A 112894-nucleotide genomic window follows, 5' to 3' on the forward strand; every position below is an offset into this window, starting at 1 on the left:
GCCCCGTAGCAGGATTGAACACCTCAATGGCATCCACCCCCGAACCCGGCACCCACCGACCACCAATCAAACACACAGCCGTCAAATCCACATCAACCACAGTCACTTTCGATCCCTCACTACTCAACTAGCTCTCTGCCATGCCGCCGATTCGACGAACACGTATGAATGGTTCGGCCCCGAGATGCCGATGGGTGCTATGACGTCGGCGTCAGCGCTCGGTCGACACCGTAGGTAACACCGAGTTCGCCGCCCACATCGTGTGCCTTGAGGCGCGGAAGTACCTCGGAGGCGAGCAATTCGAAGTTTCGCGATGACACTTCCGGTGGCATGCCGCCGAAGGACGGTGCGATCAGGACCCCGCCCGCGTCCAGCCGATCGACATACTCGAGGATCCGGTCGACGACCTGATCCGGCGTTCCCCACACCTGGAGATCGGCGAGGAAGTCGCAGAAGCCGTCGACTCCGTGCTTCTCGATGTTGCGGCTCAGCCCGGCGTAGTACTCGTAGCCCTCGATCTTCGCGAAGCCGACGTTGTCGAATTCGTAGTGCTCGACGGTCGACTCGGCGTATCGCCGGAGGTAGACATCTCGCATCTGCCGGGCCTCGGCTTCTGTCTCTCCTACTCCGACGAAGACGCAGATGATCGGCTTTGCCGGCTCCTCGCCGTCGATCTCGAGGTATCGGGCACGGTAGTCGCGCATCTCGGCTTCGGCTTTGTCCCAGGGTTTCTGCGCGATGACCATCAGCCCGACCTGTAGACTTGCCATGAGGTCGATTGATTGCGGAGACACCGCTGATGCGAAGGTGCGACCGCGGAACGACGCATACGGCGCGGGGCGCAGGTCCATGGCCGGCTGTTTGTACAGTTCGCCGTCGGCCTCGATGACGCCGGACTCGAGACCGTTCAGGATCGCTTCGGCATACTCCGCGAAGAGCCTGCGGGACTTGCCCATCTCCACCCGGAAGCCGTCGAACTCCACCCGGCCGAGCCCTCGACCGATGCCGAGCATCGAGCGGCCGCCCGAGAGATGGTCGAGCAAGATGAAGTTCTCGGCAGTCCGAACCGGGTCCTGCCAGGGAAGAACCGACACCATTGTCCCCAGCTTGACCGTGGACGTCTTGGCCGCAAGCCACGAGAGGAACTGCGGGACATCGGGAGTCATTCCGTAGGCAGTGAAGTGATGTTCAGGCGTCCATACCGAATCAAATCCGGCGGACTCCGCCCGCAACGCGAGATCCAGCTCGTTGCGGTAGGTCTCTGCGTCGGAGACGTTTCCGTCGATGTTCTGAAATACGAGAGTGATGCCGGTGTGCATCTCTCCTCCTTCGTCGAGTAGTTCGATTGATTATACCGACCAGTCGGTACGTAGTGTGACGGCCGAAGCCTCCGGGCGCCAGAGGTAGATCACCTCGAATCAGGTTGATTCGCGGGACAGCGCCCGGAATCACCCCGCGGATCTGCCGCACAGCAGATCCGCGGCCTTCTCAGCGATCATCACGGTTGCGGCATTCGTGTTGCACGAGACGATGCTCGGCATGACCGACGCATCTGCGACGCGCAACCCGTCGACGCCGCGCACTCGAAGGTGCGGATCGACCACCGCCGTCGCATCAGTGCCCATGCGACAGGTTCCCGAAAGGTGAAAGAAGCTACTGACGCTGTCGTGTATCGCCTTCTCCAACTCCGGGCGGTCGAGACGAAGTAGTCGGGGTACGTTGGAAATACCACCCCATTCGTCGAATGCATTCGTCTGGACGAGCGTGTTCACCACCTCGATTCCGGCGATGAGCTGTTCGATGTCATACGCGTCGCTGAGGTATCTCGGATCGATCAGCAACGGCGATTCCGGGTCGGAAGACGCCAGGCGAATGCTCCCGCGGCTTCGCGGGCGCATGTGCCCGATCCCGAAGGTGAAACTGTTCTCGGCCGGCCGTTGCCAGGGCGTGTGGTAGTCCACCTGGATCTGAACGATTTGCAGCTCCGGCCGGGTCTGAGACGGGTTCGTCGTCGCGAACAGCGTCGACTCGGCGTAGTTGCCACTCGGTGGGGGCAGCTGTCGATCCGCTCGGATCCGGACTCCCGCCAGCAGGACATGGTCCTGCAGGTTCAGGCCGACCTCCGGCGAATAGATCACCGGTTGCACGCCGACCGACTCGAGGTCCCGGACCGGTCCGACACCCGAATGCAGCAGCAGCCGAACGGAATCGACTGCACCAGCGCACAAGACCACCTCGCCGGCCGCCGCTTTCCGGATCGGACCACCGTCCCAGGTGTATTCCACTCCATGACATCGACCGCCCACGATGACGAGGCGTCGACAGTTCGCCCCGGTGCGAACTGTCAGGTTCGTCCGGCCCAGCACCGGCCTGAGGTAGGCGCTCGCGGTGCTCTGTCGCCGATTCCCGCTGATCAGCAGCTCATGACACGCTGCCCCGAGTAATTCGCCACTGTTGAGGTCTGCCGCAATGGCGTGTTGCGCCTGCCGCGCGGCCTCGACGTGGGCGAGTGACAACGGGTGGGGCGAGTCGATCGGCCGCGGTGCCAGTGGTCCGCCCCGACCCCGGAATCGGGGGTCTCCGTCGGGAACGTCCTCGGAGCGCATGAAGTAGGGCAATACCGAATCGTAGTCCCAACCCTCAGCGCCCTCCGCGGCCCAGGAGTCGTAGTCGACTCGGTGTCCCCGCAGGTGCGCCATGACGTTGATCGAGCCCGAGCCGCCGAGGACCTTGCCGCGGGTCGCGGGGACCGCCCGCCCGAGAACCTTCTGTGGAATCGTCGAATAGTTCCAATCCAGCTCGCCGCCCGCCAAACTCGGCCATGCACCTGGGTTCTCGATGTCCGGTCGGCGCTCGGAGCCGCCGGCTTCCAGGAGCAGGACCCGGACCTCGGGATCCTCGGTGAGTCGCGCAGCAAGGACGCACCCGGCGGTTCCGCCGCCGACGACGATGTAGTCGTAGGTGTCCATGTCGCTCTACCGCCCGACCCCGACCGGCTGCGCCGCGCCCGCCGTCACGGTACTCGCGCTGGGTATTTCAACGAGTAGTTCTGCTGGCATGGTCTCATCCTCAATGTCGTACGGATAGAGGGGTTCTCATCGCTCGCGTGATCGGAGTGCGGATCTCGGCCATCTCTGGGAACAGCCGCCTGGAGTCACTGATTCAGGCTGGAGCGCATCCGGTGCGTGAGGTTTCTCGACAAACGGAGAAGCGCCTTTAGCCGGGAAGCGTGCCGCCGGCTACGGATAGACGAAGCTCGGATTCTCTTACATACTAACCGGGCGGTACGTAACGTTGTGAGATGACGCTACCGCACCACGCCTCTGGAGGTCAAGAGATCGCGACGATACCGCTGCGACCGCGGTTCACCCAGGCACCGCGAATCCGCTGCACCACGGTGGGCGCTAACGAGTGCGGCCTCCACGAAGGGATATTCGTGGAGGCCGGATGGTCGAAGAGTGCAGCTCAGGCGTCCGCTGGTCGCTCGATCAGTCCGTCGATAAGGATGTCTGCGTAGATGGTGCCGATTTCGCGGGGGGTGACCGAGCCCTTCAGGTCGAGCCAGACGTGTGTCCACGCCCCCATGCCGATGATCCCGAATGCCACAAGTCGTGCCGGGCCCTTCTTCCGGAACACACCCTCCTGCATGCCGCGCTCGATCACGTCGACGAAGATGCGCTCGAACTCGCCTCGCTTCTGCTCGATCTCGGCGAAGACATCAGAGGGCAGGAACTTCCGTTCCTGCATGAACACCGTGATCTCCGCCTTGTAGATCGACATCGGTTCGAGTAGCGCCTCGATGATCAGTCGTCGCAGGATCTGATCCGGACTCTGTTCCTTGTCCGCCATGACATTGCGCGCACGCCCGAGCTGATAGTTGATGAACTCGTCGTGCACGCGATAGAGCAGGTCTTCTTTGCTCTCGAAATGGTGATAGAAGGCGCCCTTGGTCAGCTCCGCCGCATCGACGATGCTCTGGACAGACGTTGCCGCGTATCCGTTCCGCTCGAACAGCTCGACCGCGTTCTCGAGCAGGGCACGCCGAGCCCCCTCGGGGTCGCGAACCCTGCGGCCGCCTGCCTTGCCACTCGAAACCTTCGGCCTCGCCACGAAACTTCCTCCCTGGCTGTTCATCCCACCATCCATCGCCGAGTACGCCGTCCACTTTGAACACGCTGCGTGGAGGCGGTAGCCGCAATGCTACGGCACGTCCGGTACACCCACGGCTCGTCGGCAGACCGATCAAGCATACATTCGTACCAGTCGGCATGCTGTCCGGTCGGCGAACTTAACGAGAGAATTCGGAGCCGGGGAGGTCCTGAAGGATCTGGACCGCCGTCATCGCGGTGGGCCAGCCGGAGTAGAACGCGAGGTGAGTGGCGACTTCCACGAGTTCTTCGACGGTGAGGCCGTTGTCGAGTGCCGTCCTCAGATGGAAGGGCAGCTGGTCGGTACGGTAGAGGGCGACCAAGGCAGCGACAGTGATGAGGCTTCGGTCTCGAGGTGTCAGTTCATGGCGTTTCCAGATGTCGCCGAACAAGGTGTCGTCGGTGAGTTCGGCCAGCTTCGGAGCGAACGAACCGAGGGCCCGTCGGGCAGGGCCGGGCAAATCGGACATGATTGCTCCTTCGGAATACTTGGGGCCGCGGCGACTCGGGTGTCCCGGTGTTCATTTACGCCGGCGCAGTGCGCAGTGTGTTCGTCAGCGAGGCACCTTCTCTGGACAGCCAGGTGCTGACCGTGTCCGTGAGGTGGTCGAGTTCGGAGTCCACGACGTAGAGACTCCGAGTGGGCACGACGGCACCCAGTTCGACCAGCAGCGGTCGGAGGTGGACCTCGCCGGCCATCGCATGGTGTGGGGCACCGCCCACCATGACAGGCACCGCGGTGACGCCGTCGAGTGAGACGGAGCCGAAACGGTCGAAGAACGCCTTGAGGAGGCCCGTATAGGTCGCCTTGTAGGTCGGCGAGACCACGATGAGGGTGTCGACTCCGCTGACGAGCTCCATGTCCCGTTGCACGGTCGCGGAGTCGGGGTCCAGAATGTCTCCGCCGTGGATCGCCAGATCGACCACAGGGCCGACCCTACCTCCGACCGCATCTGCAACTTGACGGCCCACCTCCGCTGCGACGGTTGCCGTGCGCGAACCCGGCCGCGGGTTTCCGACCAGAATCCCGATTGCGATTTCGCTGCGCACCATCGGCTCTCCGCGATCTCTCGCCAACGAGTATCCGCTCATACCTGCGATCCGACGGCCGTGAAGAATTCCCGGCGTGCATAGGCCAATGCATGGCAGTCCTCGCGCACTCCCCCGTCGACCACGGCACCGACCACGATCGTGTGATCGCCGGCCTCGACCATCTGCTCGACCCGGCACACTGCGAACGCCGCGGTGTTCTCCGCGAGCACCGGCCCGCCCAGTCCGCCCTCCGGGGCCGACCATGCATGTCCGTCGAACTTCGAGTCAGACTTGACCGCGAAGGCCAGCGCGACGCTCTCGTGGCCGTGGGCGATGTAGTTGACGGTGAAGGATCCCGACGAACGCACCGCCTGCAGGGTGTTCGACCCGTGGTCGAGGCACGCCAGGACGAGCGGGGGATCCAGGGAGACTGAGCACACCGCGGACATCGTCAGACCCTGGTGCCTTCCGTCGTCACCGGTGGCAGTGACGACTGTGGCGGGGCCCGGTGCGTACGCCATGATGTGCTTGAACTTGCCCAGGTCGATCATTGTTCTCTCCTAGCTGGATCGGGCTGACGTGGTGCGGCCGGCGGCGCGAATCGCGTCCTGGACACCGGGGTTGTACGCACTGGCTGCTTGTGCCCAGGACTCGAATCCCACCGTCACGTCGAAGGAGTTCTCGGCGGCGAGATTCACGGCTTGTTTCATGTCGCGAGCGAGCGACGGATGCAGATGGGCGATTGCTTCTGCGAGAGTGAGTGCTTCCTCGAGCGGGTCGTCGACGTAGACGTCTGCGAGTCCTTCTTTGTGTGCTTGCCTGCCGTCGAGCGTGCGGCCGAGGAGAGCCGTGCGCAGTGCGCCGCCCCGCCCCATCCTCTGCGTCAAAAAGAAGGTACATCCGCCTCCCGGATGTAGACCCAGCTTCGCGAAGGTGGCGCCGAATCTGGCGTTCGGTCCGGCGATGGTGATGTCGCATGCCAATGCGAGATTCAGTCCGGCACCGATGGCGTGTCCGTTGACCGCGGCAATCGTGGGGTATGGAAGCGCCCGCAGCCACAGGAAGCTCTCGTAGTACGACAGTTGACGGTCCCGCATGCTCGACGGGGTCGCGCCGTTCACGCCGAAGATCGCCATGAGATCCGCCCCGGCACAGAATGAGGTCCCGGATCCGGTCACCACCAGGCACCGCGATTCGGTGTCGGTGGATAGCTGGTCCGCCGCGTCGAGTAGCTGGACGCGCATGGCGGGGCCGATGGCGTTCCGCTTTTCCGGGTCGTCGAGCACGAGTAACCGGACGCCGCTGTCGTGGCGCTCGATGCGGATCTTGTCGAATTCTGTCATTTCCCAGTCCTTCTGCGAGGTTCCGGTCGACGCCCACGAACGTGGTCCGACCGTCGGCGTTCGTTACCGACTCAACGTGCGTCGGGACGTACCGCGACGGCTTCGATCTGAACACGCAGGTTCGAGGCGATACCGAGGACGAACGTCGACCGTGCCGGGTACGGTCCCTCGCCGAAGGCGTCCTTGTATGCATCGAGGAACTCGAATCGATATGCCTCGTCCTGCAGGTAGCAGGTGGTCTTGACGATGTCTCGCAGTGTGAGGCCTGCGTCCGCCAAGATCCTGGCGACGTTCTCGAGGCAGATCCGGGTCTCGTCGGCGATCGATTCCGCCTCCGTACGCCTCGCCATCGTCTCGGGGTCGATCGCCAGGCCAGCGGCGTAGACGAACACGTCGGTCGCGGTACCGGACGACAGGCCCTGCGGGCTGAAATTTCCCAGTTCTGCGGGATTCAAGTAGTCGATCATGTCTACCTCGTCTTTCGTTTGTACGGTCTGGTTGCGGTCATCACGCATTGCGTAAATCGACGGTCCGGGTCTCACCGAGTGCGCCGACGGAAAGCGCGGCCACGATGCACAGCGCGGAGATCATCACGGAAACCGCGATGCTGCCCGGGCCTCCGGGCGCGATGAAGGTTGCAGCGAGGAGCGGGCCGAGGCCGCCACCGATCATTCCGGCAAATTGGTAGCACAGGGATACGCCGGTGTAGCGGGACGCCGTCGGGAACAGCTCCGCGAGCAGTGCGGGTACCGGGCCGTTCGCAGCCGCGTTGAGCACGGTCATACTGATGACGTACGAGAGCAGTATCAGCGGGAAACTTCCCGACGTCACCAAGGGGAACATCGCGAAGGCGTGGATCGCCGTGAGCAGGGCTGCGGTGACGTAGACCGGTCGCCGGCCGTATCGGTCGGACAGCCACGCGAACAACGGTACGGTGAGGAGCATGCCCGCCGTGCCGATCATCATCGCGTTGAGCAAGGTCTGGCGCGGGATCCCGAAGTCCTTGTGTGCGTAAGTCACCAGCAGAGAAGTTGCCACGGCGTACGCCATGAACGGTCCGGCGTATACGCCGATTCCGAGCAGCACGCGACCCGGGCGGCCCCGAAGTAGCGCGAGCAGCGGCGCGCGGCGCGGCTCCTCTTCGGTGCGCTCCTCCCTCTTCTCGGCCAGCAGGACCGGGCTCTCGTGCACGCCGAGCCTGATGTACATGCCGATTCCGACGAGGACGACCGTCACGAGGAAGGGAAGACGCCAACCCCAGGACAGGAACTGCTCCTCGGAGAGCGAGCCGAGCGCTGCGAAGGCCGCGAAGGACAGTAGGAGTCCTGCCGAGGCGCCCATCTGGGTTGCGCTGCCGTAGAAACCGCGAGACTTCGTGTTCGCGTGTTCGACAGCCATCAAGACGGCGCCGCCCCATTCACCGCCCACTGCGATGCCCTGAACGAGACGGAGCGCCACGAGTAGGATCGGGGCGAGCACGCCGATCTTGTCGGGCGTCGGCAGCAATCCGATCGATACGGTTGCCACACCCATGATGCTCAGCGTCCAGATGAGCGAGGATTTCCTCCCGATCCGGTCGCCGAAGTGGCCGAAGATGATTCCTCCGAGCGGGCGGGCGAGGTACCCGACCGCGAGGGTGCCGAACGAGGCGATGAGCGCCACCGCGGGCGATGATCCCGCAAAGAACACCGGGGCAAAGACCAAGCTCGCGGCGGTCGCGTAGATGAGGAAGTCGTAGTATTCGATCGTGCTGCCGATCGCACTGGCGATATAGACGCGGCGCCGTTGGCGAACAGGATCGTCGTTGCGCCTTTCCGTAGTCGCCCTGGGGGAGGAAGTGCCGTCGAGAGTACTCATTGCGGTCTCCGGATTCGGGGTGGGGTGGATCGTTGGTGATCACATCAGCCCGCTGAGTGGGGGCTATTTCGTGAGGATGATGTCGAGCGGCCGGTTGTAGAGGATGTCTTCGACCACGTCGTGTGGGATCGGGAGTGGCATGTCGAGTTCCGAGATCGCCAAGAACTGATCGGCGGCCTCTTTCGGGCAGAATGACGGGAAGTCGGAGCCGAACACCAGACGGTCGGTGACATGGCCCTCGATGGCGAGTTGGAGCCCGTTGTACAGCTGCCAGGTCTTCACCGGGAGCGTCGACACGTCGGCGAAGACGTTGCGGTTCTTCATCATCAGTTCGACCGTCTCGTTCATCCACGGCTTCCCGAAGTGGGCGACAAGGATGTTCGTGTCCCGGAATTCGCGTGCGACCTTGTCGAGGAACATCGGGTACGCGTATTCGTTGCACCCGTCGGGCGCGAACACGCTCGCCTGGTGGAACATCAGGAAGATACCGAGATCAGCCGCAGCACGATAGACCTCGTAGGCCTCGTCGCAGTGCGGATGGAAACCTTGATACGGCGGCGAGAGTTTCACCCCGTGGAGGCCGTACTCGCGCACCGCGCGGCGAAGTTCGTCCGCCGCGCCGGGCTGCGTCGGGTCGACGCTGCCGACTCCGATCGCACGTCCGCGGTTCGCGTCGAGGTACTCGCCGACGTAGTCGTTCGGCACCTTCATTCCGATCCGTGCTACTTGCAGGCCGAGGACCAGGAACCGGTCGACACCGGACTCCGCCATCACTCGGGTGTGCTCGGCGAGGTCCGCGGGGCCGAAGCCTGGTCGGCCGACAAGTTCGGTTCCTCGGTCGGTCCATACCGGACCGAGGTGTTCGGGCAGGTAGATGTGCGTGTGCCAGTCGGCGAACGGGCGGTCGGGCATCGTGGCTACCCGTGGTTCCGTGGTCGGATCGCGACGGCGTCGATCTCGACGCGGCAATCGCCGGCGATGCCCACGACGAGCGTGGTGCGCGCCGGATACGGGCCGTCCCCGAAGACCTCGGTGTACGCGGTCCAGAACTCCTTGCGATACGCATCGTCGGCCAGATAACAAGTCGTCTTCACAACATCCCCGAGCGTGCAGCCGGCAGCCTCGAGGATCCCCCGAATTTCCCCGAGCGCGATCTTCGCCTCGTTCGCGATGGTGTCGGCCTCCGGCTTACGAGCGAGCGTCTCCAGATCCAGCGCCATGCCACCGCAGAACACATAGTCCTGGGTCGCCACACCCGGATTCATGCCGAACCGCGGGTAAGGAAGATCGCCTGGGTTGAGGTATTGCGTCATTGTTGTTCCTTCGGTGAGATGAGGGGTAGGTCAGTTCGCGGCGACAGCCGTGGAATCGAGGCTGCGGAGCGCGGGCATGCACTCCGCGGCGAACAGCTTCAGGGATCTGTCGACGTCCTCGTGCGCGATGCCCGGCACACCCATCTGCAGCAGCCAGTTCCCGATGCCGTGCGACTTCGACATCCGCGTCATCTTCTCGAGCACGGTGTCCGGCGAACCGATGAACAGGTGATCCCGATCGAACATCAGATCCCACGGAGCCATCTCCTTGTACTTGGGATCGTTCGGGTCCTCGTCCGCATCGAGAAACACCCCGATACCCCGAACCCGGCAGATGAACTCGAAGAACTCCACCACCGCCGGCTCCGCGATGCGACGCGCCTCCTCGTCCGTGTCCGCGACGTAGGCCATACGCAGTACCGCGACGTCCTCGCCGAGCGGCGGGGTGACACCGGTGACCGCGGCCCGCTCGTCGCGGTAGAGCCCGCAGAGGTTGTGGAGAACCTGCCCGGTGGGATACCAGGTGATCGGCTTCATACCGTTGCGCGCGGCGCGCCGGAATCCCTCCACGGTCTCGGTCACCGCGAACAGCGGCGGCATCGGCTGCTGGTACGGCTGCGGAGTGATCCCGAACGCGTGAAGCACGCCGTCTTCGCCGACCCAGCCTTCCGGATCGGGCGCACCGGGCGAGTGGATGAACTTCGTGCCCGGCTCCGGGAACGTGTACCGCGGACCCCGCCAACTGAACTGGCGATCGGTCCAGATCCCCTTCACGATCGCCAGGTTTTCGTCGAAGATCCCGTAACTGTCCCCGCTGCCGTTCCAGCGATTCGCCTCCGGATTGAGGTTCATCACCTCGATCGGCAGAATTCCCCGACCGAACGCCACATCGAGGCGACCGTCACTGAAATGGTCCAAGATCGCGAGATCCTCCGCCACCCTCAACGGATGCCACAGAGTCAGCGACACCGCCGCCATCCCGAACCGGATCCGGCTCGTCCGCGCGGCCAGGTCCGTCGCCAGCATGATCGGATTCGGACTCGCATCCGTACCATCCACATCGAAGTGATGCTCCCCCAACCAAATACGGTCATACCCGAGCCCATCCGCCATCACAGCATGCCGCCGCGTCGCCTCCAGCACCTCATGCCAGGACAACTCACCCGAACGATTCGTCAACGCATACAGCAAATCCAGTTTCATTTCACTCCAAGTCTCTGCGGCCGACCGCCGCTTCCCGACGAGATCGACCGTCGTTCCTTCAACCAGTTTCGAGGGCTGACGTCACACCGCGCCCTTCCGCGACGACCATCACACGAGGATCCCCGCGGGCCAGCCCCGGTGCCAGCGGGAAACTACCTATCCACTACCTGTGCACTACGTGTTTGCCATGGCCGCCTTCAGCCATGACTGCGACCTCCGCAGCACGGCAATACCTGTCCCGTGACATATTCCGCCTGGTCAGATCCCAACCAGGCGACGGCCTCGGCGATATCAATGGGCCTGCCCGGGCGTTTTAGCGGAATGCGCGAGATGATGCGGTCACGCACCCTCGCGGGCACCGCGTCCGTCATGTCGGTGGCGATGAAGCCCGGTGCCACGGCGTTGACGCGCAGGCGAGGCGCGTGGACCAATGCCAGTGACCGGGTCAGACCGACAACGCCACCCTTGGAGATGGCGTAGTTGAACTGGCCGACGTTGCCGAGGTATGCGCGTGAGCTGATATTGACCACCGCGCCACCATCGACGATCTCGTCGGCCAGTTCGGACGTCAACTCGAAGGTCGCGCCCAGGTTGATTCGATTGACGAGTCGGAAATCCGATTCGGTCATGTCACCGATCAGAGCGTCGCGCGTGATACCGGCGTTGTTTACCAGCAAGGCCGGCTGCCCCTCCTCGGACCGTATTGCGCAACGAATCTGCGCACGGCCCTCCGGATCGGCGATGTCGGCTTTCACCGGCGTGGCATCGATCGATGCTGCGCTGTCCACGACCCTCGGATCCACGTCTACCAGGACGAGGCGATACCCGTCCTTCGTCAGACGCCGGGCAATTTCGAAGCCGATACCCCGGGCCGCGCCCGTGACCACTGCAATCTTCATGGCAGAGCTGCTCCTAAGTGTTCCTCGCCGAGTACGAAGGGTTGACCGTTGGCCCCGCGAGTGGCCACGAGGAGATCCACCGCATCGGCAACCGACTTCGGTTCCACGCCGTCGGCCACGGCGACGACCGTCGAGTAGCCTTTGTGCCTTCGGCGCTCGAGCGCGAGTGCGCGTGCGCCGCTGAGCAGGCCGGCTGCGACAGCCGCGTCGAGCGGTTCGGTACGTCCCAGCAGTGCGGACGAGCGCACGACGTAGACCACTGCACCACCAGCAGCAGCTGTCTCGCGGGTCATTTCGAACGCGTGGGCCAGTTCGTTCTCGGTCTCCGCCCATTCGCAAAGACCGGTCCGTGCGACGAATACGAGACCGTCGCCGGGGTCTTCTCCCGCGGGGCCAGCGCCGGTCAACACCTCCGCGAGTTGCGGATCGTCCGCGCGGATCCTCATACCTTCGCCTCCCGCTTCACCAATGCCACCATCTCTCCTTCTTGTACGACGACGTCGTGCTGATTGAGAACCTGCACGTGCTGGACCATGACGCCACGGTCGGGCTTCGACGTGGGAGTCAGCTCCACGATCTCGTTGGCCGCGCGAATCGTGTCGCCGATGAGAACCGGACGAACGAATCGCCAGCGCCGAATCTCCGCGAACGCCACCAGGGTGTCGTCGAAGATTCCCAGCCGGCCCCGAAGGCCTGTCACGATCGACAGAACAAGCGCTCCGTGAGCGATCCGTTCACCGAACTGACTCTCGCGCATGGTCTGCGCATCGGTGTGCAGCGTATGAAAATCACCGGACACACCGGCGAAGTTGACCACGTCCGCCTCCGTCACAGTGCGACGCGGAGTCTCGAACGTCATTCCGATTTCCACGTCGTCGAACCACAGTCCGGCCATGGGACACCTTTCAAGAATTTGTTGCGGAACTCCAACTCGAAGCAGTTTGCCGAGCGGCTGCCGATCACCGAAACTTAGTACCGCCCGGTCGGTACGTCAAGCAACCAAACCTGGGCTCGACTGCAGATCTCGGTTTCAGCGCTGAATTTGCTACCAGCATTGCGTATTTCGCTCACTTTTGTCATAGTGCGTAAATCAAGTCATGCGACGGTCAACGTCGATCAACATTCCAACCGGTTTGCAGAACCACACGCCGGCACCGAGGATTCACCGTCGACGCAAAACCCGAGACCCGACTCAGCCACAATCGAAGGGATTCTCTTATGAGAGATCCGCGACTGGTTCCGCCCATAGCGTCGGACCCACACGAAATGGACGACTTGCGCGCCGAAGTCCGGCAATTCGTCGACGACCAGTTCGCCGACGGGCGCATCACTCCGCGGATCGACAGCTGGCTCACCGGCTGGAACGAGGACTTCTCGCGCGCACTCGCCGACCGCGGATGGGTCGGCATGACGATCCCGATCGAGTACGGTGGCCGCGGTCGCAGCCACCTCGAACGTTTCGTCGTCACCGAGGAACTGCTCGCCGCAGGCGCACCGGTCGCCGCGCACTGGATCGCCGACCGCCAGATCGCACCGTCGCTTCTCGCGTACGGCACCGAGTTTCAGAAACGGAAGTATCTACCGGAGATCGCCCGGGGCGACTGCTACTTCGCCATCGGCATGAGTGAACCCGACTCCGGATCCGACCTCGCCAGCGTCCGCACCAAGGCCACCCGCGTCGACGACGGGTGGGTCCTCAGCGGCACCAAGGTCTGGACGTCCGGCGCCCACCACGCCCATGCCTTCATCTGCCTCGCCCGCACGATTCCCCTCGATCCGGCGCATCGACACGACGGACTGAGCCAGTTCATCGTCGACCTGCGGTCGCCCCGTGTCGACATCCGGCCGATCATCTCGATGCACGGCGGGCACCACTTCAACGAAGTCATCCTCGACGACGTCTTCGTCGCCGACGACATGGTCTTCGGCACCCTCGGCAACGGCTGGCAACAGGTCACCTCGGAACTGAGCTTCGAACGCAGCGGCCCCGAACGCTTCCTGTCCACATTCCCCCTCCTCGCCGACACCGCCGAACAGATGCGGACCGGGGCAGTACCCCGACACCCCGACCTGGGCCGCTACCTAGCCCGAACAATGGGCCTGCACCAGATGTCTACCGCGGTCGCCGGAGCCCTCGGACGCCACGAACCCGCCGACGTCGCCGCGGCTGTCGTGAAAGTTCTCGGAACCACCGCCGAAGGCGACATCGCCGATTTCGCCGATGTCGTCACCGGTGACACCGGTCCAACCCACACCCAGTACCGGGCAATGATCGACGACGCCGCCGCCCAACGTCCTGGATTCACCCTTCGCGGCGGCACCAACGAAGTTCTGCGCGGCGTGATCGCGCGGGGAATGGGGATGCGCTGATGACAACACCGACCACCGTCGACCCGGATCTCGTCGACATGATGTCCGCGGTCTTCGCCGCCCACCGCGAACAGAACGAACCTGACACCGGCATCGCAACCTGGGACACCTCGCTGTGGGCGCATCTCACCGATCTGGGCCTGACCCGCCTCACCGGACCGGAGAAGTCCGGCGGCAGCGGCGCCGGATGGCTCGAAGCCGCGGAACTGCTCCGCGCTGCCGCAGCGAACGGCATCCGAACCCCTCTGGCCGAACACGACCTGCTCGCCGGCTGGCTACTCGATATGGCCGGACTTCCCGTCGACGACGCCCGCCGCACCGTCTGCGTGCTCGATCACACCGGAACTGCCCACGGGGTGCCCTGGGCTGCCCAATCCGACAGCATTGTCACGGTCTGGCGCAACACGGACACATACGTCGTTGCCGATATCGAGACGAGCATGCTCACCGTCACGCCGGGGGCCAACCTTGCCGGCGAACCCCGGGACACCGTCACCATCGACAGCACCTCCCTGATCGGCACCCCGGTAGCGGGTGGGGTCGTCGACCAGCTACGCCTGCGCGGCGCACTGATCCGGGCCGTGCAGACATGCGCCGCCCTCGATCGCATCCTCGATCTGTCGATCACTCACGCCACCGAACGCATCCAGTTCGGGCGGCCCCTCGCGAAGTTTCAATCCGTTCAGAACCTCGTCGCCGACATCGCCGCCGAAGCCGCACTCGCCCGGGCCGCCACCGAAGCCGCTCTGATCGAAGCCGTCCACACCGATTGGGCCGCGACAAACCTCGACGTCCTTGTCGCTGCTGCCCGCTCCTGCGTAGGTCACGCGGTGTCCACCGTCGTCCGTAATGCCCACCAGGTGCACGGGGCGATCGGCACCACTCGCGAGCATCGCCTGCACGAGTTCACCCAACCTGCCCTCGCGTGGCGCTCCGAATTCGGCTCCCTCCACCACTGGAACAACATGCTCACCACCACAGCGATCACGGCAGGTCGCCAGAACCTGTGGTCCCTCGTGACCGCATGATCACTGGCGCCGTTGACCGACAGATTACGGAGGGTGCTATGACACACGCTATTACGCAGGGCATTACGGCAGTATTCCGCGTTCTCGCACACACTCGCGTGCCCGCGCGGGAGTTCGAGTTCTGGGCTGAGATGACGAGTCCGACAACCTCACCTGAGCCCAGTAGACCGGGCCACGCCCCTGACAGTATCGACATGCGAGACGGTGGCGGATACACAAGGGGAGACGCGCCATGAGTGACGGTCAGGATATTCCCCGCGAAGCGCGCGAGCTCATCACCCTCGCTCGGACGTGGATTCCCTACGGCGGCGTGCCAGCAGAACTGGTCTTCCAGACCTTCGGAATCACCGAGCACCAGTTCGTCGACAGGCTATGGGCAGCAGTCCAGGATGCGCGCTGCGACCCACACCTCGTCCGTGCGCTTTCTTCCGTCTATCCGCGCCGTCAGTGGGGAGCACCCACAACGCGAGGTAGCTCACCGGCCTGAGCAGCAGACAATCCCCTGCTCAGAAATTCTGGCGCCTCGATGGCGATGGGTCGGCGGATCCCTTGTCAGGCCTGCTCGATCATCTCGCCGCCTTGGTGACAGGCCTCGATTGCGGTGACCTTCAGTAGGTGATTGCGAGCGCTCTACCCGTGACGTCCCAGCAGCGTTCGATCAGTTGGGAATGTGCCGCATCGCTGCTGCTCTCGACCGAACTCCTGCCTTCCGCCGAATGCCCTCGCATCGTTTAAAGCGGCAGCTTGCTGCGCAAATGCCCCCGTTCCCCACGTCCTCACCTCGCGGGGGGCGACGATCAGCGTCTTCGATCTGAAGAGCGGCCACGCCGAACCTGAACACACGGAGACGGCACCACCATCGGAATTCTCCTCGCCTCCGACCGGGACGACATCGTCGTCGAATACGCCCTCCGCGGTCTCGACTCGCCGCTCGCCGTCAGCACCTACACCACACACCGAGCCCTCCTCGACGACGTGCGCCCGGCGCCGCCCACCGCGGCAGACCTTGCCGCCGCGATCCTGGACACCACCAGCACACCCCGGGACTCTGAACGGCCTCGGACCGAGACAGTGCCTCACCAGACGTATAGAGGGACGATGCCTCCCACCGGGCGAACCGACCGCGCAGGGTGAACGGGTGCTCAGCATTCGCCGACGCCGGCACGGTCTGTCCGGTGTGACGCGTTTGAACCAGTCGTTCGTGTCCCTCGTTGTAACTAACGAGCGGACCGCTATCGACCCCAGCCCAAACGAGGGAGCTACCTGACATGCAATCCGACGAACATGACCGCGAGCAAGGCCTGCGGATCGACCAGATAGCACTTCCGCGCCGTACCGTTATCGCCGGTATCGGCATTGCAGCAACCGTCTTGGCCGCTGGCAGCGCACTGTTCAGCAGAACTCGCGCGTCGTCTGCGCCCGGCACCAGCGCGGGCCCATTTGTGAAGCCCGCGAGTGCAACCGTGCCAATCGGCAACGTTCCCGTCGGTGGCGGCGCGGTGCTCGGCGATGTTGTCGTCACACAGCCCAGCGGCGGTGACTTCCGCGGGTTCTCGTCGACATGCACGCACCTGGGGTGCACCGTTTCCGACGTCACCGGCGGCACCATCAATTGCCCGTGCCACGGCAGCAGGTTCAATCTCGACGGATCTGTGCACACCGGTCCGGCGTCGGTTCCGCTCGCCCCACGAAGCGTCTCCGTTCAGGGTGACTCGGTCGTGATCGGCTGAGGTGTGTGACAGCTCCGGGCCTGCGGCCCGTGGACCACGCACCTCGCTTCACCCACCGCCCAGCTCGCCGGCCGCACAACCACCGCCACCCCCGGTCATCCGCGGCCCCCGTCTCGACTCCGGGACTCCGCACGGGCGCAGCCATGCCGGAACGCTCGCGGCGTTCAGTCGAGACCGCCCAGCTCGCGGCAGATCACCCGTCGGTGTGCGGATCGGCGCCCAGCATCTGATGACAGGTGGCCCACGATCAAGCGGTGGACTCGGCGGCCGCCAATCAGAACCCGTGGCCCAAGCTGTGTCGCGCAGAGATTTCCGACACTGGCCACCCCGCGCGAACCACCCACGCAGCGAAAATCGCGTCTCGAGGCCACGGACCGTCCGCCTGATCGACCTGGAATTACTCGCACCACCTCCGCTGGAATCAGGACGGTAGTGGATACGACGCCCTACGCGCGTAAGTCGCTGCCGTGCAAGATGTCTCATTTCCAGACACGTGCACCCGGCTCGGATCTAGGCAACGATTCCGAACTCTTTGATCTTCCGGTAGATCGTGGCACGGGAGATGCCGAGGGCAGTTGCCGCCGCCTTCTTGTTGCCGTGGTTTTCTTCGAGACTTCGCACGATGGCGTCACGTTCCAGCGCTTCGATCTGCGTCAGGGCGTGGCGGCTCAGCGCCCGGCACATCGGTGGCAGCTGCTCGACCTCCACGATCCCGGACCGCTGCAGCTTCACCACCTCGTGGAGAACCAACCGAAGTTCAGCGACATTTCCGGGCCAGCTGTACTTGCACAGTTGGCGCATCGCCGCAGGCGAGAGGGACAGCTCCGCGCCCCGGCTGAGTTGGCGTAGCAGATGGGGCACCAGGTCGTGAAGGTCCTCGATACGGTGACGCAGCGCCGGCACGGGAACGGTGTGACTGAAGTGCGGCAATACCAGGGTGCCGATGTCGGTGTTCTGCCCGGTGCTACTGATGGTCGCACCGATCCAGCCCGCGTGCTCACGCCCTTGAATCAGATCGGCGACAGTTTGCTGGTGCTGCTCGTCGAGAAGATCGACGTCGCGGAGGATCACACTGAATCGGTCCTGATCGAGTTCGTGCTCGAGCTCGGACATCGATGCGCTGTCGTTCGCGAGTTCCGCCGAGGTGAAGATACGAGTTCGTATCGGGATATGTTGAACAGCTACGGATTTGAGTACGGCCCCGCGGCCGCTCCCGGGTTCCCCGGACACTGTCACCCATTGTTGCTGACGAGCGCAGCGCGCGATCTGCTGGCAACTGCGGCGCCACGACGCGCTGCCGCCCGCGAGACCGGGCAGCATGGTGGCGGTCTCGATGGCCGGGATCGCCGCCGCGGTGACGTCGAGAAGATGCACGTGGAACAGTGCCGTCTGCCGGGGCACCCTCGGACCGAAGCCGTCCACCGCCGACATGCGCGCCGGCTGCCCGCTGGGCAGGGCGACGATGTGACGGTGCATGGTCGGCGAAGAGATCAAATCGATGGCGTGCTCGATCAGTGCGGCCTGGTCCTGAGCATCGAGGACTTGGCGCAGTCGCCGGTTGAGGAGAACGACGTCGTCCCCGAGAGCGAGGACACCGGATTGCGGGGAGCGACGGCAGGTCTTCAGGTATGCATTGAGCAATGCGGTTTGGTCTTCGCTGGCCTGGGCGAGGAGGCGGCCTTCGATCTGGGCGGTGGCCGACTTCGCCAGAGTGGCCAGCAACGGCCCGCCATCCTCCACCCACCCGGTGAGATCGAGGGCGCCGACGAGCGCGCCGGAAATGGGATGGGCGATAGGGACACCGGCACATGCCAATTGCCCGAGACAGTCGGCGTAGTGTTCGGCGCCGGAGATGAGAGCGGGCTGACGGGTCTCGAGAGCAGTACCGATGCCGTTGGTGCCGGCGAACTCCTCCGAGTAGCTGTAGCCGGGCGCCAGGGAGACGTCGTCGAGTGCTTGGTTGAGTCGACGGCTGGAGCTGATCCGGGTGAGTACGACTCCATCGGCGGACGTCAGGATCACGCTGACGGGCTCGTCGACCAGTCCGTCAGCGAGCTGCTTCAGCACGGGCGCCGCGGCGGCGACGAGAGGTGAGTCCATGTTCGGTTCTCGGACATAGGGAAGGTCGAGTCGATCAGGCTGTACGTTGAGAGTCTTCGAACGCTGCCACGAATAGGAGATGTCCTGTCGAACAGAACCGTCGAGGTCGTGTTCGACGAGGAAGCGCTCCCGAGCCTTCTGCAGATCCTTGGCGGCCATGATCGTTTACGCCCCGTTCTTCTTACGGTTACGTAGTGAGCGTACGTCGTCGCATTGTGAGACGGGTCTCAGTTTGAGACACCTGCCGCACACGCGACTCGCCGGTCAACTCAACCAGACCGGATGGTTGGTTCGCTCGGTGTAGGGGTGTCTCGGGCGACGGACTGTGGCCGGATACCGGTGAGCGCCTCGACGACGCGGATGAGGTCCGTCTCGGTGAGATCACTCTCGACCGGACGCGGGCGGGGCTCGATGCTCCAGCGGGTCCGTTGGCGCTGATTCGTTATCCCGGTCATATCGCACGCCCGGGGTTCAGTATCCCGGCGGGGTCGAAAGCGGTCTTGATGCGATTCATCAGTGCTCGTTCAACCGAACCGACCATGGTGTCGAGGTAGCGTCGCTTGAGCTCACCGACGCCGTGCTCTCCGGTGATCGATCCGCCGAAGGCCAGGCATCGAGTCACCATCTCGTCGAAGGCGCGGTGGGCGCGCTCGGCGGCGTCGGAGTCTGCTGCGTCGAACACGATGGTGGGGTGGAGATTTCCGTCGGCGGCGTGCCCGAAGGTGCCGATGATCAGATGGTGGCGGTCGGCGATCCGGGCGATGGCATCGAGCATGTGCGGCAGTCGTGGGACGGGTACGGCCAGGTCGTCGAGGAGGGTGCTGCCGCGGCGTTCGAGGGCGGTCAGGGCGACGCGGCGGGCCTGCAGCAGACCGTCGCTCTCGACCGGATCCGTGGTCACATGGATTTCGGTGGCGGCGGCGCGGCGGCACTCCTGCGCGCAGCGGTCGGCCTCCGCTGCGGCTGTGTCGCCGTCGCACTGGATGAGCAGCAGCGCACCGGCCGTCTCGTCGAGGCCCATGCGGGTCATATCGTTGACGGCGGTGATGGTGGTCTGGTCCATGAGTTCGACGAGACTCGGATCGGCGACCGCCTGGAGGGCGATCACCGCGTCGACGGCGTGAGCCGGGTCGCCGAAGGATGCGACGAGGGTGGCGATGCGGTTCGGCTTCCTGCGCAGTCGCATCGTCGCCTCGACGATCACGGCGAGGGTGCCCTCGGACCCGACCAGGAGTTGGGTGAGGTTCAGTCCCGCGACGTTCTTGCGCGTGGCCGCCCCGGTGTGGATGACGCGGCCGTCGGCGAGCACGGCTTTGATGCGGGCGACGTGGTCGCCGGTGACGCCGTATTTCGCGCAGCAGGCTCCGCCGGCGTTGGTGGCCAGATTCCCGCCGATCGTGGAGACGGCGCGACTTCCGGGGTCGGGGACGTACCAGAGTCCGCGCTGCGAGGCCGCGGCGGCGAGGTCGCCGTTGACGACCCCGCACTCGACGGTGGCGGTGCGCGTCTGCTCGTCGATCTCGAGGACCCGGTCGAGTTTCTCGGTGCTGAGCACGATGCAGCCGTCGATCGCGTTGGCGCCACCGGCAAGGCCGGTTCCCGCACCTCGGGTGACGACCGGAATTGCATGACGGTGAGCAACTTTCATCGTTTCGACGACGTGGTCGACGGTTCTGGCGCGCACCACGGCGAGCGGTCGACCCGACGGCGAGAGCAGCGACTGGTCACGGGTGTAGGCGATCATCGTGTCGCTGTCGGTGACGACGGCGTCACCCAGCGATGCCGTCAGTTCCGCGATGGGACCGGCCGTCACGACGGTCATGCCTTGTCCTGCACGACTTCCAGTTCACCCATGCGCGACCAGTCCTCCCCCGGTATTTCGGTGTGGATGATCCGGGGTGTCTCACTCAGGGCCGGGCGCATCGCGTCCAGTCCCTTCCGGAAGTGGTCGGCGTTGACGTGGTCGGAGCCGGCCTGTCCGTCGCGGAACGCCTCGATCAGCACGTACTCCGCCGGGTCGGCCGCGCTCCGGTGCCACTCGAACCAGAGATTTCCGGGTTCCGATCGGGTTGCGTCGGTAAATTCCTCGGTAGTGACCAGCCAGTTCTCCTGGTGCCGGTCGAGGACCTTGAACTTCACCACGATGAAGATCACGATGACTCCCTGTGTCGAAGTGGGTCATCGGCCTCGCCGGACCGGCGCGGCCGATGACCCACCGGCCTTGTCAGTAGATGTTCGACGGGCGGACCATGCCTTCGGCGAGATCGCCGAAGCCGGGTGCCATGATGGCGCCGGGGTTGCCGACAACCTCCTCGACCACTGCGGTTTCGGTGGTGATCAGCAGTGCGGCAATCGATGCCGCGCTTTCGAGTGCAGCACGGGTGACCTTGAACGGGTCGATCACGCCGTCGTCGAACATGTCGCCGTATTCCCCGGTGAGCGCGTTGAACCCGTGCCCGAGTGGCAGACCGGCGACCACCTCGACGACCTCGTCGCCGTCGAATCCGGCATTGATCGCGATCCAGCGCAGCGGTTCGGCGAGTGCCCGCCGCACCACGTCACACCCGATGGCCTCGTCCCCGGCCAGATCGAGACCGGCGAGAGCCCGGTGCGATTGCGCCAGCGCGGTACCGCCGCCGGAGACGATGCCCGCCTCCACCGCGGCGCGGGTGGCGGCCAGCGCGTCCTCGACGCGCAGCATCCGCTCCTTGAGCTCGACGCTGGTGGCGCCGCCGACCCGGATCACGGCGACCCGTCCGGTGAGCCGGGCGATGCGCAGCTCGAGGCTCTCCTGGTCGGCTTCGATCTTGGCGCGCTCGAGCTGGGATTCGAGCTGCGCGATGCGGGCGTCGAGCAGTCGCTGCTCCCCGTGGCCGCCGACGATCGTGGTCTCGTTCTCGGTGACGGTGATGCGATCACACGAACCGAGATGCTCGATCGTCACCTCCGACAATTCGATACCGGTGTCCTTGGCGATCACATGCCCACCCAGCGCCACTGCCAGGTCTTCGAGCTCGGCGACCCGTCGGTGCCCGAAACCGGGTGCCCGGACGACCACCGACTGCATCGTCTTGTGCATGTTGCCGCCGACGAGCAGTTGCAGCGCCGGTCCGTCGACCTCTTCGGCCAACACGACCAGCGGCCGGTCGGCGCGCTTGGCCACCTCGATGCTCGGCATGACGTCCTGCACCTGGGTGATCTTCTTGTTGGTCAACAGGATCAGCGGGTTCGCGTGTACCGCTTCCATCCGCTCGGGGTCGGTGACCATGTAGCCGGAGATGTAGCCGTGGTCGAATTCGATCCCGTCGACGATGTCGACGGACAACCCGAGGGTGTCGCTTTCCTCGGTGGTGACGACCCCGGACTTGCCGACGTAGTCGACGGCCTGGGAGATGGCGTGCCCGATCACGTCGTCGTCGCTGGCGGCGAGCGTCGCGATGCGTTGCAGGTCGCTCTGTCCCCCGATCTGGGAGGCCTGCTCGCGGAGCGAGTCGACGACCACGGACACGGCGCGTTCGATGCCGCGGCGCACCCGCATGGGGTTGGCGCCGGCCTCGACAGAGCGCAGCCCCTCGCGGACCATCGCCTGCGCGAGCACGGTCGCGGTGGTGGTGCCGTCGCCGACCACGCCGTTGGTCTTCATCGCCACCTCCTTGACCAACTGGGCCCCCATGTTGGCGAAGGGCTCGCGGAGTTGGATCTCGCGGGCGATGGTCACGCCGTCGTTGGTGATCGTCGGCGGTCCGGTCAGTTTCTCGAGGACGGCGTTGCGCCCCTTGGGGCCGAGAGTGACTTTGACCGCGTCGGCGAGGGCGTTGACACCGTGTTCGAGGCGGGCTCGGGCGTCCGTGTTGTACCGCAGCTCCTTGGCCATGGCAGGTGTTCCTTTCGTACTTGTCTCGAGCGGAGTTTGCGGCGTGTTACGGGACGAGGATCGCCCGGCCGCGCACGCGTCCGGCGTCGAGATCGTCGAGGGCCTGCTGGAAGTCCTCGAGCCGGTACCGGGTCGTGTGCAACGTGACCTTGCCCTGGGCGGCAAGGGTCATCAGCTCCTGGAGATCGTTGTAGGAGCCGACGAGGTTTCCGATGAAATTGATCTCGGTGGAGATCACATCGATGGTCGGGACGTCGATGTTCTCGCCGTAGCCGACCACGTAGTAATTGCCGGCGCGGCGCAGCATCGCGATCCCTTCCCGGGTCGCGCCGCCCTCACCGACGAAGTCGACCACGGCTTCGGCGCCGTGCCCGCCGGTCAGGTCGAGCACCTGCTGGATGTGGGTGCCGTCGGCGACGATGCCGTGATCGGCGCCGATCTTCACCGCGAGTTCGACCGCGGCCGGATTCCGGTCGAGCACGACGACGGTGACCCCGGAGACCGCCTTGAGCACCTGGATGCCGATGTGGCCGAGTCCGCCGGCACCGATCACCACGCAGACGTCGCCGGGCCGGGTCGTGTTCGCGGCCTTCGCCACGGCGTGGTACGCCGTCAGACCGGCGTCGGCGAGGGCCGCGACGTCGGCCGGTTCGAGTGAGTCGTCGATCTTCACGACGCTGCGGGCGGTGGTGCGCAGGTATTCGGCGTAGCCGCCGTTGACGTCGATGCCGGGGAACTGGCTGTTCTCGCAGTGCACGTCGTCACCGGATCGGCAGGCCCGGCAGAGTCCGCACGTGATGAGCGGGTGCAGGATCACCTTGTCGCCGACCGCGACGTTGGTGACCGCATCCCCGACGGCGTGAACCCAGCCGGCGTTCTCGTGGCCGATCGTGTACGGCAGCGCGACGCCCGACTTTTCTTCCCACTGCCCTTCGAGGATGTGCAGATCGGTGCGGCACACCCCGGCCCCGCCGATGCGGACGATGACGTCGAGCGGACCCTCGATCGTGGGTTCGGGGATGTCGGTGAGCTGCAGCTTGGTGTGGTATCCGACGACCTGCACGGCTTTCATCGGGGGCTCCTGAGTGTTCTGAGATCGGTGATTCGCGGTGTGGTGCCGACGGATTCGCTGTCGGCGTAGCGGGTGGCGAGCAGGCCGCGGCAGAAGTGGGCGTTGCCTTCCATCGAGATCCGCACCGATTTGGCGAAACGCAGCCGCATGGGCACGGCGTCCGGAGGGATGCGTTTGCCGTCGTCGTCGACGAACACCCGGCTGGCGGGGCAGATGCTCAAACCAATGCCGATCCGGCGGCGCAGCAGCGCAGCCTTGTACTTTCCGGGGGCCAGGTCGCTGAGGGTGAGCCGGTAGATCTCGTTCACCCCCAGGTCGGTGGTCTTCAGGTGCGCCTCGACGCACCGTTCCATCGCCGCGGCATGCGCCTTGGACAGGAACGTTCGGCGCAATTCGAGCAGGCTGTCTTCCGCTTCGGAGCCGAACGTTCCGACGTAGCCGGCGTCGGCCGCGAGGCCGGCGTTGATCTTGTCGCTGTCGTGATGATCGTCGAGCAGCACCCGCACCTCACCGAGGTCCTCGATCAGGCGCAGTGCGTCGAGGGCGTCGGACGCCATGAGGTAGGCGAAGTTCGGCGAGCAGAAGGCGGTGGGCAGCCGCAGGTGGACCGTGACGCCGTCGTCGTCGAGGGTGACCGAGCGGACGAAGCCGAGATCGGTGATCGGCTCGTCCAACTCGGGATCGGTGACCGTAGACAGGGCCATCAGTACGTCCTGCTCGGTGCAGGACGGCGTCGCGGGGTCGATTCCATCGACGGCGAGCGTGGTCATGACGACACGGTTTCCGGTTCCCGCGCCCCGGCCGCGACGTCGACTCCGCGCTGCCCGGCAGGCTCGGCCAGTTGCAGATCCGCGGGAACGTCGATGTCGTACAGCGCTGCCGCGTTGAGGCCGAGAATCTTCTGCTTCTGCTCCACGGTGATCGGGGCGTACTCGGTCTGCATGTCCTCGGGGATCTGGAAGTCGACGAATTGCTCGATCAGCCACTTCGGGGTCCACAGCGCGTAGTCGCTGCCGAACAGGATCTTGTCCTCGCCGATCCAGTAGAGCAGTTCGCCGATGATCTGCGCGAAATACCGTGGCCGGGTGTGGATGAACGGCAGCGCCACGGCCAGCCCGCCGTACACGTTCGACTCCTGGGTGGCGATCCAGCAGAAGTCCTCGAGTCGCGGCAGGCCCACGTGTTCGACGACGAAGTTCAGGTCCAGGTAGTCGGTGGCGACCTTGTCGACGTCGGAAACATCGAAGGCGTCGCGGTCGAGGGGACGGATCGTCGGCCCCTTGTGGACGTGAATGTTCTTGATTCCGAGCGTGATGCACTCTTCGAGGTAGCGCCGCGACCACGGGTCGTCGAGTTTGTAGCCGCGGGAGTCGCCGTGCCATTCGGCCGTGTAGAGCTTGACACCCTGCAGGTTCATTTCGGCCGCGTCCTTGCGAAGCTGTTCGAGGCCGGCTTCTTCGTGGCGGGGGTCGTATGCGTGGTTGTAGGTGAGCTTGCCGGGGTTCTTCGCGACCAGGGCGAGTGCTTCGTCGGTTTGCCCGAATCCGTTGTGGTAGAAGTCGCTGAGCAGGGTGGCCTGGAAGATCGCGTGGTCGACGTATCCGTCCACGAAGAGGTCGCGCTCGAAGCGCTCGCTGCCGTAGTACGTGTAGGTGTCGTAGTCCCACACGACCTCTTCGGGGCTGAGATTCCTGTGGTAGTCGTAGAAGCAGTCGATGAACTGTTTGCCGTGGACGTTCTTCTGGTTCGACTCGCGGCCGTCCCAGATGTGCACGTGCCCATCGACGATGAAGTACTTCTGACCGTCCTTCTGATACATCGCGTCCTCGCTTGGTCCTGGTTACGGTGGGCTGGGGGCTGTCCGGGGCCACCGTTGGCCCCGGACAGCTGTGAGTTACTGCGCGGTGAGGTCGAATCCGATGTATTCGGCGGCGTCCTCGGGGCTGGCGAACAGCAGAGTCTTCTCGTCGAGGTGAACCATCCGCCCGTAATGGGTGGAGCTGATCTCCTCGAAGATGGAGCCGTCGAATTCCTGACCGAGCGCGTCGGTGAGTTCCTCGTAGTCGAAATCGAGCAGCTTCTGGCCGTCGACGCGGATCATCGACGGGTACTCGGTCAGTTCCACGCCGTCCTTGGTGCCCATCACTTCCGCGACGACGCGGCCGATGGGCGTGTTCATCAGGGTGACGCCACACATGTTGGAGAACTCGGTGGACGATCCGAATTGCATGCTCACTTGTCCAACTCCTTGGGGATGTCGAGCCCGAGGTCTTCGAGCAGGGAACGGAATTTGCCCGTGGCGGCGTCGAGACTGGACGCGAACGTGACCGCCTTGTCGGCGGGCTGCGACCAGATCGGCTGCAGTGCCCGCGCCGCATCGAGGCACCGGGGCACCCACGTCGCGAGCCAGGTGCCGAACAGCTCCTTGTTCGACTCCCCGACTTCGGGGTCGCGGGTGAGCAGCCGGAACAGGTTGCGGGTGTACGCGAGGTCGCGGTCGTAGTCGTGTTCGCCGGTGCCCACGATGGTGGGGGTGATGTAGTCGCCGTTGCCGGCCGCGATCTGCATGACCAATTCGCTGCGGAACAGCGAACCCACCAACTGCTCGAACACGATGTTGGAGCCGAACAGCAGCTCACACCAGTCCGGAACCGCGGTCAGTCGCTCGACGACCTCCCGGGTGGGCTGCCACTCGGGCGCAGACTGCCACACTTCCTGGTGCGCGGCGCCGTCGAAGTCCTCGGTGGCCTCGGACAGGTCGAGGTTGAACAGCGCCAGGTCCTGAGCGAATCGCATCTTGTGGGCGGCGTTCACCGCGACGGCGGTGTTGATCATGTTGGTCGGGCAGGACCGCTGGATCGACGTGAACACGTGCAGGGCCAGCCCGTTCTCGGCATGCATCCAGGCACCGAGATTGCGAGAGATGAACGTCAACCAGGGGGTGTTCCAGGAGTCGTAGACGCGGGCCCGCTTGGCGTTGGACAGGCACAACTCGACCTGGTGGACGACCTTCGAGTTGTTGCGGAAGATCGTCTGGTCCCACTCCTCGTTCGGGTCGAGGAAGGCGTGCCAGTTCGACGACTTCGCGGCCGTCCACTCCTGCGGGTAGCCGCCGGGACCGTCACCGAATCCGTAGATCCAGCCCTGGGACAGGTGTCGGTCCGGGTCGGGCTGGACGTCGACGGTCACGTCCTCGTACATCGTCGAACGCTTCTTGGCCGGCGTGTAGTAGTTGAACGTACGGCTTCGGGAGCTGGGGAACTCCAGCGCGCCGGCTTCGGAGTCGGTGAACTCGATCTTCGGGAAGCTGCGTTGCTTGGTCCCGGTGTTCTCGGTGGTTGCGGTCATCTCGTTTCTCAGTTCCTGTCGGTGAATGAGGGCTGTGAAATTCCTGCTGTGGCTACTCGAAGGCGGGGCTGGTGAACTTGTCGTAGAAGATCTGGTCGTGTGGGGTGTCGGTGGCCTCGAGCAATGCGAGCGCCGCATCGACCATCGGCGGTGGGCCGCACAGGTACACCTCGGTCTTGCCGAGATCCGGTTCGCGACGGCTCACGACGTCGGTGACATTGCCTTCCTCGACGGCGATTGCCCCCACGGGCTGCGGGTCCATCGATTCCGAGAGGCAGGCGACGAACGTGAAGTCTGTCAGATTCCTTCCGAGCTCGAGGATCTCGTCGACGTAGAACAGGTCGGCGGGAGTGCGTGCGCCGTAATAGAAGTGAACCGGACGGGTGTTGCCGGTACCGTTCATGTGCCGCAGGAGGGAGAGGATCGGGGCCATCCCCGCTCCGCCTCCGATGAACACGATCGGGAGGACGTGACCGTCTTTGAGGGTGAACGACCCGTACGGGCCGGTCAGATTGATCTCGTCGCCGACCGAGATGCCGTCGTCGAGCAGGCCGGCGAACTTTCCGCCGGGGTACTTCTTGATGAGGAATTCGACGTGCCCGGGGGTCGATTGTGTCGTGGCCATCGAGAACGAGCGATGCTCCTCGGTACCGGGGATCTTCAGGTCGGCGTATTGACCCGGCCTGAACTCGTATGCGGCGGGTTCGACGGGTTCGAGTCGTAGTGACACGATGTCCTTGGTCATCGGCTCGAGGGCGGCCACCCGTGTGCGGACGTCCTGGATGGGGACACCGCCGAGGAGTTCGTCCTCGTCGAAGTTGAGCAGTTCGATCGTGCAGTCGCTGTAGGCCGTGGAGCGGCAGAGCAGCACCATCCCTTCGTCGACCTCGGCTTCGTTGCACGCGAACGTCGAATAGTTCTCCATCTGGATGTCGCCGTCCAGGACGAACGATTTGCAGGCCGAGCACCGCCCCTCGCGGCAGCCGTGCATCAGATGAATGCCCTGCCGGAATGCGGCGTCGAGGATGTACTCGTCCTCGCCGACCTCCATCTCGATGTCGACGGGCTCGAAATTGATACGGTGCATGTCGGCCACGGGCCATCTCCTGGACTCTGAAAAGGATTGTGCTGGTAACGGTGGGTGGCGCCGGCTGTCCACGGCGCCACCCACCGGGTCGGGGTCAGGCCGGAACTGCGCCTGCGCGGTAGGCCGCGACGTGGGCGTTGCGTTCGGCGTCGGACATCTGGTTCAAGAGCACGTTCGGGCTCTGGAAGGTGTTGCCCCGCACGTCGTCGAGGGTCCACAGCTTCTTCGGGTCGTCCAGATCCAGGTGCGGCTGCCCGACCAGGGTCTTGCCGTCGTCGCGGACGTAACCGAGATCGGACACGATGTCGGCGAGATCCTTGCCGTGGTGCAGGGTTTCCCATTCACGGAACCCGGTGAGCCGGCCCATGTTCGGAGTTTCCCGGCCCTGGTACTCGCTACGGAACGCGACCGCGTCGGTCCAGTAGCAGGTCTCCGAGCAGTAGGTCCGCCACTGGTCGTCGACCTTCTCCACGACCATGTCCTCACGGATGAGGGCCGGCACCATGCAGGTCCAGCACCGGTGCGGGTACTGGTACCCGACCTCCTCGAACGCGATCGGCTTGTTGCGTCCGGGGTAGGCGAGGCGGTTGTACTCTTCCCACCACTTGCCGTACTTCGAGTACCAGCCCGGGTACTTGTGCTCGAACCACTCGAAGTCCTTGTCGGTCATGGCATCGATCCGCCAGTAGTTGACCGGCCAGCCGGTGGCGAAGAACCGGGCCACCTCGTGGACGTAGCCCTTTTCGGTGATCCGCTTCCACGCCTCCTCGACCAGGTCGTGCGGGATCGTCAGGCCGTACTTCTCGAGCGGGATGAGGTAGCTGCGGTAGTAGTCGTCGTAGATCCACCGACGCCACATCTCGGCGTAGCTCTCCCGGTCCTTGCGACGGTCCTTCGTGCCGTACTCGATGAAGGTGCCGATCGCGGCATCGACGACGCAGTGGTTGTTCCACCAGGCGTACCGCAGGTCGCGTTCGAGCAGCGGCCGGTTCCGCTCGTCGGCGAGGGCCATCAGCAGGATCGAGTAGCCGTTGGAGATGTGCCGCGACTCGTCGGACTGCACCGAGTGGAAGACGGTCGGCAACAGGTAGTCACCATTGGCGGCGGCTTCGTCGGGCATCGCCACGAACAGCGTGTTCGTGAACGCGGTCTCCGCGACCACGGTCAGGTAGATGTTCGCCGAGGTGATCGCGTCCCCGGTGATGAACCCTTCGCCGAACTGCCGGCCGATGGTGCCCGCGTAGTTGTTCGCGAACGCCTTCTCGGTCATGTCGAACCCGGCGGGGTCGATGTAGTTGTTCATGTACAGCTTCTTGAGGTTCATCTGAATCGTCGAGTGACGCACCTCGTCGATCATCTGCACCGCGAGACCGTTGTGGATTTCCGGGTTGGGCACCGCGTCGATGGCCATCGGCATCGCTCGTGCCGCGGAGATCTCCGGGAACGGAATGATCGACAGGAACAGCTTCTGCCATTCCAGCCACCGCTGCTGCACCTGGCGGAACATGTTGCCGCGGATGGCACCGTCCATGGCGCCGTACACACGGTTGTCCTTCTCTTCCTCCATCGGGAAGTACGACCGCATGATCTGCTTCAGAGGGTCCTTCTTGGGAGCCTTCTCGAAGGTGTAGTCGGTCCCGAATCGGGTGGCCGGGGTCGCGAACGTCGGATCCCACGACAGTTCGGTGATCTTCGCGTGAGCCTTGGTCAGGCTTTGCCTACTCAAAGTGCGCCTCCTGGATGATGAGCCGGCCGGGTGCCGGCTGCGGGGGACGTTGTGCGATGAATTCAACCCCGTGATCCAGGCCTCGACCGTCTCAGTGTGAGACAGGCGTCACATTTCGTTGAATCGGCGGATCACCCGCCCCTCTCCACGATCCCGGTGGCGAGCGCTGTGAATCCTGTACTGGGACAGAGGTTCAGCGCGTCACCCCGCGAGCGTGCCGTCCGCCACCTCGCGGAGGTGGCGGACGGCACGCCGGGCTTCGAACCTCAGGATTAGCCGGCGTGCGACCGTGTGCCGGCCGCCAACCGGCGGAGGCGGACCCAGTCCACCGGTCGGGCCGGCGGGCGGACGCCGGGACGGTTCCGCGGCACCCGCACGCGCAACGCCCCAGGGGTGACCGTGCACCGCACAGGGGTGGGGATCACCAGCGCCTCGCCGTCGATGCCGGCGGGGATCTCGGGCACGTCGGCGTCGATGACGACCTCACGCGCGGAATGCTGGATCAGACCGTTCTGACGTGCACGATGGAGTAGACCGACGGCCTGGCGCGTGCTGCTCACCGAAATCGTCACCACGCCGAGGGTGCCCCGATCGATACGCGGCCGGCGTCCGAGACCCGCCAGATCCTGCATCTCGTACGGCCCGTTGCTCACCAGAACGGCCTGCGGCCCGTCGATCGTCCTGTCCCCGAAGCGTGCGACGAGCCGTCCCCCTCGCTGCCCCGCGAGCAGGTCCGGGAGCATCCGCAGGATCGTGCCGGTCTTGTCGTCGCGATAGGCGGGGCTCTGCACCACCTCGGCGTAGGCACCGAACGACGCGTTGTTGACGAACGTGCGCCCGCCGACCTTCCCGAGGTCGATCCGGAGTTCGATCCCGTCCGACAACGCATCGAGGCATCGGGCCGGGTCGTCGCGGTCCAATCCGAGATCCAACGCGAAGTGATTGCGCGTGCCCGCGCTGATCACCAGGAACGGAAGATCGTGCTCGGCGGCGATGCCCGCGACCAGAGCCTGCGTGCCGTCACCGCCGGCCACCCCGAGGAGGTCGGCCCCGCGTGCCACGGCGTCCCGGGCCAGCGCTTCGACGTCGACCGTCCCCGGTCCTTCGAGCAGAACCACCTCGGCCCCGAGATCCTCGGCTCGCTTCTTCAGATCGAACTTCCCGACCTTCCCGCCGCCGGAGTGGGGATTCATCACCAGAAAGGGACGTTCCGGTGGTGCGGACGGATGCTCGGGCATCAGCCAGTCCGCGCGGTCGCGGCCGAGTGCGGCGCGGGCGCAGACGACGGCGAGCACTGCGAGCCCCGCGGCCAGCAGCACCACCCACAACAACTGGGCTCCGATGAGAAGTCCGAGCACGACGATCGGAGTCAGGACCAGCACCACCAGCGACAGCCACCGAAGCACACCGCGGCTCGTGAGGAACCAGAACAACGCCGCGACCTCCACCACCACCGCACCGACCGCCACGATCAGCAGCGTCAGGGTGTGCAGTCCGGCGAACACCACCAGCACGGCGATCGAGGCGAAGGCCGCCATGAACGCGGCCCGGGCCAGCCACCGCCGACGCGTGCTCTCGGAGTCCGCAGATTCTGCGGTAGTCCCCTCATCGAGTGTCATCGCCACCACCTCGCCGTCTCGGGCGTCCCTCATCAGTATCCACCCGCCGGCCGCGGCCAGGCCGTTTCACACGAATTCGCCGGATGCTGCCGCAATTGCGGCGGCATCCGGCGATTCGGTGGGCAGACGTCGCGCTAGACGCGTGCGGCCCCGCCCAGGAGGTGCGGGCGGGTGACCCCGACGGGGTTGAGCGCTTCGTAGGCCCGCGCCACGTCGAGGAGGAACAGGTCGTTGCCCGGGGCGGCGACGATCTGGACGCCGACGGGCAGACCGTCGACGCTGAAACCGGCCGGGACCGAGATCGACGGGCACCCCAGCACCGTCACGGTCAACGCCGACGTCATCCAGTCGAGGTAGTCGTCGCAGCGGCGTCCGTCGACGGCGGCCGGGTACTCGAGGTCGGCGTCGAACGGGAGCACCTGGGACACCGGCATCACCAGAACGTCGTGCCGGGTGAAGAATTCGACGGCACGATACTGGATCTCCGCCTGCGCCACCATGGCTTTCGCGACGTCGTCGGCGGACAGCCGGTCCGCCTGCCGGATGTTGTCGAGGAGGGACGGCTTCAGCATGCCGGGGGTGGCGTCCGCCTGCGCTCCGAGATCGATCTTGAACCGCCACGCCCGCAGCGTGCGGAACACCCACTCGGCGTCGGGAATCGACGGCGCGTCTTCGGCGACCACCGCTCCTGCCGCGGCGAAGATCGACGGCTGACGGTCGTGAATCTCGCGGACCGGCGCGTCCAGGGGGAAGAGGCCGCCCAGATCCGCGGACACCGCGACCCGCAGACCCTGCAGACCGGCGACGCCGAGGCGGGGGGTGAGGGCGGCGTCACTGAGCGAGCTGCGGATGCGCGCGTCGGGTCCGGAGATCACCGACAGCAGCAGTTCGAGGTCGTCGACGTTCCGGGCCATCGGGCCCTGCGTCACGAGCGAGTCCCACGGCGCGCTGTTCGGCCAGCACGGCACGCGTCCCGGGGTGGGGCGCAGCCCGACGACGTTGCAGAACGACGCCGGGTTGCGCAGCGATCCGCCCATGTCGCTGCCGTCGGCGAGCGGGATCATGCCCGCACCGAGCGCGGACGCGGCGCCGCCACTCGACCCGCCCGCGCTCTTCGTCGGGTCGTACGGGTTGGTGGTGGTTCCGAAGACCGTGTTGAACGTGTGCGAACCGGCCGCGAATTCGGGGACGTTGGACTTGCCGATCGTGACGGCCCCGGCCGCGGTGACGCGTTCGGCGATCAGCTCGCTGGTCTCGGGCATGTTGTCGACGAGCAGCGGCGAACCGGCGACCGTGGGGAACCCGGCGACGTCGTGAGTGTCCTTGAACGCGAACGGCAGTCCGTGCAACGGCCCCACCGGGGCTCCGGCGGCGGTCTGCTCGTCCGCGGCGGCCGCGGTGGCGTGCGCGCGGTCCAGGTCGAGGCTGACGAGCGCATTGACCGTCGGATTCACCTGCGCGATCCGGTCGGTGTGCAGATCGAGCAACTCCCGCGCCGAGATGTCCCTGCTGCGGAGTCCGGCGAGCATCTCGCGGGCGGTCGAGTAGTGGTCGATGGTCATGTCGAGGTCTCCAGGATCGGGGTGGTGGCGGACAGGTCGCCCGGCGGCGCGGGGGCCGGGGTGCGGGGAGCGGTGGCGCGGACGACGGCCTCGACCACGGCGATCACCGCGAGGTTGAGGACCAGTCCGCAGATGCCGGCGTCGATGTTGGCGAGGTTCAGGTCGAAGACGGTCATCACGATGACGGTGAGCATGCCGACGAGAAGTCCGGCGAACACGGACTGCTTGGCCAGCACCGGTTTGTTCGGGAGGGCCAGCGCCAGACCGGGGGCGAGTTGGCTGAGCCCGCCGAATGTGAGCAGCAGCAGGTTGGCCAGCAGATCGGGACGCGTCAGACCGAGCACCAGTGCGATGGTGGCAGCGGCGATCACGACGAGGTGGTTGAACCGGAGTTTGGTGCGCTCGCTCCGAATCTTCACCAGGTTGTGCGACGCCAGCGTGGAGATGCCGATGCAGATGGCGCCGGCGGGCAGCATCGCCGCGGACGCGGCGGCGATCGCGATCAGTCCGAGCGCCCAGTTCGGCAGGGCTCCCCCGGCCAGCGTGAGCAGGACGGCGTTGCTGCTGGTGCTCCGGTTCAGTGCCAGGATCCCGACGAAGCCCAGCATGATCGGGAGGATCATCACCACCTGGTACATCGGCAGAAAAGTGTTGTTGGAGCGGATGACTCGGCCGTTCTTCGCGGCGAGCAGCGGCGGCCAGAGGTGCGGGGTGGTGAGGAACCCGCAGCCGATCGCGGAGATCAGCAGGCTGGTGGTCCACCAGACCCTGTCGTAGTTGCCGGGATTCACGGTCAGCATCTCGCTGTGCGTCTGCGCGATCTGGCCGAACACGTCGCCGATGCCGCCCGCGAAGTGCAGCGGGATCACGATGGACAGCACCACGACGGCGAGCAGGATCAGGACGTCCTTGACGTAGGCGGTGCGCGCGAGGCCGTGGATACCGGCCCACAGCACGAACCCGACGACCAGGACGGTCGCGACGATCATGCTGAGCGTGCCCGAACTCGCGCTGCCCGTGACGAGGCGGACGATGAGGCCGAGACCGGTGATCTGCAACTGCAGATACGGCAGCAGGAAGATGATTCCGCACAGGGCGACGAGACGACCCAGCAGCGGGCTGCGGTAGCGATCGGCGAAGAAATCGGCCTGGGTGATGTAGCCACGGTCCTTGCTGAGCTTCCAGATCCGCGGACCGATGAAATACAGGGCCACATAGCCGAGCGGGATGTACGGAATGGCGTAGGTGGCGCCGATGCCCGCGGTGAACGCGATACCGGCGACACCGAGGAACGTGAACGTGGTGAACGATTCACCCGCCTGCAGGAAGAAGCTGGTGACCACACCGAAGTTCCGCTTGCCGACCGTCCACTCGCTCAGGCTCTGAGCGCGTTTCCGGCGTCCGCCGACGGCGATCACGGCGAGACCGATCATGCCGGCCAGGGTGATCCACAGAGCCGAGTTCGTCATCGGAGTCGCTTCCTCGAAGCGGAGACCGTCCTCGTACGGCCGGACGAGGCCGAATTCCACCGTCGCCAGCGCGGGCAACAGGAGCAGGACCCACGCCGAGCACCACACGAGCAGGCGGGGCATCCCGAGCCACAGGTCGGCGGTGTTCACAAACGGCAACCACACGGCGGTGACGAGTGCGAGTACCGGAACGACCGGGACGAGCAGCAGCCAACGCCGCTGCGGCGAATCCTCGATCGCCCCGAGAATGGCTTCTCGTTGCATGCTGTTCCTTCTTCCATCCAGGGAGTAGAGGAAGCATGCGTGGTGTGGATCACAGCACTCAACAGCTGAGCGAGTTTCGGCGAAATCGGCCACCGGCCTGTCGGAGATCGCAATCAGGTGCGTCCGAGAGGCCGTCCGATGTCGAATTCCGTCACATTGTCCTGCCGCTGCGCTTGACCGCCTGCACCACCATGTTGGTTTCCAGGGCCATCGCGTCGGCCACCCACGGCGCCGTGGTGATGTAGTCGTAAAGCACCGATTCGTCGGGCGCGGCAATGTTGGCGACCACCTGATATTCGCCCGCCGTGCCGGCCGCGTACCGCACGTACGGCATTTCGAGCATCCCCCGGACCAGCGGTTCGATCCGATTGCGCTGGGTCTTGATGAACAGCATCGCCTCGGCGCGCAGCCCGAACAGGGCCGGATCGACGACGACGCGGAGGCTGATCGCACCCTCGGTGAGCAACGCCTGGACGCGGCGCCGGGCCGTCGCCTCCGACACGCCCGCGGTCCGGGCGAGCGCCGTCGTGCCCACCCGGCCGTTCTGCATCAATTCGCGGATGATCGTCCGGTCGACCGGGTCCCGGGTGCCGCGCTCGAGGTCGGTGAGGAACGACGCCGGGGGCGCCACCCCGCCGATCGCTTGCTTCTCGGCCGGGGTCAGCACCCCGGCCTCCCATTCCCGGACCGTGCGGAAGTACCGCAGGACGGGATCCGTCCAACTCCGGACCACGCCCATCGTCGCGGGCAGTTCGTCCATGACGAGTTTCGGGAGACGGTCCCGGGACACGTGGATCTCGGCGACGCAGTCGGCGGTGCCGGTGAGGACGTACACGAAGATGCAGTCGCTGCGCTGGGCGAGGGCGCTCGCCGCCACCCGCACCGTGCCCGGCGAGCACTGGAGTCGGACGATCGCGGTGCCGCCGCTGTTCGCGACGGCGGTGACGGCCACGCGGCCGGACTCGAGGAGCGCGATGCCGTGCCGGGTGACGTTCCGTTCGGGTTCGCCGAGCGCCTGGGCGATGCGACTCCAGGAGCACCGCCCGTCGACCTGGAGGGCAGCGACGATCCGCTGATCGAGCGAGAACCTGCGTTCGGTCATTGCAGACCCCTGCCCTCCGTGCCATGTGTGCATGGAATGGTATTCGAGTCGGTGACGGCGAATCCAGAGCCGGTCGCGGGCCGGGTCACACCCGCGTGTCGCGCGCCGAAACCGCTGGACTGCACGGTAATACGCCCCGGTCACGGTCGGGGACGCGGACGGCGAACCACCAAAGGTTAGGCTAACCGTATATGGTCGAGCGGAACGGTCCGCATCGCGACACGGGCCGCAGTCGTCCGCAATCGAGAGGTGATCACACATGGAATCGACGGCCGTTGCCGAGTCCGCCGAGACTCCGGCGGACCTTCCGCCAGGCGCGCCGTTCGTTCTCTCCCGCCCGCACGGCACCGTGATCGCCGACGGCATCCGCACCGGATTCGACTCCGCCCGCGACGCCGCCGCGGCCCTGAAGAGCGGCGCCGTGACCTCGGTGGCCGGAGCGCTCGCGTTCGACCCGTCCCATCCCGCCGCGCTGATCGCACCCCGGGCGTTGCGCCGTCACCCGGGAAGCTGGACCCCACGTCCGCATACCCTCCCGAATGTGCGCGCCGGCGCGTCGATTCCCCCGGAGGACGAGCACGTCGCCCGGGTCGCCGCGGCGATTTCCGTGTTGCGGGAGCCCGAGGCCGCACTGCACAAAGTGGTGCTCGCCCGATCGGTGGTCCTGCACACCGACGAACCGCTGCATCCGCACGCCCTCCTCGCCCGGCTCGTGGACAACGACCCCGGCGGCAACGGCTTCAGCGTCGACCTGAGCGCCGCGGGCACCGGCTGGTCGAGACGGCACCTCGTCGGCTCGAGTCCCGAGGTACTCATCCGCCGGCGCGGCGATCAAGTGACCTGCCATCCCCTGGCCGGCTCCGCTCCCCGGAACGCCGACCCCGAGATCGACAGGCTGACCGCGGAGAACCTCGCCTCGTCGGAGAAAAATCTGCGCGAGCACGCGCTCGTCGTCGACGCGCTGCGGGCGGGCCTCGAACCGTTCTGTACCGAACTCGTCATCCCGGACCGGCCCACCCTCACCAGCACTCCGCAACTGTGGCACCTCGGCACACCCGTGTCGGGACGGTTGCGGGACCGCTCGGTGACCGCACTGGACCTCGCCGTCGCGGTGCACCCGACCCCGGCCGTCTGCGGCACCCCGACCGACGCCGCGCGGGCGCTGATCGGCGAACTCGAGGGCGACCGCGGCTTCTACGCCGGTGCCGTGGGCTGGACCGACGCCGACGGTGACGGCGAATGGATGGTCACCATCCGGTGCGCGCAGATCGATGCCGACGGCACCACCGTCACCGCCTACGCCGGGGGCGGCATCGTCGCCGCATCCGAACCGGACGACGAACTCGCCGAGACCACAACCAAACTGGGCACCGTCCTCGCCGCACTGGGACTCCCCCGATGAGCGGCACGACACTGGTGGTCGGGGCGGCCCAGGGCATCGGCCGGGCCACGGCCGTCACCCTGTCGCGGTCCGGTCACCGCCTCGTGCTGCTCGACCGCGACGCCGACGGGCTCGCCGCCACCGCCGCCCTGCTCGGCACCCCGCCTCTCGGCACCGCCGTCACCGACATCCGCGACACCGACGCCGTGACCGGCACCGTCCGCCGGATCGAGGACGAGCATGGCCCCGTGACCGCACTCGCCCACGTGGCGGGCGTCCTCGAGACCGGCTCGGTGCTCGACGCCGACCCCGCGAGCTGGCAGCGCGTGTTCGACGTCAACGTCACCGGACTCGTCAACGTGCTGCGGGCGGTCGGCACCGGGATGCGGGAGCGCGCAGCCGGTTCCATCGTGGTGGTCGGTTCCAACGCCGCGGGCGTCCCCCGCACCGGAATGGGTGCGTACGGCGCGTCGAAGGCCGCCGTGTCGATGATCGTCCGGGTACTCGGCCTCGAACTGGCCGAATACGGGATCCGCGCCAACATCGTCGCCCCCGGCTCGACGGACACCGCGATGCAGCGTTCGCTGTGGTCGGACCCGGATGACTACGCCGGGGCACGCGGAGCGATCGACGGAGACCTGGGCTCGTTCAAGGTGGGTATCCCGCTGGGCCGCATCGCGGACGCCGCCGACATCGCGGACGCCGTCGAATTCCTCCTGTCCGATCGGGCGCGTCACATCACCATGCAGGCCCTCTACGTCGACGGCGGCGCCACCCTCCGAGCCTGACGGACCCGAACAGCCAGCCCGTGAAAGGACTTTCGATGACCACGAGCGTTCGCGCTCCCCTGGAGACCACCACCGGCTATCCCGCCGACCTCGCTGCGCGCTACCGCGACGCCGGGTACTGGACGGACGAGACGTTCCAGCAGTTCCTGCCCGCCCGCGCCGAGCAATTCGGGGACGCGATCGCCGTGACCGGACCGGACGCGTCCGGGGTCGATCGCGCAATCACCTACCGGGAACTGTCGGACCGCGCCGACCGGGTCGCCGCCGGGCTGCAGTCGTCGGGGGTGCGGCCCGGCGACCGGGTGGTGGTGCAACTGCCGAACATCGTCGAGTACGTCGAGGTGATCTTCGCGGTGTTCCGGCTCGGGGCACTCCCGGTGTTCGCGCTGCCCGCGCACCGCGCCCAGGAGATCTCCTACTTCTGCCGCTTCGCTGATGCCGCGGCGTACGTGATCACCGATACGCACGCCGGATTCGACTACCGCACGCTCGCCCGCGACGTGGTGTCGTCGGCCGAGAATCCGCCGCGGATCATCGTTGCCGGCGATGCGCAGGAGTTCACGTCCCTCGACGAACTGCGGTCGGCGGAACCGCTGTCGGCCGGGCCGGCGGTCGGTCCGGAATCCGTGGCGTTCCTGCAGCTGTCGGGCGGGACCACCGGCGTGTCGAAGCTGATCCCGCGCACCCACTCCGACTACCTGTACTCCGTCCGGGAGTCCGACCGCATCTGCGGCGTCGACGAGACCACCCGGATGCTCGTCGTTCTCCCTGCGGCGCACAACTTTCCGATGAGCTCCCCGGGCATCCTCGGCGTCCTGCACGCCGGTGGTCGTGTGGTGCTCGCGCCGGATCCGAGCCCCGACACCGCGTTCGCGCTCATCGAGCGGGAGGGCGTCACGATCGCGTCGCTGGTACCGCCGCTCGCGTTGGCGTGGCTTGCCGCCGCAGGCCGCACGGAACGGGACATCTCCAGCCTGGAGGTGCTGCAGGTGGGCGGCGCCAAGTTCAGCGCCGAGGCCGCCAAGCGGGTGCGTCCCGAACTTGGATGCACGCTGCAGCAGGTGTTCGGGATGGCGGAGGGCCTGGTCAACTACACCCGGCTCGACGACCCCGAAGACACCATCGTCACCACCCAGGGGCGACCGATCAGCCCCGACGACGAGGTGCGGGTGGTCGACGACCACGACGAACCCGCCCCGGCCGGCGCGTCCGGTCACCTGCTCACCCGCGGTCCGTACACCATCCGCGGGTATTACCGCGCCCCGGAACATAATTCGACGGCGTTCACCGAGGACGGCTTCTACCGCACCGGCGACATCGTCCGCCTCACGGACGACGGATACCTGGTGGTCGAGGGCCGCGCCAAGGACCAGATCAACCGCGGCGGCGAGAAAGTGGCCGCCGAGGAGGTCGAGAACCTTCTGCTCGCGCACCCCGCCGTCGCCGACGTCGCGGTGGTGTCGATGCCCGACCCGTATCTGGGCGAGCGGAGTTGCGCGTTCGTCGTGGTCGCGGGCGAGCAGCCGAAGGCGGTCGAACTCAAGAAGTTCGTCCGCGGCCGCGGACTCGCCGACTACAAGGTGCCCGACAAGGTGGTGTTCGTCGACGAGTTCCCGGTCACCGGTGTCGGCAAGATCAGCAAGTCCGAACTGCGCCGGGCACTGGAGAAGACCTTCGTGACGTCGTGACCCCCGGTCATCGGGACAGTCGCCCCAGCAGCGCGGACGCGACGGCGATCCCGAGCACCGCGGCCGCGACGAGCACCCCGAAGTCCAGCCAGTAGTTGGTGGGCTGGCCGATCAGCAGCCCCCTGAGCGCGGACACCTCGTAGCTCAGGGGGTTCACCCGGCTGATCGCCTGGACCCACCCGGGCATGAGTTCCACCGGATACAACGCGTTCGACGCGAAGAACAGCGGCATCGTGATCGCCTGACCGATCCCCATCAGCCGGTCGCGCTTGAGCACGATTCCCGCGATGGCCACGGACAGGCACGAGAAGAACGCGGCCCCCAGCACCACCACCACGACCACGCCCAGCAGGCGCACCGGATTCCACGTCATCCCGACCCCGAGGAGTGCCGCCACCACCACGACGACCACGGCCTGGGCCACCGCGCGGACACCGGCGGCGAAGGCCTTGCCCGTCACGAGAGCCGCACGCGGAGTGGGGGTCACGAGCAGTTTGGTCAACACCCCGGCGTCCCGTTCCCAGATGATCTGGATGCCGTAGAAGATCGCGACGAACAGGGCCGACTGGGCGATGATGCCCGGTGCCAGGTAGTCCAGGTAGGGGACGTCGCCGGTCGGGATCGCGCGGATGCGACTGAACGTCTCCCCGAAGATGACCAGCCACAGAATCGGCTGGATCGCACGGGTCACCAACTCGGAACGGTCGTGGCGCAGTTTCTGCAATTCGACCAGACAGAACGTGGCGATCCGCGACAACAACCGGAGCGGCGATTCAACCCATACGGCGGGCGGTGCGGCGGGCGCTACGGACATCCCGGAGCCCTCCCTTCTCGTCGGCGGTGAGACTGTCACCGGTGAAATGGCGGAAGACGTCGTCGAGCGTCGCGCCGGGCCCCAATTCCGCGACGAGCCCCGCCGGTGAACCCACGGTCCGCAGTTCGCCGCGGTGCATCAGCGCGACCCGATCACACAGTGTCTCGGCCTCTTCCATGTAGTGGGTGGTGAGCAGCACCGTCATCCCGTACTGCTTCTGCATTTCCGTGACCCGCGTCCACACCGAGTCCCGCGCGACCGGATCGAGCCCGACCGTCGGTTCGTCGAGCACCAGCAGCGACGGCCGGTTGACCAGCGCCTGCGCGAGTTCGAGGCGCCGGACCATGCCGCCCGAGAAACTCGACGCCACCCGGTCGGCGACGTCGGTGAGATCCACCATCTCCAGCACCTCGTCCACCCGGTTACGGCGCTCGGACCGCGGCACGTCGTAGAGGCGGGCGAACCAGGACACGTTCTCCCGCGCGGTGAGCGCGCCCTCGATCGACAACTGTTGCGGCACATATCCGAGCAGTCGCCGGACGGCCATGGCCTGAGTGCGCACGTCGCACCCGAAGACGCTCACGTCGCCGTCCTGCAGCGGGAGAAGGGTGTTGAGCAGCCGGATCGTCGTGGTCTTGCCCGCCCCGTTGGGACCGAGCAGGCCGAAGCACTCCCCCGCCTCGATCACGAGGCTCAGGTCGTTCACCGCGGTGTAGTCCCCGAACCGGTACGTCACGTGGAGCAGTTCCAGCGCGTCGGGGGACGGCCGCTGTCGGGCGGCGGTGCGGTCCCTGCGAAACATCATCTGACGACCTCCTGATCGCTCTCCACGGCTCGGTCCGGGTGCAGCGCTCCGGCGAGGCGGGTGATGGCGGGAATGGCGGATTCGATGGCCTCCCGGTCCTCGGCGCTCAGGGCGTCGAATGCGGCGGCGATCTGCACGTTGCGACGGTCGCGCCAGCGCTCGACCTGCGCACGCGCCTCGTCGGTGAGTGCGAGGCGGGCGACGCGACGGTCCGACTCGTCCCGCACCCGTTCGATCAGACCGGCGTCGGCGAGTTGCCGGACGAGCGTGGACACCGTGTTCGCGGCGAGGCCCAGGGCCGCTGCGGCTTCCGCGACCGACGTGCCGGGCCTGCGGCGGAGCAGGCGCACCAACTCCACCTGCGATCCCGTCAGCGGTGTCTCCGGCCACGGGCGGCCGACGCGTCGGCGGGTGTGCCTGCGCAGGAGTCCTATTGCGGCGAAGAGCTGTTCGGCAGGCGCCAGGTGGTCGGGTGCCTCGTTCGGTGCCATGAGAACAATATAGCTCTGTTTCAGAGGTATTACGAGGGCGGCTACGCTCGGGCGTGCAACCGTGTTCGGACAGCCGAGGGTGACGAGGAGACGTCTGTATGTGCCTGGTCCTGTTCGCCTGGCATACCCGCCCCGATCTCCCCCTCGTCGTCGCGGCCAACCGGGACGAGTTCTACGCCCGCCCCACCGAGCCTCTGCAGTGGTGGGGAGACGACTTCGTCGCGGGCCGCGATGTCCTCGCCGGCGGAACGTGGATGGGCGTCACCGCCACCCTGCGATTCGCCGCCGTCACCAACGTCCGCAACGGCACCCCTTCCACCGGCGCCCGGTCCCGCGGGATACTGCCCGTCGACTTCCTCCGCGGCCGGCTCTCACCCGCCGACTACGCCGAGCAGGTGGCCGCGAACGGCGCCGACTACGGCAGCTTCAACCTGCTCGCCGGCGACACCGAGGAATTGTGGTGGACCACCAACCGGCCCCACGGTCGCAGGCAGCGGGTGCAGCCGGGCGTCCACGGACTGTCCAACGCCGAACTCGACACCCCGTGGCCGAAGGTCACCGGCGGCACACAGGCGTTCGCCGCCGCGCTCGCCGCCGACGACGGCAGCCCCGACGCCGACCCGGAGGCGTATTTCGACGTCCTCGCCGACACCGACCCGGCACCGTGGGACTCGCTGCCCGACACGGGCATCGAACCCGAACTCGAACGCGCCCTCTCGTCCCGGTTCATCCACTACCGCGACTACGGGACGCGGGCGTCGACCCTGCTGCGGGTCCGGTCGGACGGGACCTTCGACATCACCGAACGACGGTTCGACGAGAACGGCCCCCTCCCCCCAGGTGAGTGACAAAGTGTGCTCCCGCACGCTTTGCCACTCACGTCAGGCGAGGGAGGATCGGATGACGCCCGCCGCCTGATCGAGCGCGATCCGGCTCGGCGACTTCGGCATTCCGCGCAACCCGAAACCGTCACCCGCAGTGCGGGGAACCACGTGCAGGTGCACGTGAAACACCTCCTGCCCGGCGGCGATCCCGTCGGCCAGGAACAGGTTGACACCCTGCGCCCGCATCGGCCCGCGCCGCAGCGCGGTCGCGATCCGCTGTCCGGCCGCGAACACCGCCGCCCCGTCCCCGGGGTCGAGGTCCGCGAGCCCGGTCGCGTGCCGCCTCGGGACCACCAGTAGGTGCCCGGACGTCCACGGCCGGATGTCCAGGAAGGCCACCACGACGTCGTCCTCGTACACGACACTCGCCTCGGACCGGCCCGAGACGATCTCGCAGAAAATACAGTTCACGCGGGCACCTCCGGTGCTTGTGCGCCTTTGTGGTAGTCCCCGCTACCAGAAAGGCGCACGGGCGGCGAAGCCGCCTACAGGATCGGGGACGGCTGGTACGCAGCCGCCTCGGGGTGGGCGTCGACGAGCTTCTGCACCTGCGCCACGACCGTCGCGACCTGCGACTCGGCGGCACCGATGAACGCCTTCTTGTCGGCGAGGGCCTCGTCGAGCGCGGCGCGGTCGAGGGGCAGCCGGTCGTCGGCGGCGAGGCGGTCGAGGAGGTCGGGTTCCTTGCCCTGCTCGCGCATGGCGAGTGCGACGGCGACGGCGTGTTCCTTGATCACCTCGTGCGCGGTCTCCCGGCCCACTCCCGCGCGCACCAGGGCCATCAGGACCTTGGTGGTGGCGAGGAACGGCAGGTACCGGGTGAGTTCCTTCTCGATGACGGCGGGGTAGGCGCCGAATTCGGCGAGCACCGTCAGGAACGTCTCGATCAGTCCGTCGATCGCGAAGAACGCGTCCGGCAGTGCGACGCGGCGCACCACCGAGCAGAACACGTCACCCTCGTTCCACTGCGCGCCCGCCAGCTCGGCGGCCATGGACGCGTAACCGCGCAGCACGACCTGCAGTCCGTTGACGCGCTCGCAGGAGCGGGTGTTCATCTTGTGCGGCATCGCGGACGATCCGACCTGGCCGGGCTGGAAGCCCTCGGTGACGAGCTCGTGGCCTGCCATCAGCCGGATGGTGTGCGCGAACGACGACGGCCCGGCGGCCACCTGCACCAGCGCGGACAGCACGTCGTGGTCGAGGGACCGCGGGTAGACCTGGCCGACGCTCGTGAACACGTGGGCGAACCCGAGGTGCTCGGCGACCTTCTGCTCGAGCGCCTCGAGCTTGGACGCGTCGCCGTCGAGGAGGTCGAGCATGTCCTGTGCGGTGCCCATCGGGCCCTTGATACCGCGCAGCGGGTAGCGGTCGATCAGCTCGCGGAGCCGGGTGAGCGCGACGAGGAGTTCGTCGGCGGCGGACGCGAACCGCTTGCCCAGCGTGGTGGCCTGCGCCGCGACGTTGTGCGACCGGCCGGCCATGACGAGGCTGCTGTACTCGGCGGCGCGCTCGGCCAGCCGGGCCGCGACGGCGACACCGTGCGCGTGCACGTGTTCGAGCGACCGCAGGATCTGCAGCTGCTCGACGTTCTCGGTGAGGTCGCGGCTGGTGAGCCCCTTGTGCACCTGCTCGTGTCCGGCGAGGGCGTTGAACTCCTCGATGCGCGCCTTCACGTCGTGACGGGTGACGCGCTCACGGTCGGCGATGGAGTCGAGGTCGACCTGCTCCAGCACCCGCTCGTAGTCGGCGAGCGCCTCGGCCGGCACGTCGATCCCGAGTTCCGCCTGGGCACGCAGCACGGCGAGCCACAGCTGACGCTCGAGGACGATCTTGTGCTCGGGCGACCACAACTCGACGAGTTCGGGGCTGGCGTAGCGGTTGGCAAGGACGTTCGGGATGCGGCTCACGAGTCCTCAGTTTACGGCCGGGCTAGAGCTGAACGTGGTCCGGCCGGTCGAGGGCGGGCGCGACCACGTCGACAACGTCGAGCAGCATGGCCCGCGCGAGTGCCCGCAAGTCGGGGTCGTGCTCGCCCAGCGCGGTCACGACGGCCCCGTCGACGACGGCGACGAGCCGTCGGAGTTGTTCCTGCCGGACGTCGCGGTCGGAGCGTCGCAGGGCCTCGGTGAGGACGTCGTCGAGTTGCGCGCGCAGCCGCAACTGGACCTCCCGCAGTTCCGGACGACGCGCACACGCGGTGAACCGCTCGTACCGGGAGATCAGCCGTTCGCGGCAGTCTTCGCTGATGAGGGCCGGTCCGACGAGCAGGTCGAGGAGGAGGTCGACGGTGGATTCGCGGCCGCGCCGGCGGTGCGTGACGTCGTCGACGCGACTGCGCATGACAGCCAGGTCGCGTTCGCCGTTACATTCGACGGCCTTCGCGATCAGGTCGTCCAGCGACTCGAAGTAGTAGGTGGTCGACGCCAGCGGAAGGTCGGCGCGGGTGGCCACCGAGCGGTGCCGGACGGCGTCGAATCCGCCCTCGAGCAACAGATCGGCGGCAGCCTCGACCAGCGCCTGTCGGCGCCGTTCGCCCTTCGGAGTTGCCGCTGATGACACCAATTCATCCTGCCAGCCGAGGGCCCCGAACCAGGGCAAATTGGACGACAGACCGCGAAGTATGTGGACGCCGGAACCCACCCGCGTAGCGTCGGATCGGTGCGGGTGTCGGTGCGGATGCTGGCTCTGGGATGTGCGGCTCTGATGCCGGTCGTTCTGGCGTCCGCGTGCGGGTCCGAGGACAACCCCGCACCCCATCCGGCGCCCACCTTCACCGCCGCTGCGTGCCCGTCGCCGAACGTGCCCGCCTTCCCGCAACTGGACCTCGGCCCCGAATTCACGTGCGGCACCCTCACCGTGCCGGAAGACCGGTCGCACCCGGACGGACGGCAGATCGGGCTCGCCGTCGCACGACTGCCCGCGACTTCGCCCACCCCGCGGCCCGACCCGCTCGTCTATCTCACGGGCGGGCCCGGCGGGCCCGCTCTCGCCAGCGCGGCGCAACTCGCCGATCTCGGACTCAACCGCGACCGCGACGTCCTGTTCCTCGCCCAGCGCGGCACGATGCACGCCGACCCGTACCTGTCGTGCCCCGAGATCGACGAGTTCCAGGCGGCTCAGACGCACCGGAGTCCGCTCGACCCCACGACGGCGTCGCTCGATGTGCAGGCCACGCAGACCTGCCGGAACCGCCTGGCCGGCGGGGGCGCGGACCTCGGCGCCTACGACACCGCGGAGAACGCCGCCGACGTGGCGGACCTGCGGGTGGCGCTCGGCATCGACGAGTGGAACGTCTACGGAGTCTCGTACGGCAGCGACCTCGCGCTGACAGTGCTGCGCGACCACCCGGACGGCGTCCGCAGCGTCGTCCTGGATTCGGTCGTGCCGACGCAGAGCAACATTATCGGGGAATTCTGGCCGAACGCCGCCGAGGGATACCGCGCGCTGTTCGACGCGTGCGCCGCACAACCCGGATGCGCCGGCGCCTACCCCGGGCTCGCCGACGAATTCTCCACGACGGTGAACCGCCTTGCCGCCGCGCCGACGACCGTCGAACTTCCCGGCGGCCGGGTCGTCATCGACGGGTACACGCTCGCGAATCTGGTGGTTCAGATGAGTCTGGCGGCGGGGACGTTCGCCGGACTGCCCGCGCTCATCCACGCGATCGCCGGCGGTGACGGCGTCCCGGCCGCCACCGCACTGCTCGGCACGGTGACACCGCCGGGCCTCATCGGGTACGGCCTCAGCTACGGGGTGTTCTGCGGGGAGGACACCGCGTTCACCGACCGCGAGCAGGTCCGGGCCGACGCGAAGGTCGCGCTGCCGCAGTTCCCGGACTCGGTGCTGTCGCTGGTACCGCAGGCGGCCCGCATCTTCGACGCGTGCGAGGTCTGGGACGTGCCCGCGACCGACGCCGGAGTGCACGACACGACCACCAGCGACGTGCCGGTCCTCCTGCTCTCCGGGTCGCTCGACGCCGTCACCCCGCCGTCGAAGGCGCACGCCGCGGCCGAGACGCTGTCGCGGTCCGACGTTCTCGTGTTCCCCGGGCTCGGGCACGACGTGCTGCAGTCCTCGCCGTGCGCCCCGACCGTCGTCACCGGCTTCCTCGAGAATCCGGGCGGCGACTACGACACGAGTTGCCTCGAGCAGGTGCGAATGCCGGTCTTCACGACCGGCTGACGGCCACCGGTCGGCCGGCGAGGCGACGAAGCCGCCGGGCCATCGTCACCATCGCCGGGAACGTCACGGCGAGGAGGGTGAGCAGCTGGAGGAGCCCGGCGACCTCGTGCAGCGGTGCGCCGCCGGGCATCGCGAACCGGCCGAGCAGCACGAAACAGCCCAGACCGATCACCCCGGCGACCCCGACGTACCGCGCCAGGCCGCGCCAGCGCGGATCGGCGGCGAACCGGCGCGACAGGCCCACCAGGGCCAGGGCGCTGCAGGAGAAGAACATGACACCCGCGACCACATGGTTGCCGGGGTCGTAGGCGTTCCCGCCCTCGTCCTCCCGCAATGGGAACACGGCGACGAGAACCAGTCCCACCGCCGCGGCGCCGAGCAGACCTGGTCCTGCCCAGCCGAACCGCATCGCAGCGATCCCGCGGTGAACAACAGCGGACCCGCCGCGCCCGCCGTGGCCGCCTGCCGTTGGAAGCCGGGGCGCGACACGAGAACTGACGTGGTGACCATGATGTCGACGCTAGAGCGACGGCACCGTCCCGGCATCGGAGAAATCACCCATCCGGTGTGGGTGAATCATGGGTAGTACTACCCACGATCAGTTGTTCGGAAGGACCGCCCCGGTCGCGGCGTCGACGTCGACGTCGTAGTCCCAGCCCTTCGCGTCGCGGATATGGATGTGCCACACCGCCACTCCATCGCGTTGCTGTTGCTCCGAGTTCGCGACCGTGCCGCCCGGGACCGTCGCGACTGCGATCTGCTCCGCCTGCTGCTGGGTCACCGCCCCGGCGGCCGGAGCGGGTGCGGGTGTCGCGGTGGTTTCCTGGTTTTGATCGTCGGGGACGATCGCACCGGTCGTCGCGTCGACGTTCACGTCGTAGTCCCAGCCCTTGGCGTCACGGATGTGGACGTGCCACACCGCCTTTCCGTCCCGGAGCTGTTGCTCCGAGTTCGACACCGTGCCGCCCGGGACCGTCGCGACAGCGATCTGCTCCGCCTGTTCCTTGGAGATCGCGGCTGCCGCAGCTGTTCCGGTGGACGACGTCGACATGGCGGACGCCGTGGTCGTGGCGGCCGTTGCCGCACTGGTGGTGGACGACGTGTCGCCGCTGTCGGAGCCGCATCCGCCGAGCAGCAGCGCGGACACCGCCACGATCGGAATCAAGCTCGCGCATCGCACACTTCTGGTGGTCATGGTGGCTCCTCGATCGCTCGACGGCGTCAAATCTGCCAGTCAGAATACGGGAGCCACAACCGACCTCGCGGTAGTTTTCACCGGTTCTCGACCCGAGTCAGACCGTCACCACGCCCGGCAGGACCGCCGCCCGAAACTGCGACGCGCCAGCACGAGCCAGACGATGGGCAGGAAGACGAGCGGGGGGACGCGGACCAGTGCGACCCACAGGATGGCCGCGAGGACGGCCACCACGAACACCAGGGCTCGCAGTGCCGCCGCCTCCCGTCGCGGATCGCGCCGCCGGACGGGCTCTGGCTCGGAGGTGAAGTGCTGCTTGTCCGGAAGGTCCGCGAAGAGGGGCACCAGATCGGCCGCGGTCTTGGCGAGGTACGCCTCGCGCACCCGCGCGTCGAACTCGTCGGTGTCGAGCCGTCCGGCAGCGAAGTGTTCGGCGAGTGCCGCCGCGGCTTGCTCTCGTTCCAGGGTTCCGATGCGGACCCCACCAGGAACGGGTGGCTGTGGATGACTGATGTCGCTCATGTCGTCGCCTCATACCCGGTTGTAACACTGTAATCCTAGCCACAGTGTAGGCCTTCTACTGCTGGTCGCGCCCGTGCAAACCGTCGCGGCGCTGTTCCTCCGCTCGTTCCCGGCACCGCCGCACGAACTCGGTTTCCTCGGGGTCGGCGGGTAGCCGGTCGTTCGGGTTCTTCTGCGGCCGCCCGGCGACGAGCCACAGCACCGAGCCGACGAGCGGAAGCAGCAGCACGATCACCAGCCAGCCCTCTTTCGAGAGGTTCCGGAACTGGTCGTCGTCGGTGGTGACGGCATCGGCGAAGCACAGGACCCACAACACGAATGCGAGCAACGCGATGTACAGCATCGCCGTTCTCCTTGCCTGGCGCGCCCGAACACACAGTGCGCCCAACTCCATCGAACAACTGCTGCGGCGCCGTCGCAACAGTGAACCGCGGCTACAGCCAGCGGCCCAGACGCACCAGCGATTCCCGGACCTCGGCGGTGGATCCGGCGAAGGACAGCCGAACGGTCCGGTCGCCGTGCACGGTGTCGAAATCGATACCGGGGGCCAGCGCCAGACCGGTGTCCTGCAAGAGCCGCGAGCACCATTCCGTCGACGTCGCGCCGTGGGATCCGCCCAGCAGGTGCCCGATGTCGGCGTACACGTAGAACGCGCCGTCGGCGGGTGCGAGGTCGGTGATGCCCAGCTCCGGGAGTCCGGTGAGCAGCAGTTCCCGGTTGACGGCGTAGCGCTGCACGTGGCCGTCGAGTTCGACCCTCGATTCCTCGGTGAACGCGGCGATCGCCGCATACTGCGAGATGGCCGGCGGGCACACCGTCATGTTCGAGGCCAGGCGCTGCAACGGTCGTCGCAGCCCCTCGGGAACCAGCATCCAGCCCAGCCGCCAGCCCGTCATCGAAAAATACTTCGACACCGATCCGACGACGACGGATTCGCGGGACGTCTCCCACGAACTCGTCATGGCCTGCTCGCCGTATCCGATGCCGTGGTAGATCTCGTCGGAGATCAGCAGGGTGCCGTGGTCGTCGCACCAGCGGGCGAGGGCGGCCAGTTCGCCGGGGTCGATGACGGTGCCCGTGGGGTTGGCGGGGCTCGCGACGATCAGTCCGGCCGGCGGCTCGGCCAGAGCGTCGAGCATCGCCACCGTCGGCTGGAACCGGGTGTCGGCGCCGCAGTCGATCTCGATGACGTTGCAGCCGAGCGCGGCGAGCGTGTTCCGGTACGCGGGGTAGCCGGGGCGGGCGACCACGACGGTGTCGCCGATGTCGAAGGCGGCGAGGAACAGCAGTGTGAACGCGCCCGAGGAACCGGTGGTCACGACGACGTCCTCGGCGTCGACGTCGATGCCGGACTTGGCGGAGTGGTATCCGGCGATCGCCTCGCGCAGCGGCAGGATCCCGAACGTCTCCGTGTAGCCGAGCAGATGCCCGTCGAGCACCTCCCGCGTCGCGCGGAGAACCGGCTGTGGGGCCGGCGTGGACGGCTGCCCGGCCGCGAGCGTCAGCACGTCACCGTGCGTGCGCTGGCGTTCGGTGGCCGCCTTCCACACGTCCATCACATGGAAGGTCTGGATGTTGGATCGCTGAGATTCGGGACGCACCCCTTGACGCTAGCGTGATGCGCTCACTTCCCTGCCAACGCGTCCCGCTGCGACTCGACCGTCTCCCGGATGGCACCCACCACCGCGGCGACCTCGGGGCGGCGCAGCGACTCGGCCCGCGCGACGAGCCAGTACGCCAGCTCGGCCTCGACCTGTCCGGGCAGCACGCGCACGAGGTCGTCGTGGCGGTCGGCCATGAAGCAGGGCAGGAGCCCGATGCCCGCCGACGCCCGGGTGGCCTCGACATGCACGAACACGTTCGTCGACGTCACCGATTCGCGCATCGACACGGTGAGTCGCCGCGCGAGGTCGAGTTCGTCGACCTGCAGCATCGAATCGATGAAGTAAACGAGTGAATGGTCGGCGAGATCCCCCACCTGTCGCGGTGTGCCGTGCTCGGCCAGGTACGACCGCGCGCCGTACAGCCCGAGGGTGTAGTCGGCGAGCCACAGTGCCTCGGCGCGATGCACCTGGGGTTTGCCGACCACGATTTCGATGTCGAGTCCGGAGCGATGCTGCGACGCCCGGCGCGTGATCGCGACGATCTCCACGGACACCTCGGGGTGCCTGCTGCGGATCAGTGCGCCTGCGGGCGCCGCGATGTAGGCGCTGAACCCGTCGGTCGCCGAGACGCGGACGACGCCCTTCAGGTGGTCGGCACCGCCGGGTTCGGCGATGAGTCCGTGGACCGCGGCCTCCACGCGTTCGGCCGCGGTCAGTGCCTGCCGCCCGAGGTCGGTGAGTTCCCACCCGCCGGCGGCCTTCACGAGAACCCGGCCGCCGAGGCTTTTCTCCAGACTCGCTATCCGGCGCGAGATGGTGGTGTGGTTGACCCCGAGGTCGTCGGCGGCGGTATTGAAGCGGCCGGTCCGCCCCACCGCCAGCAGGACGAGCAGGTCGTCGGCGCTGGGCATCGCTGTTCCGGACGTCATTTCTGCATATTTGCACATGCCGACTGCAGGTTGCGTCATTGTGTGCGCACAAATATGCATCAATACTCGGCAGGACCAATGAACTGTGTCCCCAGTCACAACGGGGTACGGAGTGTAACGAGGAGCGACAGATGAGCGTCGGCGAAACCGCGCACGTGAAGGAAGCCCCGCCGTCCGGGCTGAAGAAGGTGGTCGGCGCATCCATGGCCGGCACCGTCGTCGAGTGGTACGAGTTCTTCCTCTATGGGACAGCGGCGACGCTGGTGTTCAGCAAGGTCTTCTTCGCGGCGGGAGACAACGAACTCGACGCGATCATCGCGGCGTTCGTGACGTACGCCGTGGGCTTCGTCGCCCGGCCTCTCGGCGGCATCGTGTTCGGCCACTTCGGCGACAAGTTCGGCCGCAAGCAACTGCTCCAGTTCAGCCTTCTCCTCGTCGGTGCGGCCACGTTCCTGATGGGCTGCCTGCCCACCTACGGCCAGATCGGCTACTGGGCTCCCGCCCTGCTCGTCACGCTCCGCTTCATCCAGGGATTCGCCGTCGGCGGCGAATGGGGTGGCGCGGTGCTGCTGGTGGCCGAGCACAGCCCGAATCGCTCCCGCGGTTTCTGGGCGTCGTGGCCGCAGGCCGGAGTGCCGGCGGGCAACCTCGGCGCGACCGTGGTCCTGCTGATCCTCACGACGACGCTGTCCGACGAGTCCTTCCTCAGCTGGGGCTGGCGCGTCGCGTTCTGGCTGTCGGCCGTCATCGTCCTCGTCGGTTACTACATCCGCACGAAGGTGACGGACGCCCCGATCTTCATCCAGGCGCAGAAGGAAGCGGAGCACGTCAAGGAGACGTCGTTCAGCGTCTTCGAGGTGCTCAAGCGCTACCCGCGCGGCGTGCTGACGGCGATGGGCCTGCGTTTCGGAGAGAACGTCATGTACTACCTGGTGGTCACGTTCTCGATCACCTACCTCAAGGTGGTGGTCCACACGGACACCGCGCAGATCCTCTGGTGGATGCTGATCGCGCACGCCGTGCACTTCGCGGTGATCCCGCTGGTCGGGCGGCTCTCGGACACGATCGGCCGCCGTCCCGTCTACATGATCGGCGCGCTGACCGCTGGCACCTGGGGCTTCTTCGCGTTCCCGATGATGAACAGCGGGCACAACGCCGTCATCCTCGGCGCGATCATCATCGGCCTGGTGTTCCACGCGTTCATGTACGCCGGTCAGCCGGCGATCATGGCCGAGATGTTCCCCACCCGCATGCGGTACTCGGGTGTCTCCCTCGGCTACCAGGTGACGTCGATCGTGGCCGGTTCGCTGGCGCCGATCATCGCGGCCAGCCTGCTGAGCAAGTACCACTCGTCCGTTCCGATCGCGGTCTACCTGGCGATCACCTGCCTCATCACCGTCGTCGCCGTCATCGTCGCCCGGGAGACCAAGGGCATCTCGCTCGAATCTATCGACGCGGCGGACGCGCGGATCCTCGCCGACGAGAAGGCGGGAACCTCCGCATGACGGTACTGAATCTGGCCGGGCGCACAGCCCTCGTCACCGGCGGCGCCAGCGGCATCGGCGCGGCCTGCGCCCGGACGCTGGCGGCTCGCGGCGCACGCGTCACCGTCGCCGACCTCGACGAGATCGCCGCCAAGACGCTGGCCGACGAGATCGACGGCACCGCGTGGCACGTCGACCTCCTCGACACCGACCAGCTCACCGAACTGCGCCTCGAGACCGACATCCTCGTCAACAACGCCGGTATCCAGACCATCAGCCCGCTCGAGGAGTTCCGCCCCGAGGACTTCCGGCGCATCCAGAAGCTGATGGTCGAGGCGCCGTTCCTGCTGATTCGCGCGGCCCTGCCCCACATGTACGACGCGGGGTTCGGACGCATCATCAACGTGTCGTCCGTCCACGGACTCCGCGCGTCGCCGTTCAAGGCCGCGTACGTCACCGCCAAGCACGGCCTCGAGGGACTGTCGAAGGTGACGGCGCTGGAGGGCGGACCGCACGGCGTCACCAGCAACTGCGTCAACCCCGGCTACGTGCTGACACCGCTCGTACAGAAGCAGATCGCGGATCAGGCCCAGGTGCACGGCATCAGCGAGGCCGACGTGATCGAGAAGGTGATGCTCACCGAGAGCGCGATCAAGCGGCTCGTGGAACCGTCGGAGGTGGCATCGCTGGTCGGGTGGATCGCATCCGACGACGCCGGCATGGTGACCGGCGCGTCCTACACCATCGACGGAGGCTGGACCGCCCGATAACGCGGTGACGAAACAGTGTGCGCCCCCTGGATACTTCAGGGGGCGCACACTGTTTGATGCTTCGATCTCAGGGAAGGGCGATGCGGCCCTCGACGGCCGCGAGGCCGATGTCCTTGCGGAAGTGGCTTCCCGGCAGCTTCACCGCGGAGATCTTGGCGTATGCGTCCGCACGGGCCTCGCTCAGGTCCGCCCCGACCCCGACGACGCTCAGCACTCGGCCGCCGGCGGAGACCACCTGGCCCTCGACGAGCTTGGTGCCCGCATGCAGGACGCCGTCGCTGTCGGCGCCGGTGATCACATCACCGGTCCGTGGCGTGGCCGGGTAGTGCTCGGCCGCGACCACGACGGTCACCGCCGAGCCGTCCTGCCATTCGAGCGGCGCCACCTGATCGAGCGTTCCGGTGGCCGCCGCGTTCAGCAGTTCGCCGAGCGGGCTCTTCAGCAGCGCGAGCACGGCCTGGGTCTCGGGGTCGCCGAACCGGCAGTTGAACTCGACGACGGCCGGCCCGTCCTTGCCGATCGCGAGCCCCGCGTAGAGCAGCCCACTGAAGGCACTGCCCCGGGCCACCAGCTCGGCCGCGACCGGCTTCACTACGTCGTCGACGATCTGCGTGACGGTCTGCTCGGGCAGCCACGGCAGCGGCGTGTAGGCGCCCATGCCGCCGGTGTTGGGACCGGTGTCGCCGTCACCGACGCGCTTGTGGTCCTGCGCGGGCAGCAGCGGAACCACGGTCTCGCCGTCGACGACGCAGAACAGCGACACCTCGGGACCGTCGAGGAAGGATTCGAGCAGGACGGGGTGACCGTTCTCGAGCAGTTCGGCCGCGTGGTCGCGGGCGGCGTCCCGGTCGGTGGTGACCACGACACCCTTGCCCGCCGCCAGGCCGTCGTCCTTGACCACCCAGTTGGGGCCGAAGCGGTCCAGTGCCTCGTCCAGCTTGGCGGGCGAGTCGACGATCTCGCTGTGGGCGGTCTTCACACCGGCGGCGGCCATGACGTCCTTGGCGAACGCCTTGGAACCCTCGATGCGGGCGGCGTCGGCGGACGGACCGAAGCAGGCAATACCCGCCGCACGGACGGCGTCCGCGACACCCAGCACCAGGGGAACCTCGGGTCCCACCACGACGAGGTCGGCGTCGAGCTTCTTCGCGAGGGCTGCCACCGCCTCCCCCGAGGCGATGTCGACGGCATGCTGCTCGGCGATCTTGCCGATCCCGGCATTGCCGGGCGCACACATCAGGGCACTGACACCCGGATCGCGAGCGAGGGCGAGAAGGAGGGCATGTTCACGGGCTCCGGAGCCGATAACGAGTACGCGCACGGGTGTCAGCCTACGGGCCCCGCATGGGCACCGCCCCCGTGAGTACTTCTTAACCGCCCACGGTTAACAAGTACTCACGGGTGCGGTGTGGTCCGCGGCAGCGAGGCCGAAGACCAGGGCAGGCGCTATGCCGCCCGCATACGCCCGGTTGTAGAGTCCGCCGGTGTCCGAACCGGCGGCGAACAGGCCGCTGATCGTGCCGCCCGCCGCGTCGAGGACGCGGCCGTGCTCGTCGATGCGGATGCCGTGGAACGGGAAGGTCAGAGCCGGGCATGCCTCGACGAGGTAGTACGGACCCTCGTCGAGCGGCGCCGGGTCGAAGCGACGCGGGGGCTGCCCGTCCGTACCGGACGCATGAAGAGACCGGATCTGATTCGCGATGGCGGCGCCGTCGTAGCCCCACTCCTCGGGAAGGTAGGCGAACTCGTCCAGGTTCTCGGCGATTCCGCACCGCCCACCCCGGCGCTGCGCGAGGTCGAACTTGTCGAGTGCGGCGGCGCCTTCGACGTAGCTGCCGGTGATCCATTCGCGGTAGACCCGCGCGTCGGCGACGAGCAATCCCCGCGACTCGGGCTGTTCGAGCAGGTCCATCGTCGTCAGATGGTCCCCGACCGTCTCGTCCGTGAACCGCCGGTTGTCGAGGTTGAACAGCAGCGCATGCTCGCTGTAATAGAGCGACAGCGCCACGAAATCGGACGGGTCGCGAAAGCGCACACCGGTCGGTACGAGGTGGCCGTAGAAGCCGGACCGATCCGTTCCGGTCGCTGCGCCGACGGATTCGGCCAGGCGTAGTCCGTCACCCGCACTGGCGGGATTGGAACGCAGTTGCATCTCGGATGCCGCGGGGTGGATGTGCGCGGCGGCCAATGCGGAATTCGCCTGGAAACCCCCGGTCGCGAGAATGGTTGCTTGGGCCCTTATTTCACATTCCGTGCCGTCCGAGAGCCGCACACGGGCACCGACGACGCCACCGTCCGACGTGAGCAGCGCGAGGGTCTCCGCGCTCGAGTGCAGTTCACCGCCGTGACTCCGGATTCGCCGGCGACACTCGTCGATGTAGTGATTCGTGTCGAACTGATGGCCGGTTCCGTAGCGGAGAACGGTCACCGCGTCCGCGCAGTCGACGCCGAGCGACCGGATCCAGTCGATCCCGTCGGAAAAACCGTCGACGAGCGCCCGGCGCAGGACCGGGTCACCGTCCGGGTTGACCTCGTCCATGACCTCGTGCGACGGCGCGGTCCACGCATATCCGGCGAATTGGGCGGACCCGCCGATCGCCGCGGACTTCTCGACGACGACGACCGATCGGCCGCGGGTCGCCGCCCGCGCTGCCGCAGTCAACCCGGCCATTCCGGCACCGATGACGAGTACGTCGGTTTCGATTTCTGGCATCTGGTGTTCCTCATCCCGTTCGACCGAGCACTGGCACTACTCGCATCACCGTAGCCCCTCAACTGAAGTCAGTTCAAGAGTTTTGCCGACAGGTCCACACCTAGGAGAAATCGGTCGCGATGTGATTGCCGACACAGCATTTCCTCTATACCATCCATTGAACTGAACTCGATTCAAGGAGCGGATGTGCGGAAAATTCTTCTCACCGTCGGCGTGGTCCTCGCCACGACGTTGACAGCCTGCGGGACGCAAGCCGGCGACGGCGACCCGGGCGGGCCGATCAAACTCGGCGCATGGCTTCCCCTTTCGGGGCCGCAGGCTTCGGGAGGACTCCCTCAGGAAGCCGGTACCCAGGCATTCTTCGACCAGCTCAACGCCGCAGGAGGGATAAACGGCCGGCCCGTCGAGTGGACTCCCGTCGACAACGCCTTCGATCCGCAGCAGACGATTCAGGTGGCGCGACAGCTCGTCTCACGCGACAAGGTCGTCGCCATCGTCGGCGCGAACGGCACGGCCACCACGGAGGCAACGTTCCCGTTCGTCCTCGAACAGAACAAGATCCCCATCTTCGGGACCTACGGCGGCTCCGCCGCCTGGTACGACCCGCCGAGGGATGGCCTGTTCGGCAGCCAGACGCTCTACGAGAACCAGGCGCGCGCCGCCGCGCAATGGGCTCTCGACGAGGGTGCGAAGAAGGTCACGATCATCCGCAACGATCCCGCCGCGTTCGTGAACGTGGGCGCGGTCGCGACCGCCGAACTCGAGAAGGCCGGGGCTCAGGTTTCGACGGTCGAGGTCAAGCTCGGGACCACGGACTACAGCCCGTTCGTGTCCCAGATCCGTTCGTCTGCACCCGATGCGGTCCTGACGATCCTGCCGATCCAGGAGGCCGCGGCCTACCTCAACGAGATGGCTCTGCAGGGTGTCAAGATCCCCAGCTACGGCTACTCCCCCACGGTCGGTAACAGCCTGCTCGACCTCGCGGGTGCGAACGCGGAAGGGTTCCGCGCCGTGTCGCTGACGCTGCCGCCCACCGCCGACAATCCGGAGGTCGAGGAGTACCGGCAGGCGCTCGCGAAGTACAAGCCGGGAGAGAAGCCCGACTTCTACTCGCTGGCAACGTATGGCTCGGCGAAAGCGTTCGCTCAGGTTCTCGCCGGCATCGACGGCGACATCACGTCGAAATCCGTCACCGACGCGATCACCACGAGTGGCACACTCGACACCGGCGTGATGCCTCCTCTCACGTTCGGCTCCGACGAGCACCTCGGCACCGACAGTGTGGTCCGGGTCCAGGTCGAGGGCGGCAAGTTCGTCCCCATCGGAGACTTCGTGTCACCGCAATAGCACGACGAAAAACGCATCCAGGTCGGACAGCCCGACCTGGATGCGTTTTTCGTTGTCGAAGGCGAGCAGTCAGGCGGTGAAGCGCCCACGGTTGCTGAGGAGCACCGCACCCACCACGTTCTTGGCCTGTTCCGACGCGAGGAACAGCACGTTGTCCGCGATCTCGTCCGGAGTCGCATAGGGCACCGGCGTGTTGTTGACCCACTGCACTTTCAGTTCTTCCGGTGTGCGAGCAGCCATGCCGGTCTCCGTGGGCCCGGGAGCAACGAGGTTGAGCCGGATACCGAAGGCCACCACCTCCTTGGCGACGGCCTGACAGAACGCATGGACGGCGGCTTTCGATGCCGCATAGTGCGGGTATCCGATCAGGGTGTCGAACGCCGACGACGACCCGATCACCACGATCGCGCCGCCTTTGGGCTTCATCGCCCGCACCGCGGAGCGAACCACGTGAAACGTGCCGTCCAGATTGACCGACATCACGCGGCGCCACTGCGCGTCGGTGAGATTCGCGGTCAGGTCGATCGGCGTGCCTGCGGCAGCGGCGTCCGTGATGATCTTCTTGGAATCCGGGTCGTCCACGCCGGCAGCGTGGACGACGACGTCGAGCCGACCCTCGGCGGCGAGAACTTCCGCGATGACGGCGTCGACGGCCTCCGGGTCGGACACGTCGACGCCTCGCGCGATCGTCGCCGGGTCGTCGCGGTGCTTCCGGCCCACATTCCCGGCCGCGATGTCGGCCACGTAGACGCGGGCAGCTCCCTCGCCGACGAGCTGCGCGACCACGGCCGCCCCGATTCCCGATCCGCCGCCGGTGACCAGGGCGATCGCGCCCTCGAACCTGCCCTGTCCTGCCGTCCGAGACATAGTCATCTTCTCCGTACTCCCCTTTCTCCGTGCCCGATCGAGGTCGGGACAAATTCAGTGCAGTTCACCGGTGGGCGCTGGGATGTCCGTACCGAAGTACGCTGCCTCGGCGGTCCGAGCGAATTCCGGCGTGCCGCTGTTGCCGCGTGCGACAACCTCACCCTGACGCAGAACGACGACCTCGCTGCAGGATTCGAGCGCGCGCGCGAGCGACTGGTCGAGCAGGATGGTCGTGATGCCGCGGCGTGCCAGCGCATTGACCTGCGAATAGACCTCGTCGACCATCGCCGGGGACAACCCCAGTGCGGGTTCGTCGAGGATCAGAACGTCGGGGTCGGCCATCAGCGCCCGGGCGATGGCGACGAGTTGCTGTTCGCCGCCGGACAACGAGCCGGCCGGTATATCCATGCGGGTGCGGACGCGTTCGGGGAGCCCCTGGCGCAGCTCTTCGAGCCGAGTTCGCAAGGTGCGACCGGAGATTCCTGCGGCATACGCCGCGACCTCCAGGTTCTCCCGCACCGACAGGGTGCGGAACAACGCTCGCCCCTCGGGAACGAGGCTGAGGCGCAGTGCGTCCGTGCCGGTGACCGCGCGGGTGCCGCCGGTCGATGGCAGGTCGCCGTGCAGGATCCGCCCCAGAGTGCTCTTGCCGGCGCCGTTCGCGCCCACGATGCCGAGAATTCCGCCCGCATGCACGTCGAGATCGATACCGGACAATGCCTGCACACCCGCGTAGTGGTGCTCGATCCCCCGCACGGAGATCAACGGAGTCGACGCCCGGTCGATCTCGGGTGCGATCAACGTCGTGTCGATGTTTCCGAGATAGGAGTCTCGGACCTGACGGTTCTGCAGGACGGTGTCCGGGGTTCCGTCGGCGATCAGTTCGCCGAAGTCGAACGCCACCACCCGGTCTGCGACGGAGAACAGGTCGTCGAGGACGTGGTCGATGATGACCACGGACGTGCCGGAACCCGAGAGTCGCCGGATGTGGCCGGCGAGGGTGTGCCGTTCCTCCGCGTCGAGGCCACCGAACGGTTCGTCGAGCACCATCAACCGCGGGTTGTCGGCCAGCGCCGCGATCGCACGGGCCAGATCGACCCGCTTCTGCAGCCCGAACGGCAGTTCGTCGGGGAGTCGGTGCACGTGGTCGGACAACCCGACACTCGACAGGACCCGCACCGCACTGTCGCGGTCGGCGCGGCGCCCCCAACGGTTGACGACGCTGACGTTTTCGAGCACGGTCAGTTCCGCGAAGAGTTCGGCATGTTGAAAGGTCCGTCCCAGGCCGAGCGAGCGTCGACGAGTCGCGCGCACCCCGTGCAGAGGCCTGCCACCGAGTTCCATCGTCCCCACTACTTCACCGCCACCGATCAGTCCGCAGAGGGCGTTGACGAACGTCGTCTTGCCTGCGCCGTTGGGCCCGATGATCGCGAGCACCTCACCGGCACCCACGCGGAGGTCGATGTCGTGCACGGCCTGGAGGCCGCCGAATCGAACACCGAGCGCCTCCGTCTTCAGCACGGGCGCCGCGGCGTCATCGTCCGGCGTGTTCGTTCCCGAGTCCGCCGTGTCGAGAAGGCCAGGAGGGGATGTGGGCACGGCGGGGCGCCCGAGCGCACGCGCGGCAGGGACGAACCGGTGCAGCAGTTTCCCGGCCGTCGGGACGATGCCGTCTGCGAGGAACAGCAGGGTGAGAATGAGGACACCCCCGATCAGGTACGGCTGGTCGATCGACAGCGACGACGACAACGTCGGCGCGGATGCGAGGAACGCCCCACCGAGGACGGCGCCGATCACGCTGCCGGTCCCGCCGAGGACGGTCGCGGCAATCAGGTTGACCGCGAACACCATCGAAAAGCCCTCCGGGCTGATGAAGCCCGACAGCAAGGCCAGAAGTACACCCGCCAGGCCCGCGACACCCGCACTGATCGCGAACCCGAGGCTCGATTGCAGTTCGGGGGCGATACCGATCGACCTGCCTGCCAGGGGGTGTGTCTTGGCCGCAACCATGCGCATGCGAATGGTCGTGCGGCGCATGAACACCGACACCGCGATGGCGAGGCCGAGAACTCCGACGGCGAGGTAGGTCACTTCGTCGGACGACGGAACGAGGTCGCCGAAGGTGTCGACCGGCACGCCCTGGTCGCCGCCCGTCACGCTCTTCCACGCACCGATGATCTCGAGCGTCACCAACGTGAACGCCAACGTCAGGAGCGCGACATACAGCACGGAGAAGCGGGAACCGGCGAAACCGAGGAAGCCTCCCAGCGCTGCGCACAATACAACGGCGACAACGGACGTGAAGGCCAGTCCCCAACCGTGACTGCTGCCGTATGCCGTCGCATACGCGCCGATCGCGACCATTGCGGGATGCCCGATCGACCAGATACCCGTCCACCCCGCCAGGAGTGAGATGGACAGGACGATCAGTCCGTACACCGCGGCAAGGCCGACCGTGTAGATCTGGTAGCCCGGCACGAGTCCGGCAGAGAGCACCGCAATCGTCAGGATCGCTGCGGCCGGTCCGCCGAGAAGTTGCCCGGCGCTGTAGAGCCGCTGCGCCGGGCGTCCTGCACCCCGGCCCGAGATGTCCTGTGTGATCATGGATATCAGACCCTCTCGAAGGTTTGGCGACCGAAGATGCCCTGGGGACGGACGAGCAGTACGAGCACCGCCACGCAGAAGACGAACGTGTCGCGGAAACTGGCGGAGATGTAGGCCGCCGCGAGGTTGTCCAGCACACCGATGACGAGCCCACCGATGACCGCGCCGTACATGCTCGTCAGACCGCCCAGGAGGATGCCGGCGAACGCCCGGAACAACACGGGGGCGAGGATCACCGGTGACACCCCGGTCTTCGGGGCGTACAGGAAGACTCCCAGCACCGCCAGCGCCATGCCGAGAGCCCATGCGATCCGCGCAACCTTGTGCGCGTTGATGCCCATGATCTCCGCGGTCTCGGCCGATTCCGCGACCGCACGCATCGCCGATCCGACCGGGGTGCGCGTGAACAGATATGCGACGGCCGACACGGCCAGCGCTGCGAGCAGAATCGTCGCCAGGTCCTGCAGCATCAGATTCGAGTTGCCGATCGAGATCGTGCCGTCGATGAGTTGCGGGAATCGTCGCGGTTGCTCTCCCCAGTACTGGCCGATCAGATGCTCGACGATGATCGAGAGCCCCATCGTGACGACGAGCGCGGCGAACAGTTTCCCTTGCCCGAGCGGGCGGATCAGCGCTTCCCGCACCACGACCCCGCTGAGGGTGCCGAAGGCCACCGCGACGATCAGGGCGACGACGATGCCCGCGCCGGCCCCGTACGCACTGAGGGCAACGTAGATGGCGAGGGTCGACAGTGACGCCATGGCGAAATTCATGACGTCGGTGGATCGGAAGATGATGACCAATCCGAGTCCGATGAGACCGTACACGGCACCATTGGCGATGCCGGTGGTCAAAGTGATGAACAACTGGTCCACGATGCCTCCGAGGGGCGGCCGGAATTCAAATTGAGTTGACTTCAGTTCAAGAAACTTAGATGACCGCGGGTGTGAGCGCAACCACACCCTGCACCCCCCTGTGAGTACTTGTTAACCGCGGGCGGTTAACAAGTACTCACAGGCCGCGGAGCGGCCCTCGGCGACGGCATGGGCGACCTTGCGCGGCACGAGCGCGTCGCCGATGACGTGCACGCGTGCGCTGCGAGGCGCGAGCTGCGACCAGTCGATCGAGCGCCGCTCTCCCGCCACGACGATGCGGTCGGCGTCGAGCCGCGACCGCTCCCCCGACAGGGTGTTCTCGAACTCGACCGAACCGTCGGAGACCGCGACGAGCGACGACAGCACACGGACGTCGACCGGCGCACCCGACAGCCGGCGCAGGTACTGGACCCGACCTTCGGCGGGGAGACCCGACGCGAAGGCCGCGGCCGGCGTCAGGACCGTGACCCGGCGGGCGGCGGCGGCCAGAGCGGCCTCGACCGAACTCGCCGCGGGCCAGAGCCCGAATCCGTCGTCGATCACGACGACGTGTCCGGCGCCGCGCAATGCCGCCCCTCCCCCGGCCAGCGCCTGCGACGACAGCAGCGTGTTCGTTCCTTCCGCTTCGGGCGGAAGCATTTCCGCGGCGCCGACGGCCAGGACCACCTCGTCGAAGTCCTCCAGTTCCGCGGCGCTCACCGTGTGGCCCAGACGGACCGCGACCCCCGGCATGTTGGTGGAGTAGTAGTCGAGGAGGCGACGCCAGCCGCTGCGGTGGGGCGCGTCCGCCGCTGTCGCGAGCTGGCCGCCGATCCGCTCGCGCTGTTCGAAGAGCGTGACGTCATGGCCGGATCCGAGCCGCATCGCACACTCGAGCCCGGCCGGGCCCGCACCGACGACGGCGATCCGCCGCCGGTCCCTCGACGAGCGTGTCGGGCCCAACGTCGAGCGTGTCGGGCCCAGCGTCAGCGGGTGTGCCGGACGCGCGGAATGCCCGGGCGGCGCGAGTTCGGGATTGACCGAGCACAGCAGGACCGGGTCGAAGGCCCGGCAGTCCTCGTTGCACGACACACACGGCCGGACCGAGGCTTCCCGGCCGGTCAGTATCTTCCTCGGGAATTGCGGGTCCGCGATCAGCGGTCGGGCCACGCCGACGAGGTCGGCTCCCGAGCGGAGCGCGGTGTCGATGGACGCACCCGTGCGGAACGCCTGTGACACCAGCAGCGGTGCCGCCGCGGAGGCGCGCAACCGGCCGACCGCATCGAGGAGCGGTGGGTCGGTGACGGCCATGTCGCGAACGTAGGTGGTGCGTACGCCGACGGTGACGTTCACGTAGTCGAAGCCCGAGAGGTGTGGCAGCACCTCGCAGAGCCCGTCCAAGCTCAGGCCGGCCTCGTCGTCGCCTTCCGTGGAGACGCGCACACCCAGGACGATTCCGGGGCAGGCGTCACGGACCGCCGACGCGATGCGGTCGAGAATCCGCACCCGCCGGGACACCGTCGCGGCGTCGCGGCCGACATTGGTGATCGGCGAGAGGAATTGCGCCAGCAGATACCCGTGGGCCGCGTGCAGTTCGACGACCGGGAATCCGGCGGACCACGCGTGGACGGCGGACACGCGAAAGGCGTCGACGATCTCGTCGACGTCGGAGGCCGAGAGGACGCGAGGCCGCGTCGGTTCACGCGGCGAGCGGACCGCGGACGGCGCGACGGGATGGCTCCACAGCTCGGCACCGAGCGTCTCGCGCCCGAGGTGCACCAGCTGGCAGGCCGCGACGGCTCCCTCCTCGGTGATCGCCCGCGCCCGGGCCTCCAGGCCGGCGAGGACCTCGGGACGCCAGGCCTCGGTGATGTTGCCGTTGCGGTTGGTCGAACCGGGTGACACCACGGTGCCGCCGACGATGAGCATCGCGGCACCGCCGGCCGCGCAGCGCCGCCAGTAGTCGTCGTCGCCGCGTGCGGGGATGCCACCGGCGACGGCTCCCGAGGCGTGCGGCGTCCCGACGAGGCGGTTTGCCAGCTGTAGCGAGCCGATCTGCAGCGGCTGCGCTGCGCGTGGTGTCGTCATACCGATTCCCCTAACTGAACTGGATTCACTTCACGCTAGCAGGTGATTGACATCACACGGGCACTTCTTTAGATTCAAACTGATATCAGTTCAATTTAGCGAGGAGCAACATGTCGTTCGTTCTCGTCCACGGCGCAGGAATGGGCGCCTCCTGCTGGGAGCCACTCCTCCCCCTACTCGAACAGGACACTCTCGCAATCGATCTCCCGGGACGGGGACGACGGCGCTCCGTCGACCCGCGGTCCGTCACCCTCGACGACTGCGCCGCCGCCGTCATCGACGACGTGGAGGCGGCCGGCCTCGAGGACGTCGTCCTCGTCGCACACTCCTTCGGGGGCGTGACGGCCCCGCGGGTCATGCAGGCACTCGCACCCCGACTACGGCACGTCGTCTACCTCTCCGCCGTCGTCCCGCCCGACGGCACGCGGGTGATCGACCAGATCGACCCGGACGTCCGCACCGCCGTGGAAGCGTCGATAGAAGACGGTGTGTACCGCCAGGATCCGACGGGCGCCGCCGCGATGCTCTGCAACGACATGGACGCCGAGCAGACGGGCTGGACGATCGATCAGCTCGTCGACGACTGCGGCGCGCTCCTCACCGAGTCCGTCGATCTGTCCGGTCTCCGCGCCGACATACCCCGTACATACGTACGTTTGACCAAGGACGCCTGCTATCCACCGGAACTGCAGGAGAGATCGGCGGCCGTCGTCGGCGGCGACACCGTCTTTCTCGAATCCGGCCACATGGCCATGGTCACGATTCCCGATCGCGTTGCTGCACTGCTCCACGCTCTCGCGTCGTAGGCCCCGTTCGACTCCCCGATCCATTACCGAACACCCAGGTTCGCACTCGCCGAACCGATTCCGGAAGGACTTTCCTGCCATGAGAAGAGTGCCGATCAAGCTGATGACCGTCGCGGTGGTCGCAGCTTTCGCCTCCGCCGCCTGCGGTTCCAGCGGTTCCGGCGTCAACCAACCCGTGTCGGGCACATGGGACGACGTCGTCGCGGCCGCCAAGGGCGAAGGCAGCGTGCTGCTGTACTCGAGCCAGAACCCCGCCAATCTCGAGGCCCTCAAAGTGGCGTTCGAGCAGGAGTACCCCGAGATCTCGCTCGAGTACGTCCGCGGAACCGACGCCGACATCAACCCGAAGGTCGAGGTCGAGAATCAGACGAAACGCGGCACGGCCGACGTCCACATGCTCACCGACGCCGCCTGGATCGAGACGGCCGCGGAGTCGGGAACCTACTCGACGGATCTCGTCGGACCGGCTTTCGATGCGCCGGAGTACGAACCACAGAAGAGCATCATTTCCGACAAGTTCTTCCTGACGAGCGCGGCGGTGTTTTCCCTCGGCTGGAACACGACAGCGCTGCCCGGCGGTCTGCAGAAGCCGTCAGACCTTCTCGATCCGGCACTGAAGGGCAAGATCGGCATCGTCAACCCGTCGGGCATTGCCTCCTACGTCGACTTCTACCGATTCTTCGAGAAGAACTTCGGAGCCGATTACCTGCAGAAGCTCGCCGACCTGAAACCGCGCATCTACCCGAGCGCGCTGGGCGTCGCTCAGGCCCTGACCTCCGGTGAAATCGTCGCCACCCCGGTGGTACAGCCACTGGTGCGCGAGAAGGAATCCGGTGCACCGGTCGACTGGGCGCTGCCCTCACCGCCGTGGGGAACGCCCTGGTTCACGCACACCCTCTCCGCGGCGCCGCACCCGAACGCGGCTCAGGTACTGGCGAATTTCATGGTGACCCCGGCCGGCCAGAAGGCATTGTCGCTCGGCTACGCGAGCGCCCTCCCCGGCATCGAGGGTGCCGTCGCGCGCGCCCAGGACATCGCACTGCCCAACCCGTCCGACCTGACCCCCGAATCGCTCACCGAATATCAGTCCGGCTGGGAAAAGCGGTTCATCCAGTGACGACGCCCGACGCGCGACTGCGTGGCACCTGCGCTCTCGTCACCGGTGCGGCACGAGGGATCGGCGCCGCGACCGCGGAACTCTTCCACGCCCACGGGGCGACCGTGTACCTGTGCGACGTCGACGACGAGCTGGGCACGGAGGTCGCCGCGAAACTCGGTGAAAATGCCCATTATCGGCATCTGGACGTGACCGAGGAAGCTGACTGGTCCAACGTCACCACCGAGATGGCGGACCACGGGCACCCGTTGCGGGTTCTCGTCAACTCCGCGGGCGCCGCCTCCAAATCGTCGATCATGCAGACCTCGCTCGCCGAGTTGCGACGCATGATCGACCTCAATCTGGTGGGCACGTTTCTCGGACTGCAGGCCGCGGGCGCCGCGATGACCACCGGCGGATCGGTCGTCAACCTGTCTTCGCTGCGCGGCGTCCTCGCCACCGCCGAACTCGGCGCGTACGGCGCGTCGAAGTTCGGCGTTCGCGCCCTGACACGCGTTGCGGCACTGGAGTTCGCCGAATCGAACATCCGGGTCAACGCGGTCTGCCCGGGCAGCATCGACACGGCGATCACCGCCGGCGCCGATTTCGCGAACGACGACATGGACGCGTACGTGAAAAGCATTCCGTTGCAACGCCGCGGTCTGCCGCGCGAGGTGGCGAAGGCGATCCTGTTCCTCGCGAGCGACGACAGCAGCTACGTCACCGGCACCGATCTGATGATCGACGGTGGAACCTCCGCGGGCGCCCGGACTCCGAAGCGCTCATCACCGTGACCGGGACCCTTGCAGGCCGTTCACACCCCAGCTATCGTCAAATGAACTGAATTCACTTTATTTTCCAACCAACCACTCGCAACCAAGCAGGTGCCAGGTGACATCGCAATTCCGGGTTTCCAACCTGACCAAGACCTTCGGGTCCAACACCATCGTCGATCAACTCGACCTCGACATCGAGGACGGTGAATTCCTCGTTCTGCTCGGCCCCAGCGGTTGCGGGAAAACGACCACGCTGCGCTGTATCGCCGGCCTCGAGACCCCCGAGGGCGGGTCGATCACGTTCAAGGACCACACCGTCTTCGACGCGTCGGCCCGGATCAATGTTCCGGCCTACAAGCGCAATATCGGCATGGTCTTCCAGTCCTACGCGTTGTGGCCCAACATGACGGTGCGCGAGAACATCCGATACCCGCTGAAGGTACGACGGATGAAGAGCGCCATCGCCGCCGGCCAGGTCGAGACCGCAGCGGGGATGGTGGATTGTGGCGCCCTGCTCGACCGCTACCCCTCCCAGCTCAGCGGCGGGCAGCAGCAGCGTGTGGCGGTGGCACGCGGTCTGGCCGCACAACCCGATCTGGTGCTGTTCGACGAACCGCTGAGCAATCTCGATGCACGACTGCGCGATCAGGTCCGCTCCCAGATTCACCAACTCCACCAACGTCTGGGCTTCACCGCCGTCTTCGTCACCCATGATCAGGCCGAGGCGTTTGCGCTCGGCGACCGGCTCGCCATCATGAAGGCGGGCAAGATCGAGCAGTACGACACCCCGGAGCGGGTGTACGAGACCCCCTCGTCCGACTACGTCGCCGCGTTCATCGGCATGGCGAATCGACTCGAACTCGTTCGGCGACACGAGGGGTGGACGACGCGAGCGGGCACTCCGGTCGATCTCGATGCGGCCGGCGTCCGCGGCGGACATATCGGCGGCGACGCCGCACTGGGCAGAATGCGTCCCGACGACCTCTCGCTCCATCGATCGCTCGACGAGGTTGTTCCGGGCGACGTCGGTCTCACCGGCGAACTCGTCACCTCGGAGTACGGGGGGCGCTACTTCGACGTGACGGTCGACGCCGGAGGTGAGCGGTTGTACCTACGCGCGGACGCCGGACGGCACGGGACCTGGCTGCGTGGCGCCACCACGGGATCTCCGCTGGTGGTCAGCTTCTCCCCCAGCGCACTGCGGGTGTTCCCGCATCCCGACGGGCACGTCGATCTGCAGGTACCCGAGCTCGCCACCGCCACAGCTCGATCGGAGGCGTGATGGCTACGGTTGCCCTGAACCGCGGCGTGCGTCCGCTCGTCGTCAGTGCGGTGTGGCGAACCCGGATCGGGTACGGCGCGCTGATGGTGGTCCTCGCGTACCTCATCGTGCTCCCCCTCTTCCGGCTGCAGTCGCTGGCGTTCGAGGACGGCGCCCGCGGGTATCAGGCCCAGTACGGGCGGTACGACATAGCGCAGACCATCCGGACGACTATCGCCCTCGCCGTCACGTCACTCGCCATCGCCATGGTGTTGGGGACGGTGCTCGCGTTCGCGGCCACCAGGCTGCCCCGCCGGCTGAGCTTTCTCCGGATCGTCCCCATCCTGCCCATCGTGATGCCCGCGGTCGCCAACGTCGTCGGCTGGGCGTTCCTCCTCTCCCCGGGTCCCGGATACCTGAACGCACTCCTGCGGAAGCTCCCCTGGTGGAACACCGTGGACTCCGGACCGATCGATGTCTACAGCACCCCGTGGATCATCATTCTCACCGGTTTCGGACTCACCTCGTTCGTCTACCTCTTCGTCAGCGCGGGAATGCAGAACATCAGTTCCGAGCACCTCGAGGCAGCGCAGATCAGCGGTTCGTCGACGCTCGGGGTGTTCTTCCGCGTGGTCCTTCCCCTGCTGCGCCCCTCCCTGGTGTACGGCGGCGGAATTGCGCTGCTCCTCGGATTGGGCCAGTTCACCGGACCGCTCCTGCTGGGCCAGAACACCGGCGTGAAAGTGCTCACCACCGAAATGTATCGCCGGGTGTCGGAGTCGCCGGCAGACTTCGCGGCGGCAGCGGCGGCGGGTTCACCGCTCGTCATCTTCGGTGTCGTCGTCGTGCTCGCGCAGAAGATGCTGCTCGGCAATCAGTCGCGCTTCGTCACGCACGGGGGAAAGGCGTTCGCACCGAACACCGGTCGCTCGGCCTGGGCCGCGGTGACGATCTCCGTCTATGCGTTTCTCGCGCTCGTCGTCCCGCTGATCGGACTCGCGATCGTGGCCCTGTCTCCGTACTGGTCGGAAACACTGTCCTGGAATCTGTTCACGCTCGACAACTTCCGGGCACTGTTCCAGACGGCGAGCATCGTCGACTCGGTGTCCACGAGCCTTCTCACCTCCGTCGTGGCGGTCGTGATCTGCGTGCCGATCGGCTACCTCACCGCCACGCTGCTCGTGCGCGGTCGCCGACACCGGGTACTGGGCACCATCGGTGACGTCATCACTGCTCTGCCCCTGGGCATTCCCGCGGTGATCTTCGGCGTCGGGTTCCTGCTGACCTACACCCAGCCGCCGCTGATCCTGTACGGCACCAAAGCGGTCATCATCCTCGTCTACGTCGTGCTGATGGTGCCCTTCTCCACCCGAATGCAGATGACGGCGATGCTCTCCCTCGGGGAGACCTACGCCGAGGCGTCGGCGACCAGCGGTGCGAGCCCGTTCGTCACCAACATCCGGGTGATCCTGCCTCTCATGCGGCCGACCGTGCTCAGTGCCGTCGCCCTGATGTTCATCCTGCTGACCCACGAATTCGCCGCCTCACTGCTCGTGCGAGCCGCCACGACACAGGTGATGGGTACGCTGCTTTTCGACCTGTGGGAGAACGGTTCCTACCCGCTGGTGGCTGCGATGGCGCTGCTCATGACGGCGGTGACCAGCATCGGTGTCGTCATCGCGATGCTGGTCGGCGGCCGGAACGTGTTGAGCAATCTGTGATGTCGCGAAGACCTGTCAGATCCGAACGAAGAACGAGGAGTCAAGATGACTGTCGGCCCTGACCGACTCAGAGACAAGGTCGTCGTGGTGACGGGTGCGACCGGCGGCATCGGCGTCGAGATAGTCCGCCGACTCGCCGACGAGGGCGCTCACGTCGTCGCGACCGATCTCGACGAATCTGCCTGCCACGACCTGCTGCGCACCCTCGCCCAGCCCGAGCGACATGCCGCACATGCCCTCGACGTCGCCTCCGAGGAACAGTGGGAGGCGGTCGTCGCCGCAACCGAGTCGACGTTCGGCGCACTCCACGCCCTGGTCAACAACGCCGCCATCGGCAGCGTCGCCACCGCCGAGGACGAAACCCGTGCACAATGGGATCGCGTGATCGAGATCGGCCAGACCGGCACGTGGCTCGGCATGAAACATGGCGGTCCCCTCATCGCGCGCAGCGGCGGTGGTTCGATCGTGAACATGTGCTCGATCCTGGGCACCGTGGGCGGTCTGGGAAACAGCGTCGCCTACGCGGCCGCGAAAGGCGCCGTCCGCACGATGACCAAGAACGCCGCCCTGCACTGGGCGAAAGCGGGCGTGCGGGTCAATTCGCTGCACCCGGGGTTCATCGGCACTGCCCCCCTGCTCGAGCGCTGGGAAGGGAGCGAGCGTCATCGCGAGATGCTCGCCGGGACGCCGATGGGACGGCTCGGGCGCGGTGAGGAGATCGCGGCCGCGGTGGCCTTCCTCGCCGGCGACGACTCCAGCTTCGTCACCGGTTCGGAGATCTACGCCGACGGCGGGTGGACGGCGGCCTGAGCCGGGCACACGAACATGGCCTCCGCGCAATGCGGAGGCCATGTTTTGTTTCCGTGTCGGGCGGCGTCGTCATCCCAGACGGCACAGCGTCTTCCCCACGGTGCGGCCGCCCAGCATCGCGATGATGGCGTCCGGCGCCGACTCGAGACCGTCGAACACCGTCTCCGCGGCAACGAGCCGGCCGTCGCGGAGGTAGCTCCCGACCTCGGCCCGCATGTCGCCGAGCAGATGGTCGTAGGCACCGGCCCGGAACCCCTTCACCGTGAGGTTCTTTGCCACGATCTGAAAGAGGTTGTTCGGGCCTGTCACCTCCGTCTCATACGACGCGACGGCGCCCGCCATGGCAACCCGGCCTCCCCGCCGAAGGTGGTACAGGGCGGCCTGGAGATGCGTTCCGCCGACGTTGTCGAAGTACAGATCGATGCCGTCGGGCGCCGCGCCTGCGAGCGCGTCGGCGAGATCCGGGGTGTGGTAATCGAACGCGGCGTCGAGGCCCAGCTCCTCCGACAGGAACCGGACCTTCTCGGCGGATCCCGTACTGCCGACCACGTAATGACCTCTGAGCCGGGCAATCTGCGCCGCAAGGCTTCCGACGGCTCCCGCCGCAGACGAGATCCAGACGACGTCTCCGCCCGTGAGTTCACCGATGCACTGCAAGCCCACATAAGCGGTGAGCCCGGAACTGCCCAGCGCTCCGAGATACGACTGCGGCGGATGCTCACTCGTGTCCAGTTTCGTCACTCCGCCGGCCCCGGCCAGGGTGTCACCGTCCTCCCGGATCACGGCGAAATCGCGAAAGCCGTTGATGTGCAGCACCGTGTCGCCCGGTTCGAAACCGTTCGCCCGGGACCGGATCACCTCGCCGACGGCCAACCCGGCCAGCGTGTCCCCGATCCGGAACGGCGGTAGATAGCCGGCGGGTCCGGTGGGCCCGAGACGCATCCGGACTGACGGGTCGATCGACAGCCACGAGTTGCGTACGAGAATGTCGCCGGGCCCCAGTTCTTCCGGAACCGTCACCACCTCGAGAGCGAAGTCGTCCGAACGGACCTTCCCCCGGGGATGACGCGCCAGTTTCAACTCACGACTCTGCACGGAAATCCTTCCATCGAAGTAATGGGCCGTCTTGTGCCCGGAACAGTCGACCGCCGCTCAGGCAGCGGAGAAGACGTCGCGGCCGTCTCGGCTGTGAACGGTGATCTGGCCTCGGTCGACCAGGGTGTCGAGGTGCGCGAGGGTCTCGCAGGTGGCGATCATCCGGTTGAACGGGTCCAGGGTGGCGAACGGCTTTTCGCGGCGGGTCCACGTGACGGCCTCCGCCACCGCCGTCGCGGTCACCGGCCCCAGCGACACCAGCGCGGTACGCATGGCGGTGAAGCGCCGGTCGTGGTGCGCGAGAAGCTCCTCGACCCGGCGATGAACGCTCGGCGTCGGATCTCCGTGCGCCGGCAGCAGGCGCGAATCGGGACGGTCGAGCAGTCGGGACAGCGAATCGAGGTAGCGCCCCAGGGGCAGGTCCCACTCGCCGAGTTCGAAGCCGATCGACGGCGTGATCGAGGGCAGGACGTGGTCACCGCTGAAGAGCAGACCCCGCTGCGTGTCGTGAAACACCATGTGTCCCTTGGTATGGCCGGGCGTGTGCACGACGTCGACGGCGTGTTCCCCGATCCGGAGCGGACCGGCGGCGAGCCAGCGGTCTGGGGCCTCCCAGTCCGAGGGGCGGAACGGCTCCGCCGCGGTCAGAGCCTCGACAGCGTCCGCCAGGACGGGGGCCCCGGCGCGGCGGAGTTCGTGGAGCGAATCCGTCGGCACGTTGCTGCCGAGCGCACCGACGGCCGCCAGTCCGTCGGCCTCGTCGACACCGAGGTGGACGCGTGCACCGTGACGGCGGCGGAGTTCGACGGCGAACGTGTAGTGATCGCGGTGCACGTGGGTGACGTAGATGTCGTGAATCTGCTTGGTGCTCCGCCCGATCCGGCGCAGTGCGCGCTCCATCTCCTCGAAGGTGGTATCGACTCGCCACCCGCCGTCGACGAGGGCCAGACCGTCCGGGGTCTCGAGGGCGTAGACGTTCACGGCCCCGAGACCGTCGCCGGGCATGTGGAGGGGTATCCGATGCACACCGGGCGCCACCTCGTAGCAGCCCGGCTCCATCCACCCCGCTCTCATGATGTCGCGCGGTCCACTGCGACCATCGTCTTCTCCTCGCCCATGACGAGGATGCGCTTTCCGCGCATCTGACCGACGTTGTCCACTGCGGCTTGCCATTCCGGGCTTGCGAGCGCGGCGTCGAGGTCCTCACGGGAATCGAAGCTCAGGATCGACACGCCGTCCCACTCCCGGGAGCGGTCGTCCATCGCGTCGAGCACTTCGGTGTGCTGCCATCGCCGCAGGCCGGGGAGCGGATAGGTGACCTCGGCGTGTTCACCACGCCACCATTCGATGAACTGCTCGTGGCTCCAGTCGTGGGGGCGGGCGGCCAAGACGATCAAGTTGTACATCATCACTCCATTACTGACATGAATTAAGTTCACTTACTGTGGGTGTGCGAAAACCACCCCGCGACCGCCGCGCGTCACGCGCCGACGATACGCAGAGTGGCGTCGCGAACGTACTGGTTGAGCTGGTCGAGACTCATGTCGCCGCCGGGGCGGTACCACCGCCACACGCTGACGAGGAGCCCGAGAACCAGACGTGCCATCAACCGTGGATCGGCGTCGGTGAATACCCCGGCGCCCATCCCCCGGGCAATGAGGAGAGACCACGCCTCCTCGATCGAGTTCACCAGCGCACGTGAGGTCTGCCGCTCGGCTTCTTCCTTCTCCGAGTGCCGGGGGGTGGCGAGCAGATCCATGTGACTGTGGAGGATGCGTCGCTGCAGAGCGTCCCGGGGTGTCGCCTCCAGGGCGCTGGTGACGGCGGCACCGAGCGCCTCCACCGGGTCGTCGACGCCCTCGATGGCGGCCGTGAAGCGTTCGAGCGACTCCGCCAACTCCAGGCGCATGATAGTCAGCAGGCAGTGAGCCTTGGACTCGAAGTAGTGGTAGAGCGCCGTCTGGCCGATGCCGACCTCGTCGGCGATCGACGCCCACTTCGTGTGCTCGAAACCCACTTCCCCGAAGCGTTCGATCGCGGCCGTGAGGATGAGCCCGCGCTTGGAACGCGGACCATCGCGGAGCGTCATGGCTTCTACGGACACGGGATCCCCATCCATCTGTTGTCGGGTCGGTACCGGTAAGACTACCTGAACTGAGGTCGGGTCGGGACGTGATCAGGGGCTGTCGGTGCCGGCGAGCAGGCGTGTTGCGAGGCTCACCGCATCCGGTCGAGACAGCTTCCCGACCCGATTCTGCGGCAGATCGTCGATCGTGAAGACGAACTCCGGCCACTTGAACTTCGGGAACTCGTCGTCCCCGAGGTGCGCGGTCACTTCGGCGAGGGTGATCGGTGCACCGGTGCTCACGACGAGGGCTGCGGCGCGTTCACCGAGTAGTTCGTCCGGCACCGGGACCACACACACCTGGGATACCGTCGGGATGCGCGCGATGGCCGCCTCGACCTCGTTGATGTCGATGTTGCGGCCCCCGCGAATGATGATCTGCTTCTGCCGCCCCATGACCCGGATGCTCCCGTCCTCCGCGACTTCGACGAGGTCGCCGGTGGGCAGGAACCCGTCCGCGGTGAGTTCGGGCGGTGCGGGGACCCCGGCTCGGGCATAGCCGACGAAGAGGGAGGGACCGCTGACCTGGGCATCGCCGATCCGTCCCGGCGGCAGCGGAGCGCCGTGTTCGTCGACCGCGCGGACGACGGTCCCGGGGAAGGGACGACCGTCCCGCCCCAGGCGCACGGACGGCTCGTCCGAGGGCAGCGGGGTGGTGTGCCCGAGGCATTCGGACATGCCGAACACCCGCAGGAACGTCGTCCCGAGGGTCTGTTCGGCGCGACCGAGCGCGCCGGCGTCCATCGGGCCGCCGCCGACGGTCATCGCGCGCAGCGACGTCAACGCTCCCGCCGCGTCCGGCGCGACCGCCAGTTGCAGCGCCATGGTCGGGACGAGCATCGTCCACGCAACCTGGTGTTTCCTCACCACGTCGAGGGCGGCGGCGGGCTTCCAGCCGTCCATGCAGACCATCGGTGCGGCCAGCATCGCCGGGAGATACAGTCCGAAGCAGAACGCGGCCACCGACGAGAGCGGAACGAACGCGGCCACCGGATCTCCGGGTTCGAGACCGACCGCGTCGATCGTGCACCGGCAGGCGTACCGGATCGCCGGTTCCGACTGCACCACGCACTTGGGGTGTCCCGTCGACCCGGACGTCATCGCGATCGCGACCCCGCCGTTCCACCGTGCGACATCGCTGACCGGTGATCGCGACCAGCGCACCGCCCAGCCGCCCAGCGCGGTCGACTCTTCGGAGAAATGCTCGTCCGATGCACCCCAGTGCGCCAGCGACTCCCGGTCGGCGATCACCACGTCGGGTGCGATGTCGTGCAGGGCCACGGCGAACTCCGACGGCGTCGCATGCCTGCTGAACACTGCGACGACGCCGCCCCGCAGACCCACCGCGAGTGTCGCGGTCAGTGTCCGCCAGCTGTTGTCCGCCTGCACGAGCACGGTGGGCGATCCGCCGGGACCGGTGTCCAGCAGTGCGGCGAGTTCGATCGCCGCCGCCGCGATGCCCGAGGCGGTGTACTCGCCCGCGGCGTCGACGACCGCTATCTCATCCGGCGAACTCTGTGCGCGAGCAACGAATTCGCGAGCCAACTCCCACATCCCGCAGACCTCCTGTTAACCGAACCATTGTCATTCTCAGTCATCACGTGCCGGATGGCGCCGGCTTCGCCGGTCACGGCACGAGGACGGCGCGCCCGGTGATCGCTCCGCGGCGCAAGCGGTCGTAGACATCGAGCGCGTCGTCCAAGCGGTATGCGGCCGACTCGACGCTCAGCAGCCCTTGTTGGGCGAGGTCGACCACCGCCTCCAGATCCGCGCGCGTTCCCCAGAACGGGGCGCTGACCTGCCAGCCGTTGGGCAGTCCCACGTTCTTGCCGACCGTGAGCCGGCCTCCCCCGCTGCCCACCGTGACCAGCCGGCCACCCGGACCGAGCAACTGCGCGGCCGAGTCCACCGTGGCCGGCGAGCCGACGAAGTCGAACACGACGTCGGCGTCGGCTCTCGCCACGTCGGCCACCTCCGGGACCGCGCGATCCGCCCCGAGTCGGCGGGCGAGGTCACGCGAGCCGTCCCGCGGATCGACCGCGACGATCGTGCCCGCGCCGAGAGCGCGCAGGATCTGGACGGCGAGATGCCCCAGTCCCCCGACGCCGACCACCACGACGACGGAGTGACTGTCGACGAGATCCCGGTTCGTGCGGATCGCGTGGTACGCCGTCAGGGCGGCGTCGGCGAGCGGGGCGGCACTCTCGGGAGCGAGCCCCCGGGTGCGCACCACGAACCGCTCCGAGGGAACGATCATGGCGTCGGCCAGACCGCCGTCGTAGCCGAGACCGCTGCCGATGGCCGGAAGCAGACCGCCCGCCCGCGGACGCAGGGCGTGGCAGTAATTCTCCCTGCCTCGCCGACAGTTGCGGCACTCCCCGCAGGACCAGACGCCGTGGACCACCACGGACTCGCCGATCCACGAACTGTCGGCATCGGGGCCCGCGCCGACGACGGTTCCGGCCACCTCGTGCCCGAGCGTGAGCGGGAGCGGGTAGTCGAAGACGCCCGCGGGTGCGTCCATCACATGCAGGTCGGATCGGCAGAGTCCGGCCGCCCGGACCTCGATCAGCAGTTCGGCGCCCTGTGGTTCGGGGACGCGCACGCGCAGGACCTGCGCGGGTTCACCCCAGGCGGTCATGCGCACGGCACGCATCGTGTCGATGGTCATCGTTGTGCCGCCTACCTGGCCGTCCAGCCGCCGTCGACGACGAGCGTCTGTCCGGTGACGTACGAAGACGCATCTGACGCGAGGAACAGCACGGCACCGTCCACTTCGCCCGCCCGGCCGCCGCGACCGAGCATCGTGTTGCGGCGCACCCAGTCGGCTGAACGCTGATTGCTGAACAGTCCGTCGGTCATTTCGGTATCGAACCATCCGGGCACGACGGCGTTGACACGGACGCCCCGCCTGCCCCACTGGCCCGCCAGCTCACGGGTCAGACCGAGGATGCCCGCCTTCGACGCCGCGTAACTCGCGCCGCCGATGGGGGCCGTGGACACCAACCCGATCACCGAGGAGATGTTGATGATCGACGTCGCCGCATCCTCCGGAACGGCCGACGTGGCGTACGTGGCGAGGTGGAAGCCCGCAGCCAGGTTCACATCGAGGATCGACGAGAACCCGTCGGCGGTTTCGTCCTCCGCGTTCGGAGGTCCGGGCGTACCGGCATTGTTGACCAGGACGTCGACGCGGCCGGTCCGCTCGCGGGCGCGGTCGACCAGCCGGCGGCGGTCGGCGTCGACGGTGATGTCGCATTCGACGGGGACCACGGTGTCGACTTCCTCGGCCAGCGCCGCGAGCCGATCGACGCGGCGAGCGGCCGCGAAGACTGTGGCGCCGGCCGCGGCCAGCGTCCGCGCGAATCCCATTCCCAGCCCGGACGACGCACCCGTGACGACAGCGACGCGACCGTTCAGCTGGAACAGCTCGGGTACGTGCATGTGGTTGCTCCTACTCGTGTTCGTGGCCCGCGCGTCAGTAGACGGCGGTGCGTCCGCCGTCGACCGGGATGACGGCGCCCGTGGTGTAGCCGGCGCGGTCACCGGCCAGATGCACGACGAGGCCCGCGATCTCATCCGGATGCCCCAGCCGTCCGGCGGGGAGCCGGTCGACGATCTTCCCGACGAACTCGTCGTCCCAGTCCGCCGCCATGTCGGTCGCGAATCCGCCCGGCATGATGCAGTTGACCCGCACCGTGGGCGCGTATTCCTGCGCGAATGCCATCGTCAGCGCGTTGAGACCGTTCTTCGACGCCGCATACATCGCCTCGGGCGGGCTGGGCCGCAGCGCACCGATGCTCGAGATGTTGATGATCGAACCGCCGCCGGCCGCGCTCATCCTGGCACCGGCCACCGCCATCAACCGGAACGGTCCCTTGAGGTTGACCTCGATCGTCTTGTCGAACAGCGACTCCGACACCGACTCCAGTGTCGGTGACAGGGGCGCGATTCCGGCGTTGTTCACGACGACGTCGAGCTTCCCGAATCGGGTGACGATGTGGTCGACCGCGGTTTCGATCGCGTCCCACTTACCGACGTGCAGGGCGAGCGGTTCGGCGATCCCGCCGGTGTCCCGGGTGATCGCGTCGGCCGCGGCGACGCACGCGTCCTCCTTGCGGCTCGACACGATCACGGTGGCCCCGGCGGCGGCCAGCCCACTCGCGATGGCGTAACCGAGCCCGCGGGTGGCGCCGGTGACGAGTGCGACCTTGCCCGTCAACTCCCGTGTGGTCGTCATGTGTACTTCTTCAGTTCGAGGCGCGCGATCGTGCGCAGGTGGACTTCGTTCGGGCCGTCGGCGATCTGCAGTGCCCGGGTGATCGCGTACAGCCGGGCCAGGATCGTGTCGTCGCTCACCCCGGCGGCGCCGTGCGCCTGGACGGCGTGGTCGACCACTCGATGAGCGATCTCCATGGCGGCCACCTTGATCGCGGCGACTTCCGAGCGGGCGGCGGCGTTGCCGCGGGTGTCCATCAGCCACGACGCCTTCAGGACCAGCAGCCGGATCTGGTCGATCTCCATCCGGCTCCGCGCGATCCATTCGCGGACCACACCGCGGTCGGCGAGTGGACCACCGAAGGCGTTGCGCTGCAGGACTCGTCGGCACATCAGCTCGAGCGCCCGTTCGGCCATGCCGATCGCCCGCATCGCGTAGTGCATGCGTCCCGGCCCGAGCCTGCCCTGCGCGATCGCGAATCCGTCGCCCTCGGCGCCCAGCATGTGGTCGGCCGGCACCCGCACGTCCGTGAACTGGACCTCGCCGTGGCCGAGCCGGTCCCGGTAGCCGAACATGGGCAGGTCGCGGAGCACCTCGACGCCGGGGGCGTCCGCGGGCACCAGGATCATGCTCTGCTGCCGGTACGTCGGAGCGTCCGGGTCGGACTTGCCCATGAAGATGACGAGTTTGCAGTCGGGGTCGAGAATGCCCGAGGTGTACCACTTCCGGCCGTTGAGGACGTACTCGTCACCCTCGCGGCGGATGGTCGAGGTGATGTTGGTGGCGTCGGAACTCGCGACCTCCGGCTCCGTCATCGCGAACGCCGACCTGATCGTGCAGTCGAGGAGCGGCCGGAGCCAGCGTTCCTGCTGCTGCGGGGTGCCGTACATGGCGAGGATCTCCATGTTGCCGGTGTCGGGCGCCGAGCAGTTGATCGCTTCGTTGCCGATCACCGAGCGTCCGACCATCTCGGCGAGGGGCGCGTATTCGAGGTTGGTGAGCCCGGCACCCCATTCGCCGTGTGTCATGAAGAGGTTCCACAATCCGAGTTCGCGTGCCTTCGCCTGCAGGTCCAGCATGACCTTCGGCTGCTCGTGCGGGTTGTCGTTGGAGCTGATCTGCTCGTCGTATACGGCCTCGGCCGGATAGACGTGTTCGTCCATGAAGGTGCGCAGCTGTTCGAGCAGTCGCTCGGTGCGTGCGGAGTATTCGAAGTCCACGTGTCGTCCTTTCTGATCAGGCGAGTAGCGCGGTGCCACCGCGGATGAGCTGGGAGATGGTGTCGGGCAGCCGTTCCTGGTCGGGGTCGTGGTGGCGGCCCTCCCGGTGCCTGCGCAGGTTGTGACCCATGATGGCCGCCATCTTGAGACGGCCGAGTGCGTTGAACCAGTTCATGTCCCGTAGTTCTGGACCGTCCCCGGTGTAGAGGGCGATCAGTTCGTCCTCGGACGGCAGGCCCGGCACCTCACGCCCCACGCCGGGAAAGTTCGCGCCGTCGGCGAACACGAGGAACCAGCCCAGCTCGACCCGCGGATCACCGAGGCTCCAGATCTCCCAGTCGATCAGTGCGGCCGGCTCGGTGTCCTGCGCGAGGATGTTGCCGAGCCGGTAGTCGCCGTGCACCAGCGTCGGCGGCAGTGCTTCGGGGAGATCGGCGGCGAGGAGACGCAGCAGTTCGCCGCCGCCGCCCACGAGTTCGGGGGGAACGGCGTCCAGGGTGCGCTGCCATCGCGCCAGCTCCGCGCCGGGCGACAACGGATCTCCGGCGTCCGGGATGGTGTCGACGGGCACCGCGTGCAAGAGCGGCAGCACCGTGGCGGCCCGGCGCATCCGCGCGGCCGCGACCGCCGGCTCGACCGGGGGTGTGTCGAGCACCGGCTCGAGCGATTCCCCGGCCACGCACTCCATCGCGAACCAGGCTGGCCCGCTCTCGTCGACGGCGACGATGCGGGGCACGGGAACCGCTGTGGCTCCCAGCGTTTCCATGATCCTTGCCTGGCGCAGCATGTCGTGCCGGCCGATGGGACGCTGGCCTTCGGGCACCGCCTTGACGACGAGGTCGCCGTCGCCGGTCCGGACCTTGTAGGTCAGCCCGGAATGCCCTCCGAGCAGTGGCTCGAGCGGGCCGACGTCCAGTCCCGGATTCTGCTCGCGCAGCCGCCGCGCCACACGGTCGTCGAGGGTGATCGTTGCAGTCACGGGCGGGGCTCCCTCGGCAGGCCGAGCACACGCTCGGCGAGGATGTTGCGTTGGATCTCGTCGGTGCCGCCGGCGATGCGGTATCCGGGCGCGCCGAGCACGTGCTCGGTCCACGCGAACGTTCCCCACTCGCCCGAGTCGGCGATCAGATCGCGGCCCAGCAACAGCCGGACGACTTCCGAGGTTCGTGCCATGGTGTCGGTGGCGAGCAACTTGCCCACCGATGCCTCGGGGCCAGGGTCCTTGTCGGCGACCACGGCCGCGGCCACCCGCATCCCGGTCACCCGCTGGACGTAGCTGCGCGTCACGAGATCTGCGACCTTGTCGCGCTCGATCTCGGACAGTTCACGGCCCAGGTGCCGGGCGAGTTCGACGGCCTGATCCGCGTTGGCCAGGCCGAGATTCCCGGCGTCGAGGCGCTCGGCCGCCAGCACGGTCAACGCGACCGGCCACCCTTGGCCCACCGGACCCAGCCGGTAGTCGTCCGACAGTTCGACGCCGTCGAGGTAGACCTCGTTGAAGGAACTGCCGCCGGTCATCTGGCGGATCGGCCGGACGGTGACCCCGGGGGCGTCCATCGGGATCAGGAAGACGGTGAGGCCTGCGTGTTTGGATGCGTCCGGGTCGGTGCGGCACACCGCGACGCCCACGTCGGCGACCCGCGCGCCGGACGTCCAGACCTTGTGCCCGGTGATCGTCCACCGGCCGTCGCGTTCGACGGCCCTCGTGCGGACAGCCGCCAGGTCGGATCCGGCTTCGGTTTCGGAAAACAGCTGGCAGGCAATGATGTCGGTGCGGAGCATCGCCCGCACGTACCGCTCACGCTGCTCCGGTGTTCCCCACTGCGCGATGGCGGGTGCGACCAGTTGCTGAGTGACCGAGAACATTTCGGTGCGGCGGGGGACGTCGAACGCGTTCTCCTCCCGCCGGAAGGCAAGCACATAGGACATCGGCAGGCCGCGTCCACCATAGTCGGCCGGCCAGTTCATCGAACCCCAGCCGGCGTCGAACTTCGTCTGCTCGTACGCGCGGATGTGGTCGGTCTCGTCGCGCTCCTGCTCCGCGGTCCAATTCTCGAAGACGGCGACCGAGTCGGGTCCCACTCCCCATTTGATCTGGGTACGCGGTTCGGCGACCGTCCTCAGCCACGCCCGCGCATCATCCACGAACTGGTCCAGGTCGGGCATCGTTGCTTGATTCATGGCTCTTCCTCAGACTGACAGGACAGTGCAGGCACTGATCCCGGGGGCACCGTAGACGTGGGTGAATCCGATGCGCGGGTTTCCGGGTACCTGGCGGGCACCGGCCTCCCCGCGCAACTGCGTGACGATCTCGTATATCTGCCGGAGACCGGACGCGCCGATCGGCTCCCCATTCGCGATGCAGCCACCGTCGGTGTTGATCGGGATCCGTCCGCCGATCTCCGTTTCGCCTGCGGCGATGAGCTTTTCCTGTTCGCCGTGCTCGCAGAATCCGCATTCGGCCATATGCATGATCTCGGCGCCGCTCTCGGTGTCCTGGAGTTGCGCCACGTCCACGTCGGACGGGCCGAGTCCGGCCTGCTCGAATGCCGCGGCTGCGACGGACGTGCTCACGCTGGGTGGGGTTCCCTCGCCCTGTATTGCCGGGCCGAACACTTCGAAGGAGCCGAACCGGCGGGTGCCTGCCGCAATGCCCTGCAGCTGCACGGGCCGTCCCCCGAGTCGCCGGACCGCGGCCTCGCTTGCCACGACGACGGCCGCACCACCCTCGCCGGGCGAGCAGAACATGTACCGGGTCAGCGGGTCGTTGACCATGTCCGCGGCGGCGATCGCCTCTGCGGACATCGGTTCACGCCGCCAGGCATTCGGGTTCAGGGAGCCGTTGCGGTACGCCTTCTCCGCGACGGCGGCCAGTGTGGGCGCGGTGATCCCGTGTTCGCGCATATACCGCGCGATCTTGATGCCGAAGAACTGGGTGGTGACCATGAGACCTGACTCGCCGTAGCCGACGGGCAGACCCCAATCCTCCGGTGCGGGATCGAACGCGCCGCGCGGATGTTTGTCGAAGCCGACCGCGAGTGCGATGTCGGCGGCGCCCGCGCGGATGGCGTTGACCGCCGACACCAGTGCGCTACCGCCGGTCGCGCACCCGTTCTTGACGTTGGTGAACGGGATCCCGGTGAGTCCGAGTTCGGACACCAGGGTGTCGGCGAGCCCGGACCCGTCGCTGCCACCGAACGCGACCTGAACGTCGGTCCACGCGATGCCGGCGTCGGCCAGGGCGGACGCGATCGCGTCCAGGGCCAGCCCGCGACCGGTCTTGTCGGGCTGACGTCCGAATTTCGAGAGTCCGGCCCCGATGATCGACACGGTGGACATCAGCGGGTCTCCTTCAGATAGGCGTCGGTGGCGAACCGGGGCACCGGTGCCGTGGCGACCAAGGTCACCGGCGCCCCGTCGTCCAACTCGGTGAAGTCGTGGCATTCCAGCACGGCTTCAATCCTGATTCCCTCGGGGAGTTCGACGTATCCGACGGCGAACGGCGAGAACCCCTCCGGCGGCGGAACATACGGCGGGGATTTCGGGGCGAACCGCTGAACGGTGTACGCCCAGACCGTTCCGCGTGCACTCACCGTGAACGGCGCCATCGACGTCCCGGCACACCTCGAGCACACGCGGGTGGCCGGGAACGCGACCGCCCCGCAGTCCGGGCATCGGCCTGCGTCGAGCGCCGGCGCGGTGTGTGTCTCGCCCATCCTCATCCTCTCCTCGGGAATCGTCGTCGCGGTCGGATCAGCGACCGACCCACTTCGGTTCACGCTTTTCGAGGAACGCGTTCACGCCTTCGCGCGCATCCTCCGACTGCAGCGCGTTGCCGACGGCGAGGTGCTCCATCACCATGAGCGACTGGATGTCCGCGTCGAGACCGCGGTCGATGCACATCTTGGTGAGCTTCATCATGAACGGGCTCTTGTCGACGATCGGTGCGATGAATTCGGCGAGGAGCTTGTCCAGATCGTCGGCCGGCGCCGACGCGTTGATCAGGTCGAAGGCCTCGGCCTCCTTGCCGGTGAGGAGCTTGCCGGTGAGCATGAGCTCCTTGGTCTTGCGCACGCCGATCATGCGCGGCAGGCGGTAGATCGGGCCCGCACCACCGAACAGCGCACGCCGGATGTGGAAGTCGCCGATCCGGGCGTCCTCGGCGGCGATCGCGAAGTCGCACGAGATCATCAGCTCGAAACCGCCTGCGGTGACGAAGCCTTCGAGGACCGCGACGGACGGGGTGTTCATCGAGTACAGGCGGTCACACACCCGGGCCGACAGCACCGCGACGTCCATCGCGGTGGTGGAGCCGACGTACTTCTCCCGCAGTTCGTCGAGGTCGAACCCCGAGCAGAAGGTGCCCTCACGCCCACGCAGAACCAGGACCTTCAGATTGGGGTCGCTGTCGACCTCCACGATGATCTCGTCGAGGCGGTGCAGCAGTTCGACGGTGACCGCATTCTTCTTGTGCGGGCGGTTGAGCCACACACGGGCGACGTCGCCGTCCTTCTCGAGCACGATGTGGTCGGTGTCCACCATGTCGGTGTCCTTTCGAGGAATGAAACTGAACTGGATTCACTTCAGTTCTACTGGGTGGAGGGGTGCCCGTCAATAGCGGGGAAGAGTTTTGTTTTTCGGCCGCCCGGTGTCAGAGTCCGACAAGATCCGCGATGCGGCTCCGGTGTGCCCGCGAATCCCCCAGCAGCGGTTCGTCGCCGAGCGCGCGACGCACGTAGGAATGCGCCGCATGTTCCCAGGTGAAGCCGACTCCCCCGTGCAATTGCACGGCTTCCGAGGCGGTGGCAATCACGGCCTCCGTGCAGACCGCGCCCGCCACCGCGGCCGGAAGGGCCGCGGCGCCAGTATCTTCCGAGAACACGGCCGCGGCATACCGCGCCGCCGATCGGGCCTTCTCGAGCTCGACGAGAGTGTTCGCAAGTCGATGCTTGACGGCCTGGAAGGATCCGATCGCCCGGCCGAACTGGCGACGCTGCATGGTGTATTCCACTGTGCTGTCGAGTAATCGCTCGATCATCCCGACGTGTTCACAGGCCAACCCGATCACTCCGAGACTGTGCAATGACTCGACCGCGCGCGGTACGTCGCCGGGTCCGACGAGACGGACCGCCTCCGCGTCGTCGAAGAGCAGATTCGCCTGCCGCCGACTGGGATCGACCACCGGCAGTTCCGATCTCCGCACCGACGCGGTCCGCAGATCGACCGCATAGAGACCAGGCCCCTCGTCGGACTGCGCGAGGAGCACGACCACATCGGCCGCGCCGCCCTGCACGACATTCGTTGCCCGACCGGACACCGACCATCGGTCGCCGGCCCGGGTGGCGTCGACGAAGTCGGTCTGTGCACTCAGGGCGGTGACCGTGGCGACGAGTTCGCCCTGGACCACTCGGTCGAGCAGTTCCTCGACCCGGGGCGATCGCTCGGCCGCGAGCAGGGCGTGGACTCCCAGTGCCGCGGACGTGAGCACGGGTTCGCTGACCAGCGCGCGGCCGCACTCCTCCAGGACGATCCCGAGTTCGACCACGCCGTATCCCAGCCCGCCGCGGTCCTCGGGCACCGCCAGCGCGGCGACGTTCATCTCCTTGACGAGTAGCGACCACAACTCGGGGGAATATCCGATCTCGGATTCGGCGGCGAGGCGACTGTCCTCGATCGTCGAATGCCGGTCGAGCAGCCGGCGAAGTACGTCGCGGATGTCGTCGTGTTCGGCGACAGGGGTCATCGCCACGGGTTCGGTCTCGGGCCAAGGGCGGGAATGGGAGGACGGCATTGAACTCTCCTTGAAATTGACGTGAGTTCAGTTTAGTTTCGCAGAACCCGAGACGGCAAGGACTCTCGACAGACCCACCGGTGTTGAACTAAGTTCATTTCATGACCGATGCACTCGTGATCGAGCAGTACTACGCGATCCTCGACAGCGGCCGGATCGACGACGCGGTGGCCTTGCTCGACGAGCAGATCCAGTTCGCCATCGTCCTCCCCGGTACCGTCCGCCGCGGCCACAGCCGCGCCGACATGCTCAGCTACCTGCGGGGACGACCCCCGGTCGATCGACGGCACGTGCTGCTCCGCACGAGCAGCGCCGGCGACGTCCAGTTCGCGTACGGTTCCGTCGTCGAGAACGAGACGACGACGACCGGCTACTTCCTCGCCGCCATGCACCTCGACGCCGACGGCGCCATCGACGCCTACGAAGTGTCCTTCGACACCGAATTCAGCATTCTCACAAGGGAGTTGGCACATGACGCACGCGACTGACCTGGGCCGGGAGACCTCACCGACCCCCACTCTGGTCGCCTGGTTCGCGATCATGGATTCCGACGATCCCGACCGCGTCCTGGGCATGATCGCCGACGATTTCCGGATGTCGATCCAATTCTCCACCGGAGGCGGCAATGCCGCGGAGTTCGTCGGCGATCGCGCCGGCCTCGTCGGTTACCTGCAGCAACGCGAGAAGAGCGTGCTGGTACACGAGGTCCTGGCGGGTGCGCGGGTGGGCGACGTCGAGCTGGCTCTGGGACGCACCACCCGGAACGGCGCATTCGAGGCCTCGTTCAACACCTCGGCGCAACTCGACGAATCGGGGCTCGTGCGGAGACTGCTCATCTGCCGCACACCCGAAATTTCGTTCGCCCACTGAAACAGCTGTGAGTACTTGTTAACCGCGGGTGGTTAACAAGTACTCACAGCTGGCTTCTATGCGGTGAGGTCGTACAGCGTCACTCCGTCGACGGTGACGGCGGTGAAGTTCGCCTCCACCCAGGTGGAGATCTCCGACGCGCTGCCGTCGCCACCCATTCCGCCGCCACGGCCGCCGGCGATGAAGTAGTGGATCTTGCCGTCGGCCACGTACTGCTGGAACTGCTCGAGCGTCGGTGACGGATCGCTGCCGTTGAAACCGCCGATCGGCATGACCGGATCCTCGGTGGCCAGCTGGTAGCCGGACGCACTGTTGGATCCGATGGCCGCGGCCACCCAGGTGTAGTTGCCGGAATCCTGCTCCAGCAGCGACACCAGTTCCGTGCCGGGGTTGCTGCCGGACAGAAGTCCCCCGGCAGCGCCGCCACCGAAGCCACCCATCCCGCCCATGCCGTCGGTGGCACCTGCCGCCGCAGCGGCCGTACCACCCGGTGCCGCACCGCCCGGCATGGCGGGCATCGCCGCGCCTGCCGCGCCGTCCGTGCGGCCCATGCGTCCGGCGCCGTCCATGCCGCCGGGGCCACCCATGCCGCCGAAGCCTCCGCGCCCGCCTTCGACGGTGGGTCCCGCCGACACGATCGAGCCGGTGTGCGGCGTCGCGATGGTGTTCACGGCGTACGCCGTCGGTCCGGCGAGTCCGGTGAACATTGCGGCCAGTGCGACGACGGCCCCGATCCGGCCGCGGGTCGACGCCGGGATCAGCACGGCCACCGCGGCGAGGACGCCGACGACGACCACCGCCCACTTCAGCCACGGCACGAACGACGCGCTGCGGCCGAGCAGAACCCAGGACATTGCCGCGGTGGCCAGGAGCGTCACGGCGAGAACCGCACGCACCCAGAAGATGTCGCGCAGGCGCCACAGTGTGACCGAACCGATCGCCACCAGTGCGGCCACGGCCGGTGCGAGTGCCACGGTGTAGTACGCGTGGAAGATGCCCGCCATGAAACTGAACGTCAGGCCGGTGACGAGCAGCCACAGCCCCCACACGAGGAACGATGCACGTCGGGTGTCGGTGCGTGGCGCCCTGCCGAGCAGCGCGAGACCGGCGACGAGCAGGATCAGTGCGGCCGGGATCAGCCACGCGATCTGGCCGCCCTGAGCCGACTCGAACATGCGCGTGATGCCGGTGCTTCCCCACATTCCGCCACCGCCGCCGGGTCCGCCCGCGGGCATGCCGCCGCCGGGTCCGCCCGCTGCCACACCCCCGCCCATCGCGGCGTCGCCGGCTCCACCCATCGCCGCCGCGGCGTCTCCCCGATTGCCGCCGGGAGTGACGCTGCCGGTTTCCTCACCGTTCAACCGGCCGAGACCGTTGTAACCCAGCGTGAGTTCGAGGATCGAGTTGTTCTGCGAGCCACCGATCCAGGGTCGGGACGACGCCGGCCACAATTCGACGGTCAGCAACCACCATCCGGCGGAGACGATCATCGCGCCGAGCGCGGCGAAGCACTGGGCGAGGCGTTTGCCGAACTTCGGCGGTCCCGCGACGAGATAGGTCAGCGCCAGCGGCGGGACGACGAGCATCACCTGAAGCTGCTTGGTGAGAAAGCCCAATCCGACGAACACGCCGGTCAGCACCATCCAGCGGGTGCGTCCGTCCTCCATGGCCCGCAGCATCGCCCACACGGAGGCGATCATCAGGAGCACCAGGAGAGCGTCGGGGTTGTTGAACCGGAACATCAGCACGGCGATCGGCGTCAGCGCGAGCACCAGTCCCGCCAGCAGACCGGCCGGGGCGCCGAACCACCGCCTGACCGTGGCGTAAAGCAGGGCGACGGACCCGACGCCGAGCAGCGCCTGTGGCACGAGCATGGCCCAGGAACTGAGCCCGAAGATCCGGACCGACAGCGACATCAGCCACAGCGACATCGGCGGCTTGTCGACGGTGATGGAGTTGGCGGCGTCGGAGGACCCGAAGAAGAACGCCTTCCACGACTCCGATCCCGCCTGGACCGCCGCGGCGTAGAACGAGTTGGCCCAGCCGGAGGCGCCGAGCCCCCAGATGTACGCCACCGCGGTCCCGGCCAGGAGCGCGCCGAGCGCCCACGGCTCCCACCGCCTCCGCGCGGGAGGAGGTGGGGACGATTCGACCTTCGGTTCTTCGAGGGTCGTGCTCATGCGTGAACTCCTTCGGGACGAGCGTTCCGGAACACCCAGCGAAGGGCTATGAAACGACTGAGGGTGGCGACGAGATTGGCCAGGACGAGCACGGAGAGTTCGATGTGCTTGGACGCGTCCGGGGCCGCCGAGTGCAGGACGAACAGCGAACCGCTGGTGAGCAACAGCCCGAACGCGAACACGAGCAGACCCTGCAGCTGGTGCCGGGCGGCGCCTTCGGATCCGCGGACACCGAACGTGAAGGCGCGGTTCGCGGCCGTGTTGAGCACAGCCGTGACGAGCAGTGAGACGGCGTTGGCCCACTGTGCGCCCATGACCGGATGCAGCATCAGGTACAGCAGCGCGAACGCCACGGTGGACGCCACGCCGATCACCGCGAACCGGGCCAGCTGCCCCACCATGCCGCGGGGAACCCCGGGCACCAGCGGCTCGCGACCGAAACTGTCGCGCAGGCTGCCGATCGGCAGCGAACCGGTCGACAGCGCGCGGCCCACCCGCCACACCCCCTTGAGGTCCGCGACCGCGGTCGCGACGATGTCGACGCGGCTGTCCGGGTCGTCCACCCAGTCGACGGGGACCTCGTGGATCCGGAGTCCCGCCCGCTCCGCCAGCACCAGCAACTCGGTGTCGAAGAACCACCCGGTGTCCTCGACCAGCGGCAGGAGCCGCCGGGCGACGTCCGCGCGCATCGCCTTGAACCCGCACTGCGCGTCCGAGAACCGCGCATGCAGTGCGCTGCGGAGGATGAGGTTGTAGCTACGGGAGATGAATTCACGCTTCGGACCGCGGACCACCCGCGACGAGCGGGCGAGGCGGGAGCCGATCGCGATGTCCGAATGGCCCGACAGCAGCGGGGCGATCAGCGGCATCAGGGCGTTGAGGTCCGTCGACAGGTCGACGTCCATGTACGCGACCACCTCGGCGTCGGAGGCACTCCACACCGCGCGCAGGGCGCGGCCACGGCCCTTTTCGTCGAGGTGCACGACGCGGACGCCGTCGATCTCCTCTGCGAGCCGGTCCGCCACCGCGAGGGTGGCGTCGACGCTGGCATTGTCGGCGATGGTGATGCGGGCGGTGTAGGGAACGTTCTCGTCGAGGTGCCGCCGCAGCTGGCGCACGCAACGTTCGAGACCGGCTTCCTCGTTGTAGACCGGCACGACAACGTCGAGCACGGGCGAGGTCTCGGAAATCTCGATTCGTCTCATGGCGCCCGGTGCGCGGGAGAGGGAGTTCGTCGTCATGCGTCCAAGATTCGGCCCGTACGCTCCGATCACTCTGGACGGAGGCTGGGAGTTTCCTGTGCGCTTCGCGCCCGTGAGTACTTATTAACGTCCCGCGGTTAACAAGTACTCACGGGGGGCGAAGCCGCAAGCTTCTGTTCGCACAGTTCGCCGAGCGACCTCGCTCGATGCGGCGTGAGATGAGCACGACCACGGGTGAGGATGTTGGCCAGCCGCTGGTAGAACGCCTGCTCGGGCAGGCCGAAGCGGACGAGGATGTCGTCGTCGGGCGCGCCGCCCCACGGCTGCCACATCCAGGCGTAGTCGACCATCATCTGCGACTCCGTCGGCTTCCTGTCGGGTCGTCGCGGGTATCGCCTCACCATGACTTCTCCTCGGGTATCTCACTTGTGAACACTTCCCAGCGCGCCTGGAGCCCGGCGAGGAAGGCACGCAGGTCGGCGACCAGAAGCTCCGGCTGCTCCCACGCGCCGAAATGGCCGCCTCGTGCCATCGGCGTCCAGCGCACGATGTTGTAGTTTTCCGCGGCGATTCGGCGGGACGTCGGATACAGCTCCCGAGGGAACAGGGCGACTGCGGTCGGCACCTCGATCCGGCCCTGCCGCGGGGTCGAGCCGAGTGCGGCCAGACGAGCCTCGTGGTAGAGCCGTCCCGACGAGCCGCCGGTCCCCGTCGCCCAGAACGTCGTGACGCTGGTGAGGATCTCGTCCCTGGTCAGGACCGATTCCAGGTCCCCGGCGCAGTCGGTCCAGGTGCGCAGCTTCTCCACGATCCACGCCGCCTGACCGACGGGCGAGTCCGCGAGCGCGTACGAGAGCGTCTGGGGCTTGGTCGACTGAAGCATCACGTAGCCGAGTTCGGTCGCGCGCAGTGCCTCGTTCGCCTGCTGCTGGTGCTCCTCCTCCGGTGTGAGCACGCCGTTGCGGGGGCGCAGTCGACTCTCGAGGAGGGTGAGGTGGAGGCCGACGAGTCGCTCGGGCGCCTCCCGGGCCATCTCGGTGGAGACCACCGATCCCCAGTCGGTCCCGTGGGCCGCGAACCGCTCGTATCCCAGACGCGCCATGAGCTCGAGCCAGGCGCGCGCGATGCGGCCCGGATGCCAGCCGCTCTCCGTCGTCGGCAGGCTCCAGCCGAACCCAGGCAGCGACGGCGCGACCACGTGGCAGGCGTCCTCGGCTCGTCCGCCGTAGGACGTCGGATCCGTCAGCGGACCCATCACCTCGAGGAACTCCAGCGGCGTGCTCGGCCACCCGTGCGTCAGCATCAGCGGCATCGCCTCGGGATGCGGCGAGCGCACGTGGAAGAAGTGGACGCGTGCACCGTCGAGCGTGGTGAGGAACTGGGGCCAGATGTTTTGCGCGCGCTCGGCCGCGCGCCAGTCGAAATCGTTGCGCCAGTAGTCGACCAGGGCGCGCAGGTAGCCGCTGTCGGCTCCGCGCTCCCATCCCGAGCCCGGGATCTGGTCGGGCCATCGGGTCAGTGCCAGACGCTGCCGAAGGTCGTCGAGCACGCTGTCCTCGACGTGGACCTCGAACGGCATGATCTCGCCGTCGTTCGCGCGGCCGCCCATCGCTCACCGCCCTCCGTTGAGCAAGCGACCCAGCTCGACCATGCCGGGGACGTCGATACGCGTCGAGCCGACACGCCAGACCGGCGTCGGCCGACGGCGGGACGGGACCAGCGGCAACGCGAGACTGCACGTGGCCGCCACGATCCGCGGATGCTCGTCGTGCCGCCACAACACGTTCGCGCGGGAGACCTCGACGAGATCGCCCCGCGCACCGATGAATACAGCCGAGTCACCCTGGTGCATGACGCCCTCGCCGCACGCCTCCACCCACTCGTCGAGCCGCAGGAACCGCAGATCCGCAAGATGCTTTCCGACCCCGCTCAGGTCGCAGATGTAGCGCTCGCCGGCGATCAGCGGCAGATACGGCGGCATCAGCCAACGCGAGATCAGATCCGCGACTGCCCGCCACCCGCTCATCGGTCGACCAGACCGGTGAGCATCCGCTCTATCGCCTCCGCACAACGGGTCGGCTGGTCGAGCGGGACATGGTGGAACGCGTCGGGCACCACCTCGACCGGTACCGCGTGCCCCAGCCACTTCTCCAGGCAGGACACCGAGTCCGGGCCACCCATGTCGGTCTGCGCGCCGTACAGGTAGCCGACCGGGCAGAGCACCGCCGACAGATCCGCACGTACGCCGTCGTTGCTCAGCCGGCGACGCGCAGCCGGGTCGAACTTCCACCGCCACCCCCTGCCCGTCTCGACGAGCCCGGAGCGGGCGATCTCCTGCAGCAGCTGCGGGTCGGCGTTCGTCCGGTCGGGCAGCAGCCGGAACCGGTCGAGCGCCTCCTGCGCGGACACGAAGACCCGTGCCGGCGTGGTCGGCGGCGGGAGCTCCCGCAGGGGCAACCGCGTGTCGACCAGGACCAGGCGGCCGACGAGCTCGGGGAACCGGGCGGCCGTCGCGGCAGCGACCAGACCTCCCATGCTGTGGCCGACCACCGCCGAGGGGCGACCTCCGTCGCTGGTGCCTGCCTGCGCGGCGCGCAACACGGCGGCCATCTCCTCGGCCCAGAGCTCGGCACGGTAGGCCGGCCGGTGCCCGCTGTCGCCGTGCCCGCTGAGGTCGGCCACCACGACGTGGTGCTCGCGGGCAAGCACGGGAGCAACCTCGGTCCACCAGCCGGAGTGCGCGGCCCCGCCGTGGACGAGGAGCACCGTGTCGGCCTCCGGCGACCCGAGACGTCTGTAGGCGATGGTGGCGCCGCGGACCTCGACCACCTCCGCGGCCGCTACCGGCCCAGCGCTCATGCCTGCGCCCGGGACGCCGCGAGCAGCTCGGGGATGGTCACCAGCTTCTGCCGCGGCCGCGTGCTCTCTCGTCCGAGGCGCTTCTCTTCCAGATCGATGCGTCCCCAGGCCGCTTTGTCGAGCAGATCCTCGACCCGGTCCGCGAGCAACTTCTCCAGCTCGTCTTGTGTGCGCCACGGATCCGACAGCCTGCCGGCGGCGAGATCGTGGAGGATGCTGTCGACGGTTTCCTCGGCGTCCTGCTTGTTGCTGCCGATGATCCCGCGCGGGCCGCGCTTGATCCAGCCGGAGCAGTAGAGGCCCGGTACCGCCTCGTCGCGGTCGGGGTCGACGACGCGGCCGGCATCGTTCGGCAGGGTCGCGGTGGTCTCGTCGAACGGCAGGCCGGCGACAGCGGTGCCGCGGTAGCCGATGGCGCGCAGCACCAGCGAGGTCTCGACCCGCTCGGTCGTCCCGTCGGGACGGCGGAAGGTGATCGCCTCGACCCCGCCCTCGCCCTCGACCGAGATCGGCTCGAGACCGAACCGGAACCGGATCGTCGGCCCCTCGGAGCCACCACGGTCCACGGCGCGCAGCAGCACCTCGTGCTTGCGCCCACTGCCATGGTCCGCCACCTCGTCGCGCTCGGCGACGACGGCGATCCCTTCGAGCTTCTCCAGCGCCAGCAGCTCACCCTGTGAGAACGCTCCGTGCTCGGCGCCGCGCCGGGCGGCGACGACCACCTCGGTGACGCTGCTTCCGGCGAGCGCGCCGATGGCATGCTGGGCCATCTCGGTAGCGTGGAAGTCGTCGGCCGGACGCAGCAGCGTCCGCGCGACGTCGAGGGCGACGTTGCCGTTGCCGATCACCACGACCCGCTCGCCGCTGAGGTCGAAGCTCTCGGTCGCATGGTCGGGGTGGCCGTTGTACCAGGCGACGAACGTCCGGGCAGCGTGCACCCCGGGAAGGTCCTCGCCGGGAATGCCGAGCTTGCGGTCGTCCCTCGCACCGCCGGCCCAGAGCACGGCGTGGTGGTACTCGAGCAACTCCTCGACCGCGATGTCCTTGCCGACCTCGACGTTGAAGTAACAGGTCACGTTGGGCCGGGACAGCACACCGGCGAACCGGTCGACGATCTTCTTCGTCTTGGCATGGTCGGGTGCGACACCGGCGCGCACCAGCCCGAATGGCGTGGGCAGCCGCTCGACCATCGTGACCGAGACGCCGTCGATGTCGCTGAGCGTGGCGGCCGCGTAGCACGCCGCGGGCCCGGTGCCGACGATGGCGACGCTCAACGCCGCCTTGTCCTGTGGCAGCACTCGGCGGGTGAAGGTCGGCGCGCCGACCCCGACGAGGGGGTTGGTCATGAAGTACTCGGCGTTGATCGCCGTGTACTCGGACAACTCTTCCGGCAGGTCCCAGTCGGAATGCACCGCCTCGACCGGGCACTCGTCCATGCAGGCGCCGCAGTCGATGCAGGTGCCCGGATCGATGTACAGCTGCTCGGTGGTGGTGAAGTCGGGGTCGCCGGGACGGGGGCGGATGCACTGGACGGGGCAGACGGCGATGCACGACCCGTCGTTGCAGCATCCCTGCGAGATCACGAACGTCATGTGCTTGAGCTCTCCGTACTCGGGTGGGTGGCACTCGCGACGCCACTTCGGCAAGCGCCATCTGACATAATTGTTACACGATAACGCAACATAACTTCGATGGCGAGTATTTTTCCGTATTCCGGCCGTTGACAAGATTTTTCACTGATGTCACAGTTATGTTGAAATCTTGTAGTGGCTTCACCCGGAATGCCCGAGGAGACCTATGCCCGCCCCCACCGACGTCGTCCTGACCGACTTCGACCACCACTCGCCCGACTTCGCCGAGCGCCCGTTCGAAGTGCTCGAGGAGTTGCGCAACGAGGCGCCGATCGCCTGGTCGACCGCGCACGGCGGCTTCTGGGTGGTCACGGATCACGAGCACGTCATCGACGGACTCGCCGACTACGCAACGTTCTCCTCGTCCTCCGGGCCGGCGATCCCCGCCAACCCCTTCGGCACCCGCCACATCCCGGTCGCGATGGACCCGCCCGTGCACAGCGTGTACCGCAAGGTGCTCAACGACTGGTACAGCAAGGCGAACATCACCGCCCGAACCCCGCAGATCGAGGAGATGGTGCGCGGCATCGTGTCGGGCCTGGCCGAGCGCGGAAGCTGGGATTTCGTCGCGGACCTTGCCAACGTCTCACCCGGCGCCGTCACGCTGGGCATCCTCGGCTGGAACTCCGAACGACGGCTGGAGCTCCTCGACGTGATGACCCAGGCGCTGCGCAATCAGGCCAGCACAGATCCCGAGGTCATCGAGCAGAACGCCGCAGGCAACCACTGGATCCGGGAGCAGATCCTCGCCGAGGCCGAGGACCGCCGCGCCACTCCGCGCGACGACCTCATGACGGTGCTCGCCACCCAGCCGATCGCCGACGGCCAGCCGCTCACCGACGTGGAACTGTGTGACTGCGTCGTTCTGCTCCTGCTCGCCGGCTTCCACACGACCAGCGGCGCCTTCACCGCGCTGATGACCCACCTGGAGCGCCACCCCGAAGACAAGGTCCGACTGCAGCAGGACCGCGACCTGATCCCGAACGCGATCGAGGAGATCATCCGGATCTACTCTCCCGCCACCGCACACGCACGCAAGGTCACCGAAGACACCGAATTCGGCGGCGTCCAGATGCGCGAGGGCGACTGGACCCTCTTCGTGAACATGGCGGCCAACCACGACCCGGCCGCTTTCTCCGACCCGGAGGAAGTCGACCTCGGCCGAAACCGCGCGAAGAGCGTCGCGTTCGGCTGGGGCGTGCACCGCTGCCTCGGCCTGCACCTGGCGAGGCTCATCCTGCGGGTCGAGGTGGAGGCCGTCTTCGACCTCTTGCCCGGCTACCGGATCGACCTGGAGAACTCGGTGCTCTCTCACCACATGGGTCAGGGTTACTTCTACCTGTCCGTGCCCGCCGAACTGCCGCAGGGGGCATGAGCATGTGGATCAGCATCGACCGCGAGCTGTGTGAGGGGAACGCGGTTTGCGAGGCGCTCGCCCCACTGGCCTTCGATCTCGACGAGAACGACCAGGCCCGGGTACTCGCCGAGGCACTCGGTCCCGACGGCGAGGTCTCCGAGGACCACCGCGCGCTCGTCGAGCGCGCGGTCGAGGGTTGTCCGCGCCTGGCCATCAGCGTCACCGACCAGCCCTGATCACTCCCTCCGGGAGCCGCGATGTCCGACGTGACCGGTCGGCAGCCCACGACGTGGCCGAGGACCGGCGGACGCATCCCGCGTGGACCTGATGCCAATGCTCGCCTCGTCTTCCCCCACTCGCCGGCTTCCACACCAGCAGCGAAGCGCCGTCCGGCCCAGGAGGCTCCCCTGGGCCGGACGGCGCTTCCCCGTCGGGGCAAGGATTTTCACTTCTCGCTCGGCCCGTGGCGCGATGCCTGTTCTGCATCGCGTCCGTGCCGTCGACCTCAGGCCGGCCCGAAGACCGGGACGCGCTCGTGCTCGCCGACCGTCTCGAAGCGGGCGACGACCGCGGCACCCATCGGGTCGGCCCCGTCGTCGAATCCGGTCAGGGCGGTCAGCAGCCGCACCCCGCACTCGAGTTCGACCAGGGCCACGTCGTACGGGACCCGCTCACGCAGGTAGCCGGCATAGGCCCGGTGGTAGACGGCGTAGCTCCACACCGTGCCTCGCGGAGCCACCTCCTCCCACGTATACCCCCGGTCCATGCACTCGGGGCAGACTCCCGCGGCAGGCCAGCGCACGAATGCGCAGCGATCGCACCGCTGGAAGACCAGCCTGCCCTCCGCCGCCGCGTCCCAGAACCCGGAGTCGTTCTGGACCGCCGGGGTCTCGTATCCGCTCATGACACCTCCGTCGACAAGATCGTGCTGGCTGCCTTCATGAATCCGAACGTCGAGCAGTACTGCGCTGTGCGCAGGCCCTCGATCTGCCGCTCCCCCGCGTCGCCGCGCAACTGTCTGACCGCCTCACACAGGTGCAGGAAGCCCCACATGTACGCCTCGGAGAGCTGCCCACCGTTGGTGTTGAGCGGAAGCCGCCCACCATGGCCGACGGCGCCCGACCGGAAAGCCTCCCCGACGCCGCCCGGCTCGACGAAGCCGTAGTACTCGAGCATCTGGAGGACCCAGATGCTGGTCGGGTCCTGGATGTAGAGGGCGTCCACCGCCTCCCGCTCGATGCCGGCGGCCGGATAGATCCGCTCGGCCACCTGCTGGATCCAGGGCCGCAGCCACTGGTCGGCGTTCTGCCGGTCGCGCAGTCCGGTCTGCTGGGCTATGCCCATCACGTGCACCGGCTTGTCGGTCAGGTCCGCCGCCCGATCGGCCCGAGCCACGATGAGGCAGGCCGCGCCGTCCGAGATCATGCACAGGTCCGGGCGGCGCAGCGGCGCAACCAGATACGGCGCCGCCAGGTAGTCCTCGACCGACGTCGGCTCCCGGAAGATCGCCAACGGGTTGTCCACCGCGTACCGGCGCTGCGAGACCGAGATCTCGGCCAGATCCGCCTCGGTGGTGCCGTAGAGGTGCTGGTGCCTGCGGAACGCCATCGCTGCCGGCCCGGCGACATTCAGGAAGCCGTAGACCGACGCCTCGTCCTGGCGACCCAGGGGATGGCCGAACTTGTTTCCTGCGCTGCGCTGGTTGGTCCCGTAGACGATCGCGACCACACTGGCCAGTCCCGCGTCGATCGCCGCGCAGGCCAGATGCAGCGAGAAGTTACAGGTGCCGTAGTCGAGGGTGGCGCTGTAGGCCGGGTTGAGGCCCGCCAGCCGGCCGATCTCGGTGTCGATCCCGAAGCCGCCGAAGGACTTGCAGGTGATCAACCCGTCGATGTCCGACTTGTCGATGCCCGCCTCCGCCAAGGTGATTCGCAGACCGTCGACCGCCAGCTCGTCAGCGGAGATGCCCGGGATCGTGCCCTGGGCGGTGTTGCCGGCGGCGACGATCGCGGTTCGCCCGCGGATCGCGCCGCCGAGCTGTGCTGCCGCCATCAGATCGCGTCCTCCGCTGCCAGCTCGTCGACCTCGTCACGGCTCAGCCCGAGCAGTTCCTCGTAGACGTCGTAGTTGTGCTCGCCGTACGTCGGGGCGCCCCGGCCGACCTGGCCGCCGGCGTGCTGCGGTGTGTCGCTCATCTTCACGGAGGGAGCCGCGACCGGCCAGTGGCCGAAGTTGGTGGCGTCGAGCTCGGTCAGCCACTCCATCGCCGTCAGCTGCGGGTCGTTCTCCACCCGATCCTGCGCGGTCTGGGCGACACCGGCGGGTACGCCGACCGCCTGGAGCCGCTGCATCAGCTCGAACGGATCCTGCTCCGACGTCCATCCCTGGATCAGCCCGTCGAGCGCCTCACGGTTGCGGTGCCGGTCCTCGGCGGTCGCGAACTCCGCCTGCGAGAGCCACTCGATATGGCACGCCTCCTTGGCGAGGGCGATCCAGTCACCCTCGCTCTGGCACGTGATGGCGATCCAGCGGTCCTCTCCCCGGGTGCGGTAGAGCCCCTCCGGCGCGGCGGTCGCGTACGGCGAGCGGTTGCCCGCCCGCTCCCAGACCCGGCCGTTGACCTGGTAGTCCAGGGCCGGTACACCGGTCATGAAGATGCCCACCTCACTCTGCGAGGCGTCGATCGACTGTCCCTCTCCGGTCACGTCGTGGTGGTAGACCGCGCTCAGGAGGGCCAGCGCGAAGCTGTAGGCGCCGTACCAGTCCAGGTAGGAGTAGCCCCAGCCGGCCGGCGGGAACGGGTCGCCGAGTCCGCTCATCTCCGACGTGCCGGCGAACGCCTGTGCCACCGGACCGATGGTGCGGAACCGACCGTAGATGCCCTTCGTTCCCATGCCCGACTGCTTGGCATAGATGATGTCGGACTTGATCTTGCGCAGCTCGTCGTAGCCCAGTCCCCAGCTCTCCATCACGCCCGGCGAGAAGCCCTCGGCGACGATGGTGCTTTCCGCGACCATCCGGCGGGCCAGCTCGAGACCCTTCGGGTGCTTCACGTTGAGGGAGATGCCGCGCTTGCCGGGGTTCTTGTTGTTGTACTGCGCGCCGACCGGGCCGCCGAGGTCGGCGGGCCATTGCGAGGGCACCGGGCCGGTCGCGCGCTCGCGCGCCGCGCGTCCACCGACCGGGTTGCCACCGCGGCGCGGGTCGAGGTTCTTGTGCCACTCGACCTTGATCACGTCGGCGCCCATCGAGGCCAGGAACCGGGTGGCGCCCGCCGAGGCGAGCATCCACGTGAAGTCGAGAATGCGCACTCCCTGGAGCGCCCACGGCTTGCCATGGGTGGAGAGGCGCTCGGGCAGGAGGATCGGTGACCGCTCGATCGGCCGGGGCGTCAGGCTCAACCGCAGGTCGCGGTGCTCGTCCAGCTTGGGGGCGGGGGTCGGCGTGACCCAGCCGGTCTCGGTCGAGACCCACTTGCTCACCGGGTAGCGCAGCGAGCGGCCCAGCTCCGGGTGCTCGATGTCACCGTAGGTGCCGCGTTCGAGCCAGTGCTCGTCGTACGCCGACTCGTGGGGTTTGCGCACCGGCACCCACATGAGACCGGCCTCCTGGGCCTCGCGCCACGGCACGTCCTCGAACCGGTAGCGGCGCACGGTGTGCTCGACCGCGTCCATGTTGCGCGCGGCGCCGCCCTCCATGCCCGGCAGCACGCGGGAGTCCTTGGTCTTCTCGTCGCTGCCGTCGCTGATCTCGTCGCCGATCCCGTAGGTGTCCAGGAACGGGCCGAGCAGCTTGGCGTTGCGGGTGGAGGCCAGGATCCAGCGGCCGTCCTTGGTCTGGAAGATCGAGCGGTGGATGGAGACCCCGGGCGCGGAGTGGCGGCAGGTCTGGCGGTGGAACGGCGTGCGCAGGCAGACCCACGACATCAGGTCGCCCTCGGTGTTCTTCGCCATCGCCTCGTGCACCGCGCAGGAAAGGTGCTGTCCCTGCCCGGTACGCCGCCTGCTGATCAGCGCGGCGACGACGGTGAAGGCGAGCTGCTCGCCGGCGACCGCGTAGGAGTGATCCAGCTGAGGTGCCACCGGCGGCAGGTCGTATTTCCCCGACGGGTCCGGATCGTAGCCGTTGTTCATCACCTGGCCGCCGAGTGCGAGGTGGACCAGGTCGCTGGCCTTCCAGTCCTTGCGCGGCCCCTCCTCACCGAAGGGGGTGATCCGCGCGACCACGAGGGCGGGGTCCCGCTCGCGCAACGTGGCGCTGCCGAGGTCCCGCTCCTCGAGGTAGCCCAGCGGCGTCGCGTCGAGCAGCACGTCGCACGCGCCGACCAGCTCGACGAACCCGGCTCGGCCCTCGGCCGTCTCGAGGTCGAGTACGACGGAGCGCTTGCCGCGGTTGTAGGTCCAGAAGTGCAGCGAGCGTTCGGGATCCGGCTCGTCGTCGACGAACGGACCCATCCGGCGGCTCTCGGCGCCCTCGGGCGGCTCGACCTTGATCACCTCGGCGCCGAGGCCGGCCAGCACCATTCCGCAGTACTCGCCGATCCGGTCGCCGACCTCGACGATGCGTACGCCTGTGAGTGCACCCGGCTTGGCCTGGTCTTCGGTTGTCTGGGATGTAGTCATCGGGGTTCTCCAGTCATTTCTTCAGGACGCGATCCAGCGCCGTCAGGCTCGGGCGGGCGTCGCGAGCTCGCGACGCGCCGGGAACCGCTCGAAGTCGGCGATGTCGGCGTCGGCGTACTGATCGGCGTGCCGCTGGCGGGTGAAGGGCCAGATGATGGCGACCCCGCCCTTGTCGGTGTACCAGTTGTCGCACAGCGAATAGGTGGTGCCCGGAAGCGCCGCCCGGACGGTGTTGCAGAACGCCGCGGTCGACTCCTCGGAAGGCGCCAGCGCCTGCCCTTCACGCTGCATGGTGGCCAGCAGCCGCATCAGGAAACCGACCTCGTCACGCAGGCAGGTCGGGATGGCCACCGAGTTGACCGGGGCGAACGGGCCGTTGAGCAGGAAGAAGTTGGGCATGCCCGGAAGGCCGATGCCGCGGTAGCTGTACACGCCGTCGGCCCACATCTTTTCGACGGTCAGGCCGGCGGGTCCGACGACCTCCATCGGCCGCATGTAGGCGTGCGTGTCGAAGCCGGTCGCGTAGATGATCACGTCGAGCTCGTGCAACGTGCCGTCGGGGTCCACGATGCCGTTCGGCTCGACCCGCTGCACGCCGCCGAAAACCGGTGTGACGTTGGGTCGCTGGACGACCTGGTAATAATCGGGCGACTTCGGGATCCGCTTGCAGCCCGGGGGGTCCTTCGGCGTGAGCTTCTCCCGCAGGACCGGATCCGGGACGGCCTCGGCCAGCTCGTCGTAGAAGCGCTGGGTCTGGACCGTCCGCTCGTCGCCGGGAATCAGCCGCCAGGTCTCGGAGCCCTCGGTGGCCACGCGCAACTTGGCGACCCGCCGGTCCCAGTAGCCGGCCAGCGAGGGCACCCGCAGCAGCACCCGCTCCAGCGGCGAGATCTTCTTGTTCTGCCGAATCTGGATCCACTGCGGCGTCCGGATGAAGTGCTTGACGTCGTGGCACCGCTTGCCCAGCTCGCTGACGATCTGGATGCCGCTGGAACCGGTGCCCACGACGCCGATCCGCTTGCCGGTCAGGTCGACGCCGTGGTCCCACTCGGAGGAGTGCCAGCTGTGGCCCTCGAACGTGTCGGTGCCCGGGAAGGTCGGCCGCTTGGGCACGTGCAGGAAGCCGGTCGCGGCGACGACGACGTCGAAGACCTCGCTGCTGCCGTCGGGCAGGGTCAGCGTCCAGGCGTCGTCCTCCCACACGGCCTGTCGCACCTCGGTGTTGAACCGTATGTGCCGGACGACGCCCTGCTCCTGCGCGAAGTCGGTCAGGTAGCGGCGGATCTCCGAGCCCGGCGCGTACCGCTTCGACCAGTAGTTCTTCCGCGCGAACGGGAACTCGTAGGAGCGGGTGATCACGTCGACGTGCAGACCCGGGTAGGTGTTGTCGTACCAGGTGCCGCCGACACCGGCCCGCTTCTCGAAGATCTGATATTCGATCCCGGCCTCGGCAAGGTGATGCGCGAGGAACAGCCCCGACATACCCGCACCAATGATGCCCACTCTCACAGGACAGACCTCCCAGCTGCAACGTAACTCGTTAGTACCATTACTATAACATGGTTGGAAGATGGATCCGACCGGCCCACAGAGGCTTCGATCACACTGCATAACACAAGGCCAGCGCTATCTATTATGTTTATACTCACCCGACAGTGGTGTTTTGAACGAGTAACCGGATAGCATCAGGACTGGACGACCACGACTGGCCGCGCACAACCGGCCGTCGGCACCGACTTCTATTGGAGGAACCATGACCGAGATCGCGACCAGGCCCGACGTGTCAGGAGGTCAGCCGGGCGAGGCGGGAGTGCGCTCCTACGACATCGTCATCGTCGGTGCCGGCCTGACCGGGATGTACCAGCTGAAGCTGGCGCGGGAGCTCGGTCGGTCGGTTCGGGTCATCGAGGCCGGCTCCGGCGTCGGCGGCACCTGGTACTGGAACGCCTACCCCGGCGCCCGGCTCGACTCGGAGTCGCATTCCTACCAGTACTCCTTCGACAAGGAGCTGCTCGAGGAGTGGCGCTGGAAGGAGATGTTCGCAGGCCAGCCCGAACTCGAGTCCTACTACAACCGCGTCGCGGACAAGCTCGACCTGCGTCGCGACATCGACTTCGACACCCGGATCGAGAGCATGGTCTTCGACGAGGAGACCGACTGCTGGACACTGCATTCGACGGAAGGCGTGCTGTACCGCGCGCGCTTCGTGATCATGGCGACCGGCATCCTCTCCGACCCGAACTTCCCGCGCATCCCCGGCCTGGAGAAGTTCGAGGGCGAGTGGTACCACACCTCGCTGTGGCCCAAGGACGAGAAGATCGGCTTCGAGGGCAAGCGGGTCGCGGTGATCGGCACCGGCGCCACCGGCGTCCAGGTGATCCCCGAGGTCGCCAAGACCGCCGGCCACCTGACGGTCTTCCAGCGCACCGCCAACTGGGCCGTCCCGCTGCGTAACCGTCCGCTCTCCGACGACGACATGGCCACGATCCGCGCCGGCTACGACGACATGTTCCCGTACCTGCGGCAGACCTTCAGCGGCTTCCTGCACAGCTGGGACCCGGTGAAGTCCACCGAGGTCGCGCCCGAGGTGCGCGACGCCCGCTACGAGGAGGCGTTCAACTCACCGGGCTTCACCAAGTGGATCGGTCTCTACAACGACCTGGCGTACGACGCGGAAGCGAACAAGGTCTACTGCGAGTTCCTCGCCGAGAAGATCCGCGAGCGGGTCGCCGACCCCGAGCTCGCCGACAAGCTGATCCCGAACGACCACTACTTCGGCACCAAGCGGGTGCCCTGCGAGACCAACTACTACGAGACCTACAACAAGGACAACGTCGACCTGGTCCTGTTGAAGGAGAACCCGATCACGGAGTTCACCGAGAAGGGCGTCCTCACCGAGCAGGGCGAGATCGAGGTGGACACGATCATCTTCGCCACCGGCTTCGACGCGTTCACCGGTGCGCTGAACAAGATCGACATCCGTGGCCTCGGCGGGCAGACGATGCGCGACAAGTGGAAGGACGGCCCGCACACCTACATGGGCATGCAGGTCGCCGGCTTCCCGAACCTCTTCATCGAAGGTGGACCGCACGGCAAGGGCGGCCACGGCAACGGCCCACGCTGCTCCGAGCCCGTGGTGGAGTGGGTCACCAAGGTCGTCGACGACTTCTTCACCAAGGGCTGGCGCCGGATCGACGCCGACCCCGAGGCCGAGACCGCCTGGACGAAGCAGGTCGCCGACACCGCCGCAGGCACCCTGCAGGCGACGGCGAAGTCGATCTTCTTCGGCGACAACATCCCCGGGAAGCCCCGCGTCTACGTCGCCTACATCGGATCGCTGCCGGAGTTCGTCCAGAACCTCGAGAACGCCCGCGACGACGACTACCGCGGCTTCCTCGTCCACTGAGACGGGTCCCTCGACGGCGGGTCGCGGGCCGTGATGATGCCCGGTCCGCGACCCGCACCCCACCATCCCCGTAGCTGCCCAGGAGCACCATGACCTCTCCCATTCCCTTCCGGGTCGACGTGTCCGACGAGGATCTCGCCGACCTCGACCGCCGGCTCGCGGCGACCCGGTTCGCACCCGATGTCGGGAACGGCGACGGCCGCTACGGGGTCTCCACCGAACGGCTGCGGGGCCTGGTCGAGCACTGGCGCACCGGCTACGACTGGCGGGCCCAGGAGAGCGCCCTCAACCAGCTGCCCATGTTCCGCGTGGACGTCGACGGGCAGCCGATCCACTACGTGCACGTCCGCGGCATCGGCCCCGACCCGACGCCGCTCCTGCTCACCCACGGCTTCCCGTGGACGTTCTGGGACTTCCACCGGATGATCGGCCCGCTCACCGACCCGGCATCCTTCGGCGGGGATCCGGCCGACGCGTTCGACGTGGTGACCCCCTCGCTGCCGGGCTTCGCGTTCTCGTCACCGCTGAGCCGCTCGGGCCTCAACTTCGTCACCACCGCCGACCTGTGGGTGCGGCTGATGCGCGACGTCCTCGGCTACGAGCGGTTCGCCGCGCACGGGGGTGACTGGGGCGCCCAGGTCACCGCTCAGCTCGGCCACAAGTACGCCGACCACCTGCTCGGCATCCACCTCACCAGCCTGATCGCGTTCCCCGCCGGCTGGAACTCCGATCGGCCGTGGAACCTGCTCCAGAAGGCCGCGGACGCGGCCACCCCCGAGAACCGCGCCGCGGTGGTGGCGTGGGAGAAACGTCGCGTCGGCCACCTCGTGCCGCAGATCGTTCATCCGCAGACCATCGCGCACGGGATGAACGACTCCCCCGCAGGCCTGCTCGCCTGGCTCACCGAACGCAGGCTCGCCTGGATGGACCCGGCACAGCCGCTGGAGGACGTCTTCTCCTCGGACTTCCTGATCACCACGACAATGCTCTACTGGATCACCCAGAGCTACCCGAGCGCGGCGCGGTTCTACTACGAGGCGGCCACCCATCCGTGGCAGCCGGCCCACGACCGCACACCGGCAATCCAGGCCCCGGCCGGTCTGTCGATCTTCCGCGACGACAACCCACCGGGGGCCTCGTTCGACTGGCTGCCCGCCATGTACGCCGAGATCGCCCACCAGCGGGTGCACGAGGTCGGCGGCCACTTCGGCGCGATGGAGCGACCCGACGACGTGGTGACCGACATCCGCGACACCTTCCGCAACCTGCGCTGAGAGCGCCGAAAGGACACCGCATGCCCCGCCCACCGAAGTCCACCAGCTTCGACTACGTCATCGTCGGCGCCGGCGCGGCCGGTTGCCTCCTGGCCAACCGTCTCACCGAGGACCCGCGCAACGCCGTACTGCTCATCGAGGCGGGCGGCGGCGACGCGAATCTGATCCACCTGGTACCGAAGGGCTTCTACTTCACCCTCACCAACCCCAAGTACTCCAAGACGTTCGCGACGGTGCAGTTCCCCGACGGCCACGTAGAGCACCTGCCGCGCGGCCGGGTGGTCGGCGGCTCGACGACCATCAACGGCATGGTCTGGAACCGCGGCTGGGCCAACTCCTACGACGCCTGGGAGAAGGCCGGGAACACCGGCTGGAACTGGCAGCGGTTCCTCGAGGCCTTCCGCAAGATGGAGCGCCACGAGTTGGGACCGAGCGCCACCCGCGGCGGTGAGGGCGCGGTCGACATCGAGATCGCCGGCCCCCGCGAGGCCACCTGCGAGGCACTGATCGCATCCTTTGCGCAGAGCGGGGTGCAGTTCGAGACGGACATGAACGGAAGCGGCGGCGAGCGCACCTCCTACGTCGCTTCCAACACCCGCAAGGGCACCCGGATGAGCGCGGCGCGCGCCTACCTGCGCCCGGCACGGCGCCGCAAGAACCTGACCGTCGTCACCCACACCGAGGCCGAACGGCTGGTGCTGGACGGCACCCGCGTCACCGGCGTCTACTGCCGGCAAAAGGACGGCAGCTCGGTCACCTACTTCGCGCGCCGCGAGGTCCTCGTCACCGGCGGCGCCTTCGACTCCCCGCTGCTGCTGGAACGCTCCGGCATCGGCAACCCGGAGATCCTGGCGAAGGCCGGTGTGAAGTGCCGCGTGGCCAGCCCCAAGGTCGGGGAGAACTTCAAGGAGCACCGCGGCATCCTCCTGCAGTACCGGCTCGCCGGGGTCGAGGGCTACAACGCCGAGGCCTCCTCCACCCCCCGTTACCTGTGGTCCGGCTTCAAGTACCTGCTCACCCGTCGCGGCATGATCGCGCACGGCGGCTACGCACTGAGCGCGATCTACAAGTCGGACCCGGCCTCGGAGTACCCCGACACGCAGTGCTTCTTCACCCCCATCTCCACCTCCGATGTCAATCCGATGACCGGCCGGATGGTGGTCGACACGTTCCCCGGCGCCAAGTACGTCGCGCTCCCGATGTACCCGACCAGTCAGGGCTCGCTGCACATCACCGGCCCCGGACTGGACGCCGTACCGCGGCTCGAGCCCAACTTCCTCAGCACCGAGGAGGACCGGCGGATGCTGGTCAAGGCACTGCGCAAGGCCCGCGAGATCACCGCCACCGCGCCGTTCGCCAAGTACGTCGTCGAGGAGCTCCAGCCCGGCCCGCAGGTCGCCGAGGACGACGAGATCATCCGGTACGGCATCAACCAGGGCAACGCGGGCGCACACGGCCTGGGCACCTGCGCGATGGGCCCCGACGAGGACGACGTGGTCGACGCCTCGCTGCGGGTCCGGGGCACGCAGGGACTGCGGGTGATCGACGCGTCCGTTTTCCGTGATCAGCCGTCGGGCAACAACAACGCGCCCACGATGGCCTTGGCCTGGATCGCCGCCGACATCATCCTCGCCGAGCGGCGCTGACGGCGGACACCGAACGAACGAAAGGGAGCCCGGGCCGAATGGCCCGGGCTCCCTTTCGTTCACACTGTCCGGTTCACAGCCTCAGGACAGCTCGAGGCTGATCGCGCCCTCCGGACACGCGGCCGCGACATCCTCGGCGACGCCGCGCTCGTCGAGGCCGATCGCGACGTCCTTCACCTGGCCGTAGCCGATGTCGTCGGTGTCGAACCAGGTGGGCGCGAGCGTGTAGCAGCGGCCGTGTCCGACGCACAGGTCGGTGTCGATGCGCAGCCGCACGCTCTGCTTCTCGTCGGTGGTGCTCTCGGTCATCGTTCTTTCCTTTCGTGAGTTCGGGTACCGGAGTCGAGTGCGCCCGCCTCAGCGGGACGCGACCTCGAACTCCAGGGGCAGGTGCTGGAGCTGCTGCATGAAGGCGCCGTAGCGGAAGTTCTCGACGAAGTCGTCGGGCATCCGGTACTCGCCGATCCGCTCGTGCCAGACCTCGAGCCCGATGCGCATCTCCAAACGGGCGACGTGGGAGCCCAGGCAGCGGTGCACGCCGAGGCCGAAGGCCGAGTGCGGAACGCCGGTCCGGGTCAGCTGCACGTCGGGGGCCAGCTGTCGGTCCGCGCCGCACCGGGCGATGAAGATCCGGTCACCTGCCTTGACCGGGAACCCGTTGATCTCGGCATCCTGCTTGGCCACCCGGCCGGCCGAGCCGCCCGTGTTGTAGAAGCGCATCAGCTCCTCGATCGCCCCCGGGATGCGTGCCGGGTCGTCGATGAGGAACTGTCGATCCTCACGGTTCCTGGCGAGGTGCCACATGATGAAGCCGAGCTGACTGGACGTGGTCTCCTGACCGGCGATGAACGCTAGCTTCGCCATCCCGACCAGCAGGTCCTCGGGGATCTCCTCGTCGTCGACGCGCATGTTCACGAAGGCGGTGGCCAGGTCACCGGGCTGCGGGTTGACGCGCCGGTCGTCCATCGCGCCGCGCACGATCGCGTCGATCTGCGACTCGATGTCGTCGCGCTCCTCCTGGGTCGGGAACTCGAAGGTGGCGCGCTCGGCGAGGTGAAACATTCGGTCGACGTCGTCGGTGCCGATGCCCAGCCACTCGAGGAAGAAGAGCGCCGGCAGCTTGGCGGCGAAGTCCTTGGCGTAGTCGCAGCTGCCCTTGGCCACGATCTTGTCGATCAGCTCGTGGCAGATCTCGCTGATGCGTGCCTCGAGGTGTGCCACGGCCTTGGGCCCGAACAGCGGCGCGAGTGCCCTGCGGTACTTGGTGTGCACCGGCGGGTCCATGGTGATCGGCGGGACGTCGAGGATGACCGGCTGCTTGGTGTAGACGATCGTGCTCGGCAGGTTCGACCAGGTGTGCGGGTCCTGCAGCACGTGCTTGACCGTGTCGTAGTCGGCGGCAACCAGATAGCCGCGGTTGACCGGGCTGTAGAACAGGCCGCCGACCTTGGTCGCCTCATCCCAGACGGCGAAGGGGTCTATGCCCAGTCGCTCGTCGGTCTCGAGGTCGAGGCGATGGATCGGCAGACCGTTGGTCTCCGCTCGTTCCAGCATCGATGTCATCGTCAAACCTTCTCCGTATTATGTTTATTTCCTATCAACATAATTGATTGTAAGCAAGAACACAATTGGAGTGGAGAGGTGGGACCGTCACCGGGCGATCCGGTCGTACATGCCCGCGGAGCGGTACGAGCGAGCCATCGGGCTGGCCAGGTAGTGATGCGGATAGGCGAGCGGTACGGCGCTGGCCTCGTCGAGCCGCGCCACCTGCTCCGGCGTCAACGCCACCCGGAGGCAGCCGAGGTTGTCGCGCAGTTGGCCCGGACTGGTGGCACCCACGATCGGCACCACGTGGACCTCCCGGTGCCGCAGCCACGCCAGCGCGAGCTGGGCCGGGGTCACTTCGAGTTCGGCGGCCATTGCGACCAGAGTCTCGACGACCGGGCCCGCAACACTGCCGTGGGGGTCGGCCCACGCCATCGCCGGAGAGCCCCACACCTCGCTGGACAGCCTCGAGTCGTGCCCGCCGCCGCCGGCGTACTTCCCGGTGAGGAGACCATTCTTCAGCGGTGACCAGGCCAGTACGCTGAGCCCGAGATCGGCCGCCATCGGCATGTACTCGGCCTCGGCGCTGCGGCCGAGCAGGCTGTACTCGATCTGCAGGCCGACGTACCGAGTCCAGCCGCGCAGCTCGGCCAGGGTGTTGGCGCGGGCGACCACCCAGGCCGGCGTGTTGGAGACACCGAGGTAGAGGACCTTGCCCGAACGCACGAGGTCGTCGAGACCGCGCATCACCTCCTCGACCGGCGTGAGCAGGTCCCAGGAGTGGACGACGTACAGGTCGAGATGGTCGGTGCCCAGGCGGCGCAGGGATGCCTCCACCGACGCGACCATGTTCTTGCGCTGGTTGCCGCCGGCGTTGGGGTCACCGTTGCCGGGCGCGGCGTTGGTGTACTTCGAGGCGATCACCACCTCGTCGCGGTGACCCGCGACCAGCCCGCCGACGATCCGTTCGCTCGCGCCGGCGGCGTACTGGTTGGCGGTGTCGAGATAGTTGCCACCCGCCTCCCGGTACACCTCGTAGAGCTCGCGGGCCGTCGGCTCCGCGACCCCCCAGCCGGTGGTGGCCCCGAACGTCATCGTGCCGAGTGCCAGATCGGAGACCCGCACGCCGCTGCGGCCCAGGAGACGGTAGTTCATCACAGGGAAGTCGCTCATCCAGCCACGATAGCGGTCGAAAGCCATTGAATGACAACTTCAACATCATTAACGTCATTGACATGACCACGATCGACGCACACCACCGAGCACCCGACCCCCGCCGCCTGCAGGAGCTGCTCGACCGCCAGGAGATCCACGACGCGCTGCTGCGCTACACCCGCGGCGTCGACCGGCTCGACGAGGACCTGCTGCGCTCCGCGTACCACCCCGGCGCCATCGACGACCACGGCATCTTCCGCGGCACCGTCGAGGAGTTCATCCCCTGGGCATTCGCCGGCCACCGGGCGAGCCATCACGGCGAGCAGCACTACATCACCAACCACACCTGCGAGATCGACGGCACCGTGGCCCACACCGAGACCTACTTCGTGATGGTCGGGCAGAACCGGTCGGGCACGCCCGTCACGCTGCACGGTGGGCGCTACGTCGACCGGTTCGAACGTCGCGACGGCGAGTGGCGCATCGCCCACCGCATCTCGATGGTGGAGTGGACCGGCGGCGTCACGACCCCCGACCTGCCGCCGGTCGACCGAAGGCCGAACGGCACCGTCGCGCGCGACCGCAGCGACACCTCCTACGACCGCCCTCTCCTCGCCGACGAGCGCCCCACGCTCGCGCCGTGAGCGCGGCCGCTTCGCCGGGCCGTCGACCCCGGGGCCGGCCCGGCGAAGTGGCGTCAGCGACCGGAGCGGACGAGCCGTCCCGGCCGGGCCCCGGTGTCCTCGCCGTCACGGTAGACGGTCTGGCCCGCGACGATCGTGTGCTCGTAGCCGACCGCCTTCTGCATCAGCCGCTTGCCACCGTTGGGCAGGTCGTGCGCGATGTACGGCGAGCCGAAGGTGAGCCGGCCGAGGTCGATCACGTTGAGGTCGGCCCGCAGACCCTCGCGGATCCGGCCACGGTCGGCCAGGCCCATCACGTCCGCGGTGTCGGAGGTCATCCGGCGGATCGCCTCCGGCAGCGCCATCACCCCGCGCTCCTTGACCCAGTAGGTCAGCATCCAGGTCTGGAAGCCCGCATCGAGGATGAAGCCGACGTGCGCGCCGCCGTCGCCCAAGCCCATGATCGAGTTGGGGTCCTCCAGCATCTCCTGGCAGACCCGCAGGTCGCCGCTGGCGTAATTGGCGAACGGGACGTGGATGAAGCCCATCCCCTCGTCCTCGAGGAGGACGTCGTACACCACCTCCGGCACCGGACGCCCCTCGCGGTCGGCGATCGCCTGCAGGGAGTTTCCGACGTCGGGGGTGTAGTTCGGCGGGTTCTCGAAGCGGTACATCCTGCTGTAGGAAAGGAATTCCAGCAGCGGCCAGGCGCTTTCGGCGTGCGGGTCCTCGGAGAGGATCCGGCGGCGCACCTCGGGGTCACGCATCCGCGAAACCCGCTCGGCCAGCGGAAGATCGGCGATCGCGCGGTAGCTCGGCGTGGCGGAGAACGGGTTCTGGCTTCCCTCCAGCCCCATCAGCAGGCCGACCGCTCGCGGCGCGACGACCGGGCGCAGGTTTACGCCGTCGTCCTTCGCCGCTTCGGAGTACTTCAGCAGGTCACGCCACAGGTCCTGGTTCGCATCCGCCGTCTGACCGCTCTGCACGAGGCTGTAGACGCCCGGCAGACCCGACTTCTTCAGCGCGCGGCGGACCATCTCGAACTCGCCGATCACGTCGGGGTCCTGCACCTCGGCGACGAATTCGAAGAGACCCCGGCCGGCGTCGGCCATGCCCATGGCCAGGCCGACGATTTCACGCTCGCGGGCGAGGAGCGTCGGGGTGTAGTCCCCGGCGACGCTCTTGTGTGCCGTCGAGCGGCTGGTCGATACACCCCACGCGCCGGCGCGGATCGCGTCGGCGACGATGACACGCATCTGCTCGACGTCCTCGGGCAGCGCCGGCAGCAACCGGAACGCCCGCTCACCCATCACGTGGACCCGTACCGGCGCGTGCGGCACCAGGGCGCAGATGTCGATGTCGCGCGGGGTGCGCTCCAGGACGTCGAGGTACTCCGCGAACGTCTCCCACGTCCAGGTCAGGCCCTGGTGCATGACGGGTGCCGGGATGTCCTCGACGCCCTCCATCAGCTCGATCAGCCCGTCGCGGTGCTCCGGCTTGCACGGAGCGAAGCCGACGCCGCAGTTGCCCATCACCACAGTCGTCACGCCGTGGTGTGACGAGGGGGCGGTAGCGTCGTCCCAGACCGCCTGGCCGTCGTAGTGGGTGTGGATGTCGACAAAGCCCGGCGTCACGATCCGGCCGGTCGCGTCGATCTCCTCGGCACCACGTCCGGCAACCTCGCCGACGACGGCGATCACGCCGTCCTTGACCGCGATGTCGGCGACCCTGCCCTCGGCACCGGTGCCGTCGTGCACCTCACCACCGCGGATCACGAGGTCGTATTCAACTGCGCTCATTACTTCTCCCCTGCCGTGTAGTTATGGAGCAGTAATGAATATTAGATGCATGCAGGCTGCATGTAAATCATGTGCAACAAGGGAGCGCCGACGGGTCGGTCAGAACGGCGGCTCGACGGCCTCGTAGCGAGCCACGAACCGCTCCAGCAGCCGGGCCAGATCATGCAGGTCCGCGGCCTGCCAGTCGGCGGTGCTCTCCTCGATCACCGCCATCCGGTTCGCGGTGGCCGTGCCCAGCGCGGCTCGTCCGGCCTCGGTGAGCTGGAGCACGGCCCGACGCAGATCGTCGGCGTCGGGGGCCCGGACCACCAGGCCGCGCTCGACGACGGCGTTGACCGCACGACTGGCGGTCGACTGCTCGATCTCGAGATCACCGGCTACGTCGCTGATGGAGGGTCGCGTCCCGCGCTGCTCACGCAGCTCGACAGCGCGCAGCACGCGCAGCGCCTCGGTCCCCGGGATGCGGGATACGCCTTCGAGGATGCGCTGGCGGTACGACGGTCGCCGCACCGAGCGGACGAGCCGCAGCAGCAGCTCGTCCACCCGGATCAGGTCCTGGTCACGAGACATGTCGCTTGGACAGCACATCGCTGCGGCATCCCTGCCGGAACCGGCGCTCACCGGGTCGAGACGACGGTGGTCTTCAGCTGGGTGTAGTGCAGCAGCGACTCGAAGCCTTTCTCGCGACCGAGCCCGCTCGCCTTGTAGCCGCCGAACGGCGTCTCGATTCCGGTGCGACCGCCGTTGACGATCACCTGCCCGGCCTCGAGCCGCGAGGCCACGCGCAGCGCGCGGGCGGAGTCACCGGTCCAGACGCCGGCCACCAGGCCGTACTCGGAGTCGTTGGCCAGCTCGATGGCCTCCCCCTCGGTCGCGAATCGACTCACGGCGAGCACCGGACCGAAGACCTCCTCCTGGAAGATCCGCATCTCGGGCGTGACGTCGGCGTACACCGTCGGCTCCACGTAGCGTCCCGCCGCGAGCGCGCCGCCTGCCGCGTGCCCGCCGGTCACCAGACGTGCGCCGTCCTGCGCGGCGATGTCGAAATACTCGACCACCTTCTCGAACTGCCCCTCCGTGGTCATCGGCGCCAGCCGCTCCCCCGGAACCCTGGCCCGCATCTCCGCCGCGACGCGCTCGAGCAGTGTGTCGTGAATGTCCTCCTGGACCAGCAGCCTGCTCAGAGCCGCACACTGCTGACCCGCGCCGGTGCAGATGGTCAGCGCGCTGTCGACCACCCGATCCAGGTCGGCGTCCGAGAAGACCACGTTGGCGGACTTACCGCCCAGCTCCAGGATCGCCGGGATCAACCGTCGGGCCGCGCTCTCGGCCACCCGCCTGCCCGTGACGACCGAGCCGGTGAACGCGACCAGTCGCACCGACGGGTGCTCGACCAGGGTGCCGCCGACCTCCGGCCCCGCACCCAGCACCACGTTGACCACGCCGGCCGGGACGCCCACCTCCTCGCACAGCTGCGCCAGCATCACCGTGGTGCCGGAGGTGAACTCCGACGGCTTGATCACCACGGTGTTGCCGGCGGCGAGTGCGGCCGCAAGGCCGCGGGCCGCCTGGGTCAGCGGTCCGTTCCACGGGGTGATCATCGCCACCACGCCGTACGGCTCGCGGCTGGTGAACGCGTGGTCGCCTGC

Annotated in this window: 107 protein-coding genes (1 of these 107 cut by a window edge); 27 read left to right on the top strand and 80 right to left on the bottom strand. The window is 67.4% G+C overall.

All coding sequences use genetic code 11. The features are described from left to right. Positions 1–197: 197 nt before the first annotated feature. The 15 genes from ACFTWF_RS14025 to ACFTWF_RS14095 form a co-directional block, all read right to left on the bottom strand. Positions 198–1319, bottom strand: a complete 1122-nt coding sequence (locus ACFTWF_RS14025; protein ID WP_378461815.1) for an LLM class flavin-dependent oxidoreductase — start codon at positions 1317–1319, stop codon at positions 198–200. 129 nt (positions 1320–1448) lie between these two features. Next, entirely contained in the window at positions 1449–2969 is a 1521-nt protein-coding gene (locus ACFTWF_RS14030) for a GMC family oxidoreductase (protein ID WP_378461816.1), read from the bottom strand. 496 nt (positions 2970–3465) lie between these two features. Next, positions 3466–4134 (bottom strand): TetR family transcriptional regulator, encoded by a 669-nt coding sequence (locus ACFTWF_RS14035; protein WP_378461817.1) that lies wholly within the window; start codon positions 4132–4134, stop codon positions 3466–3468. Between the two features lie 154 nt (positions 4135–4288). After that, positions 4289–4618 carry a carboxymuconolactone decarboxylase family protein gene (locus tag ACFTWF_RS14040; RefSeq protein ID WP_378461818.1) on the bottom strand — a complete coding sequence of 110 codons (330 nt, stop codon included), beginning with the start codon at positions 4616–4618 and terminating at the stop codon, positions 4289–4291. A gap of 55 nt (positions 4619–4673) precedes the next feature. Beyond that, entirely contained in the window at positions 4674–5201 is a 528-nt protein-coding gene (locus tag ACFTWF_RS14045) for an NADPH-dependent FMN reductase (RefSeq protein WP_378461819.1), read from the bottom strand. A gap of 35 nt (positions 5202–5236) precedes the next feature. Further along, entirely contained in the window at positions 5237–5731 is a 495-nt protein-coding gene (locus ACFTWF_RS14050; protein WP_378461820.1) for a flavin reductase family protein, read from the bottom strand. Positions 5732–5740: 9 nt separating this feature from the next. Next, positions 5741–6523 carry an enoyl-CoA hydratase-related protein gene (locus ACFTWF_RS14055; protein ID WP_378461821.1) on the bottom strand — a complete coding sequence of 261 codons (783 nt, stop codon included), beginning with the start codon at positions 6521–6523 and terminating at the stop codon, positions 5741–5743. Between the two features lie 71 nt (positions 6524–6594). After that, positions 6595–6990 carry a RidA family protein gene (locus ACFTWF_RS14060; RefSeq protein WP_378461822.1) on the bottom strand — a complete coding sequence of 132 codons (396 nt, stop codon included), beginning with the start codon at positions 6988–6990 and terminating at the stop codon, positions 6595–6597. Positions 6991–7030: 40 nt separating this feature from the next. Then, the gene (locus ACFTWF_RS14065; RefSeq protein ID WP_378461823.1) at positions 7031–8380 is read right to left on the bottom strand and encodes an MFS transporter; all 1350 of its coding nucleotides are present in this window, start codon (positions 8378–8380) and stop codon (positions 7031–7033) included. Between the two features lie 63 nt (positions 8381–8443). Further along, on the bottom strand, positions 8444–9292 hold the full coding sequence (locus tag ACFTWF_RS14070) for an amidohydrolase family protein (protein WP_378461824.1): 849 nt from the start codon (positions 9290–9292) through the stop codon (positions 8444–8446). Positions 9293–9297: 5 nt separating this feature from the next. Further along, on the bottom strand, positions 9298–9693 hold the full coding sequence (locus ACFTWF_RS14075) for a RidA family protein (RefSeq protein ID WP_378461825.1): 396 nt from the start codon (positions 9691–9693) through the stop codon (positions 9298–9300). Between the two features lie 30 nt (positions 9694–9723). Continuing rightward, on the bottom strand, positions 9724–10896 hold the full coding sequence (locus ACFTWF_RS14080) for an LLM class flavin-dependent oxidoreductase (RefSeq protein WP_378461826.1): 1173 nt from the start codon (positions 10894–10896) through the stop codon (positions 9724–9726). A gap of 197 nt (positions 10897–11093) precedes the next feature. Beyond that, positions 11094–11795, bottom strand: a complete 702-nt coding sequence (locus ACFTWF_RS14085; protein ID WP_378461827.1) for an SDR family oxidoreductase — start codon at positions 11793–11795, stop codon at positions 11094–11096. Further along, entirely contained in the window at positions 11792–12241 is a 450-nt protein-coding gene (locus ACFTWF_RS14090) for a hypothetical protein (RefSeq protein WP_378461828.1), read from the bottom strand. Before ACFTWF_RS14090 ends, ACFTWF_RS14085 begins: the two co-directional genes overlap by 4 nt. Then, positions 12238–12690: a MaoC/PaaZ C-terminal domain-containing protein gene (locus ACFTWF_RS14095; protein ID WP_378461829.1), complete on the bottom strand. Its 453-nt coding sequence runs from the start codon at positions 12688–12690 to the stop codon at positions 12238–12240. The genes ACFTWF_RS14090 and ACFTWF_RS14095 overlap by 4 nt, the downstream gene beginning before the upstream one ends. A 323-nt stretch (positions 12691–13013) precedes the next feature. Here ACFTWF_RS14095 and ACFTWF_RS14100 point away from each other — a divergent pair, with 323 nt between their 5' ends. The 5 genes from ACFTWF_RS14100 to ACFTWF_RS14120 all read left to right on the top strand — a co-directional run bounded on the left by ACFTWF_RS14100 (position 13014) and on the right by ACFTWF_RS14120 (position 16923). Then, positions 13014–14165: an acyl-CoA dehydrogenase family protein gene (locus tag ACFTWF_RS14100; protein ID WP_378461830.1), complete on the top strand. Its 1152-nt coding sequence runs from the start codon at positions 13014–13016 to the stop codon at positions 14163–14165. After that, complete coding sequence (locus ACFTWF_RS14105; protein WP_378461831.1) at positions 14165–15193, top strand: acyl-CoA dehydrogenase family protein; 1029 nt, start codon at positions 14165–14167, stop codon at positions 15191–15193. Before ACFTWF_RS14100 ends, ACFTWF_RS14105 begins: the two co-directional genes overlap by 1 nt. Positions 15194–15425: 232 nt before the next feature. Further along, the gene (locus ACFTWF_RS14110) at positions 15426–15680 is read left to right on the top strand and encodes a hypothetical protein (RefSeq protein ID WP_378461832.1); all 255 of its coding nucleotides are present in this window, start codon (positions 15426–15428) and stop codon (positions 15678–15680) included. Positions 15681–16084: 404 nt separating this feature from the next. Next, a complete protein-coding gene (locus ACFTWF_RS14115; RefSeq protein WP_378462095.1) occupies positions 16085–16327 on the top strand; it encodes a hypothetical protein in 243 nt (80 codons plus the stop codon). A 329-nt stretch (positions 16328–16656) separates the two neighbouring features. Then, on the top strand, positions 16657–16923 hold the full coding sequence (locus ACFTWF_RS14120; protein WP_378461833.1) for a ubiquinol-cytochrome c reductase iron-sulfur subunit: 267 nt from the start codon (positions 16657–16659) through the stop codon (positions 16921–16923). 510 nt (positions 16924–17433) lie between these two features. Here the strand turns inward: ACFTWF_RS14120 and ACFTWF_RS14125 are convergent. The 15 genes from ACFTWF_RS14125 to ACFTWF_RS14195 all read right to left on the bottom strand — a co-directional run bounded on the left by ACFTWF_RS14125 (position 17434) and on the right by ACFTWF_RS14195 (position 36146). Continuing rightward, positions 17434–19182, bottom strand: a complete 1749-nt coding sequence (locus tag ACFTWF_RS14125) for a sigma-54-dependent Fis family transcriptional regulator (protein WP_378461834.1) — start codon at positions 19180–19182, stop codon at positions 17434–17436. A gap of 292 nt (positions 19183–19474) precedes the next feature. Then, entirely contained in the window at positions 19475–20845 is a 1371-nt protein-coding gene (locus tag ACFTWF_RS14130) for an FAD-binding oxidoreductase (RefSeq protein WP_378461835.1), read from the bottom strand. Then, positions 20842–21177: a putative quinol monooxygenase gene (locus tag ACFTWF_RS14135; RefSeq protein WP_378461836.1), complete on the bottom strand. Its 336-nt coding sequence runs from the start codon at positions 21175–21177 to the stop codon at positions 20842–20844. The genes ACFTWF_RS14130 and ACFTWF_RS14135 overlap by 4 nt, the downstream gene beginning before the upstream one ends. Positions 21178–21247: 70 nt before the next feature. Continuing rightward, positions 21248–22897: a chaperonin GroEL gene (gene groL / locus ACFTWF_RS14140; RefSeq protein WP_378461837.1), complete on the bottom strand. Its 1650-nt coding sequence runs from the start codon at positions 22895–22897 to the stop codon at positions 21248–21250. Positions 22898–22943: 46 nt separating this feature from the next. Then, positions 22944–23969 (bottom strand): NAD(P)-dependent alcohol dehydrogenase, encoded by a 1026-nt coding sequence (locus ACFTWF_RS14145; protein ID WP_378461838.1) that lies wholly within the window; start codon positions 23967–23969, stop codon positions 22944–22946. After that, complete coding sequence (locus tag ACFTWF_RS14150; RefSeq protein ID WP_378461839.1) at positions 23966–24739, bottom strand: iron-sulfur cluster assembly protein; 774 nt, start codon at positions 24737–24739, stop codon at positions 23966–23968. Before ACFTWF_RS14150 ends, ACFTWF_RS14145 begins: the two co-directional genes overlap by 4 nt. Continuing rightward, positions 24736–25788: an amidohydrolase family protein gene (locus tag ACFTWF_RS14155; protein ID WP_378461840.1), complete on the bottom strand. Its 1053-nt coding sequence runs from the start codon at positions 25786–25788 to the stop codon at positions 24736–24738. Before ACFTWF_RS14155 ends, ACFTWF_RS14150 begins: the two co-directional genes overlap by 4 nt. A gap of 75 nt (positions 25789–25863) precedes the next feature. Then, positions 25864–26205: a propane 2-monooxygenase effector subunit MimD gene (mimD, locus tag ACFTWF_RS14160; RefSeq protein ID WP_185725653.1), complete on the bottom strand. Its 342-nt coding sequence runs from the start codon at positions 26203–26205 to the stop codon at positions 25864–25866. Next, the gene (locus ACFTWF_RS14165) at positions 26202–27317 is read right to left on the bottom strand and encodes an aromatic/alkene monooxygenase hydroxylase subunit beta (RefSeq protein WP_378461841.1); all 1116 of its coding nucleotides are present in this window, start codon (positions 27315–27317) and stop codon (positions 26202–26204) included. The genes mimD and ACFTWF_RS14165 overlap by 4 nt, the downstream gene beginning before the upstream one ends. A gap of 52 nt (positions 27318–27369) precedes the next feature. After that, positions 27370–28413: an FAD-binding oxidoreductase gene (locus ACFTWF_RS14170; RefSeq protein ID WP_378461842.1), complete on the bottom strand. Its 1044-nt coding sequence runs from the start codon at positions 28411–28413 to the stop codon at positions 27370–27372. An 85-nt stretch (positions 28414–28498) separates the two neighbouring features. Beyond that, positions 28499–30130 carry a methane monooxygenase gene (locus ACFTWF_RS14175; protein WP_378461843.1) on the bottom strand — a complete coding sequence of 544 codons (1632 nt, stop codon included), beginning with the start codon at positions 30128–30130 and terminating at the stop codon, positions 28499–28501. Between the two features lie 272 nt (positions 30131–30402). Next, positions 30403–31749, bottom strand: a complete 1347-nt coding sequence (locus ACFTWF_RS14180) for a diacylglycerol/lipid kinase family protein (protein WP_378461844.1) — start codon at positions 31747–31749, stop codon at positions 30403–30405. 134 nt (positions 31750–31883) lie between these two features. Then, a complete protein-coding gene (locus ACFTWF_RS14185) occupies positions 31884–33311 on the bottom strand; it encodes an amidase family protein (RefSeq protein WP_378461845.1) in 1428 nt (475 codons plus the stop codon). Further along, entirely contained in the window at positions 33308–34780 is a 1473-nt protein-coding gene (locus ACFTWF_RS14190) for a sodium:solute symporter (protein ID WP_378462096.1), read from the bottom strand. The genes ACFTWF_RS14185 and ACFTWF_RS14190 overlap by 4 nt, the downstream gene beginning before the upstream one ends. 415 nt (positions 34781–35195) lie before the next feature. Beyond that, positions 35196–36146: an Lrp/AsnC family transcriptional regulator gene (locus ACFTWF_RS14195; protein ID WP_378461846.1), complete on the bottom strand. Its 951-nt coding sequence runs from the start codon at positions 36144–36146 to the stop codon at positions 35196–35198. 259 nt (positions 36147–36405) lie between these two features. Here ACFTWF_RS14195 and ACFTWF_RS14200 point away from each other — a divergent pair, with 259 nt between their 5' ends. Genes ACFTWF_RS14200 through ACFTWF_RS14210 form a run of 3 tightly spaced genes read left to right on the top strand, consistent with a single transcriptional unit; the run spans position 36406 to position 40003 of the window. Continuing rightward, positions 36406–37548: an isochorismate synthase MenF gene (locus ACFTWF_RS14200; RefSeq protein ID WP_378461847.1), complete on the top strand. Its 1143-nt coding sequence runs from the start codon at positions 36406–36408 to the stop codon at positions 37546–37548. Next, positions 37545–38315 (top strand): SDR family oxidoreductase, encoded by a 771-nt coding sequence (locus tag ACFTWF_RS14205; protein WP_378461848.1) that lies wholly within the window; start codon positions 37545–37547, stop codon positions 38313–38315. Before ACFTWF_RS14200 ends, ACFTWF_RS14205 begins: the two co-directional genes overlap by 4 nt. Before the next feature lie 35 nt (positions 38316–38350). Continuing rightward, complete coding sequence (locus ACFTWF_RS14210; protein ID WP_378461849.1) at positions 38351–40003, top strand: (2,3-dihydroxybenzoyl)adenylate synthase; 1653 nt, start codon at positions 38351–38353, stop codon at positions 40001–40003. A gap of 7 nt (positions 40004–40010) precedes the next feature. On the opposite strand, the gene ACFTWF_RS14215 is transcribed toward ACFTWF_RS14210, so the two are convergent. The 3 genes from ACFTWF_RS14215 to ACFTWF_RS14225 are packed head-to-tail and all read right to left on the bottom strand — an operon-like array spanning position 40011 to position 42113. After that, complete coding sequence (locus tag ACFTWF_RS14215; RefSeq protein ID WP_378461850.1) at positions 40011–40817, bottom strand: ABC transporter permease; 807 nt, start codon at positions 40815–40817, stop codon at positions 40011–40013. After that, positions 40777–41622 carry an ABC transporter ATP-binding protein gene (locus tag ACFTWF_RS14220; RefSeq protein ID WP_378461851.1) on the bottom strand — a complete coding sequence of 282 codons (846 nt, stop codon included), beginning with the start codon at positions 41620–41622 and terminating at the stop codon, positions 40777–40779. The genes ACFTWF_RS14215 and ACFTWF_RS14220 overlap by 41 nt, the downstream gene beginning before the upstream one ends. After that, on the bottom strand, positions 41619–42113 hold the full coding sequence (locus ACFTWF_RS14225; RefSeq protein ID WP_378461852.1) for a MarR family transcriptional regulator: 495 nt from the start codon (positions 42111–42113) through the stop codon (positions 41619–41621). The genes ACFTWF_RS14220 and ACFTWF_RS14225 overlap by 4 nt, the downstream gene beginning before the upstream one ends. Positions 42114–42211: 98 nt before the next feature. Here ACFTWF_RS14225 and ACFTWF_RS14230 point away from each other — a divergent pair, with 98 nt between their 5' ends. Continuing rightward, positions 42212–42961, top strand: coding sequence for an NRDE family protein (locus ACFTWF_RS14230; protein WP_378461853.1), 750 nt, complete (start codon positions 42212–42214; stop codon positions 42959–42961). Between the two features lie 33 nt (positions 42962–42994). On the opposite strand, the gene ACFTWF_RS14235 is transcribed toward ACFTWF_RS14230, so the two are convergent. The 3 genes from ACFTWF_RS14235 to ACFTWF_RS14245 form a co-directional block, all read right to left on the bottom strand. Then, positions 42995–43408 carry an HIT family protein gene (locus ACFTWF_RS14235; RefSeq protein ID WP_378461854.1) on the bottom strand — a complete coding sequence of 138 codons (414 nt, stop codon included), beginning with the start codon at positions 43406–43408 and terminating at the stop codon, positions 42995–42997. A gap of 74 nt (positions 43409–43482) precedes the next feature. Beyond that, the gene (gene purB, locus ACFTWF_RS14240) at positions 43483–44904 is read right to left on the bottom strand and encodes an adenylosuccinate lyase (protein WP_378461855.1); all 1422 of its coding nucleotides are present in this window, start codon (positions 44902–44904) and stop codon (positions 43483–43485) included. A gap of 22 nt (positions 44905–44926) precedes the next feature. After that, positions 44927–45556: a TetR/AcrR family transcriptional regulator gene (locus ACFTWF_RS14245; RefSeq protein ID WP_378461856.1), complete on the bottom strand. Its 630-nt coding sequence runs from the start codon at positions 45554–45556 to the stop codon at positions 44927–44929. 144 nt (positions 45557–45700) lie between these two features. Here ACFTWF_RS14245 and ACFTWF_RS14250 point away from each other — a divergent pair, with 144 nt between their 5' ends. Next, positions 45701–47179 (top strand): alpha/beta fold hydrolase, encoded by a 1479-nt coding sequence (locus ACFTWF_RS14250; RefSeq protein ID WP_378461857.1) that lies wholly within the window; start codon positions 45701–45703, stop codon positions 47177–47179. Here ACFTWF_RS14250 and ACFTWF_RS14255 read toward each other — a convergent pair. The 6 genes from ACFTWF_RS14255 to ACFTWF_RS14280 all read right to left on the bottom strand — a co-directional run bounded on the left by ACFTWF_RS14255 (position 47166) and on the right by ACFTWF_RS14280 (position 51429). Then, positions 47166–47588: a DUF998 domain-containing protein gene (locus ACFTWF_RS14255; RefSeq protein ID WP_378461858.1), complete on the bottom strand. Its 423-nt coding sequence runs from the start codon at positions 47586–47588 to the stop codon at positions 47166–47168. The genes ACFTWF_RS14250 and ACFTWF_RS14255 overlap by 14 nt on opposite strands. A 189-nt stretch (positions 47589–47777) precedes the next feature. Then, positions 47778–48374 carry a PepSY domain-containing protein gene (locus ACFTWF_RS14260; protein WP_378461859.1) on the bottom strand — a complete coding sequence of 199 codons (597 nt, stop codon included), beginning with the start codon at positions 48372–48374 and terminating at the stop codon, positions 47778–47780. A 105-nt stretch (positions 48375–48479) separates the two neighbouring features. Continuing rightward, complete coding sequence (locus tag ACFTWF_RS14265) at positions 48480–48896, bottom strand: DUF1707 domain-containing protein (protein WP_378461860.1); 417 nt, start codon at positions 48894–48896, stop codon at positions 48480–48482. Between the two features lie 55 nt (positions 48897–48951). Continuing rightward, the gene (locus ACFTWF_RS14270) at positions 48952–49239 is read right to left on the bottom strand and encodes a PLDc N-terminal domain-containing protein (protein ID WP_378461861.1); all 288 of its coding nucleotides are present in this window, start codon (positions 49237–49239) and stop codon (positions 48952–48954) included. 91 nt (positions 49240–49330) lie between these two features. Next, positions 49331–50497, bottom strand: coding sequence for a pyridoxal phosphate-dependent aminotransferase (locus ACFTWF_RS14275; protein ID WP_378461862.1), 1167 nt, complete (start codon positions 50495–50497; stop codon positions 49331–49333). A gap of 23 nt (positions 50498–50520) precedes the next feature. Next, a complete protein-coding gene (locus ACFTWF_RS14280; protein ID WP_378461863.1) occupies positions 50521–51429 on the bottom strand; it encodes a LysR family transcriptional regulator in 909 nt (302 codons plus the stop codon). A 131-nt stretch (positions 51430–51560) separates the two neighbouring features. Here ACFTWF_RS14280 and ACFTWF_RS14285 point away from each other — a divergent pair, with 131 nt between their 5' ends. Together ACFTWF_RS14285 and ACFTWF_RS14290 are read left to right on the top strand one after the other, a co-directional pair. Continuing rightward, complete coding sequence (locus ACFTWF_RS14285; RefSeq protein ID WP_378461864.1) at positions 51561–52934, top strand: MFS transporter; 1374 nt, start codon at positions 51561–51563, stop codon at positions 52932–52934. Continuing rightward, entirely contained in the window at positions 52931–53683 is a 753-nt protein-coding gene (locus ACFTWF_RS14290) for a 3-hydroxybutyrate dehydrogenase (RefSeq protein ID WP_378461865.1), read from the top strand. The genes ACFTWF_RS14285 and ACFTWF_RS14290 overlap by 4 nt, the downstream gene beginning before the upstream one ends. Positions 53684–53750: 67 nt before the next feature. Here the strand turns inward: ACFTWF_RS14290 and purD are convergent, their stop codons facing one another. Together purD and ACFTWF_RS14300 are read right to left on the bottom strand one after the other, a co-directional pair. Beyond that, entirely contained in the window at positions 53751–55004 is a 1254-nt protein-coding gene (purD, locus tag ACFTWF_RS14295) for a phosphoribosylamine--glycine ligase (RefSeq protein ID WP_378461866.1), read from the bottom strand. A 63-nt stretch (positions 55005–55067) separates the two neighbouring features. Further along, on the bottom strand, positions 55068–56396 hold the full coding sequence (locus ACFTWF_RS14300) for an FAD-dependent oxidoreductase (protein ID WP_378461867.1): 1329 nt from the start codon (positions 56394–56396) through the stop codon (positions 55068–55070). Between the two features lie 186 nt (positions 56397–56582). Here ACFTWF_RS14300 and ACFTWF_RS14305 point away from each other — a divergent pair, with 186 nt between their 5' ends. Then, positions 56583–57743, top strand: coding sequence for an ABC transporter substrate-binding protein (locus ACFTWF_RS14305; RefSeq protein WP_378461868.1), 1161 nt, complete (start codon positions 56583–56585; stop codon positions 57741–57743). A gap of 69 nt (positions 57744–57812) precedes the next feature. Here the strand turns inward: ACFTWF_RS14305 and ACFTWF_RS14310 are convergent, their stop codons facing one another. The 4 genes from ACFTWF_RS14310 to ACFTWF_RS14325 form a co-directional block, all read right to left on the bottom strand. Further along, positions 57813–58610 (bottom strand): SDR family NAD(P)-dependent oxidoreductase, encoded by a 798-nt coding sequence (locus tag ACFTWF_RS14310; RefSeq protein WP_378461869.1) that lies wholly within the window; start codon positions 58608–58610, stop codon positions 57813–57815. Between the two features lie 54 nt (positions 58611–58664). After that, positions 58665–61214, bottom strand: a complete 2550-nt coding sequence (locus ACFTWF_RS14315) for an ATP-binding cassette domain-containing protein (RefSeq protein WP_378461870.1) — start codon at positions 61212–61214, stop codon at positions 58665–58667. 5 nt (positions 61215–61219) lie between these two features. Next, positions 61220–62089: a branched-chain amino acid ABC transporter permease gene (locus ACFTWF_RS14320; RefSeq protein WP_378461871.1), complete on the bottom strand. Its 870-nt coding sequence runs from the start codon at positions 62087–62089 to the stop codon at positions 61220–61222. 111 nt (positions 62090–62200) lie between these two features. Then, a complete protein-coding gene (locus ACFTWF_RS14325; protein WP_378461872.1) occupies positions 62201–64156 on the bottom strand; it encodes an FAD-dependent oxidoreductase in 1956 nt (651 codons plus the stop codon). A 110-nt stretch (positions 64157–64266) separates the two neighbouring features. On the opposite strand from ACFTWF_RS14325, the gene ACFTWF_RS14330 reads away from it, so the two are divergent. The 6 genes from ACFTWF_RS14330 to ACFTWF_RS14355 all read left to right on the top strand — a co-directional run bounded on the left by ACFTWF_RS14330 (position 64267) and on the right by ACFTWF_RS14355 (position 70626). Then, entirely contained in the window at positions 64267–64962 is a 696-nt protein-coding gene (locus tag ACFTWF_RS14330; protein WP_378461873.1) for an alpha/beta fold hydrolase, read from the top strand. Positions 64963–65041: 79 nt separating this feature from the next. Further along, complete coding sequence (locus ACFTWF_RS14335; protein ID WP_378461874.1) at positions 65042–66079, top strand: ABC transporter substrate-binding protein; 1038 nt, start codon at positions 65042–65044, stop codon at positions 66077–66079. Further along, positions 66076–66852 carry an SDR family NAD(P)-dependent oxidoreductase gene (locus ACFTWF_RS14340; RefSeq protein WP_378461875.1) on the top strand — a complete coding sequence of 259 codons (777 nt, stop codon included), beginning with the start codon at positions 66076–66078 and terminating at the stop codon, positions 66850–66852. Before ACFTWF_RS14335 ends, ACFTWF_RS14340 begins: the two co-directional genes overlap by 4 nt. A gap of 97 nt (positions 66853–66949) precedes the next feature. Next, positions 66950–68116 (top strand): ABC transporter ATP-binding protein, encoded by a 1167-nt coding sequence (locus ACFTWF_RS14345; RefSeq protein ID WP_378461876.1) that lies wholly within the window; start codon positions 66950–66952, stop codon positions 68114–68116. Then, positions 68116–69816 carry an ABC transporter permease gene (locus ACFTWF_RS14350; RefSeq protein WP_378461877.1) on the top strand — a complete coding sequence of 567 codons (1701 nt, stop codon included), beginning with the start codon at positions 68116–68118 and terminating at the stop codon, positions 69814–69816. Before ACFTWF_RS14345 ends, ACFTWF_RS14350 begins: the two co-directional genes overlap by 1 nt. A gap of 45 nt (positions 69817–69861) precedes the next feature. Next, positions 69862–70626, top strand: coding sequence for an SDR family NAD(P)-dependent oxidoreductase (locus ACFTWF_RS14355; RefSeq protein ID WP_378461878.1), 765 nt, complete (start codon positions 69862–69864; stop codon positions 70624–70626). Positions 70627–70695: 69 nt separating this feature from the next. On the opposite strand, the gene ACFTWF_RS14360 is transcribed toward ACFTWF_RS14355, so the two are convergent. The 15 genes from ACFTWF_RS14360 to ACFTWF_RS14430 all read right to left on the bottom strand — a co-directional run bounded on the left by ACFTWF_RS14360 (position 70696) and on the right by ACFTWF_RS14430 (position 85076). Then, positions 70696–71721: an NADP-dependent oxidoreductase gene (locus tag ACFTWF_RS14360; RefSeq protein WP_378461879.1), complete on the bottom strand. Its 1026-nt coding sequence runs from the start codon at positions 71719–71721 to the stop codon at positions 70696–70698. A 57-nt stretch (positions 71722–71778) separates the two neighbouring features. Then, on the bottom strand, positions 71779–72795 hold the full coding sequence (locus ACFTWF_RS14365) for an MBL fold metallo-hydrolase (protein ID WP_378461880.1): 1017 nt from the start codon (positions 72793–72795) through the stop codon (positions 71779–71781). Next, complete coding sequence (locus tag ACFTWF_RS14370) at positions 72792–73127, bottom strand: EthD family reductase (RefSeq protein ID WP_378462097.1); 336 nt, start codon at positions 73125–73127, stop codon at positions 72792–72794. Before ACFTWF_RS14370 ends, ACFTWF_RS14365 begins: the two co-directional genes overlap by 4 nt. A 74-nt stretch (positions 73128–73201) precedes the next feature. Further along, positions 73202–73810 carry a TetR/AcrR family transcriptional regulator gene (locus tag ACFTWF_RS14375; protein ID WP_378462098.1) on the bottom strand — a complete coding sequence of 203 codons (609 nt, stop codon included), beginning with the start codon at positions 73808–73810 and terminating at the stop codon, positions 73202–73204. Positions 73811–73897: 87 nt separating this feature from the next. Continuing rightward, complete coding sequence (locus tag ACFTWF_RS14380) at positions 73898–75400, bottom strand: class I adenylate-forming enzyme family protein (RefSeq protein WP_378461881.1); 1503 nt, start codon at positions 75398–75400, stop codon at positions 73898–73900. A gap of 73 nt (positions 75401–75473) precedes the next feature. Then, complete coding sequence (locus tag ACFTWF_RS14385; protein ID WP_378461882.1) at positions 75474–76517, bottom strand: NAD(P)-dependent alcohol dehydrogenase; 1044 nt, start codon at positions 76515–76517, stop codon at positions 75474–75476. 11 nt (positions 76518–76528) lie between these two features. After that, positions 76529–77290, bottom strand: a complete 762-nt coding sequence (locus ACFTWF_RS14390; RefSeq protein ID WP_378461883.1) for an SDR family NAD(P)-dependent oxidoreductase — start codon at positions 77288–77290, stop codon at positions 76529–76531. A 34-nt stretch (positions 77291–77324) separates the two neighbouring features. Next, entirely contained in the window at positions 77325–78086 is a 762-nt protein-coding gene (locus ACFTWF_RS14395; protein WP_378461884.1) for an SDR family NAD(P)-dependent oxidoreductase, read from the bottom strand. Further along, a complete protein-coding gene (locus ACFTWF_RS14400) occupies positions 78083–79285 on the bottom strand; it encodes an acyl-CoA dehydrogenase family protein (protein WP_378461885.1) in 1203 nt (400 codons plus the stop codon). Before ACFTWF_RS14400 ends, ACFTWF_RS14395 begins: the two co-directional genes overlap by 4 nt. 16 nt (positions 79286–79301) lie before the next feature. Beyond that, positions 79302–80264 carry a phosphotransferase family protein gene (locus ACFTWF_RS14405; protein WP_378461886.1) on the bottom strand — a complete coding sequence of 321 codons (963 nt, stop codon included), beginning with the start codon at positions 80262–80264 and terminating at the stop codon, positions 79302–79304. Then, the gene (locus tag ACFTWF_RS14410; RefSeq protein ID WP_378461887.1) at positions 80261–81466 is read right to left on the bottom strand and encodes an acyl-CoA dehydrogenase family protein; all 1206 of its coding nucleotides are present in this window, start codon (positions 81464–81466) and stop codon (positions 80261–80263) included. Before ACFTWF_RS14410 ends, ACFTWF_RS14405 begins: the two co-directional genes overlap by 4 nt. A 9-nt stretch (positions 81467–81475) precedes the next feature. Beyond that, positions 81476–82624: a thiolase family protein gene (locus ACFTWF_RS14415; RefSeq protein WP_378461888.1), complete on the bottom strand. Its 1149-nt coding sequence runs from the start codon at positions 82622–82624 to the stop codon at positions 81476–81478. Beyond that, the gene (locus tag ACFTWF_RS14420; protein WP_378461889.1) at positions 82624–83001 is read right to left on the bottom strand and encodes a Zn-ribbon domain-containing OB-fold protein; all 378 of its coding nucleotides are present in this window, start codon (positions 82999–83001) and stop codon (positions 82624–82626) included. Before ACFTWF_RS14420 ends, ACFTWF_RS14415 begins: the two co-directional genes overlap by 1 nt. A 37-nt stretch (positions 83002–83038) precedes the next feature. Continuing rightward, positions 83039–83827, bottom strand: a complete 789-nt coding sequence (locus ACFTWF_RS14425; protein ID WP_015888600.1) for an enoyl-CoA hydratase/isomerase family protein — start codon at positions 83825–83827, stop codon at positions 83039–83041. A gap of 109 nt (positions 83828–83936) precedes the next feature. Further along, positions 83937–85076: an acyl-CoA dehydrogenase family protein gene (locus ACFTWF_RS14430; protein WP_378461890.1), complete on the bottom strand. Its 1140-nt coding sequence runs from the start codon at positions 85074–85076 to the stop codon at positions 83937–83939. A 101-nt stretch (positions 85077–85177) separates the two neighbouring features. Here ACFTWF_RS14430 and ACFTWF_RS14435 point away from each other — a divergent pair, with 101 nt between their 5' ends. Beyond that, positions 85178–85564: a hypothetical protein gene (locus tag ACFTWF_RS14435; RefSeq protein ID WP_378461891.1), complete on the top strand. Its 387-nt coding sequence runs from the start codon at positions 85178–85180 to the stop codon at positions 85562–85564. Next, positions 85548–85946, top strand: a complete 399-nt coding sequence (locus ACFTWF_RS14440) for a hypothetical protein (RefSeq protein WP_378461892.1) — start codon at positions 85548–85550, stop codon at positions 85944–85946. The genes ACFTWF_RS14435 and ACFTWF_RS14440 overlap by 17 nt, the downstream gene beginning before the upstream one ends. Positions 85947–86002: 56 nt before the next feature. Here ACFTWF_RS14440 and ACFTWF_RS14445 read toward each other — a convergent pair whose 3' ends face one another. The 7 genes from ACFTWF_RS14445 to ACFTWF_RS14475 form a co-directional block, all read right to left on the bottom strand. Further along, positions 86003–88126, bottom strand: coding sequence for an ArnT family glycosyltransferase (locus ACFTWF_RS14445; RefSeq protein WP_378461893.1), 2124 nt, complete (start codon positions 88124–88126; stop codon positions 86003–86005). Continuing rightward, positions 88123–89367, bottom strand: a complete 1245-nt coding sequence (locus ACFTWF_RS14450) for a glycosyltransferase (RefSeq protein ID WP_378461894.1) — start codon at positions 89365–89367, stop codon at positions 88123–88125. The genes ACFTWF_RS14445 and ACFTWF_RS14450 overlap by 4 nt, the downstream gene beginning before the upstream one ends. A 98-nt stretch (positions 89368–89465) precedes the next feature. Beyond that, positions 89466–89732, bottom strand: coding sequence for a hypothetical protein (locus tag ACFTWF_RS14455; protein WP_378461895.1), 267 nt, complete (start codon positions 89730–89732; stop codon positions 89466–89468). Beyond that, complete coding sequence (locus ACFTWF_RS14460) at positions 89726–90937, bottom strand: epoxide hydrolase family protein (protein ID WP_378461896.1); 1212 nt, start codon at positions 90935–90937, stop codon at positions 89726–89728. Before ACFTWF_RS14460 ends, ACFTWF_RS14455 begins: the two co-directional genes overlap by 7 nt. A gap of 3 nt (positions 90938–90940) precedes the next feature. After that, a complete protein-coding gene (locus ACFTWF_RS14465) occupies positions 90941–91354 on the bottom strand; it encodes a hypothetical protein (RefSeq protein WP_378461897.1) in 414 nt (137 codons plus the stop codon). Next, the gene (locus ACFTWF_RS14470; RefSeq protein WP_378461898.1) at positions 91351–92187 is read right to left on the bottom strand and encodes an alpha/beta fold hydrolase; all 837 of its coding nucleotides are present in this window, start codon (positions 92185–92187) and stop codon (positions 91351–91353) included. The genes ACFTWF_RS14465 and ACFTWF_RS14470 overlap by 4 nt, the downstream gene beginning before the upstream one ends. Then, positions 92184–93779 (bottom strand): FAD-dependent oxidoreductase, encoded by a 1596-nt coding sequence (locus ACFTWF_RS14475; RefSeq protein WP_378461899.1) that lies wholly within the window; start codon positions 93777–93779, stop codon positions 92184–92186. The genes ACFTWF_RS14470 and ACFTWF_RS14475 overlap by 4 nt, the downstream gene beginning before the upstream one ends. A 205-nt stretch (positions 93780–93984) precedes the next feature. On the opposite strand from ACFTWF_RS14475, the gene ACFTWF_RS14480 reads away from it, so the two are divergent. Next, the gene (locus ACFTWF_RS14480) at positions 93985–95193 is read left to right on the top strand and encodes a cytochrome P450 (RefSeq protein WP_378461900.1); all 1209 of its coding nucleotides are present in this window, start codon (positions 93985–93987) and stop codon (positions 95191–95193) included. Next, the gene (locus ACFTWF_RS14485) at positions 95190–95411 is read left to right on the top strand and encodes a ferredoxin (RefSeq protein WP_378461901.1); all 222 of its coding nucleotides are present in this window, start codon (positions 95190–95192) and stop codon (positions 95409–95411) included. Before ACFTWF_RS14480 ends, ACFTWF_RS14485 begins: the two co-directional genes overlap by 4 nt. A 269-nt stretch (positions 95412–95680) precedes the next feature. Here ACFTWF_RS14485 and ACFTWF_RS14490 read toward each other — a convergent pair whose 3' ends face one another. The 4 genes from ACFTWF_RS14490 to ACFTWF_RS14505 are packed head-to-tail and all read right to left on the bottom strand — an operon-like array spanning position 95681 to position 101408. Continuing rightward, the gene (locus ACFTWF_RS14490; RefSeq protein ID WP_378461902.1) at positions 95681–96079 is read right to left on the bottom strand and encodes a Zn-ribbon domain-containing OB-fold protein; all 399 of its coding nucleotides are present in this window, start codon (positions 96077–96079) and stop codon (positions 95681–95683) included. Further along, positions 96076–97227, bottom strand: a complete 1152-nt coding sequence (locus ACFTWF_RS14495) for a thiolase family protein (RefSeq protein WP_378461903.1) — start codon at positions 97225–97227, stop codon at positions 96076–96078. The genes ACFTWF_RS14490 and ACFTWF_RS14495 overlap by 4 nt, the downstream gene beginning before the upstream one ends. Next, positions 97227–99797, bottom strand: a complete 2571-nt coding sequence (locus ACFTWF_RS14500) for a CaiB/BaiF CoA transferase family protein (protein ID WP_378461904.1) — start codon at positions 99795–99797, stop codon at positions 97227–97229. Before ACFTWF_RS14500 ends, ACFTWF_RS14495 begins: the two co-directional genes overlap by 1 nt. 42 nt (positions 99798–99839) lie before the next feature. Next, positions 99840–101408 (bottom strand): flavin-containing monooxygenase, encoded by a 1569-nt coding sequence (locus ACFTWF_RS14505; protein WP_378461905.1) that lies wholly within the window; start codon positions 101406–101408, stop codon positions 99840–99842. Between the two features lie 142 nt (positions 101409–101550). Between ACFTWF_RS14505 and ACFTWF_RS14510 the strand changes: the two genes are divergently transcribed. The 3 genes from ACFTWF_RS14510 (at position 101551) to ACFTWF_RS14520 (ending at position 106123) form a co-directional block, all read left to right on the top strand. Beyond that, the gene (locus ACFTWF_RS14510; protein WP_378461906.1) at positions 101551–103203 is read left to right on the top strand and encodes a flavin-containing monooxygenase; all 1653 of its coding nucleotides are present in this window, start codon (positions 101551–101553) and stop codon (positions 103201–103203) included. Between the two features lie 89 nt (positions 103204–103292). Further along, positions 103293–104477, top strand: a complete 1185-nt coding sequence (locus ACFTWF_RS14515) for an epoxide hydrolase family protein (protein ID WP_378461907.1) — start codon at positions 103293–103295, stop codon at positions 104475–104477. Between the two features lie 20 nt (positions 104478–104497). Continuing rightward, positions 104498–106123 carry a GMC family oxidoreductase gene (locus tag ACFTWF_RS14520; RefSeq protein WP_378461908.1) on the top strand — a complete coding sequence of 542 codons (1626 nt, stop codon included), beginning with the start codon at positions 104498–104500 and terminating at the stop codon, positions 106121–106123. A gap of 81 nt (positions 106124–106204) precedes the next feature. Here ACFTWF_RS14520 and ACFTWF_RS14525 read toward each other — a convergent pair whose 3' ends face one another. From ACFTWF_RS14525 to ACFTWF_RS14535, 3 genes are all read right to left on the bottom strand, one after another. Beyond that, positions 106205–106432, bottom strand: a complete 228-nt coding sequence (locus ACFTWF_RS14525; protein ID WP_378461909.1) for a ferredoxin — start codon at positions 106430–106432, stop codon at positions 106205–106207. Between the two features lie 48 nt (positions 106433–106480). Beyond that, positions 106481–107686 carry a cytochrome P450 gene (locus tag ACFTWF_RS14530; protein ID WP_378461910.1) on the bottom strand — a complete coding sequence of 402 codons (1206 nt, stop codon included), beginning with the start codon at positions 107684–107686 and terminating at the stop codon, positions 106481–106483. An 87-nt stretch (positions 107687–107773) separates the two neighbouring features. Further along, positions 107774–108841, bottom strand: coding sequence for an aldo/keto reductase (locus ACFTWF_RS14535; protein WP_378461911.1), 1068 nt, complete (start codon positions 108839–108841; stop codon positions 107774–107776). A 62-nt stretch (positions 108842–108903) separates the two neighbouring features. Here ACFTWF_RS14535 and ACFTWF_RS14540 point away from each other — a divergent pair, with 62 nt between their 5' ends. After that, entirely contained in the window at positions 108904–109467 is a 564-nt protein-coding gene (locus ACFTWF_RS14540) for a nuclear transport factor 2 family protein (protein WP_378461912.1), read from the top strand. A 53-nt stretch (positions 109468–109520) separates the two neighbouring features. Here the strand turns inward: ACFTWF_RS14540 and ACFTWF_RS14545 are convergent, their stop codons facing one another. The 3 genes from ACFTWF_RS14545 to ACFTWF_RS14555 form a co-directional block, all read right to left on the bottom strand. After that, positions 109521–111245 carry an amidohydrolase family protein gene (locus tag ACFTWF_RS14545; RefSeq protein ID WP_378461913.1) on the bottom strand — a complete coding sequence of 575 codons (1725 nt, stop codon included), beginning with the start codon at positions 111243–111245 and terminating at the stop codon, positions 109521–109523. A gap of 99 nt (positions 111246–111344) precedes the next feature. Next, positions 111345–111815, bottom strand: coding sequence for a MarR family winged helix-turn-helix transcriptional regulator (locus ACFTWF_RS14550; RefSeq protein WP_378461914.1), 471 nt, complete (start codon positions 111813–111815; stop codon positions 111345–111347). Between the two features lie 47 nt (positions 111816–111862). Then, a protein-coding gene (locus ACFTWF_RS14555) for an aldehyde dehydrogenase family protein (RefSeq protein ID WP_378461915.1) crosses the window boundary here: on the bottom strand, positions 111863–112894 show its 3' portion. The gene runs 384 nt beyond the window's last position; only the last 1032 of its 1416 coding nucleotides appear in the window; its start codon lies off the right edge, out of view — the gene reads right to left on this strand; it ends in the stop codon at positions 111863–111865.

Source organism: Rhodococcus sp. NPDC056960, assembly GCF_042674125.1.
Classification (GTDB): Bacteria; Actinomycetota; Actinomycetes; order Mycobacteriales; family Mycobacteriaceae; genus Rhodococcus_F.

What these genes read in the sequence shown, in the direction of transcription:
- ACFTWF_RS14025 (WP_378461815.1), bottom strand. Translation starts at nt 1,319, where the DNA reads ATGCACACCGGCATCACTCTCGTATTTCAGAACATCGACGGAAACGTC.
- ACFTWF_RS14030 (WP_378461816.1), bottom strand. Translation starts at nt 2,969, where the DNA reads ATGGACACCTACGACTACATCGTCGTCGGCGGCGGAACCGCCGGGTGC.
- ACFTWF_RS14035 (WP_378461817.1), bottom strand. Translation starts at nt 4,134, where the DNA reads ATGAACAGCCAGGGAGGAAGTTTCGTGGCGAGGCCGAAGGTTTCGAGT.
- ACFTWF_RS14040 (WP_378461818.1), bottom strand. Translation starts at nt 4,618, where the DNA reads ATGTCCGATTTGCCCGGCCCTGCCCGACGGGCCCTCGGTTCGTTCGCT.
- ACFTWF_RS14045 (WP_378461819.1), bottom strand. Translation starts at nt 5,201, where the DNA reads ATGGTGCGCAGCGAAATCGCAATCGGGATTCTGGTCGGAAACCCGCGG.
- ACFTWF_RS14050 (WP_378461820.1), bottom strand. Translation starts at nt 5,731, where the DNA reads ATGATCGACCTGGGCAAGTTCAAGCACATCATGGCGTACGCACCGGGC.
- ACFTWF_RS14055 (WP_378461821.1), bottom strand. Translation starts at nt 6,523, where the DNA reads ATGACAGAATTCGACAAGATCCGCATCGAGCGCCACGACAGCGGCGTC.
- ACFTWF_RS14060 (WP_378461822.1), bottom strand. Translation starts at nt 6,990, where the DNA reads ATGATCGACTACTTGAATCCCGCAGAACTGGGAAATTTCAGCCCGCAG.
- ACFTWF_RS14065 (WP_378461823.1), bottom strand. Translation starts at nt 8,380, where the DNA reads ATGAGTACTCTCGACGGCACTTCCTCCCCCAGGGCGACTACGGAAAGG.
- ACFTWF_RS14070 (WP_378461824.1), bottom strand. Translation starts at nt 9,292, where the DNA reads ATGCCCGACCGCCCGTTCGCCGACTGGCACACGCACATCTACCTGCCC.
- ACFTWF_RS14075 (WP_378461825.1), bottom strand. Translation starts at nt 9,693, where the DNA reads ATGACGCAATACCTCAACCCAGGCGATCTTCCTTACCCGCGGTTCGGC.
- ACFTWF_RS14080 (WP_378461826.1), bottom strand. Translation starts at nt 10,896, where the DNA reads ATGAAACTGGATTTGCTGTATGCGTTGACGAATCGTTCGGGTGAGTTG.
- ACFTWF_RS14085 (WP_378461827.1), bottom strand. Translation starts at nt 11,795, where the DNA reads ATGAAGATTGCAGTGGTCACGGGCGCGGCCCGGGGTATCGGCTTCGAA.
- ACFTWF_RS14090 (WP_378461828.1), bottom strand. Translation starts at nt 12,241, where the DNA reads ATGAGGATCCGCGCGGACGATCCGCAACTCGCGGAGGTGTTGACCGGC.
- ACFTWF_RS14095 (WP_378461829.1), bottom strand. Translation starts at nt 12,690, where the DNA reads ATGGCCGGACTGTGGTTCGACGACGTGGAAATCGGAATGACGTTCGAG.
- ACFTWF_RS14100 (WP_378461830.1), top strand. Translation starts at nt 13,014, where the DNA reads ATGAGAGATCCGCGACTGGTTCCGCCCATAGCGTCGGACCCACACGAA.
- ACFTWF_RS14105 (WP_378461831.1), top strand. Translation starts at nt 14,165, where the DNA reads ATGACAACACCGACCACCGTCGACCCGGATCTCGTCGACATGATGTCC.
- ACFTWF_RS14110 (WP_378461832.1), top strand. Translation starts at nt 15,426, where the DNA reads ATGAGTGACGGTCAGGATATTCCCCGCGAAGCGCGCGAGCTCATCACC.
- ACFTWF_RS14125 (WP_378461834.1), bottom strand. Translation starts at nt 19,182, where the DNA reads ATGGCCGCCAAGGATCTGCAGAAGGCTCGGGAGCGCTTCCTCGTCGAA.
- ACFTWF_RS14130 (WP_378461835.1), bottom strand. Translation starts at nt 20,845, where the DNA reads ATGACCGTCGTGACGGCCGGTCCCATCGCGGAACTGACGGCATCGCTG.
- groL (WP_378461837.1), bottom strand. Translation starts at nt 22,897, where the DNA reads ATGGCCAAGGAGCTGCGGTACAACACGGACGCCCGAGCCCGCCTCGAA.
- ACFTWF_RS14145 (WP_378461838.1), bottom strand. Translation starts at nt 23,969, where the DNA reads ATGAAAGCCGTGCAGGTCGTCGGATACCACACCAAGCTGCAGCTCACC.
- ACFTWF_RS14150 (WP_378461839.1), bottom strand. Translation starts at nt 24,739, where the DNA reads ATGACCACGCTCGCCGTCGATGGAATCGACCCCGCGACGCCGTCCTGC.
- ACFTWF_RS14155 (WP_378461840.1), bottom strand. Translation starts at nt 25,788, where the DNA reads ATGTATCAGAAGGACGGTCAGAAGTACTTCATCGTCGATGGGCACGTG.
- ACFTWF_RS14165 (WP_378461841.1), bottom strand. Translation starts at nt 27,317, where the DNA reads ATGACCGCAACCACCGAGAACACCGGGACCAAGCAACGCAGCTTCCCG.
- ACFTWF_RS14180 (WP_378461844.1), bottom strand. Translation starts at nt 31,749, where the DNA reads ATGACACTCGATGAGGGGACTACCGCAGAATCTGCGGACTCCGAGAGC.
- ACFTWF_RS14185 (WP_378461845.1), bottom strand. Translation starts at nt 33,311, where the DNA reads ATGACCATCGACCACTACTCGACCGCCCGCGAGATGCTCGCCGGACTC.
- ACFTWF_RS14190 (WP_378462096.1), bottom strand. Translation starts at nt 34,780, where the DNA reads ATGACGAACTCGGCTCTGTGGATCACCCTGGCCGGCATGATCGGTCTC.
- ACFTWF_RS14195 (WP_378461846.1), bottom strand. Translation starts at nt 36,146, where the DNA reads ATGACCGAACGCAGGTTCTCGCTCGATCAGCGGATCGTCGCTGCCCTC.
- ACFTWF_RS14200 (WP_378461847.1), top strand. Translation starts at nt 36,406, where the DNA reads ATGGAATCGACGGCCGTTGCCGAGTCCGCCGAGACTCCGGCGGACCTT.
- ACFTWF_RS14205 (WP_378461848.1), top strand. Translation starts at nt 37,545, where the DNA reads ATGAGCGGCACGACACTGGTGGTCGGGGCGGCCCAGGGCATCGGCCGG.
- ACFTWF_RS14210 (WP_378461849.1), top strand. Translation starts at nt 38,351, where the DNA reads ATGACCACGAGCGTTCGCGCTCCCCTGGAGACCACCACCGGCTATCCC.
- ACFTWF_RS14215 (WP_378461850.1), bottom strand. Translation starts at nt 40,817, where the DNA reads ATGTCCGTAGCGCCCGCCGCACCGCCCGCCGTATGGGTTGAATCGCCG.
- ACFTWF_RS14220 (WP_378461851.1), bottom strand. Translation starts at nt 41,622, where the DNA reads ATGATGTTTCGCAGGGACCGCACCGCCGCCCGACAGCGGCCGTCCCCC.
- ACFTWF_RS14225 (WP_378461852.1), bottom strand. Translation starts at nt 42,113, where the DNA reads ATGGCACCGAACGAGGCACCCGACCACCTGGCGCCTGCCGAACAGCTC.
- ACFTWF_RS14230 (WP_378461853.1), top strand. Translation starts at nt 42,212, where the DNA reads ATGTGCCTGGTCCTGTTCGCCTGGCATACCCGCCCCGATCTCCCCCTC.
- ACFTWF_RS14250 (WP_378461857.1), top strand. Translation starts at nt 45,701, where the DNA reads ATGCCGGTCGTTCTGGCGTCCGCGTGCGGGTCCGAGGACAACCCCGCA.
- ACFTWF_RS14255 (WP_378461858.1), bottom strand. Translation starts at nt 47,588, where the DNA reads ATGCGGTTCGGCTGGGCAGGACCAGGTCTGCTCGGCGCCGCGGCGGTG.
- ACFTWF_RS14260 (WP_378461859.1), bottom strand. Translation starts at nt 48,374, where the DNA reads ATGACCACCAGAAGTGTGCGATGCGCGAGCTTGATTCCGATCGTGGCG.
- ACFTWF_RS14265 (WP_378461860.1), bottom strand. Translation starts at nt 48,896, where the DNA reads ATGAGCGACATCAGTCATCCACAGCCACCCGTTCCTGGTGGGGTCCGC.
- ACFTWF_RS14270 (WP_378461861.1), bottom strand. Translation starts at nt 49,239, where the DNA reads ATGCTGTACATCGCGTTGCTCGCATTCGTGTTGTGGGTCCTGTGCTTC.
- ACFTWF_RS14280 (WP_378461863.1), bottom strand. Translation starts at nt 51,429, where the DNA reads ATGACGTCCGGAACAGCGATGCCCAGCGCCGACGACCTGCTCGTCCTG.
- ACFTWF_RS14285 (WP_378461864.1), top strand. Translation starts at nt 51,561, where the DNA reads ATGAGCGTCGGCGAAACCGCGCACGTGAAGGAAGCCCCGCCGTCCGGG.
- ACFTWF_RS14290 (WP_378461865.1), top strand. Translation starts at nt 52,931, where the DNA reads ATGACGGTACTGAATCTGGCCGGGCGCACAGCCCTCGTCACCGGCGGC.
- ACFTWF_RS14300 (WP_378461867.1), bottom strand. Translation starts at nt 56,396, where the DNA reads ATGCCAGAAATCGAAACCGACGTACTCGTCATCGGTGCCGGAATGGCC.
- ACFTWF_RS14310 (WP_378461869.1), bottom strand. Translation starts at nt 58,610, where the DNA reads ATGTCTCGGACGGCAGGACAGGGCAGGTTCGAGGGCGCGATCGCCCTG.
- ACFTWF_RS14315 (WP_378461870.1), bottom strand. Translation starts at nt 61,214, where the DNA reads ATGATCACACAGGACATCTCGGGCCGGGGTGCAGGACGCCCGGCGCAG.
- ACFTWF_RS14325 (WP_378461872.1), bottom strand. Translation starts at nt 64,156, where the DNA reads ATGACGACACCACGCGCAGCGCAGCCGCTGCAGATCGGCTCGCTACAG.
- ACFTWF_RS14330 (WP_378461873.1), top strand. Translation starts at nt 64,267, where the DNA reads ATGTCGTTCGTTCTCGTCCACGGCGCAGGAATGGGCGCCTCCTGCTGG.
- ACFTWF_RS14335 (WP_378461874.1), top strand. Translation starts at nt 65,042, where the DNA reads ATGAGAAGAGTGCCGATCAAGCTGATGACCGTCGCGGTGGTCGCAGCT.
- ACFTWF_RS14350 (WP_378461877.1), top strand. Translation starts at nt 68,116, where the DNA reads ATGGCTACGGTTGCCCTGAACCGCGGCGTGCGTCCGCTCGTCGTCAGT.
- ACFTWF_RS14355 (WP_378461878.1), top strand. Translation starts at nt 69,862, where the DNA reads ATGACTGTCGGCCCTGACCGACTCAGAGACAAGGTCGTCGTGGTGACG.
- ACFTWF_RS14365 (WP_378461880.1), bottom strand. Translation starts at nt 72,795, where the DNA reads ATGAGAGCGGGGTGGATGGAGCCGGGCTGCTACGAGGTGGCGCCCGGT.
- ACFTWF_RS14370 (WP_378462097.1), bottom strand. Translation starts at nt 73,127, where the DNA reads ATGTACAACTTGATCGTCTTGGCCGCCCGCCCCCACGACTGGAGCCAC.
- ACFTWF_RS14375 (WP_378462098.1), bottom strand. Translation starts at nt 73,810, where the DNA reads ATGACGCTCCGCGATGGTCCGCGTTCCAAGCGCGGGCTCATCCTCACG.
- ACFTWF_RS14380 (WP_378461881.1), bottom strand. Translation starts at nt 75,400, where the DNA reads ATGTGGGAGTTGGCTCGCGAATTCGTTGCTCGCGCACAGAGTTCGCCG.
- ACFTWF_RS14385 (WP_378461882.1), bottom strand. Translation starts at nt 76,517, where the DNA reads ATGACCATCGACACGATGCGTGCCGTGCGCATGACCGCCTGGGGTGAA.
- ACFTWF_RS14390 (WP_378461883.1), bottom strand. Translation starts at nt 77,290, where the DNA reads ATGCACGTACCCGAGCTGTTCCAGCTGAACGGTCGCGTCGCTGTCGTC.
- ACFTWF_RS14395 (WP_378461884.1), bottom strand. Translation starts at nt 78,086, where the DNA reads ATGACGACCACACGGGAGTTGACGGGCAAGGTCGCACTCGTCACCGGC.
- ACFTWF_RS14410 (WP_378461887.1), bottom strand. Translation starts at nt 81,466, where the DNA reads ATGAATCAAGCAACGATGCCCGACCTGGACCAGTTCGTGGATGATGCG.
- ACFTWF_RS14415 (WP_378461888.1), bottom strand. Translation starts at nt 82,624, where the DNA reads ATGTCCACCGTGTCGATCATCGGGGCCGGACTCTCGAAATTCGGACGT.
- ACFTWF_RS14420 (WP_378461889.1), bottom strand. Translation starts at nt 83,001, where the DNA reads ATGGGCGAGACACACACCGCGCCGGCGCTCGACGCAGGCCGATGCCCG.
- ACFTWF_RS14425 (WP_015888600.1), bottom strand. Translation starts at nt 83,827, where the DNA reads ATGGTGGACACCGACCACATCGTGCTCGAGAAGGACGGCGACGTCGCC.
- ACFTWF_RS14430 (WP_378461890.1), bottom strand. Translation starts at nt 85,076, where the DNA reads ATGCCGTCCTCCCATTCCCGCCCTTGGCCCGAGACCGAACCCGTGGCG.
- ACFTWF_RS14435 (WP_378461891.1), top strand. Translation starts at nt 85,178, where the DNA reads ATGACCGATGCACTCGTGATCGAGCAGTACTACGCGATCCTCGACAGC.
- ACFTWF_RS14440 (WP_378461892.1), top strand. Translation starts at nt 85,548, where the DNA reads ATGACGCACGCGACTGACCTGGGCCGGGAGACCTCACCGACCCCCACT.
- ACFTWF_RS14445 (WP_378461893.1), bottom strand. Translation starts at nt 88,126, where the DNA reads ATGAGCACGACCCTCGAAGAACCGAAGGTCGAATCGTCCCCACCTCCT.
- ACFTWF_RS14450 (WP_378461894.1), bottom strand. Translation starts at nt 89,367, where the DNA reads ATGACGACGAACTCCCTCTCCCGCGCACCGGGCGCCATGAGACGAATC.
- ACFTWF_RS14455 (WP_378461895.1), bottom strand. Translation starts at nt 89,732, where the DNA reads ATGGTGAGGCGATACCCGCGACGACCCGACAGGAAGCCGACGGAGTCG.
- ACFTWF_RS14460 (WP_378461896.1), bottom strand. Translation starts at nt 90,937, where the DNA reads ATGGGCGGCCGCGCGAACGACGGCGAGATCATGCCGTTCGAGGTCCAC.
- ACFTWF_RS14465 (WP_378461897.1), bottom strand. Translation starts at nt 91,354, where the DNA reads ATGAGCGGGTGGCGGGCAGTCGCGGATCTGATCTCGCGTTGGCTGATG.
- ACFTWF_RS14470 (WP_378461898.1), bottom strand. Translation starts at nt 92,187, where the DNA reads ATGAGCGCTGGGCCGGTAGCGGCCGCGGAGGTGGTCGAGGTCCGCGGC.
- ACFTWF_RS14475 (WP_378461899.1), bottom strand. Translation starts at nt 93,779, where the DNA reads ATGACGTTCGTGATCTCGCAGGGATGCTGCAACGACGGGTCGTGCATC.
- ACFTWF_RS14480 (WP_378461900.1), top strand. Translation starts at nt 93,985, where the DNA reads ATGCCCGCCCCCACCGACGTCGTCCTGACCGACTTCGACCACCACTCG.
- ACFTWF_RS14485 (WP_378461901.1), top strand. Translation starts at nt 95,190, where the DNA reads ATGAGCATGTGGATCAGCATCGACCGCGAGCTGTGTGAGGGGAACGCG.
- ACFTWF_RS14490 (WP_378461902.1), bottom strand. Translation starts at nt 96,079, where the DNA reads ATGAGCGGATACGAGACCCCGGCGGTCCAGAACGACTCCGGGTTCTGG.
- ACFTWF_RS14495 (WP_378461903.1), bottom strand. Translation starts at nt 97,227, where the DNA reads ATGGCGGCAGCACAGCTCGGCGGCGCGATCCGCGGGCGAACCGCGATC.
- ACFTWF_RS14500 (WP_378461904.1), bottom strand. Translation starts at nt 99,797, where the DNA reads ATGACTACATCCCAGACAACCGAAGACCAGGCCAAGCCGGGTGCACTC.
- ACFTWF_RS14505 (WP_378461905.1), bottom strand. Translation starts at nt 101,408, where the DNA reads ATGCAGTGTGATCGAAGCCTCTGTGGGCCGGTCGGATCCATCTTCCAA.
- ACFTWF_RS14510 (WP_378461906.1), top strand. Translation starts at nt 101,551, where the DNA reads ATGACCGAGATCGCGACCAGGCCCGACGTGTCAGGAGGTCAGCCGGGC.
- ACFTWF_RS14515 (WP_378461907.1), top strand. Translation starts at nt 103,293, where the DNA reads ATGACCTCTCCCATTCCCTTCCGGGTCGACGTGTCCGACGAGGATCTC.
- ACFTWF_RS14520 (WP_378461908.1), top strand. Translation starts at nt 104,498, where the DNA reads ATGCCCCGCCCACCGAAGTCCACCAGCTTCGACTACGTCATCGTCGGC.
- ACFTWF_RS14525 (WP_378461909.1), bottom strand. Translation starts at nt 106,432, where the DNA reads ATGACCGAGAGCACCACCGACGAGAAGCAGAGCGTGCGGCTGCGCATC.
- ACFTWF_RS14530 (WP_378461910.1), bottom strand. Translation starts at nt 107,686, where the DNA reads ATGACATCGATGCTGGAACGAGCGGAGACCAACGGTCTGCCGATCCAT.
- ACFTWF_RS14535 (WP_378461911.1), bottom strand. Translation starts at nt 108,841, where the DNA reads ATGAGCGACTTCCCTGTGATGAACTACCGTCTCCTGGGCCGCAGCGGC.
- ACFTWF_RS14540 (WP_378461912.1), top strand. Translation starts at nt 108,904, where the DNA reads ATGACCACGATCGACGCACACCACCGAGCACCCGACCCCCGCCGCCTG.
- ACFTWF_RS14545 (WP_378461913.1), bottom strand. Translation starts at nt 111,245, where the DNA reads ATGAGCGCAGTTGAATACGACCTCGTGATCCGCGGTGGTGAGGTGCAC.
- ACFTWF_RS14550 (WP_378461914.1), bottom strand. Translation starts at nt 111,815, where the DNA reads ATGTCTCGTGACCAGGACCTGATCCGGGTGGACGAGCTGCTGCTGCGG.